Annotated in this window: 115 protein-coding genes and 1 pseudogene (2 of these 116 cut by a window edge); 68 read left to right on the forward strand and 48 right to left on the reverse strand. The window is 66.8% G+C overall.

Annotation, left to right across the window (positions count from 1 at the left end):
• Window positions 1-141, reverse strand: the 5' end (the start) of a protein-coding gene (locus FGF80_RS14740; protein WP_006186390.1) for a nicotinamide-nucleotide adenylyltransferase. The gene continues 378 nt to the left of window position 1, outside the view; only the first 141 of its 519 coding nucleotides appear in the window; the start codon lies at window positions 139-141; its stop codon lies off the left edge, out of view.
• A 294-nt stretch (window positions 142-435) separates the two neighbouring features.
• On the opposite strand from FGF80_RS14740, the gene lonB reads away from it, so the two are divergent.
• From lonB to FGF80_RS14755, 3 genes and pseudogenes are all read left to right on the forward strand, one after another.
• Complete coding sequence (gene lonB / locus FGF80_RS14745) at window positions 436-2,592, forward strand: ATP-dependent protease LonB (RefSeq protein WP_006186391.1); 2,157 nt, start codon at window positions 436-438, stop codon at window positions 2,590-2,592.
• Window positions 2,593-3,564 carry a CPBP family intramembrane glutamic endopeptidase gene (locus FGF80_RS14750; protein WP_138654865.1) on the forward strand — a complete coding sequence of 324 codons (972 nt, stop codon included), beginning with the start codon at window positions 2,593-2,595 and terminating at the stop codon, window positions 3,562-3,564. It begins immediately after the preceding gene.
• A gap of 56 nt (window positions 3,565-3,620) precedes the next feature.
• A pseudogene (locus tag FGF80_RS14755) lies at window positions 3,621-3,773 on the forward strand (IS6 family transposase); the annotation flags it as partial.
• A 115-nt stretch (window positions 3,774-3,888) separates the two neighbouring features.
• On the opposite strand, the gene FGF80_RS14760 reads toward FGF80_RS14755, so the two are convergent.
• From FGF80_RS14760 to FGF80_RS14780, 5 genes are all read right to left on the reverse strand, one after another.
• Complete coding sequence (locus FGF80_RS14760; protein ID WP_138654867.1) at window positions 3,889-5,262, reverse strand: carboxylate--amine ligase; 1,374 nt, start codon at window positions 5,260-5,262, stop codon at window positions 3,889-3,891.
• A 90-nt stretch (window positions 5,263-5,352) separates the two neighbouring features.
• A complete protein-coding gene (locus tag FGF80_RS14765; protein ID WP_006186394.1) occupies window positions 5,353-5,787 on the reverse strand; it encodes a nuclear transport factor 2 family protein in 435 nt (144 codons plus the stop codon).
• A gap of 208 nt (window positions 5,788-5,995) precedes the next feature.
• Entirely contained in the window at window positions 5,996-6,877 is an 882-nt protein-coding gene (locus tag FGF80_RS14770) for a coiled-coil protein (protein ID WP_006186395.1), read from the reverse strand.
• A 387-nt stretch (window positions 6,878-7,264) separates the two neighbouring features.
• Window positions 7,265-8,347 carry a tubulin/FtsZ family protein gene (locus FGF80_RS14775; protein WP_138654869.1) on the reverse strand — a complete coding sequence of 361 codons (1,083 nt, stop codon included), beginning with the start codon at window positions 8,345-8,347 and terminating at the stop codon, window positions 7,265-7,267.
• 88 nt (window positions 8,348-8,435) lie between these two features.
• Complete coding sequence (locus tag FGF80_RS14780) at window positions 8,436-9,080, reverse strand: helix-turn-helix domain-containing protein (RefSeq protein ID WP_006186397.1); 645 nt, start codon at window positions 9,078-9,080, stop codon at window positions 8,436-8,438.
• Between the two features lie 87 nt (window positions 9,081-9,167).
• Here FGF80_RS14780 and hutU point away from each other — a divergent pair, with 87 nt between their 5' ends.
• From hutU to FGF80_RS14820, 8 genes are all read left to right on the forward strand, one after another.
• Complete coding sequence (gene hutU / locus FGF80_RS14785) at window positions 9,168-10,898, forward strand: urocanate hydratase (RefSeq protein WP_006186398.1); 1,731 nt, start codon at window positions 9,168-9,170, stop codon at window positions 10,896-10,898.
• The gene (gene hutG, locus FGF80_RS14790) at window positions 10,895-11,809 is read left to right on the forward strand and encodes a formimidoylglutamase (protein WP_138654871.1); all 915 of its coding nucleotides are present in this window, start codon (window positions 10,895-10,897) and stop codon (window positions 11,807-11,809) included. Before hutU ends, hutG begins: the two co-directional genes overlap by 4 nt.
• Entirely contained in the window at window positions 11,806-13,023 is a 1,218-nt protein-coding gene (gene hutI, locus FGF80_RS14795) for an imidazolonepropionase (RefSeq protein ID WP_138654873.1), read from the forward strand. Before hutG ends, hutI begins: the two co-directional genes overlap by 4 nt.
• Complete coding sequence (gene hutH / locus FGF80_RS14800; protein WP_006186401.1) at window positions 13,016-14,590, forward strand: histidine ammonia-lyase; 1,575 nt, start codon at window positions 13,016-13,018, stop codon at window positions 14,588-14,590. Before hutI ends, hutH begins: the two co-directional genes overlap by 8 nt.
• A gap of 566 nt (window positions 14,591-15,156) precedes the next feature.
• A complete protein-coding gene (arcD, locus tag FGF80_RS14805) occupies window positions 15,157-16,632 on the forward strand; it encodes an arginine/ornithine antiporter ArcD (RefSeq protein WP_138654875.1) in 1,476 nt (491 codons plus the stop codon).
• 140 nt (window positions 16,633-16,772) lie between these two features.
• The gene (locus FGF80_RS14810) at window positions 16,773-17,198 is read left to right on the forward strand and encodes a DUF5791 family protein (protein ID WP_138654877.1); all 426 of its coding nucleotides are present in this window, start codon (window positions 16,773-16,775) and stop codon (window positions 17,196-17,198) included.
• A 163-nt stretch (window positions 17,199-17,361) separates the two neighbouring features.
• Window positions 17,362-18,252, forward strand: a complete 891-nt coding sequence (locus FGF80_RS14815; protein ID WP_138654879.1) for an SDR family oxidoreductase — start codon at window positions 17,362-17,364, stop codon at window positions 18,250-18,252.
• A gap of 150 nt (window positions 18,253-18,402) precedes the next feature.
• On the forward strand, window positions 18,403-19,593 hold the full coding sequence (locus FGF80_RS14820; protein WP_138654881.1) for a DHH family phosphoesterase: 1,191 nt from the start codon (window positions 18,403-18,405) through the stop codon (window positions 19,591-19,593).
• Window positions 19,594-19,793: 200 nt separating this feature from the next.
• Here FGF80_RS14820 and FGF80_RS19300 read toward each other — a convergent pair whose 3' ends face one another.
• Window positions 19,794-19,964: an HVO_0758 family zinc finger protein gene (locus tag FGF80_RS19300; RefSeq protein ID WP_006186405.1), complete on the reverse strand. Its 171-nt coding sequence runs from the start codon at window positions 19,962-19,964 to the stop codon at window positions 19,794-19,796.
• A 160-nt stretch (window positions 19,965-20,124) separates the two neighbouring features.
• Between FGF80_RS19300 and FGF80_RS14825 the strand changes: the two genes are divergently transcribed.
• The 3 genes from FGF80_RS14825 to FGF80_RS14835 are packed head-to-tail and all read left to right on the forward strand — an operon-like array spanning window position 20,125 to window position 22,360.
• On the forward strand, window positions 20,125-21,267 hold the full coding sequence (locus tag FGF80_RS14825; RefSeq protein WP_138654883.1) for a glycosyltransferase family protein: 1,143 nt from the start codon (window positions 20,125-20,127) through the stop codon (window positions 21,265-21,267).
• A 26-nt stretch (window positions 21,268-21,293) separates the two neighbouring features.
• Window positions 21,294-21,770 carry a DUF7109 family protein gene (locus FGF80_RS14830; RefSeq protein WP_006186407.1) on the forward strand — a complete coding sequence of 159 codons (477 nt, stop codon included), beginning with the start codon at window positions 21,294-21,296 and terminating at the stop codon, window positions 21,768-21,770.
• Entirely contained in the window at window positions 21,767-22,360 is a 594-nt protein-coding gene (locus FGF80_RS14835) for an NUDIX hydrolase (RefSeq protein WP_006186408.1), read from the forward strand. The genes FGF80_RS14830 and FGF80_RS14835 overlap by 4 nt, the downstream gene beginning before the upstream one ends.
• A 13-nt stretch (window positions 22,361-22,373) precedes the next feature.
• Here the strand turns inward: FGF80_RS14835 and FGF80_RS14840 are convergent, their stop codons facing one another.
• Window positions 22,374-22,844 (reverse strand): MGMT family protein, encoded by a 471-nt coding sequence (locus FGF80_RS14840; protein WP_138654885.1) that lies wholly within the window; start codon window positions 22,842-22,844, stop codon window positions 22,374-22,376.
• A 188-nt stretch (window positions 22,845-23,032) separates the two neighbouring features.
• On the opposite strand from FGF80_RS14840, the gene FGF80_RS14845 reads away from it, so the two are divergent.
• From FGF80_RS14845 to FGF80_RS14890, 10 genes are all read left to right on the forward strand, one after another.
• Window positions 23,033-23,650, forward strand: a complete 618-nt coding sequence (locus FGF80_RS14845; RefSeq protein WP_138654887.1) for a helix-turn-helix domain-containing protein — start codon at window positions 23,033-23,035, stop codon at window positions 23,648-23,650.
• A 139-nt stretch (window positions 23,651-23,789) separates the two neighbouring features.
• Window positions 23,790-24,050 (forward strand): 4Fe-4S ferredoxin N-terminal domain-containing protein, encoded by a 261-nt coding sequence (locus tag FGF80_RS14850; RefSeq protein WP_006186411.1) that lies wholly within the window; start codon window positions 23,790-23,792, stop codon window positions 24,048-24,050.
• A complete protein-coding gene (locus FGF80_RS14855) occupies window positions 24,037-26,532 on the forward strand; it encodes a molybdopterin-dependent oxidoreductase (protein ID WP_006186412.1) in 2,496 nt (831 codons plus the stop codon). The genes FGF80_RS14850 and FGF80_RS14855 overlap by 14 nt, the downstream gene beginning before the upstream one ends.
• The gene (gene dsrO, locus FGF80_RS14860) at window positions 26,532-27,269 is read left to right on the forward strand and encodes a sulfate reduction electron transfer complex DsrMKJOP subunit DsrO (protein WP_006186413.1); all 738 of its coding nucleotides are present in this window, start codon (window positions 26,532-26,534) and stop codon (window positions 27,267-27,269) included. The genes FGF80_RS14855 and dsrO overlap by 1 nt, the downstream gene beginning before the upstream one ends.
• Window positions 27,266-28,624, forward strand: a complete 1,359-nt coding sequence (gene nrfD, locus FGF80_RS14865; protein WP_006186414.1) for an NrfD/PsrC family molybdoenzyme membrane anchor subunit — start codon at window positions 27,266-27,268, stop codon at window positions 28,622-28,624. The genes dsrO and nrfD overlap by 4 nt, the downstream gene beginning before the upstream one ends.
• Window positions 28,617-29,147: a TorD/DmsD family molecular chaperone gene (locus tag FGF80_RS14870; RefSeq protein WP_006186415.1), complete on the forward strand. Its 531-nt coding sequence runs from the start codon at window positions 28,617-28,619 to the stop codon at window positions 29,145-29,147. Before nrfD ends, FGF80_RS14870 begins: the two co-directional genes overlap by 8 nt.
• A 213-nt stretch (window positions 29,148-29,360) precedes the next feature.
• Window positions 29,361-30,194, forward strand: coding sequence for an indole-3-glycerol phosphate synthase (trpC, locus tag FGF80_RS14875; RefSeq protein WP_138654889.1), 834 nt, complete (start codon window positions 29,361-29,363; stop codon window positions 30,192-30,194).
• Window positions 30,191-31,504 carry a tryptophan synthase subunit beta gene (trpB, locus tag FGF80_RS14880; RefSeq protein ID WP_138654891.1) on the forward strand — a complete coding sequence of 438 codons (1,314 nt, stop codon included), beginning with the start codon at window positions 30,191-30,193 and terminating at the stop codon, window positions 31,502-31,504. Before trpC ends, trpB begins: the two co-directional genes overlap by 4 nt.
• A complete protein-coding gene (trpA, locus tag FGF80_RS14885; protein ID WP_138654893.1) occupies window positions 31,501-32,415 on the forward strand; it encodes a tryptophan synthase subunit alpha in 915 nt (304 codons plus the stop codon). Before trpB ends, trpA begins: the two co-directional genes overlap by 4 nt.
• A 24-nt stretch (window positions 32,416-32,439) precedes the next feature.
• A complete protein-coding gene (locus FGF80_RS14890; RefSeq protein WP_006186419.1) occupies window positions 32,440-33,234 on the forward strand; it encodes a 2-amino-3,7-dideoxy-D-threo-hept-6-ulosonate synthase in 795 nt (264 codons plus the stop codon).
• A 62-nt stretch (window positions 33,235-33,296) separates the two neighbouring features.
• On the opposite strand, the gene FGF80_RS14895 is transcribed toward FGF80_RS14890, so the two are convergent.
• On the reverse strand, window positions 33,297-34,250 hold the full coding sequence (locus FGF80_RS14895) for a cation diffusion facilitator family transporter (protein WP_138654895.1): 954 nt from the start codon (window positions 34,248-34,250) through the stop codon (window positions 33,297-33,299).
• 181 nt (window positions 34,251-34,431) lie between these two features.
• Here FGF80_RS14895 and FGF80_RS14900 point away from each other — a divergent pair, with 181 nt between their 5' ends.
• On the forward strand, window positions 34,432-34,971 hold the full coding sequence (locus FGF80_RS14900) for a hypothetical protein (RefSeq protein ID WP_006186421.1): 540 nt from the start codon (window positions 34,432-34,434) through the stop codon (window positions 34,969-34,971).
• 42 nt (window positions 34,972-35,013) lie between these two features.
• Here the strand turns inward: FGF80_RS14900 and FGF80_RS14905 are convergent, their stop codons facing one another.
• Window positions 35,014-35,694, reverse strand: coding sequence for an HAD family hydrolase (locus FGF80_RS14905; RefSeq protein WP_138654897.1), 681 nt, complete (start codon window positions 35,692-35,694; stop codon window positions 35,014-35,016).
• Between the two features lie 225 nt (window positions 35,695-35,919).
• On the opposite strand from FGF80_RS14905, the gene FGF80_RS14910 reads away from it, so the two are divergent.
• Window positions 35,920-36,786, forward strand: coding sequence for an HFX_2341 family transcriptional regulator domain-containing protein (locus FGF80_RS14910; RefSeq protein WP_138654899.1), 867 nt, complete (start codon window positions 35,920-35,922; stop codon window positions 36,784-36,786).
• 36 nt (window positions 36,787-36,822) lie between these two features.
• Here FGF80_RS14910 and FGF80_RS14915 read toward each other — a convergent pair whose 3' ends face one another.
• A complete protein-coding gene (locus FGF80_RS14915) occupies window positions 36,823-37,404 on the reverse strand; it encodes a hypothetical protein (protein WP_138654901.1) in 582 nt (193 codons plus the stop codon).
• A 223-nt stretch (window positions 37,405-37,627) separates the two neighbouring features.
• Between FGF80_RS14915 and FGF80_RS14920 the strand changes: the two genes are divergently transcribed.
• Window positions 37,628-38,821, forward strand: coding sequence for a 3-dehydroquinate synthase II (locus FGF80_RS14920; protein WP_138654903.1), 1,194 nt, complete (start codon window positions 37,628-37,630; stop codon window positions 38,819-38,821).
• A gap of 23 nt (window positions 38,822-38,844) precedes the next feature.
• Here the strand turns inward: FGF80_RS14920 and FGF80_RS14925 are convergent, their stop codons facing one another.
• From FGF80_RS14925 to FGF80_RS14935, 3 genes are all read right to left on the reverse strand, one after another.
• Entirely contained in the window at window positions 38,845-39,282 is a 438-nt protein-coding gene (locus FGF80_RS14925) for a zinc ribbon domain-containing protein (RefSeq protein ID WP_006186427.1), read from the reverse strand.
• A 58-nt stretch (window positions 39,283-39,340) separates the two neighbouring features.
• Window positions 39,341-40,015: a type I 3-dehydroquinate dehydratase gene (locus FGF80_RS14930; RefSeq protein WP_006186428.1), complete on the reverse strand. Its 675-nt coding sequence runs from the start codon at window positions 40,013-40,015 to the stop codon at window positions 39,341-39,343.
• A gap of 70 nt (window positions 40,016-40,085) precedes the next feature.
• The gene (locus FGF80_RS14935; RefSeq protein WP_006186429.1) at window positions 40,086-41,066 is read right to left on the reverse strand and encodes a transcription initiation factor IIB; all 981 of its coding nucleotides are present in this window, start codon (window positions 41,064-41,066) and stop codon (window positions 40,086-40,088) included.
• Between the two features lie 219 nt (window positions 41,067-41,285).
• On the opposite strand from FGF80_RS14935, the gene yjjX reads away from it, so the two are divergent.
• From yjjX to FGF80_RS14950, 3 genes are all read left to right on the forward strand, one after another.
• On the forward strand, window positions 41,286-41,810 hold the full coding sequence (gene yjjX / locus FGF80_RS14940; protein WP_138654905.1) for an inosine/xanthosine triphosphatase: 525 nt from the start codon (window positions 41,286-41,288) through the stop codon (window positions 41,808-41,810).
• Window positions 41,811-42,046: 236 nt separating this feature from the next.
• Window positions 42,047-42,268: a DUF7123 family protein gene (locus tag FGF80_RS14945; RefSeq protein ID WP_006186431.1), complete on the forward strand. Its 222-nt coding sequence runs from the start codon at window positions 42,047-42,049 to the stop codon at window positions 42,266-42,268.
• Between the two features lie 114 nt (window positions 42,269-42,382).
• Window positions 42,383-43,039, forward strand: a complete 657-nt coding sequence (locus FGF80_RS14950; protein WP_006186432.1) for an HAD family hydrolase — start codon at window positions 42,383-42,385, stop codon at window positions 43,037-43,039.
• Window positions 43,040-43,066: 27 nt separating this feature from the next.
• Here FGF80_RS14950 and FGF80_RS14955 read toward each other — a convergent pair whose 3' ends face one another.
• The 3 genes from FGF80_RS14955 to FGF80_RS14965 form a co-directional block, all read right to left on the reverse strand.
• Entirely contained in the window at window positions 43,067-43,684 is a 618-nt protein-coding gene (locus tag FGF80_RS14955; RefSeq protein ID WP_006186433.1) for a winged helix-turn-helix transcriptional regulator, read from the reverse strand.
• 171 nt (window positions 43,685-43,855) lie between these two features.
• Window positions 43,856-45,034, reverse strand: coding sequence for an SPFH domain-containing protein (locus FGF80_RS14960; protein ID WP_006186434.1), 1,179 nt, complete (start codon window positions 45,032-45,034; stop codon window positions 43,856-43,858).
• Between the two features lie 72 nt (window positions 45,035-45,106).
• A complete protein-coding gene (locus FGF80_RS14965) occupies window positions 45,107-45,712 on the reverse strand; it encodes an NfeD family protein (RefSeq protein ID WP_006186435.1) in 606 nt (201 codons plus the stop codon).
• Between the two features lie 258 nt (window positions 45,713-45,970).
• Between FGF80_RS14965 and FGF80_RS14970 the strand changes: the two genes are divergently transcribed.
• Genes FGF80_RS14970 through FGF80_RS14990 form a run of 5 tightly spaced genes read left to right on the forward strand, consistent with a single transcriptional unit; the run spans window position 45,971 to window position 52,083 of the window.
• Window positions 45,971-47,056, forward strand: a complete 1,086-nt coding sequence (locus FGF80_RS14970) for a M48 family metalloprotease (protein WP_138654907.1) — start codon at window positions 45,971-45,973, stop codon at window positions 47,054-47,056.
• Complete coding sequence (locus FGF80_RS14975) at window positions 47,053-48,702, forward strand: DUF4129 domain-containing protein (RefSeq protein WP_138654909.1); 1,650 nt, start codon at window positions 47,053-47,055, stop codon at window positions 48,700-48,702. Before FGF80_RS14970 ends, FGF80_RS14975 begins: the two co-directional genes overlap by 4 nt.
• Window positions 48,699-49,373, forward strand: coding sequence for a DUF7269 family protein (locus tag FGF80_RS14980; protein WP_138654911.1), 675 nt, complete (start codon window positions 48,699-48,701; stop codon window positions 49,371-49,373). The genes FGF80_RS14975 and FGF80_RS14980 overlap by 4 nt, the downstream gene beginning before the upstream one ends.
• Window positions 49,370-50,704: a DUF58 domain-containing protein gene (locus tag FGF80_RS14985; protein WP_138654913.1), complete on the forward strand. Its 1,335-nt coding sequence runs from the start codon at window positions 49,370-49,372 to the stop codon at window positions 50,702-50,704. Before FGF80_RS14980 ends, FGF80_RS14985 begins: the two co-directional genes overlap by 4 nt.
• Window positions 50,701-52,083 carry a hypothetical protein gene (locus tag FGF80_RS14990; protein WP_138654915.1) on the forward strand — a complete coding sequence of 461 codons (1,383 nt, stop codon included), beginning with the start codon at window positions 50,701-50,703 and terminating at the stop codon, window positions 52,081-52,083. Before FGF80_RS14985 ends, FGF80_RS14990 begins: the two co-directional genes overlap by 4 nt.
• Here the strand turns inward: FGF80_RS14990 and FGF80_RS14995 are convergent.
• The gene (locus tag FGF80_RS14995) at window positions 52,072-53,037 is read right to left on the reverse strand and encodes an AAA family ATPase (protein WP_138654917.1); all 966 of its coding nucleotides are present in this window, start codon (window positions 53,035-53,037) and stop codon (window positions 52,072-52,074) included. The two genes, FGF80_RS14990 and FGF80_RS14995, sit on opposite strands and share 12 nt — an antisense overlap.
• Window positions 53,038-53,105: 68 nt before the next feature.
• Window positions 53,106-53,465 (reverse strand): DUF7471 family protein, encoded by a 360-nt coding sequence (locus tag FGF80_RS15000; protein WP_138654919.1) that lies wholly within the window; start codon window positions 53,463-53,465, stop codon window positions 53,106-53,108.
• Window positions 53,466-53,637: 172 nt separating this feature from the next.
• Here FGF80_RS15000 and FGF80_RS15005 point away from each other — a divergent pair, with 172 nt between their 5' ends.
• Together FGF80_RS15005 and FGF80_RS15010 are read left to right on the forward strand one after the other, a co-directional pair.
• A complete protein-coding gene (locus FGF80_RS15005; protein ID WP_006186443.1) occupies window positions 53,638-53,979 on the forward strand; it encodes a YbjQ family protein in 342 nt (113 codons plus the stop codon).
• Between the two features lie 204 nt (window positions 53,980-54,183).
• Window positions 54,184-54,711, forward strand: a complete 528-nt coding sequence (locus FGF80_RS15010) for a winged helix-turn-helix transcriptional regulator (protein WP_138654921.1) — start codon at window positions 54,184-54,186, stop codon at window positions 54,709-54,711.
• Between the two features lie 20 nt (window positions 54,712-54,731).
• On the opposite strand, the gene FGF80_RS15015 is transcribed toward FGF80_RS15010, so the two are convergent.
• Window positions 54,732-55,751, reverse strand: a complete 1,020-nt coding sequence (locus tag FGF80_RS15015) for an AI-2E family transporter (RefSeq protein ID WP_138654923.1) — start codon at window positions 55,749-55,751, stop codon at window positions 54,732-54,734.
• Window positions 55,752-55,868: 117 nt separating this feature from the next.
• Between FGF80_RS15015 and FGF80_RS15020 the strand changes: the two genes are divergently transcribed.
• Window positions 55,869-56,606, forward strand: coding sequence for a DUF547 domain-containing protein (locus FGF80_RS15020; protein ID WP_006186446.1), 738 nt, complete (start codon window positions 55,869-55,871; stop codon window positions 56,604-56,606).
• Between the two features lie 24 nt (window positions 56,607-56,630).
• On the opposite strand, the gene FGF80_RS15025 is transcribed toward FGF80_RS15020, so the two are convergent.
• Complete coding sequence (locus FGF80_RS15025; protein WP_138654925.1) at window positions 56,631-57,341, reverse strand: amphi-Trp domain-containing protein; 711 nt, start codon at window positions 57,339-57,341, stop codon at window positions 56,631-56,633.
• Between the two features lie 117 nt (window positions 57,342-57,458).
• On the opposite strand from FGF80_RS15025, the gene FGF80_RS15030 reads away from it, so the two are divergent.
• Window positions 57,459-58,262: an HNH endonuclease gene (locus FGF80_RS15030; RefSeq protein WP_006186448.1), complete on the forward strand. Its 804-nt coding sequence runs from the start codon at window positions 57,459-57,461 to the stop codon at window positions 58,260-58,262.
• Window positions 58,263-58,404: 142 nt separating this feature from the next.
• Here the strand turns inward: FGF80_RS15030 and FGF80_RS15035 are convergent, their stop codons facing one another.
• The 5 genes from FGF80_RS15035 to FGF80_RS15055 form a co-directional block, all read right to left on the reverse strand.
• Window positions 58,405-59,133 carry a nucleoside phosphorylase gene (locus FGF80_RS15035; protein WP_138654927.1) on the reverse strand — a complete coding sequence of 243 codons (729 nt, stop codon included), beginning with the start codon at window positions 59,131-59,133 and terminating at the stop codon, window positions 58,405-58,407.
• Window positions 59,134-59,255: 122 nt separating this feature from the next.
• Window positions 59,256-59,558: a HalOD1 output domain-containing protein gene (locus tag FGF80_RS15040; RefSeq protein ID WP_007107692.1), complete on the reverse strand. Its 303-nt coding sequence runs from the start codon at window positions 59,556-59,558 to the stop codon at window positions 59,256-59,258.
• 140 nt (window positions 59,559-59,698) lie between these two features.
• Complete coding sequence (locus FGF80_RS15045; RefSeq protein ID WP_006186451.1) at window positions 59,699-60,583, reverse strand: carbohydrate kinase family protein; 885 nt, start codon at window positions 60,581-60,583, stop codon at window positions 59,699-59,701.
• Window positions 60,584-60,662: 79 nt separating this feature from the next.
• Window positions 60,663-61,484 carry a DUF63 family protein gene (locus FGF80_RS15050; protein WP_138654929.1) on the reverse strand — a complete coding sequence of 274 codons (822 nt, stop codon included), beginning with the start codon at window positions 61,482-61,484 and terminating at the stop codon, window positions 60,663-60,665.
• 117 nt (window positions 61,485-61,601) lie between these two features.
• Window positions 61,602-62,600, reverse strand: coding sequence for a ribose 1,5-bisphosphate isomerase (locus FGF80_RS15055; protein ID WP_006186453.1), 999 nt, complete (start codon window positions 62,598-62,600; stop codon window positions 61,602-61,604).
• 231 nt (window positions 62,601-62,831) lie between these two features.
• On the opposite strand from FGF80_RS15055, the gene deoC reads away from it, so the two are divergent.
• Window positions 62,832-63,467 carry a deoxyribose-phosphate aldolase gene (deoC, locus tag FGF80_RS15060; protein ID WP_138654931.1) on the forward strand — a complete coding sequence of 212 codons (636 nt, stop codon included), beginning with the start codon at window positions 62,832-62,834 and terminating at the stop codon, window positions 63,465-63,467.
• A gap of 201 nt (window positions 63,468-63,668) precedes the next feature.
• Window positions 63,669-65,096, forward strand: a complete 1,428-nt coding sequence (locus tag FGF80_RS15065; RefSeq protein ID WP_138654933.1) for a universal stress protein — start codon at window positions 63,669-63,671, stop codon at window positions 65,094-65,096.
• Between the two features lie 3 nt (window positions 65,097-65,099).
• Here FGF80_RS15065 and FGF80_RS15070 read toward each other — a convergent pair whose 3' ends face one another.
• Both FGF80_RS15070 and FGF80_RS15075 read right to left on the reverse strand, forming a co-directional pair.
• Window positions 65,100-66,284, reverse strand: a complete 1,185-nt coding sequence (locus tag FGF80_RS15070) for an NAD-binding protein (RefSeq protein ID WP_138654935.1) — start codon at window positions 66,282-66,284, stop codon at window positions 65,100-65,102.
• 84 nt (window positions 66,285-66,368) lie between these two features.
• Window positions 66,369-66,788, reverse strand: coding sequence for a universal stress protein (locus tag FGF80_RS15075; protein ID WP_138654937.1), 420 nt, complete (start codon window positions 66,786-66,788; stop codon window positions 66,369-66,371).
• 256 nt (window positions 66,789-67,044) lie between these two features.
• Between FGF80_RS15075 and FGF80_RS15080 the strand changes: the two genes are divergently transcribed.
• From FGF80_RS15080 to FGF80_RS15090, 3 genes are read left to right on the forward strand one after another with little or no spacing between them, the layout of a single operon-like run.
• Window positions 67,045-68,319: a hypothetical protein gene (locus FGF80_RS15080; RefSeq protein WP_006186459.1), complete on the forward strand. Its 1,275-nt coding sequence runs from the start codon at window positions 67,045-67,047 to the stop codon at window positions 68,317-68,319.
• 49 nt (window positions 68,320-68,368) lie between these two features.
• Complete coding sequence (locus tag FGF80_RS15085; protein ID WP_138654939.1) at window positions 68,369-69,595, forward strand: TrkA C-terminal domain-containing protein; 1,227 nt, start codon at window positions 68,369-68,371, stop codon at window positions 69,593-69,595.
• Between the two features lie 51 nt (window positions 69,596-69,646).
• Window positions 69,647-69,928: a ubiquitin-like small modifier protein 1 gene (locus tag FGF80_RS15090; RefSeq protein ID WP_006186461.1), complete on the forward strand. Its 282-nt coding sequence runs from the start codon at window positions 69,647-69,649 to the stop codon at window positions 69,926-69,928.
• Window positions 69,929-69,997: 69 nt separating this feature from the next.
• Here the strand turns inward: FGF80_RS15090 and FGF80_RS15095 are convergent, their stop codons facing one another.
• The 3 genes from FGF80_RS15095 to FGF80_RS15105 form a co-directional block, all read right to left on the reverse strand.
• A complete protein-coding gene (locus FGF80_RS15095) occupies window positions 69,998-70,945 on the reverse strand; it encodes a GNAT family N-acetyltransferase (RefSeq protein ID WP_006186462.1) in 948 nt (315 codons plus the stop codon).
• Window positions 70,946-71,158: 213 nt separating this feature from the next.
• Window positions 71,159-72,418 (reverse strand): Glu-tRNA(Gln) amidotransferase subunit GatD, encoded by a 1,260-nt coding sequence (gene gatD, locus FGF80_RS15100; protein WP_006186463.1) that lies wholly within the window; start codon window positions 72,416-72,418, stop codon window positions 71,159-71,161.
• Window positions 72,419-72,504: 86 nt separating this feature from the next.
• Window positions 72,505-73,797: a glycosyltransferase gene (locus FGF80_RS15105; protein ID WP_138654941.1), complete on the reverse strand. Its 1,293-nt coding sequence runs from the start codon at window positions 73,795-73,797 to the stop codon at window positions 72,505-72,507.
• 208 nt (window positions 73,798-74,005) lie between these two features.
• Here FGF80_RS15105 and mfnA point away from each other — a divergent pair, with 208 nt between their 5' ends.
• The 3 genes from mfnA to FGF80_RS15120 all read left to right on the forward strand — a co-directional run bounded on the left by mfnA (window position 74,006) and on the right by FGF80_RS15120 (window position 78,287).
• The gene (mfnA, locus tag FGF80_RS15110; protein ID WP_202978777.1) at window positions 74,006-75,091 is read left to right on the forward strand and encodes a tyrosine decarboxylase MfnA; all 1,086 of its coding nucleotides are present in this window, start codon (window positions 74,006-74,008) and stop codon (window positions 75,089-75,091) included.
• A gap of 224 nt (window positions 75,092-75,315) precedes the next feature.
• The gene (gene metG / locus FGF80_RS15115; RefSeq protein WP_138654943.1) at window positions 75,316-77,406 is read left to right on the forward strand and encodes a methionine--tRNA ligase; all 2,091 of its coding nucleotides are present in this window, start codon (window positions 75,316-75,318) and stop codon (window positions 77,404-77,406) included.
• Between the two features lie 116 nt (window positions 77,407-77,522).
• Complete coding sequence (locus FGF80_RS15120; protein ID WP_138654945.1) at window positions 77,523-78,287, forward strand: potassium channel family protein; 765 nt, start codon at window positions 77,523-77,525, stop codon at window positions 78,285-78,287.
• A 73-nt stretch (window positions 78,288-78,360) separates the two neighbouring features.
• Here the strand turns inward: FGF80_RS15120 and FGF80_RS15125 are convergent, their stop codons facing one another.
• A complete protein-coding gene (locus tag FGF80_RS15125; RefSeq protein ID WP_138654947.1) occupies window positions 78,361-78,648 on the reverse strand; it encodes a GYD domain-containing protein in 288 nt (95 codons plus the stop codon).
• A gap of 133 nt (window positions 78,649-78,781) precedes the next feature.
• Here FGF80_RS15125 and pyk point away from each other — a divergent pair, with 133 nt between their 5' ends.
• The 4 genes from pyk to FGF80_RS15145 all read left to right on the forward strand — a co-directional run bounded on the left by pyk (window position 78,782) and on the right by FGF80_RS15145 (window position 82,891).
• Window positions 78,782-80,539, forward strand: a complete 1,758-nt coding sequence (pyk, locus tag FGF80_RS15130; RefSeq protein WP_138654949.1) for a pyruvate kinase — start codon at window positions 78,782-78,784, stop codon at window positions 80,537-80,539.
• A 68-nt stretch (window positions 80,540-80,607) separates the two neighbouring features.
• On the forward strand, window positions 80,608-80,967 hold the full coding sequence (locus FGF80_RS15135; protein WP_006187254.1) for a DUF7312 domain-containing protein: 360 nt from the start codon (window positions 80,608-80,610) through the stop codon (window positions 80,965-80,967).
• Window positions 80,968-81,178: 211 nt separating this feature from the next.
• Window positions 81,179-82,432 (forward strand): tRNA (N(6)-L-threonylcarbamoyladenosine(37)-C(2))-methylthiotransferase, encoded by a 1,254-nt coding sequence (locus FGF80_RS15140; RefSeq protein WP_006187253.1) that lies wholly within the window; start codon window positions 81,179-81,181, stop codon window positions 82,430-82,432.
• A 93-nt stretch (window positions 82,433-82,525) separates the two neighbouring features.
• Complete coding sequence (locus FGF80_RS15145) at window positions 82,526-82,891, forward strand: winged helix-turn-helix domain-containing protein (RefSeq protein ID WP_006187252.1); 366 nt, start codon at window positions 82,526-82,528, stop codon at window positions 82,889-82,891.
• Between the two features lie 32 nt (window positions 82,892-82,923).
• On the opposite strand, the gene FGF80_RS15150 is transcribed toward FGF80_RS15145, so the two are convergent.
• Complete coding sequence (locus FGF80_RS15150; protein WP_006187251.1) at window positions 82,924-83,403, reverse strand: redoxin domain-containing protein; 480 nt, start codon at window positions 83,401-83,403, stop codon at window positions 82,924-82,926.
• A 112-nt stretch (window positions 83,404-83,515) separates the two neighbouring features.
• Between FGF80_RS15150 and FGF80_RS15155 the strand changes: the two genes are divergently transcribed.
• The gene (locus FGF80_RS15155) at window positions 83,516-83,752 is read left to right on the forward strand and encodes a glutathione S-transferase N-terminal domain-containing protein (protein ID WP_006187250.1); all 237 of its coding nucleotides are present in this window, start codon (window positions 83,516-83,518) and stop codon (window positions 83,750-83,752) included.
• Window positions 83,753-83,775: 23 nt separating this feature from the next.
• Here the strand turns inward: FGF80_RS15155 and FGF80_RS15160 are convergent, their stop codons facing one another.
• A complete protein-coding gene (locus FGF80_RS15160; RefSeq protein WP_138654951.1) occupies window positions 83,776-84,183 on the reverse strand; it encodes a cupin domain-containing protein in 408 nt (135 codons plus the stop codon).
• 155 nt (window positions 84,184-84,338) lie between these two features.
• Complete coding sequence (locus FGF80_RS15165; RefSeq protein ID WP_006187248.1) at window positions 84,339-84,878, reverse strand: HIT family protein; 540 nt, start codon at window positions 84,876-84,878, stop codon at window positions 84,339-84,341.
• A 254-nt stretch (window positions 84,879-85,132) separates the two neighbouring features.
• Here FGF80_RS15165 and FGF80_RS15170 point away from each other — a divergent pair, with 254 nt between their 5' ends.
• A complete protein-coding gene (locus FGF80_RS15170; protein WP_006187247.1) occupies window positions 85,133-85,333 on the forward strand; it encodes a DUF7835 family putative zinc beta-ribbon protein in 201 nt (66 codons plus the stop codon).
• Window positions 85,334-85,667: 334 nt separating this feature from the next.
• On the opposite strand, the gene map is transcribed toward FGF80_RS15170, so the two are convergent.
• Both map and FGF80_RS19810 read right to left on the reverse strand, forming a co-directional pair.
• The gene (gene map, locus FGF80_RS15175) at window positions 85,668-86,567 is read right to left on the reverse strand and encodes a type II methionyl aminopeptidase (RefSeq protein WP_006187246.1); all 900 of its coding nucleotides are present in this window, start codon (window positions 86,565-86,567) and stop codon (window positions 85,668-85,670) included.
• A gap of 74 nt (window positions 86,568-86,641) precedes the next feature.
• Entirely contained in the window at window positions 86,642-86,767 is a 126-nt protein-coding gene (locus FGF80_RS19810) for a hypothetical protein (protein WP_006187245.1), read from the reverse strand.
• A 592-nt stretch (window positions 86,768-87,359) separates the two neighbouring features.
• On the opposite strand from FGF80_RS19810, the gene icd reads away from it, so the two are divergent.
• From icd to FGF80_RS19305, 3 genes are all read left to right on the forward strand, one after another.
• Window positions 87,360-88,622 carry an isocitrate dehydrogenase (NADP(+)) gene (gene icd / locus FGF80_RS15180; RefSeq protein WP_006187243.1) on the forward strand — a complete coding sequence of 421 codons (1,263 nt, stop codon included), beginning with the start codon at window positions 87,360-87,362 and terminating at the stop codon, window positions 88,620-88,622.
• A 237-nt stretch (window positions 88,623-88,859) separates the two neighbouring features.
• Complete coding sequence (locus tag FGF80_RS15185; RefSeq protein ID WP_006187242.1) at window positions 88,860-89,297, forward strand: GNAT family N-acetyltransferase; 438 nt, start codon at window positions 88,860-88,862, stop codon at window positions 89,295-89,297.
• Window positions 89,298-89,429: 132 nt separating this feature from the next.
• Window positions 89,430-89,588, forward strand: a complete 159-nt coding sequence (locus FGF80_RS19305) for a hypothetical protein (RefSeq protein WP_006187241.1) — start codon at window positions 89,430-89,432, stop codon at window positions 89,586-89,588.
• 36 nt (window positions 89,589-89,624) lie between these two features.
• On the opposite strand, the gene FGF80_RS15190 is transcribed toward FGF80_RS19305, so the two are convergent.
• On the reverse strand, window positions 89,625-91,001 hold the full coding sequence (locus FGF80_RS15190) for an NRAMP family divalent metal transporter (RefSeq protein WP_138654953.1): 1,377 nt from the start codon (window positions 90,999-91,001) through the stop codon (window positions 89,625-89,627).
• A 274-nt stretch (window positions 91,002-91,275) separates the two neighbouring features.
• Between FGF80_RS15190 and FGF80_RS15195 the strand changes: the two genes are divergently transcribed.
• Entirely contained in the window at window positions 91,276-91,608 is a 333-nt protein-coding gene (locus FGF80_RS15195; protein WP_006187239.1) for a DMT family transporter, read from the forward strand.
• A 100-nt stretch (window positions 91,609-91,708) separates the two neighbouring features.
• Here FGF80_RS15195 and FGF80_RS15200 read toward each other — a convergent pair whose 3' ends face one another.
• Window positions 91,709-92,521 (reverse strand): hypothetical protein, encoded by an 813-nt coding sequence (locus tag FGF80_RS15200; protein WP_138654955.1) that lies wholly within the window; start codon window positions 92,519-92,521, stop codon window positions 91,709-91,711.
• A gap of 88 nt (window positions 92,522-92,609) precedes the next feature.
• Here FGF80_RS15200 and FGF80_RS15205 point away from each other — a divergent pair, with 88 nt between their 5' ends.
• Both FGF80_RS15205 and FGF80_RS15210 read left to right on the forward strand, forming a co-directional pair.
• Window positions 92,610-93,134 carry a DUF5817 domain-containing protein gene (locus FGF80_RS15205; RefSeq protein WP_006187237.1) on the forward strand — a complete coding sequence of 175 codons (525 nt, stop codon included), beginning with the start codon at window positions 92,610-92,612 and terminating at the stop codon, window positions 93,132-93,134.
• A gap of 52 nt (window positions 93,135-93,186) precedes the next feature.
• Entirely contained in the window at window positions 93,187-93,552 is a 366-nt protein-coding gene (locus FGF80_RS15210; RefSeq protein WP_006187236.1) for a hypothetical protein, read from the forward strand.
• A 71-nt stretch (window positions 93,553-93,623) separates the two neighbouring features.
• On the opposite strand, the gene hmgA is transcribed toward FGF80_RS15210, so the two are convergent.
• Both hmgA and FGF80_RS15220 read right to left on the reverse strand, forming a co-directional pair.
• Window positions 93,624-94,850: a hydroxymethylglutaryl-CoA reductase (NADPH) gene (hmgA, locus tag FGF80_RS15215; protein ID WP_006187235.1), complete on the reverse strand. Its 1,227-nt coding sequence runs from the start codon at window positions 94,848-94,850 to the stop codon at window positions 93,624-93,626.
• A gap of 82 nt (window positions 94,851-94,932) precedes the next feature.
• Window positions 94,933-95,322: a hypothetical protein gene (locus FGF80_RS15220; RefSeq protein ID WP_006187234.1), complete on the reverse strand. Its 390-nt coding sequence runs from the start codon at window positions 95,320-95,322 to the stop codon at window positions 94,933-94,935.
• A 165-nt stretch (window positions 95,323-95,487) separates the two neighbouring features.
• On the opposite strand from FGF80_RS15220, the gene FGF80_RS15225 reads away from it, so the two are divergent.
• Window positions 95,488-97,116: an amidohydrolase gene (locus tag FGF80_RS15225; protein ID WP_138654957.1), complete on the forward strand. Its 1,629-nt coding sequence runs from the start codon at window positions 95,488-95,490 to the stop codon at window positions 97,114-97,116.
• A 159-nt stretch (window positions 97,117-97,275) separates the two neighbouring features.
• Window positions 97,276-98,259, forward strand: a complete 984-nt coding sequence (locus FGF80_RS15230; RefSeq protein WP_006187232.1) for an LLM class flavin-dependent oxidoreductase — start codon at window positions 97,276-97,278, stop codon at window positions 98,257-98,259.
• 135 nt (window positions 98,260-98,394) lie between these two features.
• Here FGF80_RS15230 and FGF80_RS15235 read toward each other — a convergent pair whose 3' ends face one another.
• The gene (locus FGF80_RS15235) at window positions 98,395-99,294 is read right to left on the reverse strand and encodes a glycosyltransferase family 2 protein (RefSeq protein WP_138654959.1); all 900 of its coding nucleotides are present in this window, start codon (window positions 99,292-99,294) and stop codon (window positions 98,395-98,397) included.
• A 53-nt stretch (window positions 99,295-99,347) separates the two neighbouring features.
• Window positions 99,348-100,055 (reverse strand): class I SAM-dependent methyltransferase, encoded by a 708-nt coding sequence (locus FGF80_RS15240; RefSeq protein WP_006187230.1) that lies wholly within the window; start codon window positions 100,053-100,055, stop codon window positions 99,348-99,350.
• A 222-nt stretch (window positions 100,056-100,277) separates the two neighbouring features.
• On the opposite strand from FGF80_RS15240, the gene FGF80_RS15245 reads away from it, so the two are divergent.
• The 3 genes from FGF80_RS15245 (at window position 100,278) to FGF80_RS15255 (ending at window position 102,239) form a co-directional block, all read left to right on the forward strand.
• Window positions 100,278-100,559 carry a MarR family transcriptional regulator gene (locus FGF80_RS15245; protein WP_006187229.1) on the forward strand — a complete coding sequence of 94 codons (282 nt, stop codon included), beginning with the start codon at window positions 100,278-100,280 and terminating at the stop codon, window positions 100,557-100,559.
• 96 nt (window positions 100,560-100,655) lie between these two features.
• Window positions 100,656-101,498, forward strand: a complete 843-nt coding sequence (locus FGF80_RS15250) for an MBL fold metallo-hydrolase (protein WP_138654961.1) — start codon at window positions 100,656-100,658, stop codon at window positions 101,496-101,498.
• Between the two features lie 30 nt (window positions 101,499-101,528).
• A complete protein-coding gene (locus FGF80_RS15255; RefSeq protein ID WP_006187227.1) occupies window positions 101,529-102,239 on the forward strand; it encodes a YkgJ family cysteine cluster protein in 711 nt (236 codons plus the stop codon).
• 172 nt (window positions 102,240-102,411) lie between these two features.
• On the opposite strand, the gene FGF80_RS15260 is transcribed toward FGF80_RS15255, so the two are convergent.
• Both FGF80_RS15260 and FGF80_RS15265 read right to left on the reverse strand, forming a co-directional pair.
• Window positions 102,412-102,825, reverse strand: a complete 414-nt coding sequence (locus FGF80_RS15260; RefSeq protein ID WP_006187226.1) for a TRAM domain-containing protein — start codon at window positions 102,823-102,825, stop codon at window positions 102,412-102,414.
• Window positions 102,826-102,925: 100 nt separating this feature from the next.
• A complete protein-coding gene (locus tag FGF80_RS15265; protein WP_138654963.1) occupies window positions 102,926-104,653 on the reverse strand; it encodes a radical SAM protein in 1,728 nt (575 codons plus the stop codon).
• A gap of 431 nt (window positions 104,654-105,084) precedes the next feature.
• Between FGF80_RS15265 and FGF80_RS15270 the strand changes: the two genes are divergently transcribed.
• The 3 genes from FGF80_RS15270 to FGF80_RS15275 all read left to right on the forward strand — a co-directional run bounded on the left by FGF80_RS15270 (window position 105,085) and on the right by FGF80_RS15275 (window position 107,384).
• Window positions 105,085-106,437 (forward strand): helix-turn-helix domain-containing protein, encoded by a 1,353-nt coding sequence (locus tag FGF80_RS15270; RefSeq protein ID WP_138654965.1) that lies wholly within the window; start codon window positions 105,085-105,087, stop codon window positions 106,435-106,437.
• A 108-nt stretch (window positions 106,438-106,545) separates the two neighbouring features.
• Window positions 106,546-106,704: a DUF7559 family protein gene (locus FGF80_RS19310; RefSeq protein ID WP_006187223.1), complete on the forward strand. Its 159-nt coding sequence runs from the start codon at window positions 106,546-106,548 to the stop codon at window positions 106,702-106,704.
• A 206-nt stretch (window positions 106,705-106,910) separates the two neighbouring features.
• The gene (locus tag FGF80_RS15275) at window positions 106,911-107,384 is read left to right on the forward strand and encodes an Hsp20/alpha crystallin family protein (protein ID WP_006187222.1); all 474 of its coding nucleotides are present in this window, start codon (window positions 106,911-106,913) and stop codon (window positions 107,382-107,384) included.
• A 1-nt stretch (window position 107,385) separates the two neighbouring features.
• On the opposite strand, the gene FGF80_RS15280 is transcribed toward FGF80_RS15275, so the two are convergent.
• On the reverse strand, window positions 107,386-108,570 hold the full coding sequence (locus FGF80_RS15280) for an NAD(P)/FAD-dependent oxidoreductase (RefSeq protein WP_138654967.1): 1,185 nt from the start codon (window positions 108,568-108,570) through the stop codon (window positions 107,386-107,388).
• Window positions 108,571-108,980: 410 nt separating this feature from the next.
• Window positions 108,981-109,271 (reverse strand): DUF7521 family protein, encoded by a 291-nt coding sequence (locus FGF80_RS15285; protein ID WP_006187220.1) that lies wholly within the window; start codon window positions 109,269-109,271, stop codon window positions 108,981-108,983.
• A 197-nt stretch (window positions 109,272-109,468) separates the two neighbouring features.
• Here FGF80_RS15285 and FGF80_RS15290 point away from each other — a divergent pair, with 197 nt between their 5' ends.
• Window positions 109,469-109,702: a CDGSH iron-sulfur domain-containing protein gene (locus tag FGF80_RS15290; protein WP_138654969.1), complete on the forward strand. Its 234-nt coding sequence runs from the start codon at window positions 109,469-109,471 to the stop codon at window positions 109,700-109,702.
• A 21-nt stretch (window positions 109,703-109,723) separates the two neighbouring features.
• Here the strand turns inward: FGF80_RS15290 and FGF80_RS15295 are convergent, their stop codons facing one another.
• Window positions 109,724-109,758: the 3' portion of a heavy metal translocating P-type ATPase gene (locus FGF80_RS15295; RefSeq protein ID WP_138654971.1), read on the reverse strand. 2,413 nt of this gene lie beyond the right edge of the window; only the last 35 of its 2,448 coding nucleotides appear in the window; its start codon lies off the right edge, out of view; it ends in the stop codon at window positions 109,724-109,726.

Below are 109,758 nucleotides of genomic sequence, written 5' to 3' on the forward strand. Positions count from 1 at the left end.
CGGGTTCCGGACGGTATGCGAATCGTCGGCGCTTCCGATTCCGAGGACGAGTTCGTCGACGTCCTCGGCGATCTGCTCGACCATACTCCGATGGCCGTTGTGAAAGGGCTGAAAGCGACCGATGTAGAACCCCCGAGTCATGCCGGTCACTGCACGGGCGCGGCGCTTAAGGGTGGCGAGTTCACCTCGAGTCGAGCGATCGACATCCCGGTCGATCCGTGCCGACGTTCCGCCGTCCCTGACACTGCTCGACGGGGACTGATCAGACAACTATATATTCCTCCCCAGACGATACTGTATTAAACAAACCGCTCTCATCGGCTGCTTTCCGCTGTCGACCGCTGTTCCGCCCGGTATCACCGACTGACACCATCCTCCGCATGGAGAAAGTATATCAGTCGCAATCCCTTCGAACCAGGTACCGAACAGAGTTCTATGAGTAACGATACGAACGTTGACGACCCTCCCGAAGACGCTTCGGAGACTGTTTCCGACGGGACCGACCCCGTTGAGCAGCCCGAGCGTCAGGGAGACCGGTCGCCGCTCGAGGAGGACGGTGACCGTCGCAACGACGTCGACGATCCGATCGACGAGTTCGAGCCGTCGTCCGACGAGGACGACGACATCGAGACCGTCGAGGACCTCGGGAGTACCGTCGAGGTCGATCCAGGCGTCGAGGTCGACGAAGAGATCGCCGAGGACGATCTGCTGGGCGGTCTGAAGATCGATTCGACCGAGGACATCGAAGTCCCCGATCGGCTCGTCGATCAGGTCATCGGCCAGGACGAAGCGCGAGATATCATTATCAAGGCGGCGAAGCAGCGCCGGCACGTCATGATGATCGGTTCGCCGGGGACCGGCAAGTCGATGCTGGCGAAGGCGATGAGCCAACTGCTTCCGAAGGAGGATCTTCAGGACGTTTTAGTCTACCACAATCCCGACGACGGCAACGAACCGAAGGTTCGGACCGTTCCCGCCGGGAAGGGCGAACAGATCATCGACGCCCACAAGGAGGAGGCCCGCAAGCGCAACCAGATGCGCTCGATCCTGATGTGGATCATCATCGCCGTCGTTATCGGCTATGCGCTTCTGGTAGGCGGGCAGATATTGCTTGGCATCCTCGCAGCGGGGATCGTCTGGCTGATCTTCCGCTACACCTCCCGCGGGACCGATGCGATGGTGCCCAACATGATCGTCAACAACGGCGATCAGCGCGTCGCGCCCTTCGAGGACGCGACCGGTGCCCACGCCGGCGCACTGCTCGGTGACGTCCGCCACGACCCCTTCCAGTCCGGCGGCATGGAGACACCGAGCCACGACCGCGTCGAGCCGGGCGCGATCCACAAGTCCAACAAGGGCGTGCTGTTCGTCGACGAGATCAACACGCTCGACATCCGGACCCAGCAGAAACTGATGACGGCCATCCAGGAAGGCGAGTTCGCCATCACGGGCCAGTCCGAGCGCTCCTCGGGCGCGATGGTCCAGACCGAACCCGTCCCCTGTGACTTCATCATGGTCGCCGCCGGGAACCTCGACGCCATGGAGAACATGCACCCCGCGCTCCGCAACCGGATCAAGGGGTACGGGTACGAGGTCTACATGGACGACACCATCGAGGACACCCCCGAGATGCGGCGCAAGTACGCCCGCTTCATCGCCCAGGAGGTCGAACGCGACGGCCGCCTGCCCCACTTCACCGACGACGCCGTCGAGGAACTCATCCTCGAGGCGAAACGCCGCTCGGGCCGCAAGAACCACCTCACGCTGCTGTTCCGCAGCCTCGGTGGGCTGGTCCGCGTCGCGGGCGACATCGCCCGCGCTGAGGATCGCGAGTACACCACCCGTGACGACGTCTTGCAGGCGAAGAAACGCTCGCGCTCGATCGAACAACAGCTCGCCGACGACTACATCGAGCGCCGCAAGGACTACGAGCTGCAGGTCAACGAGGGCGGCGTCGAGGGCCGCGTCAACGGCCTCGCCGTCATGGGCGAAGACTCGGGCATCATGCTGCCGGTCATGGCCGAAATCGCCCCCGCACAGGGCGGCGGACAGGTCATCGCCACCGGCAAGCTTCAGGAGATGGCCGAGGAATCCGTCCAGAACGTCTCCGCGATCATCAAGAAGTTCTCCGACGTCGATCTCTCGGAGAAGGACATCCACATCCAGTTCGTCCAGGCCGGCCAACAGGGCGTCGACGGCGACTCCGCTTCCATCACGGTCGCGACCGCCGTCATCTCCGCGCTGGAGAACATTCCGGTCGACCAGTCGGTCGCGATGACCGGCTCGCTGTCGGTCCGCGGCGACGTGCTGCCGGTCGGCGGCGTCACCCACAAGATCGAAGCCGCCGCCAAGGCCGGCTGCACGAAGGTCATCATCCCCGAAGCGAACGAACAGGACGTGATGATCGAAGAGGAGTACGAGGACATGATCGAGATCATCCCCTGTGCGAACATCAGCGAGGTCTTGGACGTCGCCCTGATGGGCGAACCGAAGAAGGACTCGCTGGTCGACCGTCTCAAGTCGATCACCGGGACGGCGTTCGATCAGGGCACCGTCGGCTCCGCCGGCGGGTCGAACCCGAGCCCGCAGTAAATGCCGCAGTGGGCGACGTTCGTCGGCATAACCGGCGTCGTCCTCGCGCTCCTGCTCGTTTTATCACATCTGACACAGTCCGCGTTTACCGACGGCGATCCCGACTCGAGCGACGGCGAACCCCGGGCGAACGCGACGACCGCCGCCGAGACGGTCGACGGGACGGGCAACTCGCAGCCGCGAGATGCCGAGCAGGCGGCCGGTTCGGACGGGGGCGAGCAGCCGCCCGTCGCGAGGGACAACGAGTCGGCGCGAGACGATCGCTCCGCCGATGTCCCGTCCGACGTCGCGGGCGAGCCACGTGACGTGCCACTCGAGTCACACGGACGGCGACGGCCGGCCGACCGCGGCGTCGATCCGGACTCGCTGTCGACGGGGCTGGTCCTCGCGAACGTCGCCTTCTCACAGGGTCTGTTCGCGCTCGTGTTACTCGGTGCCGCGGTCTACACCGCCGTTCCGGCCGCGGCACTGGGGATCGAGTTGTCCATCGCATACCTCCGGTCGGGGCTACTCTGGGGGACGGCCGCCGGATGCGTCTTCTACGTCGCGAACGAACTCGCCGGGGCGGCGGCGACCCGCGTCGGATTCGACCACGACGAGGCCCTCCGAGAGCTGTTGTCTCCCGACTCGCTCGAGGGCTGGCTCGTCCTGTTGCTGGGCGTGCTCCCGATCATCGCCCTCTTCGAGGAGTTCCTCTTCCGGGCGGCGCTGATCGGCGTCCCCGCCGCCGGCTACGGACTCTCGCCGTGGCTGCTCGCGGTCGGGTCCTCGATCGCGTTCGCGCTCGGCCACGGCATGCAGGGCCCGGTCGGTGTCGTCGTCACCGGCCTCCTCGGGTTCGTCCTCGCGGCCGTCTTCATCGCCACCGGGAGTCTCCTGGTCGTCGTCGTCGCCCACTACCTGATCAACGCCCTCGAGTTCGTCGTCCACGAGGGGATCGGTCTCGAGTGGGCAGACCCCCTCGAAGGCTAAGGGTTGGTTCAAATACGAACCCTCATCGATAAGTGGTTTCAACTCGAATGATTGTCATATTCAGTGTCGAACGCGCTCGAGCCACCGTTCATAATTGGGTTCACAAGGCCGATCTACAGCCCGAATCTGGTCGGTGTCCGGATCACGTTGCGGTTGACGAGACGGTGATCCAACTGAATGCTGAGCAGTATTGGCTGTACGCCGCAGTCGTATACGCTCGAGCGGTGGCTCTCGGACTCGCCGTCGGAGTCGATTCACTCGGGATAACGTGCGAACGCAACCCCTCGTTCGCAGTCGCAATCGGATACTCGCGGGTCCGCTCCGTCAGCGCCGCCTCGAGTCGGACCGGGGCCCGCCATCGGTCTGTGCCGATCGCGTCGGATCGCCGTCCGCAGCCGATCCCGTCTCGGTCGGATCCGCGCCATCGCCGCCGATTTCCGTCTCCGTATCGGTCCCGACCTCGACATCCCGCTCGGTCTCGGGTCGCGGCTCCCCGTCGGAGCGGCTCTCGAGCCACGCCCGGACGAGATTCACGCCGTCCTGGAAGAACGGCACCGGGTCGTCGGCGACCGCGTAATCGAACCGAGGCTGGCGGACGAGCGACGTGGCGACCTCGCGTGCGGCCGCGGCGAGCGACGGGCGGTCGACGAGCGGGTACTCCTCGGTCGCCACGCTGTGAAGGTAGCTGAGTTCGCCACGCAGCAGATGGCCACCCAGCCCGACCTCGTACGTCGGCTCCGACCTGATCGGCTCGTCTATCGCCAACTGCCAGTAGTAGTAGGGGAAGTCGGCCCCCGCCCGAATCGAGAACGGCAGCGACGACCAGAACCGCGGGTTGATCTCCATGAGTTTGAACTCGCCGTCCGCAGGGTCGCGCAGGAACTCGACCATGGCGAGCCCGTGCCACTCGAGTTCGCTCAGGAGCGCGCGACCGGCGGTCTCGAGGGCCGGGATGTGGACCGATTCACGGTAGGCGCTGGGGCCGCCGCAGTACTTCCAGCCGCGACGCTGGCAGTGCTGGAAGGTCGCGACCGGGTCGCCGCGGTCGTAGAGCGCGAAGAAGCCGAACTCCCGCGAGTCGGCGATCCGCTCCTGGACGATCGGGGTATGGCCACGTTTCTCGACGACAGCTTGCTCGTCCGGCGGCTTCCCGGGCCGCTGGTACGCCGTCGAACCGATCTCCGCGTCCTCGAACCGCGCCCCGAGATACGTCGGCGACGCCACGGTGTAGCGCGGTTTCACGATCGTCTCACGGCTCCAGTCGGTCCACTGATCGAGGAGGTCGGTCTCGGGCGTGCCGACGCCGGCCGCCTCGGCGGCTGCGAAGAGTTCGACGCGGTCCTGTACTCGTCGCAGCGTCTCGAAGTCGGGCCACAGCGTCGCGATTTCGTCGGCGAACGCCGCCTTGCGCTTTGCGAGCACGTAGACGTCTTCCTCACGGACCGGAACGATCGTCCGAACGGCCGGGCGTTCGGCAAGCGAGAGCAGCGCATCCCCGTACGCGGCGAGTTCGGTTTCCGGGTCCGGCAGCGTGACGAACTCGTCGCGGTAGGCCGAGCTGGCCGCTGGCGTCGACCGTGACTCCGAGCCCACGATGGTCCGGATACCCCGCGGGTGCAGTGAGCGGAGACAGGCAACGGTGCTCGGTGCATCGATCCCGGGCACGAGCACGCTCGCGTCGTCCCTGTGACGTTGCATAACCGGTAGCTGGGGGGCTTATTGCATTGTTATAGATCGAATAATTCGGGGCGTCGGTCGTCGTTCCGGATTCGATCGGGAGACGCGGCGTTAGGCGTCGAATACGCTCCGCTCGAGCGCGGGGTCGCTGTAGGCCGTCCACCGACGAATCCGTCCGTCTCGAACGGCGAACGCGTGAGCGAACGGGACATCGAAGGGGCGGCCGTCGATCGTTCCGACGTAGGCACCCGTTACGATCGTCCGCTCGCCGGCGTCGACGAACCGCTCGGGGAGCGCCTGGAGGTGCGCGGCCCGTTGTCCCGTCGCCAGCACCACGTTCTCGAGGACCGCGTCGATCCCCGTCTCCGTTCGCCCGGCGCGGTCGCCAGTCGTCGCATCGGTCCAGACGATGTCGGCCTCGAGTATCGGTGCCAGCTCGTCCGCTCCGCCCCGACCCGTGACGACACGGTTGAACGTGGCGTAAAACGCCGTGAGCCGTTCCCGTGTGGACCTCCGCTCGGCCGCTCGCCGTTCGGTCGCTGTCATGAGTGCGGTGGTAGCAAAAACGCGATCGGACAACAGAGCGCGATCCGAGTGCACGCGGTGAGAACGTCACGAAGTCCGGCACGTCGATTCGGCGATCAGCGGGGGTCCGCCGGCCGCGTTTCGGGGTGCCGGCAGAGAGCAGTCGCTGTTCGGGCGCTTGAAATCCCCGAAGACTCGGGGGAGAGAAATCGCGGTAGACGGAATCGACTTAGAGCAGTCCCGTCTTCTGGAGTTTCATCAGGTCCTCGGTGTCGAGGGTTTCGCCTTCCTTGAACTTCTGATAGATTTCCTCGGCCTCCTCCTTGGCCTCCTCTTTCTTCTTGTCGCGTTCGGACTTGCGCTCCTCTTCTTCCTGCTTGTCGAGTTCGCGCAGGCGCTTCTGGACGCGGACGAAGTCCTCGTGGTGGCGGTCGGCGGCCTCCTGGGCCTCGACGAACTTCTCGTGCATCTCGTCGGCCTCGTCACGGATGTCGTCGGCTTCCCGATAGGCCTCGATCATCTGGTTGTGATGTTCCTGGGCCTTGTCCGCCAGTTCCGTGACCTTCTGGTGGTGCTGGGAGGCTTCCGATCGCACTTCCTCGGCTTCATCGACGAGTTCTTCGAGATCCTCGTTCTGATCGAGTTTCTGCTTGCGCTCCTCGTACTCCTCGCGTTTGCTCTCGATCTTCTCGATGAGTTCCTTCTCGTCCTCGCTCGAGAGGACCTCGGTCTGTTGTTTGAACTCGAGTTCCTCGATCTCCTCTTCGAGTTCCTCGAGGTCCTTGCCCTCGTCGAGCTCCATGTCCGACTTGAGCTGTTCGACCTTGTCGAACAGCTCGTTGGCTTCGGCGTTGAGCTCGTTGCGGCTCTCCTTGTGTTCCTGGACCTGCTCGTTGAGCTCGTCGCGTTTCTCGCGGTGCTCCTGGGCTTCGTCGACCTTCTCGCGAGTCTTCGCGTTGAGGTCGTCGCGCTTGGAGGCCCGGTCGGAGGCCATCTGGTTCAGCTCGTTTCGCCGGTCCCGCAGTTGACCGGCCATTTTGATGAGCTGTCCTTTCGATTTGTTTTCTAGGTCGTCCTCTGTCAGTTCGATGTTCTTCGATTCGTCTACCATGTTAGTCAAACCTCTGTGCCATACCCGCACCGGAGAACCCGTCGACGGCTACTCGAGTCGGTCGCCGACGGCTCGGCGGGTGACTCGAGTAGCCGTTCGACCGTTCGAAGCGACTGCTCACGATCTGCGAAACCTCGGTGAATAAGATTTCCTGTCATCGATCGTCGAGCGATACGCGCCCCGGTGGCGTTCTGGTGACTGGTACTACTGGACCCTATAGTTTAAATGTACCGGTCACGACACCCCTGAAAACCGTTAGCAGGGACCTCCTTCCACCGTGTTGTGTCATGCCACGGCTGCTGTCGGCAGTATAAACCTGGGCCGACTCGACCGCTCGGCAACGGCACCGTTCGTGATCGCGAGCGAACCGGTGACGGCGACCCGACGCTAAAAGAGGTTCTCGAGACGATCGTCGGCGAACTCCTCGGCGTGGTCCGTCGCTTCCGCCTCCTGGGCGTCTTTCGCCTCGCGGGCGCGGTCCATGAACGCCTCGATCCGGTCGGAGCGCTCCGCGCCGCCGAGCAAGACGAGCGCGCCGAGTCGGTCGCTGTCCATGGGGAAGTCACCGCCACGGACCTGCATGCTTCCGGTTTCGTCCTCGAGCCAGCGGCGGGCGCGTTCGACGCCCTTGCGCGGGATCGCATCGGGCTGGCCGGCAATGACGAGCAGCGCCGAGTCGGCCGTCGTCGCATCCGGCAGGCTGGTTCCGGTCAACAGCGCCTGTCGAGCGACGCTCATCGTGTTCGTGATGTTCTCGCCGCTGTCCTCGCTTGCGACCTCGGTCGCGTAGCCGAGCGCCGCGACCCCACCCGCGCGAAGGGTGTTGATTACTTCGCTCGAGTCGACGACGCTCTCGCCGACGCCGTTGACGGCCTCGCCGGCGGCAAAGAGCAGGCCGACACGTTTGGCGATCCGTTCGTTGATCGTCTCGAAGGCGCTCTCGATGCTCTCGCCCTGTTCGTGCCAGGCGTCGTTATCGATCAACAGCGTCGAGTCGGCCTCCCGGAGGAGCGTCTTCAGGGAGCGACCGGCGTTGGCCTGATAGAGCGCGCCCTCGTTCCGTCCCGGAAGGATGCCGAGCGCGTAGACCGGGATGTCGTAGATCTGCTGGAGGTGATGGACGAGGACCGGCGCGCCGCCGCTCCCGGTGCCGCCGCCGAGGCCGGCGACGACGAAGACGGCTTCGGCCGTCGACGTGACGCGCCCGTCGAGACCGTCCAGTACTTGCTGGATGTCCGATTGCATCACTTCGGTCCCGAGTTCGTTGTCGGCACCGACGCCGTGCCCGTTCACGCGGTCGGCACCGATCAACTGCGTCTCGACGAACTGCAGCGACTCGAGGTCGGCTTCCGCCGAGTTGACGGCCAGCGCTCCCTGGATGGCTTCGAAACCCATGTCCGCGTCGAACCTGGCGAGTCGTTCAGTGACGTTGCCGCCAGCCTGGCCGACTCCGATCAGGGCTACTTTCATGTACGTCCCATATGATGGCGGTCTGTTGAAAGTTCCGGTCGGGTAATGAGTTCGGCAGCGGTGAACGGACCCGACCGCTCGGACTCATCTAGAGATACGCGGCGAACGCGTCCGCGATCTTTTCCTCGGCGCGTCTGAGGTGATGGTCGACGGTCCGACGGCTGAGATCCAGCGCGTCCGCGATGTCGGCCGTCGTCGTCCCGCGCGGGATTTCGTAGTATCCCCACTCGTAGGCGGCCAGGAACACCTCGCGCTGGCGGTCGGAGAGCGTCGGCAGAAAGGAGTCGACCGAAAGGACCGGCGTCTCGGATCGAACGGTTTGCAGTTCTTTTTTCGACTCGACGGTCACGGTCGAGTCGGCCGCGATGTCGCTGTAGAAGGCGGTCAGGTTCGATGCGGTGAGCGCGAGGACGCGAACGACCTTTGCCCCGCTCTCGTACCGTAACGGCGGCAAGAGTAGACAATCGTTGGCGGCAAGCGGCGCTTCGATATAGTCGTCACCGTACTGTTTCAGACACGACTCCGTGACGATCGTCCGATCGCTGCCGTTTTCGATCCGCTGTCGAACCCCGACCTCCGCGGCCACCTGAGCCTCCACGTCGGCTTGCTGGTCCCCGGTCACGTGGAGCAGGTCACAGTGATCGTTACACCACAACTCGATGCTCGTCTCGTTGTTCGCCGTCGAACTCGAGTACGGATCGTCGCTCTCGATCCGAAATACCGCCTTGTACATAGGGCACGTTCGCCCGGTTTCCTTAAAAAATATTGGCCAAAGGGAGAGTGACAGGATTTCACGTTCGCTAGCGTGAGAGCTAGACGCATGACACGAGACGATTCCGGTCACGAAATCGGCGAGCCGTCGTCGGACTGGCGCGAATACCAGGGGTCTCCGACGGGGACCGACATCGAGTGTGAGGGGTGGCGACAGGAGGCCGCTCTGCGATTGCTCAACAACAACCTCGACCCCGAGGTCGCAGAAGAGCCGGAGGACCTCGTCGTCTACGGCGGGACCGGCCGCGCCGCGCGGAGTTGGGACGCGTACGACGCGATCCTCGACGAACTCCGGGACCTCGACGACGACGAAACGTTGCTCGTCCAGTCGGGGAAACCCGTCGGGCGCTTTCGAACGCACGACCGTGCGCCGCGCGTGTTGATCGCGAACTCGAACCTCGTCGGGAACTGGGACGACTGGGAGCACTTCCACGAACTCGAGTCGAAGGGGCTCATCATGTACGGGCAGATGACCGCGGGTTCGTGGGCCTACATCGGCACGCAGGGGATCATCCAGGGGACCTTCGAGACGCTGGCCGAGGTCGCACGCCAGCACTTCCCCGACCGCGAGGGACTCCGCGGGACCATCACCGCCACCGCCGGCCTCGGCGGGATGGGCGGTGCACAGCCACTCGCCGTGACGATGAACCACGGCGTCTGTATCGCAGCCGAAGTCGACGAGCGGCGCATCGACCGGCGACTCGAGACGGACTACTGCATGGAGAAGACCGACGACATCGACGAGGCGATCGAACTGGCCCGCGACGCCGCGGCGGCCGGCGAACCGCGCTCGATCGCGCTCCATATGAACGCGGCGGAGATGTTCGACGGGTTCCTCGAGCGGGGGTTCGTCCCGGAGATCGTCACCGATCAGACGAGTGCCCACGACGAACTCGAGGGGTATTATCCGAGCGGCTACACCGTCGACGAGGCCGATGCGCTCCGCGAGTCCGATCCCGAACGGTACGTCGCCGAGAGCCTCGACACGATGGAGCGCCACGTCGAGGGGATTCTGGCGATGCAGGACCGAGGCGCGGTGGCGTTCGAGTACGGGAACAACATCCGCGGTCAGGTCGAAACACATCGCGGGCTCGACACCGCATTCGACTTCCCGGGGTTCGTGCCGGCATACGTTCGGCCGTTGTTCTGCCGCGGCAAGGGACCGTTCCGCTGGGTCGCCCTTTCCGGGGACGAGTCGGACATCCATCGGACCGACGAGGCCGTCAAGGAGCTGTTCCCGGACAAGGAGCAACTCCATCGCTGGATCGATCTCGCGCAGGAACAGGTCTCGTTCCAGGGGCTTCCCAGCCGCGTCTGCTGGCTGGGGTATCAGGCCGACGACGGGCTGACCGAACGCGCACGGTTCGCGTTACACATCAACGACCTCGTCGCAGACGGCGAGATTTCGGCCCCGGTCGTCGTCACGCGCGACCACCTCGACGCGGGCAGCGTCGCCAGTCCGAACCGGGAAACCGAGGCCATGCGCGACGGCTCGGACGCCGTCGCCGACTGGCCGGTGCTCAACGCCTTGCTCAACTGCGCTGCCGGTGCGGACATCGTCAGCGTCCACGACGGCGGCGGCGTCGGGATCGGGAACTCTTTACACACCAACAATCACGTCGTCCTCGACGGGTCGGACCTCGCTGCACGGAAGGCCCGGCGCGTGTTTACCACCGACCCCGGGATGGGTGTCATCCGCCACGCCGACGCCGGCTACGACGAAGCGCTCGAGGAGGCCGCGGATTCGAACGTCCACGTCCCGATGCAGGAGGACGAATGAGTTCGTTCATCGACCCACCGACGTGGTCAGGGACATCGTCGGACCCCGTCGACGAGCAGTTCGGCGACGTCGTTACCGCGACGACGCTCGAGGAGGCGGACTCGTTCGATGCCGTCCTCGTCGGCGAGCCGTACGACGGTGCGGTCATCTCCCGAACCGGGGCGGCTGCGGGTCCCCGTGCGCTCAGGGAATCGCTCTCAGGGGTCAAGACCCACCATTTCGGGAGTGGCCCCATTCGGAGCGTCGCCGACCTCGGGGACATGCCGATTCCCGACGGCTCCGTCGCCGATGTCCAGCGGGCGGTCCGCGAGCGCGCGGCGGCGGTACACGAACGCGAAGCTTTGCCGGTGTTCCTCGGCGGTGACAACTCGCTGACCTACCCGAACGTCGCCCCGCTTCTCGAAGACGCCAGCGTCGGCGTCGTCAACATCGACGCCCACCTCGACGTCCGCGAGACAGGGGACGGCCCGACCAGCGGGACGCCCTATCGCCAGTTACACGAGGCCGGGCTGGACGGCTACGCGTGTCTCGGTGCGCGCCATTTCGAGACGAGTACGGCCTACCACGAGTTCGTCCGCGAGCGCGGCGGCGCGGTCGTCACCGCGACGGAGGCGGCAACCGATCCCGCCGACGCTGTCGATCGAGCGTTATCGGCACTCGAGGGCGTCGACCGGCTCTACTGTAGCGTCGACATCGACGTTCTCGACGCACCCTACTGCGGTGTCAGCGCCCCGACGCCCGGCGGGTTGTTGCCGCGGGAGCTATTCGATCTCGTCAGTCGCATCGCGGCCGACGACCGTCTCGCCGGCTTCGAGGTCGTCGAATGCGCGCCGCCGCTCGACGAGGGCGGGCGAACCGTTGACGCCGCGTCGCGGACCGTCGCACACGCTCTCGCGGGGTGGGCAGCATGACCGATCTCGTCGTGTACAACGCCGCCGAGCTCGCGACGCCGACCGAAAACGACCCCCTCGAGACGACGGCGAACGGGGCCGTCGCGATCGACGATGGCATCGTGGTCGCAACGGGATCGACAGACGAAGTCACCCGTGCGTATCCGCCGGAAAACGCAGCGAATAGCATCGATGCGACCGGGCAGACGATACTGCCGGGGTTCGTCGATCCACACACGCACGCCGTCTTCGGCGGGACCCGTGCCGACGAGTTCACTGCGAAGCTCGAGGGCGCGTCGTATCAGGAGCTCCTCGAGGACGGCGGTGGCATTCTACGGACGGTTCGGTCGACGCGCGAGGCGTCCCGCGAGCAACTCGTCGAGACCCTCGTGGCACAGCTCGATGTCATGCTCGCCCACGGAACGACGACGGCCGAAGTGAAATCCGGTTACGGGCTCGACGTCGAGACCGAACTGAAACTGCTCGAGGCGATCGCGATCGCGGACGAGCGACACCCGATCGACGTGGTCCCGACGTTCATGGGGGCCCACGCCGTTCCTGAAGGGATGGCGGCCGACGACTACGTGGATCGGGTCGTCGAAGACCAACTGCCGGCGGTCGCGGACGCCGGCCTCGCCGAGTTCTGTGACGTCTTCTGTGAAGCGGGCGTCTTCTCGGTCGCACAGTCCCGCCGCGTCCTTGAGGCCGGACAGGGGGCGGGACTGTCGGCGAAGATCCACGCCGAAGAGTTCGAGCGACTCGGCGGCTCCCAACTAGCTGCCTCTCTGGACGCGACGAGCGCCGATCACCTGTTGCAGGCGACCGACGACGATATCGAGGCGTTGGGTGACGCAGGCGTCACACCCGTCCTGCTCCCGGGGACGGCGTTCTCGCTCGGAGCCGAGTACGCGGACGCGGCTGCCTTCGAGGCGGCCGATGTACCGGTGGCGATTGCAACGGATTTCAACCCGAACTGCTACTCACAGAGCATGGAGTTCGCTATCGACCTCGCGTGCAATGGGATGCGAATGGGACCGGCCGCGGCGATCCGCAGTGCGACCAGCACCGCCGCCGCTGCCATCGATCGCACGGACGGAACGGGGACGCTGTGTGAGGGCGCGCCGGGCGATCTGGTCGTCGCGAACGTCGCCGACCACCAGCATCTCCCGTACAATTTCGGTGTCTCGACTGTCCAAACCGTCGTGAAAGATGGCGAGGTGGTCCACCGTGAGTGATCGATCGGTCGTCGTTGACGGAACGTCGCTGACACCCGCAGATGTCGAACGCGTCGCCCGCGAGGGAGCCACCGTCTCGGTTCCCGAATCGGCGCGGCAACGAGTCCGCGCGTCCCGCGAGCGGATCGTCGACATTGTCGACTCCGGACAGGCAGTCTACGGCGTCAACACCGGGTTCGGCGAACTCGTACAGGAACGAATTCCGGACGACGAGATCGAAGCCCTCCAGCACAACCTCGTTCGAAGTCACGCCGCGGGCACCGGGCGCGACCTCGAGCGACCGGAGATTCGGGCGATGCTCGTGACGCGCCTCAACGCGCTCGTCGCGGGGTACAGCGGCGTCCGCGAATGCGTCGTGGATCTCCTCGTCGGCATGCTCAACAACGGCGTTCACCCCGTGGTAAAGGCCAAAGGCAGTCTGGGTGCGAGCGGCGATCTCGCGCCCCTCGCACACCTCGCACTCGTCGTCATCGGGGAGGGCGAAGCACTCGTCGACGGCGACCGCCTCGCCGGCGACGAGGCACTGGCCCGCGTCGGCCTCGAGCCGCTCGATCTCCGGCCGAAGGAAGGGTTGGCACTGATCAACGGGACGCAGCTAACCGTCGCGATCGGCGCGCTCGTCGTCCGCGATGCCGAGCGGGCGATGCGGATGGCGGACGTCGCCGGGGCGATGACGACGGAGGCGACGATGAGCACCACGGCGAGCGCCCACGCCAGCATCCAGCGCGTTCGCCCGCATCAAGGGCAGGCCACAAGCGCGGCGAACATCCGCCGGCTGACGCGCGACTCCGAAATCGTCGAATCGCACCGGAACTGCGACCGGGTCCAGGACGCCTACTCGATCCGGTGTCTCCCGCAAGTTCACGGGGCCGTCCGCGACGCGATTCGCCACCTTCGGTCGGCCATCGAGACGGAACTCAACAGTGCGACGGACAACCCGCTCGTCTTCCCCGCCGACGAGGCCGACGAGCGAGCGAGCGGCACGGATCGGGCGGCGGTGCTGTCCGGTGGGAACTTCCACGGCCAGCCGCTTGCGTTGCGGCTGGATTACGTGACGAGCGCCCTCGCGAACCTGGCGTCGATCGCGGAACGGCGGGTCGATCGACTGCTCAATCCGAACGTCCAGGAGCCGCACTTACCGCCGTTCCTGACCACCGACAGCGGCCTCGAGTCGGGCTACATGATCGCCCAGTATACGGCCGCGGACCTCGTCAGCACGATCCAGACGCAGGGACGCCCGTCGACGGACAGCGTCCCGGTGAGCGGCAACCAGGAGGATCACGTGAGTATGAGCGCCCAGAGCGCTCACGTCGCCAGCGACGCCGTCGATCGGACGATACGTGTGGTCGGCATCGAACTGGCCTGTGCCGCCCAAGCGCTCGACTTCATCGACGACCGCGTTCCCGGCGTCGGGACGCGGGCCGCCCACCGAACCATCCGCGACCACGTCCCGCACCTCGAGACGGATCGTCCCATCCACCGCGACATCGAGACGATGGCGGACCTGATCCGTTCCGACGAGTTGCTCGCGGCCATCGAACGGAACCTCGACGACGGCGTGGCGTGAGATCAGCGGCGCTCCCGTCGGACGCTCCCATCGGACGCCGTCCCGGCCCATCGCGCGTTTCGACGCTTGTTTTTTCCTGGTTTGGAGCGCGATCGCGAGTGCGGTGACGCGGTTCGGACGCTTTTGTGTGCCGACTGCAACGCCACTCGCAGTGCTCTCGTATGCCGACAGTATGTCGACACGGACTGTCACGTAGCGCGACAGCGAGCGCGGAACGGAAACCGATATACAACCGGACCGGATTCGTCGGGACGAACGCGCCGCACTGACAGTCGGCATATAAACAGTTGACCGTATGGAAACCAGTACTACTTGGAGTGAACCACGAGTGTTGTTTACATGGTAGCGAGGATCATCCACCCGACGCGCGCCCAGCATCGAACCGAGACACCGAGACGACGGACACCCCGGCTTGGGGCGGGACTGTCCACGGGACGGCCCGACCGCGTGGACGCCGTTTCCGACGCGGGAGGCACTGACGACACCGATCGACCGGTTGCACGTCGGCAGCGGGTCCCGTCGTGGGCTCGACTCGGTCGCGACCGGATCGGGCTCGAGGTGACCCGATGGTAGCGCTCGAGCCGCAGCTGTTCGAGGATATCGATCCCGAGAAACGGCCGTCGTTGCTTGCGGCGCTCGTGCCCGTCGTGGCGATGCTCGGATTCCTCAGCGTCGGGATCGTCCTGCTCGAGCTTGACCCGCAGTTCCCGCTCTTTTGGGGGATCGCGTTTACCGGGCTGTTCGCCCGATACCACCTCGGCCTGTCGTGGAACGACCTGTACGACGGGATCACGGATAGCCTCCTCATGGGGATGCAGGTCATCCTCATCATGTTCGTCGTCTACGCGCTTATCGCCACGTGGATTCAGGCGGGAACGATTCCGGGGCTGATGTACTACGGGCTCGAACTGCTCACGCCGGCGATCTTCCTGCCGATGACCGCGATCCTGGCGGCGATCGTCACGTTCGCCGTCGGCTCGTCGTGGACGACCGCGGGGACGCTCGGCGTCGCGTTCATCGGTATCGGAGCCGGGCTCGGCATTCCGATGCCGATGACGGCCGGTGCCATTCTGACCGGCGCATACACCGGGGACAAGCAGTCCCCGCTCTCGGACACGACGAACCTCGCGGCTGCCGTGACGAGCACCGACCTCTACGATCACATCAACGCGATGCGGTTCGGGACGCTCATCGCGTTCAGCCTCTCCGTCGCGCTCTATGCCATCCTCGGCCTCCGTGCCTCCGGGACGATTCCCGCCGGACGGGTCGCGGAGATTCAGGGTGCCATCCAGGGGACGTACGTCGTGACACCGCTCGTCTTCGTGCCGCTGGTGCTGACGTTCGGACTGGCCATCTACGGCCTCCCGGCGCTGCCGGCGCTCGGCGTCGGCGTGTTCGCCGGCGTTCTCACTTCCGTCGGCATTCAGGGGACCGGGTTCGCCGCGGCGTGGACCGTCGCACAGTCCGGAACGGCTCCCGAGACCGGGATGGAACTGGTAAGCGGACTGCTCCAGAGCGACGGCCTGCTCGGCGGTGCGTGGATCGTCACCATCGCGATCGCCGCGCTCTCGCTCGGGGGGATACTCGAGCGCGCCGGCGTGCTGGCGGTTCTCGCACACCACCTCGGCCGCCTGAGTCGCGGCGAGGCGAGTCTCACTGGCGTCACCATCGTCTCCGCGATTTCGATGAACGTCCTCGCGGCCGAACAGTACATCAGCATCGTCGTCCCCGGGATGTCCCTTCGAAACCTCTACCGCGAACAGGGGCTGAAGATGGAGAACCTCTCGCGTGCCGTCGAAGCGTCGGGCACGACGACCGCGGTCCTCATCCCGTGGTCGAGCGGCGGCCTGTTCATGGCCGGAACGCTGGGCGTCCCGACGCTGTCGTACGCGCCGTACTACTTCTTCGGCTTCCTGTCGCCGCTCGTGCTCCTCCTGATGGGCGTGACCGGCTGGCAAATGACATCCGAAACTCGAGCGGAGCCCCGTGAGGCCGCATCGACGACCGACGGAACGGCGGCCGTCACGGGCGGCGAAGAGTAACGACGGCTGCGGGGTCGCATCGGCCCGCCGACCGACCGCCATCCGTCATCGATATCGGAGCGCCGGCCGCTCGGTTACGGCGGCACAGACCCAACGGGAATGTCACAATATCTTTCTACGCCATTCCCGTCCCTTCGCATATGTTCTACGAACAGCGGATGACCGTTCCTGACTCGCCCGCCGACCTCCGGGCCGAGTACGAGGCCGATTTCGCAGCGATCGTCGATGAGCGCGGCCCCGAGGCCATCACCGACGACACCGACCTCGAGCGGGAGACGCTCGAGGCGATAGCCGCGGGCGACTCCCCCGCGTTGACCCTCGAACAGGCCGCCCGGGTTCAGTCGCTCGAGGAGGGTGCGCCCGACCCGGAGACGATCGTGACGATGGCGCTGGAACACCTGCTATTGGGCATGTCGACGGCGGTCCTCGACGTCGACGCGGTCGAGAGTCACCTCGAGATCGACCTGGATGCAAAGGAAATCCACCAGAAGATCGAAGGGCGAGCACCCATGTCGTTCGGGGAGTTCGTCCACATCCAGTACGTGATCGCGGACGGCGCGCCCTGACTTCGGAGCGACGGGTCGTCCCGCCGGCTCACCCGCGTCGGCTGGTCGGCGGTGCCGAACCCGCCCACCGCCCAGCCGCCGATTCGGGCGGCGATCACCACTGAACGGGAGAGAGCATCGTCTCGAGCGGGGGCATTATATAGATTCGGCCACGAGTCGGGCTATGAAGGTTGCAATTCTCGGCTGCGGGTACGTCGGCATCGAGCTCGGCCGACAGCTCGCCTCGCGAGGCCACGAGCCGATCGGCGTTCGACGGTCCGAAGAGGGGGTCGAACGGATCGCTGCCGCCGGCTTCGAGGGGATGCGGGCGGATATTACCGATCGGGGGGCGCTCGCGGCGGTTCCGGACGTCGACGCGCTCGTCTTCGCCGCGAGTAGCGGCGGACGGGGTGCCGAGGCCGCCCGGGACGTGTACGTCGACGGGCTACGGACGGCGATCGAAGCGTTCGGGGAACGCGAGAACGCACCCGACAGGCTCGTGTACACCTCCTCGACCGGTGTCCACGGCGACCACGACGGCGACTGGGTCGACGAGGAGACGCCGCTCGAGCCCACCACGGAAAAGACCGCGGTGCTCGTCGACGCCGAGCGACTCGCGCTCGATCTGCCTCCCGAGTACGGCATCGACGGGACCGTGGCGCGCTATGCCGGGCTGTACGGCCCCGGCCGGTACCGGCTCGAGCGCTACCTCGACGGACCCGTCACCGAGGGGTATCTGAACATGGTCCACCGGGACGACGCCGCGGGTGCGGTTCGCCACCTGCTCGAGGAGGCTCTCGCTCGCGGCGAGGTCGTTCAGGTGGTCGACGACGAGCCGGCCTCGAAGTGGGCGTTCGCGGACTGGCTGGCCGACGCGTGTGACGTCGAGCGTCCGCCGAAGCGGACGAAAGCCGACCGGCTCGCGGACGACGACCTCTCCGAGGCGGGCCGTCGACGAATCCTGACGAGCAAGCGCTGTTCGAACGAGAAGCTCCGGGCGCTGGACTACGAGTTCGACTTCCCCACGTACCGAGAAGGGTACCGCGACGCGATCGAGACCTATCGGAAGGGCTGATCGGTCCGGCGTACACCCGATCCAAAGCGTTCGAGCGGCGTGTGCACCGTTTCGATGGCTCGAGGCCCGACTGGTTCGACGGCTGATGAGTGTCGCTGCGACCCGTGGAATCGGGGGAAATTTCTTGGTGGTTCGATTTGATCACCCGATATGAGCTCTCGGAGCGTCCCGACCGACGGTCCCGTCGTCGGGGCGACCCCGCTCGTCACCGAGTCGGTTGCCGACTCGATCCGGTCCCTCGAGCCGCTCGTTCTCTCGCTTCTGGTGCTCGCCGTCGTCGGCCTCGTCCTCGGTGGGTGGTGGGCGGTTCGTTGGTTCCGTCGTCCGCCGGGTGCACGCCTTCGGCGCATGCTCGCCGCACACGACGCGGTGACGGTGTTGATGCATCCGAATCCCGATCCGGACGCGATGTCGTGTGCGATGGGCGTCGCGCGGATCGCTGACTCGGTCGATACCGACGCGACGCTGCAGTACTCCGGCGAGATCCGCCATCAGGAAAACCGCGCGTTCCGGACCGTCCTCGATCTGGACCTCGAGTCGATCGAGGCGAGTTCCCAACTCGCCACCGACCCGGTCGTCCTGGTCGATCACAACACGCCGCGGGGCTTTACTGGAGCCCAGACCGTCGAGCCGATCGCAGTCGTCGACCACCATCCCGGCAACGGAGCCGGGACGCAGTTTACCGACGTCCGGACCGACTACGGCGCGGCGTCGACGATCATCGTCGAGTACTTGACGGATATCGGCGCGTCGATGGCCGACGAGGACGGCTCGGGCGACGTTCAGGTATCGCCGGAGCTCGCGACAGGGCTGCTCTACGGCATTCAATCCGACACGAACCACCTGACCAACGGTTGCTCCCGGGTCGAGTTCGACGCCTGCGCCGCGCTGTTCTCGGGGATCGACGAGGACCTGCTCGACCGGATCGCCAATCCGCAGGTCAGCGACGACGTCTTACAGGTCAAGGCGACGGCGATCACCGAGAAGCGAATCGAGGGCCCCTTCGCGGTCTGCGATGTCGGCGAGATCGGTAACGTCGACGCAGTTCCCCAGGCCGCGGACGAACTCATGCACCTCGAGGGCGTCACGGCCGTCGTCGTCTACGGCGAACACGACGGGACGATCCACCTCTCCGGCCGGTCCCGCGACGACCGGGTCCACATGGGTGAGACGCTGCGCCACGCCATCAACGACATTCCGATGGCCAGCGCCGGCGGCCACGCCCGGATGGGTGGCGGTCAGCTCTCGGTCGACCACATGAACGGAATCGGACCCTCCGACGGGATCAGCCGTACCGAGTTCGAGGAGCGACTCTTCTCCGCGATGGCGGGCGAGCGCTAGCCGGCCGCGCCGAGCAGCGATAGGAGAGACTGAACCGAGTTACACACTGGTTGCAACGCTGTCGTGCGAGCGGGTGTCCGATACCGTTCCGTTGCTGTCGCGCACGGGATCTCGTCGTCGGAACGCCGTCGCGGCTACTGATCGCACGCCGTTCTCGCCCGGTCTTCGAGGGGGCGCGCAAGCAACGGCCGTGCTCCCGCCTAGCGGATCTCCTTCCACTCCGCGCCGCAGTCCGGACAGATACGAACCGTCTTGATCTCGTCCGGGTCGTTTTCGGTCTTTAGCGGCTTCTTGCACTCGCCACAGACGAGCCGATCGTACGTATCCTTCTCGAGGTCGCCGGCGCGAAGCGCCTTCCGGACTGAGTTCATGTTCGCCCTGTAGGCAGGAGGGGAAGAAAAAGACCGGTGCTTTAGCCGGTCTCGACTCGGCTCCGCGTTCGGTGGCATTCCGTCCCTCGACCCGGTCCCGCCGACGGTTTATCTGGCCGCATCCGTGGCCGTTTTACCGGTCCGCTCGAAGACCCCACCGATGGAGTACGTCCAGGAGCGGATCGCTACGCTCCACGAGTTCGACGGCGAGGACGTGGGGATGGGTGGCGACCTCGCTCGCGAGGCCGCCGCTGCGGTCGCCGAGACGGCCGTCGTCGTCCCGATGACCGGCCGCGAGTACGAGAGCCCCGCCGCCGAGCGCGTCCTCGCGGAACTCGAGCGCCTCGAGCCGGCACCCGCGGCGGTTTTCGTCCCCGTCAGGGCCGACGCCGACCGAATCGGACCGTTTCGAGACTGGCTCGGTTCGTTCGCCCTGCCGACCCGGGTCCTGTGGTGTAACGCGCCGACCGTCGATGCCGTGCTCGCCGATGCCGGGTTGGACGGCGGGCTCGGAAAGGGACGGGACGTCTGGCTCGCCCTCGGTCCCGCCGCGGACGTCGCCGACGCGGTCGTCGTCCACGACGCCGACGCGCGCAGCTACGAGGCCGCACACGTCCAGCGCCTGCTCGCACCGCTGACGATGGACTTCGACTTTGCAAAGGGATACTACGCGCGCGTCGAAGGTGACCGGCTCTATGGGCGGCTCTGCCGACTGTTCTACGAGCCGTTGCTTCGAGCCCTGGCCGACGCCCGCGACGCGCCGATCGTCGACTACCTCGGCGCGTTCCGGTACGCGCTCGCCGGCGAGTTCGCCGCGAGTGCCCACCTCGCCCGGCGGCTTCGCGCACCGCGTGCGTGGGGACTCGAGGTCGGCACGCTCGGCGATGCCTACGAGATCGCCGGCTTCGACGGCTCCGCACAGGTCGACCTCGGTCGCCACGAACACGACCACCGCGCGGTCACCGGCGACACCGGACTCGAGGGGATGAGCCGGGAAGTGGCGGCCACCCTCCTGGGGGTGGTAGAAGAGCACGGCGTCGACCCCGCGTACGAGACCCTCCCCGAGCGATACCGGGCCGCCGGTGACGAGTTGATCGACCAGTACCGCGCCGACGCGGCGTTCAACGGTCTGGCGTACGACCCCGCGGACGAGCGGGAGCAGGTGTCGCGCTATGCCGACTCGATCGCACCGCCGGGGCCGGACACGCGCCTGCCGCGGTGGACCGACGCCCCGTTCGAGCCGGCCGACGTGCTCGCGGCCGCCCGCCCCTGGCGGGAGCACCGCGTTGGCTCGCAAGACTAATCCCGCCATCGGCCGTTGGGCAGCGTATGGACGCGACCGCCGACGAACTGGCCGGCGTGGTCGACCTCTTCGGCGGGTTGACCCGCGCGGAACTCGAGCGGGCGCTCGCCGAGGCCGCCTACCGGGCCGACGGACGGACCGTCGAAGACGCGGCCCTCGCGGCGGCCATCGACGAGGCAGTCGAGTCGTTCGCGCTCGTTCGGTACGCACCCGACGCGGACGGCGAGGCGCTGCTGGTCGCCGGCCCGACGGCGTTTCCGACGGTGCCGGAGCACGCGGAAGACGTCCCACATATCCTCGATATCGAGCCGCGAGCCCCCGATCGCGAGGCGCTAGGGGAGACGGCCCGCGAGCGCGTGCTCGAGGTCGCCGACGAGGCCGTCGCCGCGGGCGAGACGGAACGGATCAAGACCATGATCGACGTGAGCTACGACATCGAAGCGTGGGCACCGGTCGATCTCACGGACGAACGACGGCGGCTGGAGGACGCGCTCGAGGAATGACCGACCGGAGACTGGTGCTCGATCCGGTCGCGAGCTACGAGCCGACCGAGATCGGCGATCAGGAGTACGACGCGGCCGTTCTCGCGCCGATCGTCGACCGCGACGGCGAGGACGCCCTGCTCTTTACCCGGCGAGCCGACCACCTCGGCGAGCACCCCGGACAGATGAGTTTTCCCGGCGGCGGCGCGGAGCCCGAAGACGAGACGATCCTCGAGACGGCGCTCCGAGAGGCCAACGAGGAGATCGGCCTCGAGCGACGCGAAGCCGAAGTGGTCGGGCAACTCGACGATATCCGGACCGTCACCGAGTACGCCGTGACGCCGTTCGTCGCCCACGTCCCCGACCGGGAGTACGTCCGCGACGAAAGCGAAGTCGCCGAGATCGTCGTCCTCCCGCTGTCGGGACTGCTCGATCCGGACAACTACGAGTACGAGCGCCGCTCCCATCCCTACTACGGCGACATCGTCATCCACTACTTCCGTGTGAACGGCTACACCGTCTGGGGTGCGACCGGCCGGATTCTGGTCCAGCTGCTCGAGCTGGCGACCGCGTTCGAAGCGCCGGAAACGGTCGACCGGTCGGGGTTTTGAGAACGACCGCCCGCTACAGTCCCTCGAGCGATCGCAGCTTCTGTTCGACGTCCGGCGGCGCGGCGCTTGGGCCGTCACGCACGCGGTGATCCGGGAGTAAAAGCGGCGCGGGGTTCTCGGCGAGCGCGGTCCGGACGAGGATGATGTCGTCCTCGGCCTCGTGATCGAGCCCGGACGTCATCCGGGCGAGCGTCTCGACGGAGATCTGGTCGCCGTAGGGAATCCCCTGGACCCCTTCGAGGACCGCCCGCCGGTCTGTCGGCATGGTCATCGCGACCTGCACGTCCTCGAAGGTGATCTCCTCGAGACCATCGAGATATTCGAAGATCCGATCGAGAACGGGGTGGTCGTCCTCGGCGTCGTCGGCTGGACGGTCCGGAAACGAAACGCTCAGCACCCGTCCGCTGGCGACACCGAGCTGGATGTACCGGTCGAGATACGGCGATTCCCGCGCGTAGATTCCAGCGTCCGTAACGTCCTCCATGGGTGTCCGTAGCCCGTCGGGACTTGAATAGCCGCCGGTCCGGCGTCGCCCGCACGTCGACTCAGCATACGACGCCGTCGCGCTCGCAGGAGGGGGCGTCGCGGCGTGACGACGGGGACGCTTCCGATGGTTCTTGGCGTCTGAGAACTCCGAGCGGACTCTTGTCCCCGATGTTCCGAACACTAGTTATGAACGCAAAGGAAGACGGGACGACCGTTGGGACACCGGGTGACGAACGGGAGATCCGTGCCGAAATCCGACTCGATCTCACCGGAACGGACTGCATTCTCGAGGGGACTCAGGAGGAGCCGATGGTCCGGCATCAGATCATGAACGACACGTGCTACGTCCTGTCGGATACTGGGACGAAGGCGACGGGGGTCACGCAGACGGAAACCACCGTCGACAACTCCTGTCCGTGTGCGGTCTTTCGTCGCCATCAGTGTGTCCCACTGTTCGGAGCGGTCGAGGACGGCACGACGGTGGTGACGACGTATCTGCCGGACCGCGACACGTTACAGCAGTTGATCGAGGAGTTACGCGATGTCGTCGGCCACGTCTCGTTGCGGCGACTCACGACGTCCGACACGGACGAAGTGACCGACGTTCGAACCGTCGATCTCGCGCTGCTGACCGAGCGCGAAGAGGAGACCCTGACGCGGGCGATCGAAGCCGGCTACTACGACGATCCGCGGGGGATCGAGTTCGAGGCGCTGGCGTCCCGACTCGGGATTTCGAAGTCGGCGCTCTCACAGCGACTCAGCGCTGCCGAATCGAAACTGTTGCTCGACCTTCTCGAAGGGTAGCGGGATTGTTGCGCGGGAATATCGGCGTCGACCAAGCCGAGGTCGGCATCGGCGATCACGACGCTGCTTATAAAGGACGAAACTATTTGCCCGTGAGGGCTCGGCCTCGCGGCTCGTAGCCGAACGTGGAGGGATCACGATGGGAAACTCAGACGAGACGCGGATGATCGACGACGAGTCGGTCGGTATCGATGCAGCGGTCTGGGAGGAGACGGCCGACGAACTCCTCGCGGACAGTCCCTATGATCCGAAGCTCGGCAAGGAGATGAGCAGGGACGCGGTCCGGGTCAGCACCGGCCGCATGACGGAGGCGGAGTTCCACGAGAAGTACCACGACGCCGTTCTCGAGGAGTTCGGCGTCGACGACCGGCCGATAGAAACGGGTGATGCCGATGAGTGAGCAGGACGGGGTCGGCGTGAGTCGGCGGTCCGTGCTCCTCTCGGCCGGGGCAGCAGCCGGCATGCTGGGGCTTGGCGGGCACAGCGCCCTCCAATCGCTCACGCGGGACGAGACGGACGCTGCGGTCGAGGGCCTGTTCGACGAAACGCAGGTCCTCAATACGGCGTGTGCGCCGAACTGTCGGGGCAAGTGTCCCCTCAACGTTCACGTCAGGGACGGACAGATCAAGTTCGTCGAACCGCAGATGACCGACGACGAACGGTATCGACGGGGATGTCTCCTCGGCCAGTCACACGTCCAGCGCGTGTACAGTCCGAAGCGCCTGAAGTACCCGATGGTACGGGCCGACTGGGAACCCGGCGCTCCCAATCCGGGCGGCCGCGGCGAGGACGCCCGATTCGAGCAGGTCTCGTGGGACGACGCGCTGCAGTACGTCGCCGACGAGATGCGCCGCGTCCGGTCGGAGTACGGACCGGAGAGCGTGTTCTTCCATACCGGGTCCGGGGACAACGGCATGGGTACCACGCTCTTCGGTCGCCTGGCGTCGATGTTCGGCGGGACCCAACAGAGTTGGTCGATCGACTCGAACGTCGGCGTCGGATTCAACCGGATCACCGGACACGGGTTCTTCCTCCCGCCGACGAACGAGTCCGCCGACTGGGTCAACGCCAACACGATCATCGTCTGGGGCTCCGATCTCTTCAAGAGTCAGTTCCAGAACGACGCCTCGAAAGTCCTCGACGCGATCGAAAGCGGTGCCAAACTGGTCGTCGTCGATCCGGTATACACGACGACGGCGTCGAAAGCGGACCTCTGGCTGCCGATCAAACCGGGGAAGGACACCCACCTCGCGCTCGCGATGATTCATACTGTCCTCGCCGACGGGTCCTACGACGACGCGTTCCTTCGCGAGCGAACGACCGCGGGTGCGCTCGTCCGCGACGACACCGACGAGATGCTTCGGATGCGGGATCTCGAGGGCGACGCCGACGACGATCGGGTCGTCGGTATCCACGCCGAAACCGGCGAGCCGGTGCCGCTCGAGCCCGACACGTACGCGGAGATCGAACTGTTCGGCGAGTACGAGGTTGACGGCATCCGGGCGACGACCGGGCTGTCGCTGCTCGAGGACCACGTCGCGGACTACTCGCCGGAGACGGTCGCGTCGGTCGCCGACCTCGACCCGGCCGACATCAAAACCGCGGCCCGATGGCTCGCGACCCGCGGTCCGGGAGGGATCGCGCCGAGCTACGCGCTCGGCCGGTACAAGTACGGGCACGTCTTCGGCCAGACCTACGCCATCTTACTGGCGCTGACGGGGGATTACGGGAAGTCGGGCACGATCCACGCCCAGCACCCCGCCGGGACGACGCTAAACAGCGGCGAGTACGGCTCCCCGGACGGCGCGCCGGGAACGCAGTCGCTGTCCATGCACGAAGTGCCCGCCGCGCTCGAGGACGGCGAGCCGTTCCCCATCAAGGCGATCTACGGGATGGAGTCGAACATGCTGGCCAACCAGTTCCCGAACCGCCAGCGCTGGCACGACCTCCTCGAGAACGTCGACATGTTCGCGATGGCGGACTTCCATCGCACGCCGACGGTCCAGCACGCGGATATCATCCTGCCGGCGGCCCACTGGTTCGAACGGGAGGACATCACCGACGCGTGGGGGTCACATCCGCACATCTCACACCGGACGAAGGCACACGAGCCGCTCTGGGATGCGCGGGACGACTACCACATCATCGCGGAGTTGGCGGACAAACTCGGGTACGACGACCTGTTCCTCGACGACAAGCGCGCCGAACTCAGGAAGATCGCGTCGAACGACGATCGGTTCGACTTCGACGAACTCCGTCGGAAGGGGAACGTTCGCGTCGAGGACGAAGCGGCAGGGATCAAGTACACCGATCCGTTCCCGACCGATACCGGACGGATCGAGCTCTACGACGAGGATCACCCCGTCGAGGACGACGGAACGGTGCTTGACCTCCCGCGGCCGATCGAGGACAGAACCGCCACCGATCACGACCTCGCCGACGAGTATCCGCTGCTCTTCATGCAGAAACACTCCAAGTGGCGGATCCACTCCCAGTGGGCGGACAACGCGATGGTCCGGAAGTTCAACGCGGAACCGACCCTCGACATCCATCCGTCGGATGCGAGAGAGCGGGGGATCGACGACGGCGACTACGTCCGCGTCTACAACGACCGCGGGGAGGTGGTCGTCCGCGCCAGCTACAACGAAGGGATGCGACCCGGACTGATCAACATCGATCAAGGCTGGTGGACGGACGACTACGTCCACGGGAGCCATCAGGATCTCACCCACATGGAGGTCAACGATCTGGCCCCGACATTCGCGTTCTACGACGTTCGAGCGGACGTCGAACCCGCACCGGAAACCATCGATACGAGCAAATACACGGCCCCCGAGTCGGCCGACTGGCTCGAGGGGTACCCGAACGGAGGTGACAACTGATGACCGACTACGGCATGGTAATCGACCTCGAGCGGTGTATCGGCTGTAACGCGTGTGCGGTGAGTTGCAGCCAGGAGAACAACGTCTCGCTCGACAAACAGTGGAACCGCATCCTCACGGAAGGCGGCGACGCGATGGACACACCCGAGGGCTCGTACCCGGAAAACGGACGCGACGGGACGCTCTCGATGAACCATCTGCCGCTTGCGTGCCAGCACTGCGACAACGCTCCGTGCGTCAAGGTCTGTCCGGTCAACGCGACCTACAAACGCGACGACGGCATCGTCGAGATCGACTACGACAAGTGTATGGGCTGTCGGTACTGTATGAGCGCCTGTCCGTACAACGCGCGGGTGTTCAACTTCGACGAGCCCAAGACGCTGCCCACCGACGGGACCGGCAACGTCGAGGAGCGCAAGCAAGGCGTCGTCGAGAAGTGTACCTTCTGTAGTCACCGGGTGGAGGAGGATCTCGACCCGGCTTGTACGGTTGCGTGCCCGGCCGATGCCCGTATCTTCGGCGATCTCGATGACGAGGAGAGTACCGCCTCGCGGTACGTCGAGAAATACGAAACCGAGCAGCTCCTCGACGAACTCGAGACCGATCCGAACACCTACTACATCCGCGGCGAGATGAGTCCCGGCCGAACGCGAAGCGGCAACGAACTCGAAGGTACCGAGAAGAAAGCCGTCGGGAACCCGAACGGCGTCGCGACCGACGGAGGTGACGGCCAATGAGTGCCGCGTCGGACGCCGGCGTCGTCGTTCCTCGCTTCGGAACGCGGGGCAAAGCCTGGCTCGCCCTGCTGGGCGTTCTGATCGTGGCCGGGCTCGGTGCCTGGGCGTATCAGCTCCGGCAGGGGCTTGCGGTCACCGGGATGGACAACGTCTTCTCCTGGGGACTGTACATCATGCTGTTCGTCCTGTTCATCGGCCTCTCGGCGGGAGGGCTGATCATCTCGAGCGCGCCGAAGTTCTTCCACTCGAAGCGGTACGACAGCCTGGCCGCGCTGGGCGTGCTGTTGAGCCTGGGGTGTATCGTCGTCGCCGGGCTGTTGATTCTGCCGGACCTCGGGAGCCCGAGCCGAGTGACCGGCTTCCTGACATCGCCGGACCCCCGCTCGCCGATGGTCTGGGACTTCGGGATCGTGCTCCTCTACGGGCTGTTCAACGTGGGGTATCTCTGGTTGCTAACCAGACGGGACTTCGCGAAGATGGGGTCATGGCTGGCGTTCGGCGTCGAGGACACGCCCGCGGGCCGGGAACGCGACCGCAAATTCGCCTTCTGGGCGGCGGCGATCGCGATGCCGCTTGCGGTCGGATTGCACTCGGTGACCGGCTGGATCTTCGCGACCCAGATCGGCCGTGGCGACTGGTTCAATCCGCTGGTCGCGCCGATGTTCATCATGAAAGCGTTGGTGTCGGGACTGGCGCTGTTGCTGGTGACCGGCATCCTCGTCGACCGGTTCACGCGGTTTCGGTTCCCGCGGGAACTGGTGCCTGAACTCGGGAAATTGCTGGGTATCTTCGTGGCCGTCCACGTCATCTACCTGGTCGCGGCAGAACGACTCCCCCACGCGTGGGCGGCGCACTTCGAGTTCTGGTCGATCACCCGCGCGTTCCTCGTCGGGGATACCATCCACTTCTGGCTGTGGACGCTCATCGGCGGCGTGCTTCCGATCGCGTTGCTCGCCGTGCCGTCCCTCCGGCGTCGGATCAAAGCGGTCTTCGTGGCCAGCGTCGCGGCGATCGTCGGTATCCTCTTCGAGGGCGTGTACCTGATATTTACCGGGTACCACGACCTGAACATCGACGCCGCACCCGGCGTGACGACCGGAACCGACTACACCGGACTCGAGGCGGATATCTGGGCGACGACCGGCAGCTACACCCCCACGATCGTCGAGCTGGCGGTCGCAGTCGGCCTCGTCGCCGTGGGCGCGCTGATCGTGACGCTCGGCCTTCGGTTCGTTCCGATCCAGCCCAACGATCGCACCCCCGTCAGCGCCGAGCGGGACGAGACGACTGCAACGACGGCCGACCCCGTCGCGACCGACGGCGGAGCCGATGCGGAGGTGGCCGGCGATGCGTAACTCGATGCTCGAGGGCGACGACCGCGGTCGACTGGCGGGTGGGTACTCGGTACTGGCTCGCTGCTGGCGACAGCCGACCGCGGACCTCCTCGCGGCGGTGTCGGACGGGACGTTCGAACGGATCGAACCCGAGGTGGCCGAGACCTCGGTCGAGGACCTCCGCGTCGAGTACGCGCGGCTGTTCGTCGGTCCGGCCGAACCCGCGTGTCCGCCCTACGAGAGCCTCTATCGGGATGGGGACGACGCGGTGCTCGGGCCGTCGACGCGCGCCGTCGTCACGTGGTACCGGTCGTACGGGCTCGGACTCGAGCCGGAGTGGCCGGACCTGCCCGACCACATCGCGACCGAACTCGAGTTCGCCGCGTATCTCCTCGAACGGGAGGACCCGGAGACGTGCGAACGGTTTCTCGACGAGCATCCTCGGCTGTGGATCGAGGAGTTCCTCGACGACGTCGAGCGAGAAACGCGCGAGCCCTATTATCGGGCGTTAGCGACGATGACTGCCGCCGCCATCGACGGGTGACCGGCCGCCATCCCGCGGGAGCCGTCCGCGCCGCGAGGTCGCCGGGACCTCCGGCCGGTCTCCCGTCCGGTCGACCGGCGACGGACCATCGCCATGGAAGGCGGCGGCTCCCGTTCCCCCGCACGTTCAACTACGTCGAGGGCGTCGGCCTCGAGTCGAACGCCGGGACGTGACGCAAGCCTTATGTACATATGAGTACGTCGATGTACAATAATGAACTCCGATACGGAGCTCGCCCCCGCGGTGCAGTCGATACTCGCGGCCGCACGGGAGCGTGCCGGCGGTGAGGGCGTCGTCGACGTCGACGCGCGCTCGCTGACCGACGCGCTGGCCGACGCCGAGGCCGACGGGCGGGTCCCACTGATCGCGGAGGTGAAACCGACGAGTCCGACGGCTGAGGGGACTCGAGACGACGATCCGGTCGAACTGGCTCGAGCGATGGTCGCGGGCGGCGCGGCGGCGATCTCGGTGCTGACGGAGCCGAGCCACTTCGGCGGTTCGCCCGAGGCGCTGACCCGAATTCGGGAGGCCGTCGACGTCCCGGTTCTGCGGAAGGACTTCGTAGTCGACGAGGACGGCATGGACCTCGTCGAAGCGGACCTGCTCCTGTTGATCGTCAGATTCGTCGACGATCTCGAGTCCCTCGTGGCGGCCGCCCGCGATCGCGGGTTCCAGCCCCTCGTGGAGGTCCACGACCGGGACGAACTCGAGACCGCCCTCGAAGCGGGTGCGGACCTGATCGGGGTGAACAACCGCGATCTGGCGAGCCTCGAGGTCGATCTCGAAACCGTCGAATCGGTCGCACCTGCAGTCCCCGAGGACGTAACGCTGATCGCCGAGAGCGGGGTGTCGTCGCCGGCCGACGTTCGGCGGATGCGGGAGGCGGATGCCGACGCCCTGCTGGTCGGGAGTGCCATCATGGACCACGGCGGTGACAGCGACGTGACCGAAAACACGCGACGGCTCGCCGGAGCGGAATCGATGGATGTCGCGGACTCGGCGACGGGATCCGCGGCGACGGACCACGACGGAGGCAGTCAGATATGAGCATGGAACACGACGACGAGCACGAATCCGGGCGGACCGGGACGTTCGGCGACTACGGCGGCCAGTACGTTCCCGAGGCACTGATGCCGGCCCTGCAAGAACTCGAGGACGCCTACGAGCGGTACGTCCTGGAGAACGAGGACGGCTTCATGGACGAGTTCCGGGAGCGACTGCGCGATTTCGGCGGGCGGCCGACGCCGCTCCAGCGCGCGGATCGCCTGAGCGAGCGCTACGACCGCGAAATATACCTCAAACGCGAGGACCTCCTCCACGGCGGAGCCCACAAACTCAACAACGCGCTCGGGCAGGTTCTCCTGGCGAAATACATGGGCAAAGAGCGGATCATCGCCGAGACCGGGGCCGGCCAGCACGGCACTGCGACGGCGATGGCCGCGGCTCACCTCGACATGCCCTGCGAGATCTATATGGGTCGAACGGACGTCAATCGCCAGCGCCCCAACGTCTACCGGATGCGAATGAACGGAGCCGACGTGAACCCCGTCGCGGCCGGCAGCGGGACGTTGAAAGAGGCGATCAACGAGACGATGCGCGACTGGGCGACGACCGTCGAGCGGACCCACTACGTGATCGGCTCGGTCGTCGGCCCGCACCCGTTCCCGAAGATGGTCCGTGACTTCCAGGCGGTCATCGGCGACGAAACGCGAACGCAGATCCGGGAGCAGGCGGGTCGGCTCCCCGACAGCGTCGTCGCCTGCGCCGGCGGCGGCTCGAACACGATGGGGACGTTCCACGCCTTCGTTCCCGACGACGAGGTCGCCCTCCACGCCGTCGAGGCCGGCGGCTCGAGCCTCGAGATCGACGAGGACGCGGGGCTGGCACCGAACTCCGCGACGCTCTCGACGGGAACCGACGGGGTGCTCCACGGCGCGATGACGAAGCTCCTCCAGGGAACCGACGGGCAGATCGTCGAATCCCACAGCGTCAGCGCCGGTCTCGACTACGCCGGCGTCGGGCCGGAGCTTTCGCATCTCGTCGAGACGGGACGGGTCGTCCCCGCGACCGTCGACGACGAAGACGCACTCGAGGGCTTTCACCGTCTCTCGCGGCTCGAGGGTATCATTCCAGCGCTCGAATCGAGTCACGCGCTGGGCTATCTCGAGCGCGCGGCGGGGTCCGCCGGGGAGACGGCAGGCGGACAACGGCCGCGAGACGAGGATCGCGGGGACCTCGGCGATCTCGTCGTCGTCAACGTTTCCGGGCGCGGGGACAAGGACCTCGAGACCGTGCTCGAGGAAACCGAGGCCCGTGATCTCGAGGCCGCGCCGGACGTGGAGGTGTTCGACGGATGACCGACGCCGGACGGTCGACGGTCGGCGAGTCCGACAGCGACGTCGAGGCGGCCATCAGGGAGCACCACCCCGCGCTCATCACCTACATTACGGCGGGCGATCCCTCGCTCGCGGACACGAAGGCGTACGTCGAGGCACTCGACCGGGGCGGCGCGGACCTGATCGAACTCGGCCTCCCGTTCTCGGAACCGGTCGCGGAGGGAGCGACGATCCAGGCCGCGATCAATCGTGCGCTCGAGGCCGGCACGACCCCCGAGGGCTTCTTCGAATTGGTCGCCGACCTCGAGACCGAGGCACCGCTGCTGGTGATGACGTACTACAACATGATCCTTCAGTACGGTGCCGCACCCGACGTGCGACCGTTCGTCGAGCGCGCCGCCGAGGCCGGCCTCTCGGGGATCATCGTCCCCGACCTGCCCGCCGAGGAGGCCGATCCGCTGCGGGAGGCCTGCGACGACAACGGACTCGATCTCGTCTTCATCATCGCGCCGACGACCGAGGGCGAGCGTCTGGACCGGATCATGTCTCACGTGTCGGGCTTCGCCTACGTCCAGGCGCGTCTCGGGACGACGGGCGCACGCGAGAACGTCTCGGGTGCGACCCACGACAGCCTCGCGCGGCTCTCGGAGTACGACGTCCCCAAGGCGGTCGGGTTCGGCGTCAGCGAGGGCGACCACGCGGCCGAAATCATCGATGCCGGCGCGGACGGCGTCATCGTCGGGAGCGCCCTGGTCGATATCATCGCCGAGCACGCCCCAGCGGGCACCGAGACGGCGACCCGGAGCGACGCTCCCGGCGACGCGGCCGCCGCACTCGAGGCCAAAGCCGAGGAACTCAAACGCGGCGCACGCCGCGGTGCGGACACTATCACGGACGATCACGAGAAAGAGCCGGAACCAGAACAGCCATAACTGCAAGCTTGCTACACTCCCGCAATGACCACAGGAATCGACGCACGACTCGACCGGATCGGGACAGACGGATCGTACGTGATCATTCCCATGGACCACGGTATCACGATGGGTGCCGTCCAGGGGCTGAAAGACATCGAATCGACGATTGACGGCGTCACGAGCGGAGGGGCGGACGCGGTTCTCACCCAGAAGGGGATCGCGCCGCGCGTCCACGACAACAAAAACGACAAGGGCTACATCGTCCACCTCAACGGCTCGACGACGATCGGGCCGGACGAGCAGGACAAGCGGCTGACCGGGACCGTCGAAGAGGCGGTTCGTGTCGGTGCCGACGCCGTCTCCTTCCATATCAACGTCGGCTCGGATCACGAACCCGATCAGATCAGCCAGCTTTCGGAGGTCACCGAGCAGGCCCAGCGGTTCGGCATGCCGGTCCTCGCGATGGCCTACGCCCGCGGCCCCGGCGTCGACTCGACGGACCCCGAAGCGCTCGGCCACGCGGTTCGACTCGCCGAGGAACTCGGCGCTGACATCGTCAAAACGGGGTACAGCGGCGACGCCGAGAGCTTCCAGCACGTCGTCGAGTCGACGCGGCTACCCGTCGTCATCGCCGGCGGCTCGAAGGGGACCGACCGCGAGACGGTCGAAATGGTCCGCGGCGTGATGGACGCCGGCGGTGCCGGCGTCTCAATGGGCCGCTCAGTCTTCCAGCACGAAACCCCGGCGGCCATCGCGCGGGCGGTCTCCGGCGTCGTCCACGAGGATCTCTCGACCGACGAGGCACTGGCCGAGTCGGGACTCGCGCTCGAGGCCTAACTCTCCGTTCTCCTGGTACGTTCGACCGGCCCACAGCGGCGGCGCTCGCGACGCGCCGGCCCTCAGTGACAGTGCGTATCGAGGTGGACGTCCCGGTCGGCGTACCGCGGGCTCAGTTCGACGGTGGCATGATCGACGCCGTGACGGTCGAGTTCGTCGTGGACGCGGCCGACGACCGTCTCGGCTTCGGCCATCGTCTCGACACCGGTTTCGATGTGGACCGTCGCGACCGTGATCTGGCTGCAGATCTGCCACGCGTGAAAGTCATCGACGCGGTCGACGCCCTCGATATCGGTGAGGTGGGCGCGGATCTCGCCGCTCTCGAGGGGGGTCTTGAGGAAGAAAATTTCGCCGCTGCCGCGCAGGACGGTGATCGCCGACCAGGCCACGACGGCGGCGATCAGCGCCGCGGTGATCGGGTCGACGGCGCGGATACCGGTCACCTCGATGGCCAGCACCGAGACGATGACGGCGACCGAGCCGCCGGCGTCACCGAGCAGGTGGTAGAACGCCCCCTTCTCGTTGAGGCTCATCGCATCGCCGTGGAGGACGACGACCGAACCGACGTTGACGAGCAGGCCCCCGATCGCGATGGCGATCGTCGGTCCGGTCCCGATCGCGATGGGATCGAGAAACCGCTGGACGGACTCCCAGAGGATGAATCCGACCATCGGGAGGAGGAGCAGGCCGTTGAGGAAGGCGGCGAACGGCTCGAGGCGATGGAGACCGTACGACCAGCGGTCGCCGTCGCCGTAGCGTTCGGCAACGTGGGCGGCGGCGAAGGCCATCACGTACGCGAGCGCGTCGAACAGCATGTGGACGGCGTCGCTGATGAGCGCGACGGAACCGAACGCCAGTCCGCCCGCGAGTTCGACGACGAAGCCGACGACGTTGATCAGCGAGACGGCGGCGAGTTTGCGGCTACTCGTCGTATCCCCGCCGTGGTCGTGTCCGTGCCCGTGGCCGTCGTGCGTGTGTGAATCGTCGTGAGAGCGAGTCGAGTCGGTCCGACCCATCGTGGGTCGGACTCGGAGCGCCGGGTTATTAATTCAGCTGCTATTAATCGGCGTATTCTATGTTAATCATAACAAAATCCTGTGCCTATATTGTTAACACGGCCGTGCGGCGTATGGTCGCTCCCGCACACGACTAGTCGAGCGCGGAAGGCTTATTCGACTGACCATACCTGTTTCGAGTATGGGAATACTCGACTTGATGCTGGGCAAGTCCGGTCCCGGCGAGCAAGGCGTCGCAGCGAAGTCGTACACGCTCCCGAAGGAGACCCACGATTTCGTCTACCCCGTCGCGGTCCGCCGCGCGGAACTCGAGGCGTTCGCCGAGTTGCTCGAGGCGGAAGCGGACGCGCCGGCGCTCGAGGCCGAAACCGACGACATGCAGGCGGCCTTCGAGGACCTGACCGGCGAGGCCGACACCGGCATCGATACCGACGAACTGGTCGAACGGATGCGACGGCCGCGGCGCGCGGCCGAACCGGTGATCGAGCGCTGGCGCGAGGGGTTCGAGCAGGACATCGGCGTGGTCTACGCTCGCAGCGGGACCTACGACGCGCTGATCGCGTTCGTCAAACTCTGTAAGCAACGCGACGACGCGGCGTCCGACGCGTTCGAACTGCCCGAAAGCTTTCCCGATGCAGCGGCCCTGCTCAAGCGACTCGAGGAAGGAACGGACACGCAGTATCGGGCCGTGGTCCACACGGACCTACTTCCCGACCGGTAGCGGCGACGCCGTATCGGCCGTCGGAACCGTCCGGACGACGGTTCAGACGATCGTCTCGAACGCCTCGAGCGACGCGAGTTCGTAGGTCGGCTCGTGCTCGCCGGTCGCCCCGTCGCGGCCGTGATCGAGCCAGGCCGAGTCGAGTCCCATCGCGTTAGCACCCGCGATATCGGCGTGGAGGGAATCGCCGACGTGGATCGCCGCGTCGGGCGCGACGGAAAGTTCGCTCAGCGCGTGCTCGAAGGGGGCCGCGCTGGGTTTCGGGTGAATCCCGGCGCTCGGGTCCGTAAAGACGCGCACGTCGAAGGCATCAGCGATGCCCAACGCCTGGAGTTTCCGCGTCTGCGTCTGTCGACCGCCGTTCGTGATGAGCCCGAGTCCGACACGGCTGCGGTTGCGGGCATGCTCGAGCGCCGCTTTCGCGCCCGGGCGAAAGTCGACGGCGGTCGGGTCCTGAACCGCGAGGTATTCCGCCGCGAGCGCGGGCGCAACGTCGGCATCGACGCCGGCACGATCCGCGACGGCGGTAAAGAGATGCTCGTAGAACTCGCGGTCCGTCTCGGCGGTCGGCAGCTCCGGGACGGCGGTCCGCAGGTCCGCGGGCGTACAGAACGGCTCGTAGCCGGCGCGCTCGAAGGTCGACTCGAGCAGGGTCGTGGGGTCTTGTGTCGATTCACAGAGGGTGGCATCGAGATCGAAACAGATCGCGTCGTAGGCGGCCATCTGGAATCGCGTACGTGCTCGGGCGTTCTGAACGTTTCGCCGACCGGGGTCCTCATGCGACGTTACGGCCGCTGTCGCCGTGACTCGTGCGAAATTCCCGACCCCTTTCATGTTCGCCGGACGGGGGACGCGGCCGGTCGGTCGAAACTGCCGGCTGGCGGCGATTCGACGCGAGTCCGACCGTCGATCCGTAGCAGTTATTTTTACTGACGAGTCTGTCGGCGTATGGAGGTCGTCAAGCGAGTCCACATCGTGCCGCTGGGATACGAGTTCGATCGGATTCTCGAGCCGATCCGGAACCAGCGGGCGGATTTGGTCTACCTGCTCGAAGACGAGCGCGCGGGCAGCGGACGGCAGGGTGGGGCACCGAGTGGGACGGACGGTGGAACGAGCGAACGAAACGCGACGGCAACAGCCGATTATCACCCGGAGTTGCGGGCGGAACTCGAGTCGATCGTCCCCGAGGTCCGAACCCGGGAGTGTGATCTCACGGACGTGTACGCAGTGCTTGGCGACGTGACGACGCTGGCCGACGTACACGCCGACGATCAGGTGTACGTCAACGTATCAGGAGCCGGCACGATCCCGGCGATCGGCGCGACGATCGCGTGCATGGACGTCTCGACGGACGCTCACGCCTACTACGTCGAGCCATCGGAGTACGCCCACGACGGGACGAGCGAGCCCGTCTCCGCCGGCCTCGACGAGATCGAGGAGGTCCCGACCTACCCGATCGAGTCACCGACGCGTGATCAGGTGGCGATCATGGGATTCCTCGCCGACCCGGCCGCGTGGGAGGGGTATCACGACGACCGGACGGCCCCGCCGAAGAAGAAAGACCTCATCGAGTACGCTCGCGACCGGGAACTCGACTTCATGGCCGATCGCCGCTCCCCCGGCGAGCGTTCCGGCGAGGACAAAGGGGCGTTCCGCGTGCTCGATACGCACGTCCTCGAGCCGCTGGCCGAGGACGGATACGTCACGATCGAATCGGTCGGTCGGCGGCGCGTGGTGGAGTTGACCACACGGGGCGAAAACGCCTACCGGGCGTTTCGACACAAGCTCATCGAGGAGGGCGGCGAGCCCCAATAGAGTGCGCGGGCGTCAGCGGGAAGAGTTACGGACGGCTCAGTCCTCGTCGACCAGCGTGTACAGTTTCGTCCCGAGCCGAGCCAGTTCGAGATCGGCCTCGAGGCGCTCGATATGGTCGCGAAGCGCCGCCGTCTCGAGCCCCGGGTACTCGCGGTCGGTGCGGGAATCGAGGTGGCTGCTCGCGCGAGCGAGCAGGAAGGGCGCGGCGTCAGCGAGGTGCGAGCCCGGAAGCTCGGGGCCAGCGTTCCGACCGCGCTCGACCGCGGCCCGGACCTCCCGGGCCACGACGAGCGTCCGGCGCAGCGAGCGGATCTCGTCCTGATCGGCGGGCGGACTCAGATACGTCGCCAGCACTTCGTCGGCCGCGGCGACCCGCTCCGGGTCGACGTCGAACGACTCCGCGAGCCGCTCGGGAGCGGGTTCGCCGACGCCGGTACGGCGAGCAGCGAGGCGAACAGCACCGAGCACGGCAGCGGTGTGACCGCACTCGAGCGTCGCCATTTCGCCCGCGTGATCGAACGCCGCTCGGGCGACATCGACGGCGGATTCCACCCCGAGTCGGCGGGCGGCGCAGTCGATCGTCGGTTCGGCGCTCATCTCGAGGTGGCGCTGACCCATACGAAACCGTTCGTCCGGACGGATATTATCAACTTCTGAGAAAGTACTCATACAATCATTACTATCGTGAGTGTGTATACTATTCATAAATAGACGGCTGGCGTGACGATCGCGATGGTCGGCGAGCCGCCGGCTCGCGTCGATTCGCCCGGCAGCCAACGATCGCTCCGTCGCCCCTCCCCGATCCGCCACGTTCAAGCCGGTTCCCTTCGACCGTCGAGTCATGACGCGAGCTGTCTGGGTAAAAGCCGACGATGCCGTCGGCGACTGGGACGACCGTCGGGCACGGATCACCGCCGCGCTCGAGGCGGGTGCAGACTGGGTACTGGTCGACGAGGACGACGTCGAGCGCGTCCGCGAACTCGGCGATATCAACGTCGCGGCGTTTCGGACTGACGGAAACGTAACCCTGGTCGACGACATCGACGAAGCCGAGGACGAGACGGGAGACGCCGCCACGCGGGCGGACGCCATCGTCGTCGGGAAAAACGGCGAGGGCGACGCGACTATCGACCTCCCCGAGGACTTCTCGGGGTCGGCGGATCTTTCGACGCTGCGCCGTGACGGTGACTTCGACCGGGGCGCGTACGTCCGCATCCTCGGGACGGAGTACGAGCGCTTCGCCGAGACCGCCGCCGAGGAAGCCGACCACACGATCGTCATCGGCGACGACTGGACCATCATCCCCCTCGAGAACTTGATCGCGCGCATCGGTGACGAGACCGATCTCGTGGCGGGCGTGACCAGCGCCGAGGAGGCAAAGACCGCGTTCGAGACCCTCGAGATCGGGTCCGACGCCGTCTTGCTCGACGCCGACGATCCCGACGAAATCCGGAAGACGGTCGAGGTCCGCGACGAGGCCGCACGCGAGAGCCTCGACCTCGAGTCCGCCGAAGTGCTCGACATCGAGCGGGCCGGCAGCGCCGATCGGGTTTGCGTCGACACCGGCACCTTACTCGAACACGACGAGGGAATGCTCGTGGGTTCGATGGCCCGCGGTCTGGTCTTCGTCCACGGCGAAACCGCCGAATCACCATACGTCGCGTCCCGCCCGTTCCGGGTCAACGCGGGCGCGGTCCACGCCTACGTCCGCACGCCCGACGGCGGCACCAAGTACCTCTCGGAGCTCCAGAGCGGCGACGAGGTCCAGGTCGTCGACCTCGAGGGCAACACTCGCGAGGCCATCGTCGGCCGCGTCAAGATCGAACAACGCCCGATGTTCCGGATCGCTCTCGAGACCGAGAGCGGGGATCGGGTCGAAACCCTGCTCCAGAACGCCGAGACGATCAAGGTCGCCTCGTCGGAGGGGCGCAAAGCGGTGACGGACCTCGAATCGGGCGACGAGATCCTGCTGTACTACGAGGACACGGCTCGTCACTTCGGCGAGGCCGTCGAGGAAAGCATCATCGAGAAGTAATATCGTCGACCGAGACAGGGGAGTCAGATGTCGTTCGTCTCCGACTCGGGCTCCATCGGTTCGAGCCGCGTCGTACACCAGTGACAGAACTGCAGGTCCTCGTCGATTTCCTTTCCGCACTCGGGACAGGTCGGCCCCTCAGCGCCGCCGGTGCCGCCGGGCGAGTGGCCGAGCGCACGGAAGGTCGCGTCGATCGCGGCGAACAGGGCGATAAACGAGAGGAAGAACTGTGCGATCACGTCCGTCTCTTCGGCCATGACATCCGCGTACGCGTTGATATCGCTGACGCTCGTTACCGGTCCGACAGCGGACAACTGATCGATCGGCAGGAAGACGGCACTAGCAGACAGGAAGAGGCCAGCAAAGAGGGCGGCACGGAGCCAATCTCGAACGAGGACGTGGCCTGCACCGGGCATAATCACCGAGAGACCGGCGGCGAGGAGCGCACGGAACCATGTCATTGTATGTGAGAACGGTAGGGATCGGTCGTCCTTAACATTCCGATTCTCGTTATTTTTCTCAGCCGAGGCGTGTCACCAGCCCCGCCAGCGTCTCGAGATCGTACTGTCCGGGCGCGGTCGCATCGGCCGGGTCGACGGGTGCGTACCCGATTTTCGACCCGTAGACCGGGGCCACGGCCCGCGTGTGACTGCCGACATCGCCCATCGCCATCGTCGCGACGGACTCCCCGCGAGCGGTCAGTTGCTCCGTCACCGAGAGCAAGGCGAGCGTGTCGGCCGTCGATTCGGCCGTGACGGCCAGCTTCGCGACGTCGGCGTCCGTGCCCGCCTCCGTCAAAGTCCGTACCATCGCCTCCCGAGGCGGGGTGCCCTCGAAATCGTGGGCCGACGCGACGATCGACACGTCCCGGTCGCGAGCGGTCTCGAGCACTGCCGCCGCCGACCCGTCCTGAATCGACTCGAGTTCGAGATCGATCGCCCCGACGGCGTCGACCGCGGTCGCCTCGGCGAGCGCCTCGAGTCGCCCCTCGGCTGCGGCCTCTCCACCCTCCCACTCGGCCCGATTGGTCGCCAGAATTGGCAACTCGCCGTCGTAGGCCTCGAGCGCGGCTAGGGGCTCGTCGGCCAGGTCCATCCGAAATTCGATCGCGTCAGCGTGCTCGCGGGCCGCGGGCTCGTCGGTGAGCGCGGCCGTCGACGCTGCGAGGACGAACGAGTCGAACTGTAGTTCCATTGGGACCAACTGCGAGCGAGCGCGGCAAAAACGATATCGGTCCGGCGAATACCTGCGGCGAGCGCCGTCCTTACGCCATCCCGATGGTCTCCTCGGCCTCGAGGAGTTCGTGGTAGCGGTTCCGGATCGTGACTTCGGAGATGTCGGCGACATCGGAGACGGCGGCCTGGGTGGTCTTCTCGTTGGTCAGCAGTGCGGCGGCGTAGACCGCGGCGGCCGCGAGGCCGACCGGCGACTTGCCGGAGTGGACGCCCTTCTCCTTGGCGTTCTGGAGCAGCGAGCGCGCGCGGTGTTCGGCCTCGTCGGAGAGTTCCAGTCCCGATGCGAAACGAGGGACGTAGCTCTCGGGGTCGGCCGGCTGGACCTCGAGACCGAGTTCACGGACCACGTAGCGGTAGGTGCGTGCGATCTCGTTTTTCTCGACGCGGGAGACATCGGCGATCTCGTCGAGACTGCGGGGGACGCCGGCCTGACGGGCGGCGGCGTAGACACAGGCCGTCGAGACGCCCTCGATGGAGCGACCGGGGAGGAGGTCCTCGTCGAGCGCGCGGCGGTAGATGACGCTGGCCGTTTCGCGGACGTTCGTCGGGAGACCAAGCGCGGACGCCATACGGTCGATCTCACCCAGCGCTTGTTTGAGGTTGCGCTCCTTGGAGTCGCGGGTACGGAAGCGCTCGTTCCACTTGCGCAGGCGCTGCATCTTCTCGCGCTGGCGCGAGCCAAGCGAGTTGCCGTAGGCGTCCTTGTTGCGCCAGTCGATGTTCGTCGAGAGCCCCTTGTCGTGCATCGTGTTCGTCGTGGGCGCGCCCACGCGGGACTTCTCGTTTTTCTCGGCGGCGTCGAACGCGCGCCACTCGGGGCCGCGGTCGACGGAATCCTCCTCGACGACCAGTCCGCAGTCCTCACAGACGGTCTCGCCGTGCTCGTCGTCGACGACGAGATTGCCCGCACACTCGGGACAGGCCAGGTCCTGCTCCTCGCTTTCGGTCTCCTGTTCGTTCGTTTCGGGTTCGCTACGTCGTACTCTCGTGTTCGATGGTGCGTTAGTCATACGATGGCGATTGCTGCCCGGCCGAACCGATCGCAAAAGCCCGGACGGTTCCGTTACCTCCCACGTTCAGAGACTCGAGGGTTAAGGGTTTCGGAATCTCAATCCCATATCCCGCGAAAACCAGTAATTCGGGCGAAAGAGCATGATGGATAGAAACATTGAAGCAATGAAACCGGTCGGAAACGCAGTCCCCAAATCGGTCCCCGCCGAACGACCGGTATGGACCTCGCAGTCGGAAGCACGAATCCCGTCAAGATCGACGCGGTCGAACGAACGCTCGAGCGCTACGAGCCGACCGTGACCGCCGTCGACGTGGATTCCGGCGTGGCCGAACAGCCGCGGTCGATCGACGAGACCGTCACCGGTGCGGAGAACCGTGCCCGGCGAGCGTGCGCGGCGACCGACGCCGACTACGGGGTGGGACTCGAGGGTGGCGTCGCTCGGCTGGACGGGACGCCGGGACTGTCCCTGATTATGTGGGGGGCCGTGACGGACGGCGACCGAACGGCGCGGGGCGGTGGGCCGACGCTGCGTCTCCCCGACGGGATCGCGGAACGAGTCGCCGACGGGGCCGAGCTGGGACCGGTAATGGACGACCGCCTCGGTACCGACGGTATCGCCGAGGCCGACGGTGCTGCAGGCGTACTCACGGACGGGCTGACGGACCGAACGCAAGCGCTCGGCGAGGCCGTTGCGTCCGCGTTCGGACCGTTCGTCACGAATTACTACGACGGCGACGGCTGATCGTCACCGGGATGCGATCGACACCCGAACCGGCCGGTCGAACCCCGCGTCCGACACGGTCACGGACAAACGACACTCACGAATGGATATATATTAACCGGCCGTACCAACGAAAGCTTTCCGCTCGGTTATTCATCTCTTACTCCCGACGGGAAGCGCATGACGGCGGCGGGTTAACCGCGCGTACCAAACCCCCTAAGGGTATTCCTGTCGTCCGATCGTGTATGAGCACTGCAATGGCCCCCGACCTCACGAGCAAGCAACGGCGGATTCTGGAGTACCTCCGGAACAATGCAGCGACGAAGACGTACTTCAAATCCCGCCTCATCGGCAACGAGCTCGGTATGACGGCGAAAGAGGTCGGCTCGAACATCACCGCCCTTCAGGAGGGCGACTACGATATCGAGATCGAAAAATGGGGCTACTCCTCGAGCACGACCTGGAAAGTCGATACGTAACTCCGCGGCGGCGACGCAGTGGACGCTGCTCGTATTTTACCGATCGTCAGGAGTAGCCAGCGACGGCCGTCGCGACGCCGAACGCTCTTTTCTCACGAGCCCCAGTATCGGGATATGACGACGGTACTGTTCGATATGGATGGCGTCATCCTCGAGGGGCCGCGGACCGACCCCCAGGTGTACGCTGCCGCCGCCGACGCAGCGCTTGCCGATCTGGGGGCCGACCCGACGCCGGCCCAGCGTCGCGGCGTTCGCACTCACGATCACGAACGGATCAAGACGCACTGCCGCGAACTCGGGATCGATCCCGACCGGTTCTGGAAACTGAAGGAAACGCACGCCTCGAAGGGGACCCACGACCGGCTCCGGTCAGGGGAGCGCGGCATCTACGACGATATCGATGCGATTCGCGACCTCGGTGACCGGACGGCGATCGGCCTCGTCACCAACAACCGCCACGAGACGGCCGCGTTCGTCGCCGACTACGTCGGGTTCGACTTCGACATCGTCCGCGGTCGAGACCCCACGTTCGAGGGCTACGAGCGGCGCAAACCCGATCCGTATTATATCGACGACGCGCTCGACGCCCTCGGCGTCACCGACGGCATCTACGTCGGCGATTCCCCGACGGACGTAACGGCCGGCCGAGCGGCCGGCCTCGAGACCGCGTTCCTCCGGCGGCCACACAATCGCGACCGGGAGCGGCCACGGAACGCGACACACGAACTCGCATCGCTGGCCGACGTGTCCTCACTCGTCGGACCGGAGTAAGATGCTCTTACAGCGGGAGCCACCGGCTTAGCCCTCGTACGTGAGGAACTGATCCGCGTTCCGGGCGAGCGCTCGAGCCCGGTCGCCGAACGAATCCGCGTGGCGGACGACCAGCACCAGCACCGTTTCCGGCCGTTCGACCGCGTAGCCGTCATCGCGAGAGAGCAGGCCGGCCTCCTCGAGTTCGCCGGCGTACTTGCTCACCGTCGGTGCCGAGACGTCGAGGGCCGCGGCGAGGTCGCCGGCAGTGGTCTCGGAGTTCAAGAGGAGTTCGATCAGCATGCCGCGGGGCGTCTCCCGGCGGAGGTATCCCAGGGCCCGCTTCTCGAAATCGTCGAAGCGGCCGGCGGTAACGAACCGCTTGTAGTCGCCGTCGCGATAGCGCTCGATCGCACCGACGTCCTCGAGTCGCCGCAAGTGGTGTTGGGTTTCGCCGGTCCCGAGTTGGAGGTCGTCGCGGATCTTGGAGAAGTGCGCGCCGGGCGTCGTCGACAGATACCCCGCGATCGCGTCGCGAGCGTCGCTTTCGCCCGTGTCAGCGGCCGCTGCGTCCGCGCGGCCGACCAGGGGAGAAGCAGCACCGAGAGCGGCGAATCGGCGCAGGGTCGCTCGTTTGTCGTCGTCGACCCCATCGGGCGATGTCATAGCTACCTACTACCCGTAACGGGACGACCCGTAAAACAGGTTTCGCTCCCCGTTGTGCACCGACTACGATCGGTTAGTCAGGTACTAACGAGCGTGGCAGCCGACCCATTGCCGGGGCCTCGAGCGAAAATTGAAGTCGGGAACGCGTCGAGACTGCTGCCGACCGACCGATCAGTCGCCCGTGGACGACCCGTCCTCGTCGGCCGACATCTCGGTGCCGCCGTCGGCCTGACTCTGGAAGTCCTGATCCATCTCCTCGATGACTTCGTCGGGGTCGGATATCTCGGCCGGGTCCTTCCCCTCCTTGATCGCCTGGGCTTCCTGTTCCATCGCTTCGACGTCCATATCCGCTTCCTGGTCGATCTCGCCGATGATCTCGGCGATGTCGTCCAATCCGATCAGTTCGCGCGTCTCGTCGTCGAACTCGCGGCTCTCGAGTTCGTGGCCGTCCGCCTCGACGTCGCTGCCCGAGAGGTGCTTGCCGTAGCGGCCGACCAGCGAGGTGAGTTCCTGGGGCATGACGAACGTCGTCGACTCGCCCTGGCCGATGTCGGCCAGCGTCTCCATCCCCTTGTCGATGACCGCGCGTTCGCCCATCGATTCTGCCGAGCGGGCGCGCAGGACGGTCGAAATCGCGTCACCCTGTGCTTCGAGGATCTGGCTCTGCTTTTCACCCTGGGCGCGGATGATCTCGCTCTGTTTGTCACCTTCCGCCTTCTCGACGGCGCTGCGGCGTTCACCCTGCGCCTCGAGAATCATGGCGCGGCGTTTCCGCTCGGCGGAGGTCTGTTGCTCCATCGCGCGCTGGACGTCCTTCGAGGGGTTGACCTCGCGGACCTCGACGCTCTCGACGCGGATACCCCACTCGTCGGTGGGTTCGTCGAGTTCCTCGCGGATGCGGGCGTTGATTTCCTGGCGCTTGTTCAGCGTGTCGTCCAGTTCCATGTCACCCAGTACGGCGCGCAGGGTGGTCTGGGCGAGGTTCGAGACGGCTTTCTTGTAGTCGTCGACCTGCAGGAACGCCTTCTTGGCGTCCATCACTTTGATGTAGACGACGGCGTCGGCGGTCACCGGCGAGTTGTCGCGGGTGATCGCTTCCTGCCGGGGCACGTCCAGCGTCTGCGTTCGCATGTCGAACGCGTACGTGTTCGAGACGAACGGCGGGACGAAATTGATCCCCGGCTCGAGCAGTTTGCGGTACTCGCCGAAGACGGTCAGGGCGCGTTTCTCGTAGGCATCGACGATTTCGATCGCGCTGAGCAACGCGACGATGACCACGACGAGGACGAGGGCACCGACGAGCAACAGCGCACCGCCGGCGGTTTGCATTGGGAACAGTTGGACCACCATATTTCGGCCTTACGGCGGTGGGGAGAAAAGCGTTCCCTTGTCTCGACAACATTTGGGGCCCGCTCGCGTTTCTCACCCCGAGTTTTCGGTTTCCGTTTCGGTCTCGGGTTCCGGGTCGGAGATGGATTCGCCGCTGCCGTCCGTGGCCTCCCGATCGGCTCTCTTCGTTTCCTCGTCGCGTGCGAGCGCACGATCGATTTCGTCCTCGCCGATCGCGTTGACGGATTCGACCGTCAGGACGTTCCCGCCGCCGGGATCGATGACGATGACCTCCTCTCCCTCCTCGATCGTCCCGTCGGTCGTCCGCGCGCTGTAGTAGGGAGCGAACCCGCCCTCGTCGAGTTTCACTTCGCCGCTGCGGGTCGTGACCGTCTCGGTGACGTAGCCCGTCACGCCGGACAGCGAATCCGAATCCGTCGTTCGAGCGGTGCCTTTCCCGCCGTAGAAGTCGAACTCGTTGTAGACGTACGCCGCCGCGAGCCCGATCGCGAGGGTGAGACCCGCCAAGATGATGGGGCTAAGCGGGCTCGGAAAGAGGACGCCGATCAACCCCGCACCGACCAGGGCGATCCCGATCACGATGAGGTGGGCTCCCGGTGAAATGGCCTCGAGCACCATCAACACGAGACCGACGACCAAGAGCAGGAGCGGCACATTCCCCACGAGGGATTCGACCATACTTAGCGCTATAGCCTCGCACGAATTAAATGTTTGTCAGCGCCACGGCACCGTTCGGATCGACAGCCTATGCGACGCTTGCGTCGCGGCCTCGTGAACGCTCCGACGGCGATGAGTCAGCGGTCGATCGACCGGCGGTCCTCGGCAGCGGCGTTCGCGGCGGCAGCACAATCGCTCGGGGACGGAAGACGATACCCGACCGAAACGTTCGGGGAAAATTTTTGATCCCGCGGGACAGAACTCGACCGAGCGCCCGCCATGATCCTTCGCCTGCGTATCGGTGCCGTCCTCGGCGTGTTCGTCGCGGTTACAGGCGTGTTCGTCCTCGTGCTGCTGTGGGCGTACGGCGTCCTAGTACCGGGACTCGTCGGCGGGACGATCGTCTACCTCCAGCATGGAACCGTCGAACTCGATCTCGTTCGGTTGCCGGTCTCGCGTCTCACGGCGCTGGTCCTGATCGGCGGTTTCCTCGCCGTACAGACGTATTACGGCTACCAGCGCGTTCTCGCCGGGACCCACGGCAGCGCCGACGACGAGGACCACGCCATCGCCCGAACGGTCCGACGACTGGCGATGCGAACCGATATTCCTGAGCCGGCCGTCCGCGTCGTCGCCGACGAGACGGCGAGTTGTTACACCGTCGGCCGGCTCACCGACGCGACGATCGTCGTCACGACGGGGCTGGTCGACCGTCTCGACGCCGACGAACTCGAGGCCGTGCTGGCCCACGAGATCGCCCACGTTGCCAACCGTGACGTGACGCTGATGACGATCACGACGCTGTTTCTGGAGATCGCCGATCGAGCGTACCACGCGGCACGGCTGGCCCGTCGCGCACTGGCCGAACCGCGCGACCTGTCGGACGGCGGCCGGATCGCGCTGTACTGGTTCCTCCCGCTGGTGGCGCTGACGTACGTCTTCGTTGCGCCGCTGCTATGGGTGTTCCCCGCCGTCGCCGACTGGGCGACGCGCACGCTCTCGCGGAGCCGGGAGTTCGCCGCGGACGCCGCGGCCGCCCGGATCACCGGCAATCCGATGGCTCTCGCGAGCGCGCTGGTGACCCTCGCCGAGACGACCGGGACGCCTGAAACCGACCTTCGAACCGCCAAAACTCGCGCGCTGTGTATCGTCCCGACGGACTTCGTCACGGGTGCGGACACGTCGTCGCTGCCCCGGATCGTTCGGCCGACGGCCGACGCCCGTCGCCGCGAGCGCGTGACCTCGTGGCTCGAGGCCGCCACGCCACCGGGGCCGGTCGACGACGGCTCCGCGACGCACCCGCCCGTCGACGACCGCGTACGGCGACTCTCCGAGATGGCGGCCGAACGGAGGGGACGAGCGTGACTCGGGCGCGCCGACTCCTGTTCGTCGTCGGCTGCCTGTGTTGCCTGCTCGCGGTGGCGACCGCGCTCCCCGCGGCCGATCCGCGACTCGAGAATCCCGGCACTGGCGGTGACGGAGACCCGGTCGCCGGCGACTGGGAAACGTTGGAAGACCGGCCGAATTTCAGCACGACGCCGCGGGTGGACGGGAACGAGTCGGACAACGAGCCACAGTCGACGGACGGTGTCCAGATCGAGATCGAGGGGGCGGTCGAGCCCGGGAACGACGTGACGGTCAATATCGGCGTTAGCGGGTTTGCATCGACGAAGACGATCACGGTGAACGGTGCAGCCGTCGCGACGGCCGACAGGATCGGACGCGCCACGGTCACCGTGCCGTACGCCGAGGAGATGACTGTCGGGGTTCCCGAGGACAACCGCTCGCGGACCGTCGACGTGGCGACCAACGCAACGATCACCACGCACAGCGGGGCGGCACCGGCTCGCGATCTCGAGGTGAAAGCGACGGTCGGGGAGACACCGGTGACAAACGCCACGGTGACCCTCGACGGGGACGCCGTCGGGATGACGGACGAGGACGGCGAAGCCGAAGTGAGGCTGCCGGAGACCGCCGGCCCGGTCGATCTGCACGTCGCACGCGGTCCGGTAACGGGCAACCGGACCGTCGACGTCGACGAGCCGCGGATCGAGTTCGTCTCGCCGTTCCTGTTCCCGGGCTCGCCCGCTCCCGTCCAGGTGTCCGCCGACGGAACGGGCGTTTCGAACGCGACGGTCTCCCTCGAGAGCGGCGGGACGGCGACGACCGGCAGCGGTGGGCGGACCCACGTCTGGCTGCCGATCGACGACGAGGCGACCGTCACGGTCTCGGTCGGCGAGGAGCACGCGACGGCGACCGTCGGAAACCTCTATCTCCGGCTGACGGCGGTCGTCGTGTTCGTCCCTGGGTTCGTCATCGGCGGCGTTGTGACCTATTTCCGACTGGTTGCAAACGCCGAGCGGGGACGCGCGGGCGGGGCGACCGATCTATTCGTCGCGCTCGCCGACGTGTTCGGGGCGCTGGCCGACGCGCTCGGCGCGCTCGTGAGCGGCATCGGCCAGTTCGGGTGGCCGTCGATATCGCTGCCGACGATATCGCTGCCGCGTCTCGAGTTCGGCGGGAGCGGTCGCGAGTTCCCCTCGCTCGGACCGGCCCTCTCGTCGATCGGCCGGGCGTTCGTGACCCTCCCGTCGCTGGGATCACTGGGATCGCTCGGGCGGTCGTCGAGTGGCGGCGACGGATCGATGCTCGCGGCCGTGTTCGGAACGCGCGACGACGAATCCGAGACGTCGAACGAGCCCGCGGACGACAGCCCCGACCTCGCGGCCGCCCCGCTCGCGCCCCGCGGGCCTCACGCCGAGATTCGCGCGGCGTGGCACGCGTTCCTCGACCGACTCGAGGTGGACGACCGCGAGACGGCAACCCCCGGCGAAGTGGCCCGCGACGCGCTCGCCGCCGGGTTCCCGGCCGAGAACGTGCGTCAGCTGGTCGCGATCGTTCGCGACGTCGAGTACGGCGGTCACGAGGCGTCTCCGGATCGGGTGGCGGCGGCGCGCGCGACGGCCCGTGAACTGCTCGCTCACGACCCCGACGAGGAGGGCTCGGAATGAGTCGGCGCTCGTCGCCGGGACCGTGGCAGCGACTGCTGGGCCGACTCGAGGCGATCCATCCGGAGGCGATCGCGGTGGGGATCGTCGGTGCCGGGGCCGCCCTGGCGGTCGGTGCGACGGTCTTCGGCGGGTTTCTGCCGTCCGTCAAGTCGCTCACCGTGTTACTGTATCCGTTCGCGGTGCTGTTTCCGGCGATCGGAGCCGTCCTCGCCGTTGGCGCGTGCTGGTGGGTGTGGGCCGCCGACCGGTCGGACGGCTCGCAGCTACTCGAAGGACCGCCGCCGGAAGCGGCGGTCACCACAACCGAGCACCCGGTCGGTCGCGAGTCGGCGAAGACCCTCCTCGTCGCCGGGGAGGGACGATACCGCTGTCGGCGAAACGAGTCGGCCGCGGCGGTTCGACGAGGGCTCGTCGACGGAGCGGTTCGCGTCGTCACGACGAGCCGCGGCCTCGCAGCCGACTCAGCTCGGGAGGCGGTCCGCACGGGAACGTGGACCGACGATCCGGTCGCCGCCGCGTTCCTGGCGGAGGAGTTGCCCCAGCCACCCCGCGAACGGTTGCGAGCCGCGGTCGACCCCGGAGCAGCGTACCACCGCCGCGTCCGTCGCACGCTCGCGGCGATCGAGCGGATCGACGACGGGACGGCGCGGAACGCGGAGGTGGATCGATGACGGAGCGAACCGTCGACCGGTTCGCGGACGGCGACTGGGCCGTCGCCGCGACGGTCGCGCTCGCCGGACTGGGCATCACCGTCGGGAGTCAACTCCTCGTCGCCGCCGCCACGCTCCCGCTGTGGTACGTCGCCGCGGCCGTCCTGGGAAGCGATCGGTCGGCGATGGTCCGCGTCCGTCGCCGCGTGACGGTTCACGACGCCTCGAGCGAGAGCGGTGATGCTGACGGGGGCGAGGGCGGAGGACCGATACCCGCCAGCCCGGGGGCTACCGCGACCGTGCGAACGACCGTCCGAAACGACGGTTCGGGGACGCTCGTCGATCTGCGCGTCGTCGACGGCGTTCCGGACGCGTTGCCGGTCGTCTCCGGCTCGCCGCGCGCTTGCGAGACGCTCGAGCCCCTCGAAACGGCGACACTCGAGTACGAGGTCGAACTCCGGCGGGGCGAGCACGCGTTCGGCGACACGACGGTGCGAACGCGCGATCTCACCGGCACGGTCGCCGAAACCTGGACGGCGGGCGTTGAGGGCGATGATGTGGTCCACTGTTCGCCAACGGTCGAGACGGTGCCGCCGGGCGACGGGACGAACGAGTACGCGGGTGAGGTGCCCACCGACGAGGGCGGCAGCGGCCTCGAGTTCTACGCCGTTCGGGAGTACGAGCCGGGCGATCAGGTACGCGCGATCGATTGGCGGCGGTACGCCGGCACGCGGGAGTTGGCGACCGTCGAGTACCGCGCCGAGCGGTCGACACGGATCGTCTGCATCGTGGACGCGCGGCCGAGCCAGTTCCGTGCGGCGACGACCGACCGGGTGCCGGCGATCCAGCGCTCGGCCGACGCGGCCGGGCGAGCGTTCGAGGCGTTGGTGGCCGCGGGCCATCCGACCGGCATCGTCGGCATCCACGAGCAGGGGGTGACGAGCGTCCCGCCGGGAACCGGTCCCGCAACGAGGCAGGAGGCGACGGACCTGCTGGACGCGATGCAGGTGCCCGGTTACGTCGCAGCCGCCCGCTCACGGACGGGTGACCCGTTCGCCGCCCTCCTCCAGTCGCTTCCCGGTGACGTCCAGGTGTACCTGTTTTCCGCGTTCGTCGATGACGATCCGCTCGAACTCGTCGAGGCGCTTCGGGCGAGAGGATACGGCGTTCGCGTCGTCTCCCCGGACGTCACCGCCGACACTGCCGACACTGCGACGCGGCTGGCGGCTCTCGAGCGGGGGACGCGACTCGCTCGCGCCCGCGAGACCGGCGCTCAGGTCCTCGACTGGGACCGCGAGCGATCGCTCGGCGCGGTACTTCGCACTGTCGTCGGGGAGGTGGCGACCGAATGAGCCCGCCCGACGATCGGTTGCCGACGACCGTCACACGGGGACTCGTGCTCGCCGCCCTCGTGGGTACGCTCGCACTCGCCGTCTCCCAACCGATCGTCGCCGCCGGCGTCCCGATCGGGCTCGGTCTCGCAGTCGCGGTCGGGGCCGCCGGCGGCTCCAATCGTCGCGTCGCGCTCGGGGCCGCGTTGCTACCGGTCGTCGTCCTCGCCGGCGTCGCAACCGTCGGGCTCGCGGGGACGCCGATCGCCGGTCTCGTGGCGGTCGTCGGAGCGGCCCTCGCGGCCGCCGTCTGCGGTGTCGTCTGTGGCCAGCCGACGGCGGTCGCACTCATGCGAACGGGCGGGGCCGCGCTCTGTGCGTCGGTCCTCGCCGGCGGGAGTGCACTGGTCGCGATCGGTATCGATACCGTGGGCGGGATACAGGCGGCGCTCACCACGGCGCTGTGGCTCACCGGCGACGGCGTCTTCGGACTGCTCGTTGCGCTCATCGTCGCCCCCGTCGCAGTCGTGGCTGCACTCCTCGTCGTCCCGCCGGCGGCGGTTACCGTCCCCTCAAGGTACGATTCATACGTCACGAGCAGAAACGCACTCGCGAAGCTCATCGGGATCGCAGCCGCGGTCGCGATCGGCGGGCTCTCGATACTCACGGTCGGGTCGATGCTCGTCCCGACACTCGAGCCGGTCGTCGAAGCGGTCACCGGCAGCGCCGCGGTCCGCGGACTGCTCGCGGCCGTGACGGGAACGGCTCTCCTCGGTGTCGCGGTAGCGGTCATCGCCCGGAGCGTCTGGAGACAGACGGGAGGCCGCCGGAACGCCGCGGTCGCGATCGTCGCAGGCACGCTCCCGGGCGTGGGGCTGCCGTTCGCGGCGGCCATCAGGAGCGGCGGCATCGGGACGACGACCGTGGCGACGCTCTTCGGCGCGGCAGCGGCCGCACTCGGCGTCGGCTGGCTTGCAGCCTGGCTCTACGAGGGCGTGGTGGGACGAAACGAGGCCACGAATCCCGAAACAGCCGTCGCAGCCGCGCTCGCCGCGGGCGGCGTCGTCAGCGGGGCGAGCGTCGACACCGCGACGCTCAGCCTCGAGCTGATGCGGGCGGGAGTGGCGACGTTCGTCCCGATCGCGGCCGCGCTGTTCGCGTACGATGTCGGTCGGTACGGACGGACGCTGGCCCGCGAGATCGGGGCCGAGGCGTCCCGCCGGCCACAGCTCGTGCGACTCGGCTGGAGCGGCGGCGTCGCGGCCGTCGGCGTCCCCGTCGGCGCGCTCGGGATGGCGGGGGCGACGGCGTTCGCGCCGACACTGTCAGTCCCGGCGACCGCGGGCGTGATCGTCGCCGTGGCCGCGGTCGTGGGCGGAACGTGGGTGCTAGTCCGCTGACGGCGGGTCCATCGCAGGGACGTCACAGTTCTCGAGGACGGCGTCGATAACCTCGCGTCGCGAGACGCCATCGACGATCGCGTCCGGGGTCAACACGAGCCGATGGGCGAGCGCGGGCCCGGCGATTCGTTTGATGTCTTCCGGGACGACGTACTCGCGGCCCTCGAGGACGGCGCGGGCACGACTGACTTCGAACAGCCGTTGGACGCCGCGGGGCGAGACGCCGACGTCGACGCGGCCGTCGGTCCGCGTGGACCGACAAACCGCGCCGATATAGTCCCGAACCGGTCCCTCGACGGCGATCCCTTCGGGAACGGCCTGGAGTTCGAGGACTTGCTCCCGATCGACGACCGGTTCGACCGTCGGAGTCGGCCGATCGCGGTCGGCCCGGCGGTCGAGCAGTTCGCGCGTTCCCTCGGCGTCGGGATAGCCGAGCGATGTCTGTATCATGAATCGGTCGCGCTGGGCCTCCGGCAGTTCGAAGGTCCCCTCCTGCTCGACCGGGTTCTGTGTCGCGATGACGACGAACGGGTCGGGAAGTTCGTAAGTGTCACCGTCGACGGTCACCTGCCCCTCCGCCATCGCTTCCAGCAGCGCGGACTGTGTCTTCGGCGGCGCGCGGTTGATCTCGTCGGCCAGCACGACGTTCGCGAACACCGGACCCGGGGTAAAGTGGAACTCGCCGGACTCCTCCTCGAAGACGTACGAGCCGGTGATGTCGGCGGGCATCAGGTCCGGCGTAAACTGGATGCGGGAGAACTCGAGGCCGAGCGCGGTCGCGAACGACCGCGCGGTGAGCGTCTTGCCCGTTCCGGGAACGTCCTCGAGCAACACGTGCCCGCGGGCGAGCACGCCGGCGGTGATCTCCTCGAGGACGGTGCGATCGGCGACGACTGCGGAACGGATCTCGTCGACGACGGCTGCCACCGTCGCCGCGGCGTCGGGGACTGACATACCGGTAGCGGCCCCTCCGGGAACTTATATCTCACGACGGCCGACACGATCGACTCGGATCGGACGGCTCAGTCGTTACGAGAATCGCCCGGTTCGGGAGCGGGAGTGTCGTTTGCCGGCCCGCTTCGATAGACAGCATAGAGGACCAGCACCGCGATCAGGAAGTCGAAACCGTGCTCGACGAGGTGGTGGACCGTCATCGGGACGAGTCCGAGGACGGTCCCCAGCCCGGTCACCGAACGGACGACGAGCACGCCCAGGACCACCGTGATCAACAGGTAGCGGAGCGTCCGACGCCGGGAGTAGGCGACGACGCCCGCGACGAACAACACCGTCGTTCCCAGCGCCGCGAGCGTGATCACGCAGACGAGGACTGGCGCGAGTTGGGGGTCCAACCACTCGCTGGCGACCGACAGTGCAAGCACCATGAATCGATATCAATACTGGGGCGGACAGTCACCTATTCGCTTCGGTGTTTCCCGACCGGCAGCGACCGCGCTCGAGTCAGCCCGAACGCGGATACATATATTTGACTTCGATGTGCCGACGTTGTAACTCCTCCTCCCGGTTTATCCCTCACTCGGGCGTACGCTCCCCCGTATGAGTGATGCAGACGTGACGATCACGACAACGGACAGTCTCGAGGGACGGGAGATCACGGCGTACCGCGGCGTGATTTCGGGCGAAGCGGTCATCGGTGCGAACGTCGTCAGCGACATCGCCGCCGGCATCCGGGACGTCGTCGGCGGCCGGAGCGGGTCCTACGAGAAGAAAATCGAGAAGGGGCGGACGGAAGCGATCGCCGATATCGAGGCCGAGGCGCGGGAGGTCGGTGCCGACGCCGTCGTCGGCGCGACGTTCGATTACGAGGAGATGGGCGAAGGCATGCTGTGGGTCAACCTCTCCGGAACCGCCGTCGAGACGCGTCGCTCGAGCGAGTAGCGCGGCGGCGTTTCGACGGGCCGATCGGATGGAGACGGCGCGCGCCCGCTCGAGCGACCGAGGCCGCGAACGACAGCGCCCATCGGCGGCCGCCAGCGATCGCCTGTGAGCCCCGTCGCCGTCGTTCCCGGGGGTTGGGAACGCGCGAAACCCGTTATATGCACCACGGCACTAGCGCCGAGTACGTTCCACCAAGGGAGAGCTATGACTGACACTCGAGAACGGATTCGGACGCACGTCGGCACGAACGCCGGCGTCCATTTCAACGAACTCGTCAGGGAGTCCGACTTCGCGCCGGGACAGGTCCAGTACCACGTCCGACGGCTGCGCGAGGAGGGACGACTCGTCCGCGAGGAGTTCTACGGCCGAACCCACTACTACCCGCCGACGTACGACGAGTGGGAGCGGGCCGCACTGGCACTGTTTCGGCGGGAAACCGCCCGCGAGATCGTCGTCTACCTGATCGAGAACGAACCGGCCGGCCCCGGAGCGATCACCGACGCCCTCGATATCGCTCGGAGTACGCTCGAGTATCACGTCGACCGCCTGGTCGACCACGGCCTCGTCGAGAAGCGCTACGACGAGCGGAACCGCGTCGTCCTCGAACTCGCGGAACCCGAAGCGACGGGGCGACTACTGACGACGGTGACGCCGACCGTTCCCGATCGGCTCGTCGATCGGTTCACGCGGCTCGTCGACGAACTGCTCGCGGGGACACAGGAGCCACAGTAGGGCCGCGACCCGCCGGCCGGTCACTGCATTCCGGGTTCGTTCTCGAGGCGATCGTAGTGGTCGTTCATGACTGCCAGCGTCGCGATCAGCGCGCCGAGGACGACGGGGCCGTAGAACAGCCCCATAACGCCGAACGCGTAGACGCCGCCGAGCACCCCGAGGATGATGACGGAGGGATTGAGTTCGGCGTAGCGATCGACAACGATCGGCCGAAGGTAGTCGTCGGAGAGGCCGACGACGATCACGCTGTATCCGAACAGCCCGGCGGCGAGCAGGAGATCGCCGGTCAGTCCGAGATAGATCACGGCCGGCCCCCACACCATGAACGACCCGATCAACGGGATCAGCGAGAGGATAATCATGACGAACGTCCAGAACGCGGCGTTAGGAACGCCGGTCGCGAGGAGCCCGAGTCCGGCGATGGTCCCCTGGATGATCGCGATCAGGACGTGTCCGGCGAGGACGGCCCACATGACCTCGTCCAGTCGCTGATAGAAGTCGTCCTGAACGTCGTCCGGAAGTGGCGTCAGCTCCCGCATCCAGGCCAGGAGATCGCTGCCGTCCTTGAGCAGGTAATACAGCAGGAAGATGGCGAGTCCCAACCCGACCAGGACGTGCGTGATCGCGCTGAACCACTCGGTCGAACGGCCGAGCACTACCGATCCGACGTTCTGTGCGGCGTCGGCAAGCACCGACGGCAGGTCGATGGTCCGGCCGGTCTGTTCCTCGATCGCCCGCTCGAGTTCGGCCATCTCCAACGAGTCGGTGTTGACCTGCTCGAGGAGTCGCCGGGCGTCGCTGGCGACCGCCGCGATGACGACGAGAAGCGGGACGACGAAGCCGGCGATCGCGAGCGCGACGAGTCCGCCGGCGGCGATCGCCGGCGACATGCGCCGCTCGAGACGCTCCTGAATGGGATAGAGAACGTACGCGATGAGGATGGCCCCCAGAATGTACTGGGAAAACGGCAGGACGAGCAACAACGAGAGGTACGCAAAGAGGGCGATAAGCGCGAGGAGGAACCCCTTACTGAGATTCACACGGCTTATTTTCGAGCACGTCGGCATAAAACCACGGCTTGGACCTGTTCCCACATCGGACTGTCGTGTGAATCCGTCACACGGCTTCAAGAGCCTGCTCGGTGAATTTCGACCCGAATGTCGACCCAGCTCGATCCCCTCTCGCTCTCGGCCGATCTCCTGTATACGGTCAAGACTGAGGGCGACGCCGACCCGCTGCGGGAGCATCTGGCGTCGGTCGAGCGATCGCAACTCGAGCGGGCGCTCGCCAGTCGCGAGGAGAAACTCTCCTTCTGGCTTAACTGCTACAACGCCTACGCGCAGTTGCTGTTAGAGGAGGAAGAGCCCGACCTGGGCGAGGGCGGGCTCCTCGATAGCTGGAAGTTCTTCGCGCGCGACCAGATCCCCGTGGGCGGGGTCTGGCTGAGTCTCAACGACATCGAGCACGGGCTGCTCCGCAGTTCGAAGCAGCCGTGGGGCTTTGGCTACCTCCCTCGGCTGTTTCCCTCCTCGTTCGAACGGCAGTTCCGACTCGCCGACTGTGACCCGCGCGTGCACTTCGCGCTGGGTCATAGCTCGGAGCACTGTCCGCCGATCGCGGTCTACTCGCCGCGAGACGTCGACGAGGAACTCGACATCGCGATCGAGTGGTTCCTCGAGGAAAACGTCACTTACGACGACGCGGCAAACACCGCGACGGTCCCGCGGCTGTTCAGGCAGTACCGCGGTGATTTCGGCGGCAAACGCGGTATCGTCGGGTTCCTCCGGGAGTACAACGCCGTCCCCGACGATACCACGCCCGTACTCGAGTACGAACGGGTCGACCACTCCGCGGAGCTCGACGTGGATCTCGAGGCCGACGACGTTCGGCCGTAGGTCGCCGACGGCGTGCCGGGGCGTCTACTCGAGTCGCCGGATATTCGCCGTCGGTGCGCTGCGCATGACGCCCCGGGCCGCCCGTTCGGCGTTCGATCGCGAACTGTACCCTTCGCCGCTGTCGGCGACGATGTTCCCGTTCCAGTGGACGAGTCGCCAGCGCCACTGACCCGCGTTGTCTTCGTAGACCTCGAACCGGCTGGTCCGGCCGGAGTCGTCCGATCGGTCGGTCCCCTCGGCGGTCGTCACCGCCGTCTCGGCCGTCTCGGCGTCGTCCGTCCCATCGTCGTGGTCCGCACCCACGTCGAGGGGCATCACCGCCGCCGCGGGATCGACGGCCGTCGGGTCCGCCGCACCGCGCTCGTCGCCGTCGTCGGTCCCGTCGGCGTCGGCGGACTCGGCAGTGTCGGCGGTCGAACCGCGATCGGAGAGACGAACGCTCGAGCCCTCGGGATCGTCCCACTCGAGTTCGAGTTCGAGCTCGCCGACCGGCGGGTCGGCGTCGGAAGCGTACTCGGCCTCGAATTCGGCGACGACCCGCTCCGGCACGGCGATCCTGGCGGCCCGGTCCGCGCCGGTCAGGCGGACGGGGCGGCCGGACTCGAAAGCGGTCGCGAACTCGCGGAAGACGGCGGCGAGGTCGGCACGGTCGTACGCGCGCTCGAAGTCGAACTCGTCCCCGTCGGCCGCGGCCGATTCCTCCGGTCGGTCCGTGTCGTCCGGCGCGTCGCTCATAGGTGAACGTACGATCGGCTATGTGTTAATATTACCCACTCGCCGGACGGGATAGTAACAGATGTCGACCGCACGACTGTCGGAGCGTTTTTGTCGCCGCGCTGTCTTCGCTCGCCCGTGACTTCACGCGACTGGCGTGCCGACCGAGAGGCCGTTTTCGACCGCGACGCGTTCACGTGTCGCCACTGCGGGACCGACGGCGGCGACGACCCGGCGACGCTCCGAGCCTACCCCGTCGGCGACGTCCCGCTCGAGGGACGGGTCCACGAGAGTGCGCTCGTCACCGTCTGTGACGACTGTTTCGAGACGCTCGAGGGGTCGGTGGCGACGGAGCCGATCGCAGCCGACGCGTTGTTTCACCGCGTCCGGGAGACCACCCGACTCCAGGGGACGACGATTTCGGCGGTCGCCGATTTCGCGTCGCTGGCGACGGCGCTCCCGTCGACCCTCGAGACCGCCCTCGAACCGGGGACCGACGCCGACATCGACGACTCGGTCTCGGAGTATCGCCGAACCAGACGCGACATTCTGCTCGCCATCGCCGTCGTCGACGCCCGACTCGAGCGACTCGCGGCGCTCGACGACGAGGACTACGAGCCGGCGACCCGGCGCGCGCTCGCGGCGTTTTCGGACACCGCGGCGGACCTCCAGTCGACCCTCCGCGAGGTCGTCGGACTGAGCGAAACGGTTCCCATCGGCCTCGAACGCTGTCAGGGCTGTTTCGAGTCGCTCGAGGGCGAGTCGTGTGCGACCTGCGGGCTCGCGGCCCGCGAGGCAGCGGCGTGGCGGAAAGACGACGGCACCCTCGCGTTCGAGGGACTGTTCACGACGATCAACGACCGGCTCCAGGGAGCCTCCGAGACGACCGAAACGCTGACCGAGCGGACGACCACGCTGGCCGAACGGCTCACGGCGGCGTAGCAACAGCGCGACGCGCGAGGTCGGCGGAGCGTTCCGCACCGGGCGGCCGACCGAGCGGTCGCTTCGCGAACGGTTGGTGGTCACTCGAGAGAGGCACAGAACGGCCGTCGCTCGACCCGCGACGACCGGTCGCGTCGAACCGCTACAGGTGGGTCGCGGCCTCGAGCGAGAGATCGATCGCGCGGCCGACGTTGTTCTTGGCCTTTTCAGGGAGTTCGTCGTCCTCGGTGGCGGTTCCCTTCTGGGTTCCTTCGACGAGGTTCCCGTCGACGGTACAGATCGCACCGGCGCGCAGACCCTTGCGGCGGGTCAGCGAGAAGACGGCGGCGGCCTCCATCTCGACGGCGAGCATGCCGGCGGCCTCCCAGTCGTCGACGGCCGCGTCGGTCTCGGCGTAATAGGCGTCATCGGAGGCGATCGGGCCGACGTGGACGTCCTCGTCGTTCGCCTCGGCGGCGTCGGCTAACGCCGACAGCACGTCGTAGTCCGGAACCGCGGGGTACTCGGCGGCCTCGTACCGTTTCGACGTGCCCTCGTTTTTCGCTGCGCCCGTCGCGACGATCATGTCGCCGATCTCGATACCCGACTGGAGCGCGCCGGTCGTGCCGACGCGGATGAACGTCTCGACGCCGACGTTCGCCAGTTCTTCGATGGCGATCGCGGCGGACGGGCAGCCGATCCCCGTCGAACAGATCGTCAGCTCCCGGCCCTCGTAGGTTGCGTTGACGACCTTGTACTCGCGGTTCTGTGCGATCGTCTCCGATTCGTCGCAGTGGTCGGCGATGCGATCGACCCGCCCGGGATCACCCGGGATGAGCGCGATATCTGTCAGGTCGCCGTCGTCGACCAACAAGTGTGGCTGCGTCGCCATACCGTCGGGTTCCGTGGGCGGTGGCAAAAAAGGTTCGAGGGAGGGCCACGCAGCGATCGGTGTGACCGGTGCTCATCGATGCCACCCCCGTCCCCCGCTCGACGGCGGCTCCGCCCGCGATCTCACTCGGCCGGACGAACATCGACGCGCTCCGGGCGAATCGTAACGACCGCGTCGTCGATCTCGAACTCGACTAGCCCCGTCGTCCGGGTATCGCCGCGGTTCGTCTCGGCGAAGAGGCTGTCGAGTGCGTCCGGGTCGATGTACTCGTAGAGCTGCGTACTGGTTCCGGTGGCGTCGTCACCGTAATACCGGGCCAGTGCCATCGCAGCGGCGATACTCGGCGGTTCGTCCGCTCGTCGCTCGTACCGGACCGGCCGTCTAAGGCCGCATCCGTTCGAGTCGTTTACCCTTCCTTCCGTCATGTCTCTCAGTCACGGGATCGTGACTGTTCACTCAGGTGGCCAACGTCCCCACGCATATAACTACCGTCAGACGACACCCGGTGAGAATCGCGTGACTGCGGTACTGGTCCCAGTTCACACGGCTCATAAGAATCCATCGGTTACGACCGCTCCGTGAGAACGTCCTCGACGGCCGCGGCCGTCGGCGCGCTCCGCGCGCCGTCGCGACCCGCAGTCAGCGCACCACAGGCGTTCCCGAACGCGAGCGCGCAGTCGATATCCCCTCCCTCGAGCCACGTCGCGAGAAAGCCGGCGGCGAAGGCGTCGCCCGCTCCGGCGGTATCGACGGGATCGACGTCGAATCCCGCGTGAACGACGGTCCGATCCGGGGTGTACGCTTCGGCCCCGTCGGCTCCGCAGGTGACGACGATGATGCTCCCGTCGGCCGCATCGGTCCGATCATCCCCGAACAGCACCGTGGCTTCCCGCTCGGTCACGAAGACGACATCCGCGAGCGCGAGCGCCTCGCCGTACTCCCGGTCCCCGAGCCGGCGACCGGGATCGAAACTGACGGATCGCCCCGCGTCGCTCGCGAGTCGGGCGATCGCAGCGGCGGTGTCCGGCCGTTGCCCCGTGAGGTGAACGTGATCGGCCGACCGAACGCGCTCCGGGTCGACATCGTCGGGTGCGACCGCCTCGTTGACCCCGTCGTTGCCGAGTATCGCGACCTCCCCCGTCTCGTCGACGAGGAGGTACTTGACCGCCGTTTCGGCTCCCTCGACCACGCGAACGCCGGACAGCGAGACGCCCGCCGCCTCGAGTTCACGGCGGGCGAGCAGGCCGTGATCGTCGTCGCCGACGCTGCCGATCAGCCCGGTCTCGACATCGAGGCCGGCGAGTGCGGCGGCGACGTTGGCGGCGCTACCGCCGCCGGACTGGCGTTGCGAGCGGATCGACGCCTCGCCGTCGGGTTCGGGGAACCTGTCGACACGGAGGGTCACGTCCCAGTTGACGTGTCCGGCAGCGAGTACCGTAACCGAATCCATTCGATGACAGTGGGACGACGACCGCACGCGGCAAAAACCTAGGTGACGACGGGCAGCCGGCCGGTAGAATCGACGGCGCTCAGCCGACCGCGAACAACAGCGTGTTGTGAACGGCCGGCCCGAGCCCGACCGCGGCGACCAACGCGAGGACGGTCCGCGCCTGCTGGGGTCGGTCCTCGACGTACTCGCGGAAGAGCCCGAGGATGACCACCGCGAGGACGACCTTGACGAGGACGAACAGCCACCCGGCACCGATGTACTGCGCGGTCGGCAGCGCCTCGCCGGCCTCGAGGATCAACAGGGAGAGCGGGACGTCCTCGCCGGCCGTGAGGACGTCGTATCCGATCGCGGTCGTGACTCCGTCCAACGCGTGGCCGAAGACGACGAGCACGCCCGTCGCACCCGTGGTCGCCGCGATGTCGGTGACCCAGAGACTCACCACGAGCCAGACGACCGCGGTGACGATGCCGGCGGCGACGACGCCGATAACCGGCCAAAAGGGCGCGATGGTCCCGGTCTCGAGACTGAGAAGGATCGCGCCGGTCGCGAAGACGGTGAAAAACGCCGTGCCGGCGATGCCGACGAACCGGGGGATCGTCCGCTGGAGGCCGCCGACGTGGAGGAAGACGGCGACGATCCAGACGGCCCCCGCGACAGTCGCCGTCACCGCATAGACCATCGGCGCGGTAAACAGCGGCTCGATGCTCGGCGGGAACGCGGCCAGTTTGTAGAGGACGTGGAGCGTCGCACCGAACATCATCCACGGCGCGAAGGCGATGACCGTCCGGTCGGTCACCGGCGGCTCGAGCGCCCACAGCAGTGCGATGATGCTGCCGAGGATAACGATGACCGGTACCAGCAGGTACCACGGCGGGACGACGAACCCCTCGGGTAATACCATAGGGCCAATAGCTCACACCAGGAACTAACACTTTCCGATTATCGAAGATTCAGTCCGGTGAAAAATTCTAGTCCGACCGGTGGCGAATACAGCACAGGTCGTCGAGTTGCGGCCGCTTCAGACCGTCCACGGTTCGTCGGTCGTCTCGCCGAAGAGTTCTCGCATGAGTGTCACAATGCTTTCCGGGGGGAACTGGCCGCGCTCGGTGACGATCGCATCGACGTACCGCGCCGGCGTCACGTCGAAGGCGGGGTTGTCGACGGTCAGGCCGTCGTCTTCGGCAGCGGATTCGTCCTCGTCCCCTTTGCCGATGATCGTCGCTCGCTCCTCGTCGGAGAGTACCTCGCGCTCGTCGCGCAGTTCGATCTCGACGGTGTGGCCCGTCATCGTGTCCGGATGGAGTTTGATCGTCTGGGCCGCGACCATGACGGGGACGCCCCGCTCGCGGGCGTTGACCGCGAGCCCGCTCGTTCCGACCTTGTTGATCACGCTGCCGTCGGCCGCGATGCTGTCGGCCCCGACTAACACGTGGTCCACCCTGTCGAGGTACCGGCGGGCCGCGTTGTCCACGATCACGGTCACCGGAACGCCCCACTCCCGGAGCTGTCGAGCCGTGATGTGGCCCTGTTTTCGCGGCCTGGTTTCCTTGACGATCGCTTCGATCGCTTTCCCCGACTCGAGGGCGACGTCGATACAGGCGAGCGCGTCCGTCGAGTGGCAGTGGGTCATCACGACGTCGCCGTCTCGGAGCCGGTTCGCGCCGATTTCGCCGAGCGTCTCCTGGGCGCGCTCGAGGTCCCGACGGAAGGTCTCGGCGCGGGCGATTGTCGACGCCCGGAGGTCGGCGACGGTCTCGCCGTCCATCCCGCGGAGCACGTACCGGAGGGCGTTCGGGAGACTGACCGCGGTGGGCCGGGTCTCGTAGAGCGTTCTGGCGGCGGCTCGCAGGTGGCGTCGGAACGCCGCCGGGCTCTCGGCTCCGGAGCGGTCGGCCTGGGTCGCCAGCGCCGCGGCGGCCGCGTCGGCGATCGTCGCCGCGCCCCGAATCTCCATGGTGGCGATATCGTCGGCAGTGGCTTCGACGGCCGGGACGACTCCGGGTTCGGCATCGGCCATGCCGGGGGATTACACGCCGCCGCTCAAAAGGATACTGTCGGTCGTCCCCGTGTGGACCCGTCAGCGGACGAATCGGCGTCGCTCACGGCACCGGTCGGACGAGGTGTCCCGGTAGGTCCGTTTCTCGGCGAGGGATACAGCAGCGTCAGGGCGGCTCGAGTGCCGGTCACGAACGGTGCCAGTCGAAGACGATCGGACGGCTTTTTGCCCGTCCGGCGAGTCCGCTCGGGTATGGATCGCAGCGAACTCGCGCCCCTGATCGACCACACCGTCCTCGGCCCCGCGACGACTCCCGCCGACGTCCGGGGCGTCCTGGACGAGGCTACCGAGTACGGCATGAACGCCTGCATTCCGCCGTACGCGGTCGAACTGGCGGCCGAGTACGCCCCTGACGTAACTCTCGCGACGGTAATCGGATTCCCCCACGGCCAGCACGCGCCCGCCGCGAAACGGAAGGAGGGAGTCGCCGCCTGGCAGGACGGTGCGGACGAACTCGATGTCGTGCTCAACATTGGTCGGCTGAAAGCCGGCGAGGACGACGCGGTCAGGGACGAACTCGCAGAATTGGTTGCCGCGGTACCGATTCCGGTCAAGGTGATTATCGAAACCGCGCTCCTGACCGACGCGGAGAAACGGCGGGCCTGCGAGGCCGCCGCGGCAGCCGACGCCGCGATGGTCAAGACCGCGACCGGGTTCGCGGACGGCGGAGCCACGGTCGACGACGTGGACCTCATGAGCGACTTCCTCCCCGTCAAGGCCAGCGGCGGGATCGGCAGCTACGAGGCTGCCGTCGCCATGCTCGAGGCGGGTGCCGAACGGATCGGGGCCTCGAGCGGAGTCGACATTCTTGAGGGCGCACCGGAGTAGCCGGGCACGGGGGACCGTCTTCGAGCAGCGGTTATCGAAACGGAACGCGGACTCCGACACGGGGTCCTCCTATCGGATGGACTGAAACATCGCTCAGCGGCCGGTTTCGAACCGTGGCGTCGTTCGGTCGCAGGTGTCCCGGTCGACGCGCTCCCGACCCAAGCCGAACGGTTTTCCTCGCGCCACGAGCAACGACTCCCCATGCTCGAGCAGGTGCGGGTTCGGCTCCACGCGCTCGCGAGACGACTCCGTCGGTTAGAGCGACGCGAACTCGACGCGTTCGTCCGGTGGCTCGAGCACACGGGAAACCTCCTGCAGCTCTCGGTGCTCGTCTTCGTCCCGCTGTTGATCGCCGCGGTGACGTGGCTGACGAACATGACCGCGGCGGTCTCGTTTCTGCTGTTCCCGCCGCTGGCCTCCGGCACGTACACGCTCTTTGCCGACCCGGAAGGGAAACACGCGACGCCGTGGGTGTTCGTCGGCGGGATGACCGTCGGGGCGTGTTGCGGGTGGCTCGCAGTCGTAATCGCGGCCGCGATCGGTCTAAGCGGCGGCGGAGCTAGCGCGACCGGGGCCGCCCTCAGCGTCTTCTTCACCGGGGTGTGTACCTGGGCGCTCGATCTCGAGGTGCCGACCGCGTTTTCGACCGCACTGCTGGTCCTCGTCACCGGGAACGCACAGGTGGCCTACGTCCTGGGCATCGTCGTCTCGAGTGCGTTCGTCGCGGGCGCGTTCGTCCTCTGGCGGAACCGCTTTTACGAGAAACGCGCGCGCTACCTCTACCAGACGACCAGCGGGGACGACCACGTGCTCGTCCCGCTGGGCGATGGCGAGGAGACGGTCGCCCGCTTTGCCGCGTCGATCGCCGGAGCACACGACGCCGGAAAGGTCGTGCTTTTCGATGTGATCGACGAGACGAGCGTCGAGCGGCAGTCCGAGGACCACCCCGAGAGCGGTCGGCCGGCCGAGGCGGACCGCACCGAACGCGCGGCCACCGAGGCCGCACGCCGTCTCGAGTCGCTCGCGGCGGACCTCGAGATGGCGTACGACGTTCCCTGCGAGGTGGTCGTCGCCGGTGACGGCGGTCGCTCGGCCGGACTCGTGCTCCAAACTGCCCGCGAGAAAAACTGTGATCTCATCGTCACACCGTACGCCGAACGCGAGAGCGGCGGCCTTTCGTCGTTCATCACGGGCCTGTTCGACAGCGAGATCGACGTGATCGCGTTCCGGTCGACCGGCGTCCCGCGACGCCGCTGGCGGGACAGCCTCGTTGCGGTCCGGGGTGCCGGCGACACCGCTCGCGCGATGCTCGACTTCGCGATTCGGGTGAGCGAGCCCGGCCGGCCGGTCAGCGTCTGTACCTGTATCGATAGCGAATCGCGACGGCGGACGGCCGAAAGCACGCTCGCCGACCTCGTCGACGCGTTCTCGGGACGCTTCGAGACCCACGTCGTCACCGCCGCGGTCGCGTCCTACCTCAGCCGTGCCGCTCCCCGGTACGACGTCTGTTTCGTCGGCTCGAGCACCGATCGCTCGGCCGCCTCGCGGTTCGTCTCCCCGCCGACGTTCCGGAAACTCAGCGATCTCGAGACCGACGTGGCGATCGTCCACCGCGGCCGTCGTCGGTGACGCTTACTCCCGCTCGAGGATACGATCGATCAGGTCGCTTTCGTCGCTGCCGAGCGCCGATCGCACGAGCAGGTGGCCGCCGAGCATCGAGGGGCTGATCACCGTGTCAGCGCCGGCTCGCTCGAGTTTCTTGACGTTCTCGCGGTCGGTCGCGCCGGCGACGATCCGCCTGTCCGGCGCGAGCTGGCGGGCAGTGAGGATGGCGAGCGCGTCCTCGGCGTCGTAGTTCGTAGCGACGAGGATCGCGCTCGCCCGGTCGATCTTCGCGCGATGGAGCGGGTCCTCGTCACTGGGATCGCCGGTGACGACCGCGATATCCCGTTCACTGAGTTGGGTCGCGGCCTCGCGGTCGTTGGTAACGACGACGAACTTCCGACCGCTGTCGGCGAGTTCGTCGACGATCGGTTCCGTCAGTTCGCCGTAGCCGAGCACGAGGAGATGCTCCTCGAGGAGTTGGAGTTGTGATTCGCTCATCTTGCCGAGTGTTTTCGAGATGCGGTCTTGAATCAGCGGACCGACGAGTGCACCGATGGCGATACCGAAACTGGCGACGCCCAGCACGAGCACGGTCATCGTGAACAACAGCCCCTGAACCGACTCGGGGTTGGGTGTCACGTCGCCGTAGCCGACCGTACTCGAGGTGATCAGCGTGAAGTAGAACGCATCGAGGATGGTGTTGATGCCCTCGAAGTGCTCCCGAAGGGCGTAGCCGCCGATGGTACCGTACAGTTGCACGCCGACGAGCGCCGAGCCGGCGGCGATCTGGGTCGTGGTCAGCGAGAGCGGTTTCTCGAACCGGTCGCGAGTGAGCAGGAGGATCGGCATCGCGACCAGCGAGAGGACGACCAGCGGGACCGAGTACTGGCTCGTCTGGAGCAGTCCCTGCGCTGCGGTCAGCGGCAAGAGCAGGAACGTCGCCCGCCATCCCGCTTTGAGGCCGCGCCGGAGCGCAAGCGCGCTGCCGACCATCAGGAACCCGGTGAGTGCGCCGGTGAAACCGGCGGCGTCCTGAACGACATCGGGGATGTACTCCGCGAGCGGCCCATAAACGGTCTCGGTCCCGATGTTGATGACCGCGGTGGCGACCGAGAGCAAGGCGACGAGCAACACGAGCACGACGGCGATCCGCGTCGTGACCACTCGTCGCCAGTTCTCCGGGAGACGCGCTCGAGGCGACCGGTCGACCATACACACCGCTGTGCGACAGCGTTAGTTAAACGTCTCCGTTTGAACTTCGCTCGGAACGACCATCGCGTTCGCGACCGAACCCAGTCAGCGGACGACGGTCACCGGAACGGGAGAGCGCTCGAACACCGTTTCGGCGACGTTGCCGACGAACAACCGATCGACCACGTCACCACCGTGGCTGCCGATCACGACCGCGTCGTACTCGTCAGCCCGCGTGACGATCGCTCGTGCGGGACGGCCGACAGCGACGACGGTATCGATCTCGGCGTCGTGGTCGGCGGCGATTTCCCGAGCGCGATCGAAAATCGGCTCGGCGCGGTCCGTCGCGGCCGTCTCGAGGTCGTCTTCGAAGGCGAGACCTACCGCGTCCCCCATCATCACCGACGGTTCGCCGACGACGGTCATGACGGTAACCGACGCGTCGGGATGGTTCTCGAGGGCATACGTGAGCGCGCGCTCGGAGAGCGTCGAGCCGTCCATCGGGACGAGAACGCGAGAGAGCATAGGTCCGCTACCGTCGGCGGAGTGATAAACCCCACACCGAGCACGTCGAGAGAGGATGCCGGGACGATTCACGTCGGGTCTTCGATCTCACCGGCGTCGTCGGACAACGCTGCGGCCGAAGTCATCGGCCCCGCGAAAGATCGAATGGTCGACAGGGCGATACAGATGAGTGCCGCCGGCACGGTGATCGCCGTCGGGACACCGTCACGACGCCCGTGTCGGTGCTGATTTAACGAGGCCGGCCCACGGTCCCACAATGCAATCGCTTCCGGTCGACCTGCTGATCGAAGTCCTGCTCGGGCTCTATCTCGGGCTCCTGACCGGGATCGTTCCCGCGTTCGTCGCCGGGTCGCTGGGCTTTCTCGTGCGATATTTCACCGGCGTCACGCTGCCCGGGTTCGGTGTCGTCGTTCTCGCGCTGTCGATCGCCAGCGTCCAAGGTGGGCTGCTCGGACTCGTCGAACCGACGATCGCGCAGTCGCCGCGGCTGTTCATTGCCGTCCTGATCGTCCTCATGCTCGCGCTCTACGCCCACAACCAGGGCGACAAACTCGGGGCCGAACTCCCGCGCCGGCTCTCGTTTACCCGTCTGCGACAGCGGACCCTCTCGGCCGACGTCGTCGAACTCGTCGGCTCGGTCGGACAGGTCACGGTCCGTCCGACCGGCGAGGTCCGCGACATGGAAGGCTACCCGCCGCTCTCGCCCGCCCTCCGTGGGACACTGAAGACCGGGTCGTGGCGACTGCCGGCCGACCTTCCCCTCTCGGAACTCGAGGCTCGACTCGAGGAACGGCTCCGAACGGACCACGACCTCGCGGATATCGACGTCGCGATCGACGAACGGGCGCGGGCGACGATCACCGCAGCACCGCCGTCCGGCAGCCTCTCGCGACGCGTGCCGGCGGGCCAACGGGCCGTCTCGATCGCGACCCTCGTCCCGACGGGCATCGCTCGCGGCGACGAGGTGACCGTCCGCACCGGCGACCGCTCGATCACCGGGACGGTTCTGAGCGCCCGGACCGATATCGACGGCGACCGCGCGACGGCCGCCGCCCCCGAGACGCCGGACGAGGTGGCGACCGATGGCGGGGACGCCATCGAACCCGCAAGCGCCGACGCGAAACCGAACGCGGCGACCGCCGGCGGTCCGGGCCGCGTGACCCTCGCCGTCGCTCGGCGGGACGTGAAACCCGTTCTCGAGGGCGAGTCGCCACGCCTCGTCGTACGGTCCCGGGGAACGAGCCGCGAGTTCGAGGCGCTCGCGCTGGTCAAACGCGAGGGGTACGCCATCCGTCGATGCACCGTCGGTGCGACCGGTGTGGACGACGAGACCGCCGGCCTCGAGACGACGGCCTCGCCGGCGGACGTGACGATCCTCGCCGTGCGGCGGCAGGGCAGCGAAACGAGCGGCCGCCGCCACGACTGGGTGTTCGGTCCCGACATCGAACGCCGACTCGAGGCCGGCGACGAGGCGTTCGTCGCGGGGCCGGACGACGCAACTGAGGCGTTCGTGGAGGCGATCGCGCGATGAGCGGGCTCCCCCGTGCGGTCAGCCGCGATACCGACGGCGGTGAGCGGTCGTGGTAGCCCTCGTCGTCGCCCAGTTGGTCCCGACCGAGACGCTTCTGGAAGCGCTCGTTCGGATCCTCGCGTTCGCCCTGCTGGCGGCCGGAGCCGGAGCGAGCGTGGCGTTTCTCTACCGGTGGTACAGCGCCGACGAGATCCCGGAGGGCATCGCGGTCCTCGTCGGCGTCGCCCTCGTCGCGATCTGGTTGAACACCCAAAGCGCGCTGTCCCAGGCGATCATCGGGAACACCGGCCTGACCGAACCGACCACCGCCGTCTACACCGTCGCCGCGTTCGTCGCCAGCGCGATCGCGGCCGACGCGGGACGACGGCTTGGCGACTTCCTCGCGGTGGACGTGTTCGTGGTCGCGACCCCGCGGACGATCACCGAAGTCACGCAACTCGTTCGCTCGGCTGGCCGCGTCGTCACGGTCGAACTGCCGGCCGAGATCGGCGATATCGACGGCTACGACCCCGTCGACGAGTCGGTCAAGACCGACCTTGCGGGCCAGACGTTGCTCTTCCCGCGCCGGCTTACCGTCGAGGAGTTGCGCGACCGGCTGATCGCCCGCCTCGAGCGCGACTTCGGGATCGGCCACGTCGATGTCGATCTCACCGCCGACGGGACGGTGGACTACCTCGCGGTCGGGAGCCGACCGGCGGGGATCGGGCCGACGCTCGCACCTGGGACCGTCGCGGTCGCGCTGGCGGGCGATCCCGCGGCCGACGCCAGCCCGGGGGACGCGGTTCGGATCTGGGCGCGCGACGAGGACGGGACCGCCAGACGGATCGCCGGCGGCGAACTGCGCGCGACCGTCGACGACACTGCGACCATCGCTCTCGACGCCGACGACGCCCGCGACCTCGACCCCGAGCGGGGCTATCGGCTCGTGACGCTGCCCGGCAGTCCGGACGCCGAGCGGGACCTCGTCTCCCTGCTCCGGGCGGCCGACGAGACGGTCACGACCGTCTCGGTCGAGTCCGACGATCCGCTCGTGGATGTCCCGATCGAGTCGCTACCGGTGCTGGTGCTCGCGCTCGAGCGCGAGACCGCCGCGGGCGACGGCGACGAGCATCTGCCGCTGCCGGCCGGCGATCTGCGACTGGCCGCCGGCGATGTGGCCTACGTGCTCGGCCGGCCGGAGGCGCTTCGCCGGGTGACGGAGCGGACGCTGGTCGAGACGACGGAGCAACGCGCGGACCCCGACCGCGAGTCCGACGCGGCGTCCGAGCGGAACTGAAACCCGACCGGGAGCGGTAGCTACTTGCCGTCGGCACCGATAGCGCCACGTATGCCCACGGAGTGGAAACTGTTCGCCGACCTCGCCGAGCGTGCGGGCGACAAACACGTGACCGTCGACGCCGCGGCCGGCGACACCGTCGGGGACGCGCTCGAGGCGCTGCTCGAGGCGGCACCCGAACTCGAGGGCCGCGTGCTCGAGGACGGCGAGTTACGATCGCAGATCAACGTGCTTCGCAACGGCACGAACGTCCTGGTCGAAGAGGAGGGCATGGAGACGGTACTCGAAGCGGACGACGAACTCGCGCTGTTCCCGCCCGTCAGCGGCGGGTGATCGGTTCGATGCGCGAGGCGGGGCACGGAAATCGGTGACCGGACGACGATCCGAGCTCGAGTCGGCGTCCTAGGACACCAAGTCGATCGACAACACGACGTCCGGTTCGTCGGCGAGTTCGGCACCCGTTGCGGCGGCATCGGTGACGAACCGCGCCGTTTCGGGGAGCAAGACGCGCGTCCCGTCGGCACCGATTTCGGCCGCGTCTCGCGCGATCGCGGCGAAGAGTGCCCGCGCCGCCTCGAGATCGTCCCAGGCGCTGACGGCGTATTCGGCTCGCGTCTCCGTTTGTCCATCGCCTACCACGTCGTCGACCGTCCGTTCGACGGTCCGTATCCGAGCGGCCGTTCCCACGAGTCCGTCACTGCGCTCGAGCGCGAAGACGGCCGTCTCGTCGGCCGCCCGCTCGAAGTCGGCCCGCGTGAGTTCCCGCATCGCCCAGGTCTCCTCGGGTGCCAGCCCCAACCCGCACAGATGCGAGCGGGCATCGCTATGGGTCCAGTAGCGCCATGCACTCGCGGGATCGGTGGAGACGGCGTACTCGGTCGGCAGTTCCGCGTCGTGATCGGGGTCCGGATTCGCAAAGCGGAACTCGGTGCTCGGTTCGAAGCCGCTCGTCCGCGCCGCGCCCAGCGAGACCGCGTTCCACGAGAAGACCATGACACGGCCGACGGTCGCTCCCTGCTCGCGGGCCCATTCGAAGGACGCCTCGTTCAGCCGGCGGCTCACGCCCTGCCGGCGATACTCGGCCGCGACCCGCATTCCCTGGAACCAGGCCTCGTCCGGCGAGAGCATGACCGCCTGTACGATTCCCGCAGCCTCGCCGTCGACTTCCGCGAGGAAGGTCTTTTTCCCCTGACCGGGGCCGTCCTCGAGCCAGTCGTGGTAGACCCGCGGGATGTAATCGCCGCCCCGGTCGGGCCAGATGTCACTCGTGAAGTCGGCGACGGCCTCGTAGTCGTCGGGAGTCGCGCGACGGATCTCGATCGGAGACGCGAAATTTGTATTGGTTGTCATTATTCGTTGGACAGTGCTATATGATGTAGTCAGACGGGAAAGAATTTCGCAGACGAAGAGACGGTACCAACGTCGGGAACCCACACTGTGTCCGAGGTGATCGGTGGACCGGACGCATCGAGCGTTCGTCCCATGGGACGGAACACCGGCCGTCAATGGGGACGATCGCCCCGTCGATCCGGTCAGAGTTGTCGGGACCTGAGTGACCGCGATCTACTCCCAGGGGACCGACCGCTCCTGAATCTCGCCGGCCAGAGAGGTCCCCATCGCCTCCGCGACGTTCTCGCTGTTTGCAAGCGCCCACATCAACTTCACTTTCGCCGTCCCGGGCAGCGTGTCGCCAGCTTCGACGACGCCGGCCTCGAGCAGGTCCCGCCCCGTATCGTAGACGCGGTCACAGACTCGGCCCTCGAGACATTGACTCGTCATGACGACCGTCGTTCCGTCCTCGATCAGTTCCTCGATGTGGGGAACGAGGTCGGTGTGGACGTGGCCGAGCCCGGTTCCCTCGATGATCAGCCCCTCGCTTCCGTCGACGACATCGAGGAACGCGGGCTCCATTCCGGGCGTGAATTTGAGGAGTTCGACGTCGCTCTCGAGGTCGGGACTGATCTCGAGGTCGGTGTCGCCGCGCCGTCGGTAGTCGCGCCGGAAGCTGACCGTCTCGGTCTCGTAATCGACCTCGCCCAGCGGTTCCGCGCCGACGGTCTCGAAGGCGTCCCGGCGGGATGTGTGGTTCTTTCGCACGCGCGTCCCCCGGTGGAGGGCACAGATGTCGTCGGATTCGGTGGCGTGCATACAGACCAGCACCTCCGCACAGTCGCTCTTGGCGGCCTCGACGGCCGAGACGGCGTTCATGACGTTGTCCGAAGACGGCCGGTCGGCCGAGCGCTGGGAGCCGGTGAAGACGATCGGGACCGGCGTCTCGAGCATGAACGACAGCGCCGACGCGGAGTACTGCATCGTGTCGGTGCCGTGCATGACGACGACGCCGTCGGCACCGGCCGCGATCTCCTCGTGGACCGCGTCGGCGAGGTCCCGCCAGATCGGCGGTTCCATGTTCTCCGAGAGGATGTTCGCGACGACGCGACCGCGGTAGTTCGCCCGGCCCGCCAGGTCCGGGACGGCCCGCAACACGTCCTCGGCGTCGAACTGGGCCGTCACCGCGCCGGTCCGGTAGTCGACCGTCGACGCGATCGTCCCGCCGGTCGAGATCAGCGAAATCGTCGGCAGGTCCTCGTCGAATTCGATTTCGGAACTCGCGTCGTCCTCGTCGCCGCCGGCGGCGTCCGTTCCGTCGATCCGATAGACGTCCTCCGCGAGGACCTCCACATCGGCCCCGTCCCGGTCGACGCCGACGTTGTACCCGCCCTCGAGTTTCACAACGAGCTGGTCGTCCGTGCTCGAGGGGAGCAACACGCCTTCGTACGTGCGGTCCGCGCGATCCACGCGGACGCGGTCGCCTGGGTTCATGTGGTGGCGTTGCGCAGCGGCGGACTTGAAGGCACGCTTTCCGTCGGACGGCGGACGATCAGTTCGCGACCCCGTCGGCCCCGCGGTTACGATCCCGTTTTGTCGACGTGGTACCAGGTTCCGTCCCAGCTGAGCCCGTACTCGAGCAGCGATTTGAGCGACAAGACGCCGAACGCGGGGTAGAGCAGCGGTGCAAGGACGACGCTCCAGTGGAGGCCGTCGATCCGACCGTCGCTGGCGTCGCGCCACGCGACGCCGCCGATGGTCGCGACGAGGATCGTCGCCAAAACGAGAAACGCCGACTCGACGCCCAAGACGAGCAACAGGAGCAGTTTCGAGGTGAGCGCGAGCGTGAACAGACATCCGAGCAGGCTCGAGCACATGCGGCCGATCGAGACGAGCCCGCGGCGATCGATGTCCCCGCTCAGTAGCTCGAGGGTGGTCGCGTGGAGTACCTCGACCTGCCCGACGCGCCAGCGTTTCCGCTGCCCCCAGAGGTCGCGCAGGGTGTGGGGTGCCTCCATCGTGTTCGTACATTGGCGGGCCTGTCTGACGGTCAGCCCCTCGCGGTAACAGTCGTGAGCGAAATTGAGGTCCTCGGTGAGCATGTCGTCGTAGCCGCCCACCCGGTCGAACGCCTCGCGGCTCAGCACCGTCGAGGAACTCCGGCAGTTCGCGAAGCCGGAGAGTTCGACCAGCTTGTAGCTCGCGTGGAAGACGACCCGCTCACAGTAGGCGATCGTCTCGATGACGCCGTTGGGACGTGGAATCCGACGGCCCTGGAAGACGTCTACGTCCCCGCGCAACGCGCTCATCGCCCGTGGGAGAAACGAGGGAGTGATCGACTCGTCGGCGTCGAAGACCGCGATATACTCGGCGTCGGTCTCGCGGACGGCGTAGTTGATCGCACCCGCTTTCGAGCCCGGGTTCTCGTTGACCAGACACTCGACGCGGTCGTACCCCTTCGCGAGTTCGCGGGCCCGTTCGAGGGTCGGCGCGTCGTTGGGTTCGGCGACGACGACGATCTCGAGGGATTCGTACGCGCTCTCCCGGAGGCTCTCGACGCTCGTCTCGAGCACGTCGTGATCGCGGTACACCGGAACGATGGCGGTCAGCCGCGGCCCGTCGGTTACCGGCTCGATGGCGTCTCGCGACGACCACACCTCGCGGACCAGCAACAGGCCGGTAACCGCCACGAAGCACGTGAACACGGCCATCGACGACAGCGCATCGAGGAACACGACCTGTACGGAGACGACGAGCAGATCGAGCGAGTACTGCTGGATTTCCCGTCCCTGCGCGAATCCGAACACTAATAGGGTGAGCACACCGACGGCGGTGGCCCCGTGTTCGACGGCTCGAGGGACTGTCGAAATCATTGCTGGGGGTTTCAAGTCGACGTTTTATTAATATTGTCATGAAACGATCCAATCTGGCCGTCGACGGTCACCGCCCGCGTTCGGGACGGGGTCGTTGAGCGCGACTGCGCCTGTCCGTGGCTGCGGCGGGCCGACTCGAGACGAAGGCCGGCCGCGAGAAACATCGCCAAACACAACAAATAAACCCACGACCGATTACATACGTGATATGCAAATCGAGCCGCAAGCGTTCGACCGGGTCCTCTCCTCGATGTGTACGGACCCCCACCCGGCAGCGCGTGACGCGGCCGAACGGTTTCTCGCGACGAACCCCGGCGATCCAGGTACGTACCCGGCCGTCGCGGCGCTCGAGGACGACGCGATCGAGCTGTTAGGCGATATCGCGGGGCTGGACGATCCGGCGGGCTACATCACGAGCGGCGGCACCGAGGCCAACATTCAGGCCGTCCGGATCGCCCGCGAACGGGCCGACGGCCGGACGCCGAACGTCGTCATGCCTGACTCCGGCCACTTCAGTTTCCGAAAGGCCGCGGACCTGCTCGGCGTCGAACTGCGAATCGTCCCGACCGACGACCGGCACCGGGCCGATCTCGGGGCCGTCCGCGCGTCGGTCGACGAGGACACCGCGTTGGTGATCGGCGTCGCGGGAACCACCGAGTACGGCCGCGTCGATCCGATTCCGGAACTCGGAGAGATCGCGCGATCGGTCGGTGCGATGTGCCACGTCGACGCCGCGTGGGGCGGCTTCGTCCTCCCCTTTACCGACTACGACTGGCACTTCGACCATGCCGCGGTCGATACGATGGCGATCGATCCCCACAAGATGGGGCAGGCCGCGGTCCCCGCCGGCGGACTGCTCGTCCGCGATGCGGCCCTGCTCGACGAACTCGCCGTCGATACGCCCTACCTCGAGTCGACATCCCAGGCGACGCTGACCGGCACTCGCTCGGGCGCGGGCGTCGCCAGCGCCGTCGCCGCGATGGACGAGCTGTGGCCGGAGGGATACCGCCGGCAGTACGTCCGCTCGCAGAACAACGCCGAGTGGCTCGCCGACGCCCTCGAGAAACGCGGCTACGAGGTCGCCGATCCGACCCTGCCGCTGGTGGCGGCCGACGTGCCGCGGTCGACGTTCGACGCCCTGCGGGCGGAGGGATGGCGGATTTCCCGGACCGCGACCGACGAGTTGCGGATCGTCTGCATGCCCCACGTCACCCGTGAGATGCTGGCCTCGTTCGTCGGGGACCTCGACCGGCTCGAGGTGCGCGCGAGCGTTCCCGTGGCGAGCGACGATTGATCGGGGACGGCGGTTCCCGTGGAGCGTCGGGTATCGATTTTTACTGGGTCTCGACCGTGCTCGGTGCTGTTTTCGCTGAAGACAGGGGTCGCTGATCGCGGTTCGTCGGTGACTTCACCGCGACCCGGCACGCGCCACCGCCCGTCGCGTGGTGGGGGAATCGTGGTGGCGGTCGAACGATCGAAACCGGCGGGTTTTACGCCCGCGAGCGCAACGTGACCATCATGAGCCACGAGGACTTTCCGACGGAGAACCCCGCCGTCGTGACCTGCGGGTTGCCCTACGCCAACGGCGACCTGCACATCGGTCACCTGCGGGGGTACATCGGTGCCGATGCGTTCAACCGCACGCTACAAACGCTGGGGCAGGAGTCGATCTACGTCTGCGGCTCGGACATGCACGGCACCCCGGTCGCCGTCAACGCCGAGCAGCAGGGCGTCGATCCCGAGGACTTCGCCCTCGAGTGGCACGACCAGTACGAGGAGACGTTCCCGAAGTTCAACGTCGACTTCGACAACTACGGGCATACCCACGACGAGACCAACACCGAACTGACACAGGAGATCGTCCGAACGCTGGACGACGAAGGGTACGTCTACGAAAAGGAAATTCAGGTCGCCTACGATCCCGACGCCGACCAGTACCTGCCCGACCGCTACGTCGAGGGGACCTGTCCCTACTGCGGCGAGAAGGCCCGCGGGGACGAGTGCGACGAGGGTTGTCAGCGCCATTTGGAGCCCGGCGAGGTCGAGGACCCGACGAGTACGATCACGGGCAACCCCGCCGAGTATCGCGAGCGCACCCACAAGTTCTTCGAGGTCTCGGCGTTTGCCGACTTCCTCACTGACTTCTTGGACGGGCTCGAGGGCACCTCGAACGCGCGCAACCAGCCCCGCCAGTGGATCGAAGACGGCCTGCAGGACTGGTGTATCACCCGGGACATGGACTGGGGGATCGACTACCCGGACGGGGACGACGACCTCGTCCTCTACGTCTGGGTCGACGCGCCGATCGAGTACATCGCGAGTTCGAAGCAGTACGCCGAGCGCGACGGGACCGACGCGTTCGACTGGGAACAGGTCTGGAAGGGCGACGGCGAGATCGTCCATATCATCGGCCGCGACATCATCCAACACCACACGATCTTCTGGCCGGCGATGCTCGAGGGGGCGGGCTACAACAAACCCCGCGGGGTCGCCGCGACCGGCTTTATCACGATCAACGGCAAGGGGCTCTCGACCAGCCGCAACCGCGCGATCTGGGCCAAAGAGTACCTGGACGAAGGGTTTCATCCGGACCTGCTGCGGTACTACCTGACGACGACCGGCGGCCTTCAGCAGGACGTCGACTTCTCCTGGGACGCCTTCCAGGAGACGGTCAACGGTGAACTCGTCGGGACGGTGGGGAACTTCTGGTACCGCTCGCTGCTCTTTGCCTACCGCAACTACGAGGGGACGCCGGAGACGGCCGTCTCGGAGGAGGTTCGCGAGCGTATCGAGGCCGCCATCGACGAGGTCCGCGAGAACGTCAACGACTACTCCATGCGCGGAGTGGGACAGGCCGCGACACGGCTCGCCCAGTTCGGCAACGAGTACATCCAGCGCAACGAGCCCTGGAAGCTCACCGACGACGACCCCGACCGGGCCGCACAGGTCATCCGCGACTGCGTCCAGATCGCCAAGGCCGTCGCCGTCCTGCTCGAGCCGATCACCCCCGACAAGGCCCAGGAGCTGTGGGCACAGATCGGCGAGGACGGCGAAATCGCGGATGCCCATCTCGAGGACGCGCTCGAGGCCCCGCCGCGGACCTTCGACGAACCGGGCGAACTCTTCGAGAAGATCGAGGACGACCGCGTCGCGGAACTCACGGCAAAACTCGAGGAACGCGTCGCAACCGCCGCGGCCGACGACGAGGGGACGGAAACCGAAAGCGACGACACCGCCGGAGACGAAGCCGAAGCCATGACAGCCACCGAGGACCTCGAGCCCCTGCTCGAGGACCGGATCGGATTCGAGGACTTCCAAGACCTGGACATCCGCGTCGGGCGGATCGAAGCGGCCGAGGGAATCGAGGGTGCCGACGACCTCGCCCGTCTCGAGGTCGACATCGGCTTCGAAACCCGTCAGGTCGTGGCGGGAATCAAGCAACTCCACGACCTCGACGAGTTGCCGGGGACACGATGTGTGCTGCTTGCGAACATGGAACCCGCGGAGCTGTTCGGCGTGGAGTCGAACGGCATGATCCTCGCGGCGGGCGACGAGGCGGACCTGCTGACGACCCACGGCGACGCCGCACTCGGCGAGAAGATCCAGTAGTCCAGCCTGATCGCCGACGGCTCGCCGAGGCGTTCGGAGGCGGAGACCGGTCGAGCAGCGTGACTACCGGCTGTGCTGACGCACAGATATATGCGAGTTGCTACCGAGAAACGAGTGTGCAGCGAGGGATCGTTTCCCAGTTCGCAAGGCTCCCGATCCTGCGACACGCGCTGGTTCCGATCGGCTGTTTCGCCACGGTCGTCGTCGCCGGCGTCGTCGGACTCTCGATCCTCGGCGGTGTCGGCCTCCTCGAGGCGACGTTCTGGCTGCTCGATCTGACGAGTATCGACCTGCACTTTCAGGACCACGCCGGTCCCGAGCGAGCGACGAAGGCCTACGCCATCGTGGTGACGGTCGGACTCGTCCTCTCGGGGCTGTGGATCGGCGAGACGGTCGTCACCGAGACGTTCGGCGGACGGATTCCAACGGAGGTATCACGAGCAACGATGCAACGACGAATCGATACCAGCGAGGACCACGTGATCGTCTGTGGCTACGGCATGTTCGGGCGGACGATCGCCAATCGACTCGCCGAGGCGGGTCGCACGGTCGTCGTCATCGAAATCGATGAGGACAACGCGAAACGCGCCCGCGAGGACGGCCATCTCCTCGTCGAAGGCGACGCCAGACAGCGACGGACACTGCGGGCCGCAGGTGTCGAGCGTGCGACGAAACTCGTCGCGGCGATCGACGACTCGAACGTCAACATTCAGATCGCGGTCGTCAGCGGAGCGGCGACCGATACACCCGACACCCTCGTTCGTGTCGGCGAGGAGATGTACGAGTCGGTCGCGAAGGAGGCCGGTGCCGACGAGGTCATCATCCCCGAAGTCGTCAGCGGCGAACGTGTGACTCGGCTGCTCGAGCGGTCGCCGGACTGAGACGGTCGGCCAGGACTATCCGTCGGCCCCGCCGCGGCTGGGGTCCGCGGCGTGCTGGCCGAGAGTCGAGGCCTCAGATTTCGTCGACGACGTTCGAGAAGTCGTCCGTATCGACGATCCGCATCGTCTGCCCCTCGAGACCGTGGCGATGGAGCGTCAGCGCCGACTTGAACGCCGCCTCGGTGTCGTCGGTTTCGAACAGGATGATGAAGTCGTGTTCGCCGAGGGCGGCGTACGAGTCCCGGAGGTCCGCGCCCTGTTCCTCGAACTCCGTCCGGACGTCGCCCCAGATGGTCGCGAGGTCCTGTGCGTTCTGGATGTCCCGATCGGCGAGGTCGACAAGCGTCGCATAGGTGGGCATATCGGTTCGAACGGTCGATCCGCGGAAAACGGTTGACGTGGCAGCTGACGGGATCGGCTGCGGGGCGACGAGACAGGTACTCGGACGCGAGTAAGTGACCATCTTTTAGGCACTGCTGGAGCTAGCTACCGGTATGAGAAACGCGAAAATCGTCTGTACGCTGGGGCCGGCGTCGAGCGATCGGGAGACGATCCGAGAACTCGCCGCGGCCGGCATGTCAGTCGCGCGGCTGAACGCGAGCCACGGCAGCCGCGAGGACCGGGCCGACCTGATCGATCGCGTCCGAGCGGTCGACGAGGAGCGGACGGAGCCCGTCGCGATCATGCTCGACACGAAAGGGCCGGAGATCCGAACCGCGCCGCTGCCGGACGGGGAGACGGTGACGCTGGAAAGCGGTTCCGAGATCCGGTTCGTCGAGGGCGAGGTGGCGACGCCGGAGACGGTCGGACTCTCGGTGTCGATCGACGCGGTCGAACCCGGTGACCGAATCCTGCTCGACGACGGACTGATCGAAACGACCGTCCTCGAGCACGACGGCGACGGGGTTCGAGCGCGGGTCGACACCGGCGGCGAACTGAGCGGGCGCAAGGGCGTCAACGTCCCCGGCGTCGAACTCGATCTCGATGTCGTCACCGAGAAAGACCGCGCGGACCTCGAGTTGGCGGCCGAGAAAGGGGTCGACTTCGTCGCGGCGAGTTTCGTCCGGGACGCCGAGGACGTCTACGAGGTCGGCGAAGTGCTGGAGGAGAATGGCGCGGACATTCCGATCATCGCGAAGATCGAGCGCGCCGGCGCGGTCGAGAACTTGGACGAGATCATCGACGCGGCCTACGGCGTGATGGTCGCGCGCGGGGACCTCGGCGTGGAGTGTCCGATGGAGGACGTGCCGATGATCCAAAAGCGAATCATCCGGAAGTGTCGCGAGGCCGGTCGGCCGGTCATCACGGCGACGGAGATGCTCGATTCGATGGTCCACGCCCGGCGGCCGACGCGCGCCGAGGCGTCCGACGTGGCCAACGCGGTCCTCGACGGCACCGACGGGGTCATGCTGTCGGCCGAGACCGCGGTCGGCGACCACCCCATCGAGGTCGTCGACGCGATGGATAGCATCGTCCGCGAGGTCGAGGGCTCGAACGAGTACGCCGAGTTGCTCGAGCAGCGGGTTCCGGCGTCGGGCGACGCGCGGACGGACGCCCTGGCGCGCTCCGCGCGGTTCCTGGCGCGGGATATCGACGCGGACGCGGTCGTCGCCGCGACGGAGTCAGGATATACGGCGCTGAAAACGGCGAAGTACCGTCCGGGCGTACCGGTCGTCGCCTCGACGCCGAGCCAGACGGTACGCCGCCAGCTCGCCTTGACCTGGGGTGTGACGCCGCTGTACGCGCCCGTCTCGGATCAGGGAGCGGACGCCGTCGTCGAGAAGGCCGTGCAGGCAGCACTGGACGCCGGCGTCGCACAGAGCGGGGATACCGTCGTCGTCCTCTGTGGCATGATGACCGACCTCGAGGGGGCGAACACGACGAACATGCTGAAGGTCCACGTCGCCGCGGACGCACTGACGACCGGCCAGGTCGTCGTCGAGGGGCGGTCGACCGGTCCCGTCGTCCGCGTGACGGACGGCGACCTCTCGGGCGTGCCCGACGGCGCGATCCTCGCGCTCCCCGCCGATTTCGACGCGGAGTTCACCGGCGACACGAGCCGACTCGGCGGCATCGTCAACGCCGAACGGGGGATGACCGGCTACCCGGCGCTCGTGGCGCGCGAACTCGAGTTGCCGATGATCAGCGACGCGGACATCGCGGACCTCGAGGACGGCGAAATCGTCACCATCGACGCCGAGCGTGGCATCGTCTACGGCGGCGAGATCGGGGACCGAACCGAGCGGCTCTGAGCCGCCCGCGGAATGGTGGTCCGCGACGGGACCACGGGTTTTTGACGACGGACCGAGTACGGTCGCGTATGCCAGACGAGTCCCCCGGGAACGGCGACACGACCGACGACCGACGGACCGATCCCTCGGGGACGGACCCGGGCGCTGGACCGCGAGACGGTTCTGCGAGCGGCGACTCGAGCGACGAGTGGGGTGTGGCTGACCGCCCGACGGTCGGCGACGAGTCGGACGGCGGCCGCGACCGCATTCCGATCGATCTCTCCGGTCCGGGCACGGGGGCGGCAGACGACGCGGCCGAGCACGCGCCCGAAGCCGGATCGACGCCGATCGAGCCCGGCGATCCGGACCTCGAGAACGCGCTGTTCGTGATGTTGGGGGCAATCGCCACGGTGCTCGTCCTCGTACGGCTACTCGGAGTCCCCATGTGACGGCTCCTGTGGGCGTCGCAAGCGTACAACGGGAAGACCGCCGCCGACCGTCACGGCGGTTCGCCGCCGGCGCGGAGACACTCGAGACGGTGGCCGACGACGGCGACGCGGATGAGCAGTGACCGGCGAGGGGGCCGTCATGCCGGCTGCTCGCCGACGGCACCGATCCGTCGCGTTTTTGCGTTACCAGCCCCGAGAACGGTTCAAGCGAATGGCCCGGTATCACATCGAAACCTACGGCTGTACGTCGAATCGCGGGGAGAGCCGCGAGATCGAGCGCCGGCTCCGCGATGCGGGCCACTACCGGGTCGACGGGGCCGAGGAGGCCGATGTCGCCATCCTCAACACCTGCACGGTCGTCGAGAAGACCGAGCGCAACATGCTCCGGCGGGCCGAGGAGTTGGCCGACGAGACGGCCGATCTCTTCATCACGGGCTGTATGGCGCTCGCCCAGGGCGAGGAGTTCGACCGAGCCGATGTCGACGGCCAGGTCCTCCACTGGGACGAGGTTCCCGAAGCCGTCACCAACGGCGAGTGTCCGACGACGACGCCCGACGCCGAACCCATCCTCGACGGCGTCGTCGGCATTCTCCCGATCGCGCGGGGCTGTATGTCCGACTGCTCGTACTGTATCACCAAGCAGGCCACCGGCAAGATCGACTCCCCCTCGATCGAGGAGAACGTCGAGAAGGCCCGCGCGCTGATCCACGCCGGCGCGAAGGAGATCCGCATCACCGGACAGGACACCGGTGTCTACGGCTGGGACGAGGGCGACCGCAAACTCCACCGGCTGCTCGAGGCGATCTGTGAGATCGACGGCGACTTCCGGGTCCGCGTCGGGATGGCCAACCCGAAGGGCGTCCACGGCATCCGCGAGGAACTCGCCGCCGTCTTCGCCGAGTACGACGAACTCTACGACTTCCTGCATGCGCCCGTTCAGTCGGGCAGCGACGACGTGCTCGGCGATATGCGCCGCCAGCATCAGGTCGCGGAGTACGTCGAGGTCGTCGAGACCTTCGACGACTACCTGGACTACTGGACGCTGTCGACGGACTTCATCGTCGGCTTCCCGACCGAGACCGATCGGGATCACGAGCAGTCGATGGCGCTGCTCCGCGAGACCCGTCCGGAGAAGATCAACGTCACTCGCTTCTCGAAGCGGCCGGGAACCGACGCCGCCGAGATGAAAGGGCTGGGCGGCACGGTGAAAAAGGAGCGCTCGAAGGAGATGAGCGCGGTCAAACGCGACCTCGTCGCCGATGCCTACGCGGACATGGTCGGCGAGGTCCGGGAAGACGTCCTCGTCGTCGAGGAGGGCACCGCCGACTCGGTCAAGTGTCGTGACTCCGCGTACCGACAGCTCATCGTCCAGAACGCGAGCGACTACGGCATCGCGCCCGGCGACTTCGTCGATCTCGAGGTGACGGCCCACGAGACGATGTACGCGTTCGGGAAGCCGAGATAGCGTCACGGCATCGGGGCTCGACCGGTGGCGGCGGCTCCCAGTTCTCGGGAATAGGGACCGGGAGCAAAGTAAGGACGGACCGAAGTGTGACATATGGGCGACACAGTCGACCAACCGAGTCGGTGCCCGCGGATCGACCGGGACGGCGAACTCGGGTGTGACCCCTACCGAATCATGGACCTGCTCAGCGACGACGACGCGCGAGCGGTGTTTCTATACGTCGAGGAGCCGGCGACGGTGAGCGATATCTCCGAGGCCCTCGATCTCCCCCAGTCGACGGCGTACAGGAAAGTCGAGGAGTTGCACGAAGCCGGACTGCTCTCACAACTCAACGAGCGGTCACGGACGGGAACCCCAGGACATTACGTCCGGGCGATGGACCACGTCTCGGTGACCTACGACGAGCCGCTTCGGATCGAGTGTACGTGCAACGGGCGACTGCTGTACTGTGAGCCCTGACCACGGGGCTCCCCGGGCTCGAGGCCGTCTCGTTACAGGTCCGCGACGGCGGTCTCGATGTCCGCGACGGGGAGCGGCGAGATCCAGTCGTCAGCGACGAAAGCGTACTGGACCTCGCGGTCGGGATCGAGCACGAACGCGGAGCGCCAGGGCGTCGAGACGTTCGCCATGTGCGACCGGTCGCCGAGCAGGTCGAACGCCTCGCTGACGTCGCCGTTGACATCCACGAAGAACCGGATGTCCGGTCGACCCAGCCAGCGGAGGAACTCGTTTTGCGCGTAGGGACCATCGCGACTCACGCCGAGTACCGGCACGCCGTCGAACTCGTCCCAGCCGGCGCGAACGAAGCGCTTCCACCAGTTCCGTGCGATCGCGCTGAACACGAAGCCGGTACAGACCACGACGCCGCCGCGAGCGCCGAGCGCGTCGGAGAAGGGCGTCGAGCGGAACGTCTCGCCGTCACAGAGGAGCGACGCGAAGTCGGGTACAGTCTCACCCTCGCTCGGAGGCATACGTGAGGACTGTCACGTGACTACAAAAAACTCCGTTCCGCGGCCGAAGGGACCGCCGATATCGGACGCGTCAGGACGTATTCTTTTGACCGCCCGTCCCGTAGCGAGAGATATGATAACGCTCTACCGTCTCGAGGGCTGTCCGTACTGTGAACACGTCGTGGATCGACTCGAGGAACTCGACGTCGACTACGAGAGCGTCTGGGTCGAGGGACTGCACTCGAAGCGCGACGAGGTCAAGCGCGTTTCTGGCCAGCGACAGGTGCCGGTCGTCGTCGACGAAGCGTCCGGCGTGACGATGGCCGAGTCGGACCGCATCCTCGACTATCTCGAGACGACCTACGCCTGACGCGGGGCGGGCGCTCGCCGCGGCTAGTCGCCGTCGTCGAGTCCGTGGGGATCCAGTCCCGGGTCCTCGACCGCGGGTGCACCGATCGCGAGGACGACGCCCTCCTCGTCGCCGACGTTGCGGTGGCCGTGGCCGACCGCCGGCTTGGCGATCCAGAACGTCCCCGGGCCGGCGTCGACGTACGTTTCCTCGCCCGAACGGCCGAGTTTCAGCGAGAACTCTCCTTCGAGGACGTAGTACACCTCCTCCTGTTCGGCATGCGCGTGGTACTGAATCTCCTCGCCGGGTTCGAAGTACCAGAGTTTGAGATTGAGCGCATCGGTGTCGAAGAAGTCGTCGAGCGCGCGGATACGGAGGTCCGGCGGGGCCTCGTCGACCGCGGAGAGATCGCTCATCGGCACGTCGTCGGTGTGAACTACCTCGTAGTCCATGCTATCCTAACCCACGGCAACTATCATCAAAAGTGTCCCGTCGATTGGCCCGTGGTGCCGGCTATGGCGCTGGGGGATCGGGCCACCCGTCCAGCGGCGCTCGAGCGCGTCCCCGACTGTCGGGGCCATGGATCACCCGCAGGCGAGCGGTGCCGTCACTCGACGACGACGGCACCGCCCTCGCTGGGGACCGTCGTCCCCTCCTGTGCGGCGAACGCGTCGTGGACGTGGTCGTAGGTCGCCTCGAGCGCCTCGACGATCACCGTCGTCTCGCTGAGCACGGGCATGAAATTGGTGTCGCCCTCCCACCGCGGCACGACGTGTGTGTGGAGGTGGTCGTCGATCGAGCCACCGGCCCCATCACCGAGGTTCAAGCCGGCGTTGAAACCGTCCGGTTCGAGGGCGGCCTCGAGTGCGTCGAACGTCCGCTGTTTCAAGCAGGCATGATCGAGCAGGACATCCTCCGCGAGAGCCGCGTACTCGCCGGTATGGCTATGCGGGATCACCATCAGGTGTCCCGGGTTGTACGGATAGTTGTTCAGCATGACGAACGCGTGTTCGCTTCGCGCGACGAGCAAGTTCTCCCGATCGTCGCCCAGATCGGGGAGTTCACAGAAGACGCACTCCTCGATCTCGGGGTTCGGTTCGTCGCGTCTGATCCACTCGATTCGCCACGGTGCGAACACCTGTTCCATGTTCGATACCACTCGAGGTGCCCCTAAAGCGTTTCAGTCCGCCGACTCGGGCCGGAACGAACGGGTAATTCGTCCGTAAATCCATGCAACAGTGACTCATAATTTCCCTATAAAGCCACGAAAACCGGATCTAAACGGTATCGAACGCTCTCAGACGATCTCGAATCGAGGTCGCCGCCCTCATGCGGTTTTGATGGCTCACGGCTCAAAATGAAGCGTGGGTTTAAGATAGGGCTACTGCAAGTAATCAGATAATGGCAACGACTGATGACTCCGTCAACGGGATGACCGAGCACTGTGAGGAGTGTGACTTAGAAACGCTCCACGAGGTGTCCGTCCAGATCAGAACTGAAAGCGTCAAGCAGGAAAACGCACAGTTCTCCCGCGAACCGTACCGGGTGAGCGAGTGTCAACGGTGTGGTAACCGCTCGAGTCAGCGGATGAACAACGCGTAACGAGTGGTGGGAATACGAGGACTCGATTCGGACCCGTTTCAGGTTGGTGCCCGCCAGATCGGTCGCTCGTCGATGGCGGACCTCCCCTTGGCGTGACTGGGTGTGGAATTTCTATGAACGGATGAGTCTCACGCACGCTCGCTCCCTACAGCGCTCGTAAACGGCGATAACCGACGGTCGCGGGTGGCTGTCGCGCCAGCTTCTGGCTCCTCCCTCGTTACAGTCGGAGACGACGATAGCGGCGGCCAACGACAGACGATACCGATCACGCCGTCCCGTAATACACCGACGTCCGCGGCGAGTGTGAGTCGCGGTCGTTACCTCAACAAGACGGTCACCGTTCGGTCGTCACTTCGCAGCCGTCCTCGGTGATGATGAGCGTGTGCTCTTTCTGACTGACGAGGGAGTCGTCGTCCTCCTTGAGCACCGGATAGCTGTGGACGATATCGTTGCGCTTGAGTCGGCGCAGCGCCATTTCGGGTCGGTCAGTCTCGAGCCATCGCGTCGCGAACGGCAGCGTCCGGAACTCGTCGGTGATCTGCTCGAGGGCCTCGCGGGCCTGCCGGTTTCGGATCGTGCCCTCGCGCTCGAGCGAAAAGATCTCCTCGCTCGCTCCCTCGGTGACTTTGCCGCCGCCGTCGGTCGCGAACGGCTCGATCGCGACGACGTCGCCGACCTCCAGCGTCGTCCCCTGCGAGACGGCGCGGTTCGGGATGTTCGGCGAGGTATGTTGTTCCCAGTGACCCAGCCCGTGGCCAGTGAGGTTGACGACGGGATTGTAGCCGTAGCCGTCGATGACGTCCTCGATTTCGGCCCCGATCTCGCCGGTCCCGACGCCGGGTTCGACGATCTCGAGCGCGGCCTCCAAGGCCTGTTCGGAGGCCTCGGCGAGTTCCGGAGTGCCGGAGAGGTCGACGGTGATGGCAGTGTCGGCCAGCCAGCCGTCGACGTGGACGCCGATGTCCAGGTTGATCATCTCCTCGCCGAAGGTCGTCTCGTCGTCGATCGACGGCGTCGCGTGGGCTGCCTCCTCGTCGACGGAGATGTTGACGGGGAACGCGGGCTGACCGCCGAGTTCCCGGATTCGATCCTCCGCCCACTCGGCGACCTCGAGGTGGCTCGCACCGACCTCGACGCGCTCGGCGGCTTCTTCACGTACCTGCGCGAGGATCGCCCCCGCTTCGCGGTGCTTTTCGTACTTCTCGGACTCGAGGTCCACCTCGGATTCGGCCATATCACGGGGTTGGATGGGTCGACAAAAAGAGGTTCCGTCTCTCCGACGAACGCTGGAGACGACTCGCAGCCGTCTCAGTGGGTCGTCGGCTCCCCATCGATCCAGTTACACGCCGGACAGGCGACGACCCCTTGCACGTTCGACAGCGTCACGTCACAGCGCGGACATCGACTCGAGGCGTACTGCGGCGCTCGAAACATGGTTCGATCCACGGATACGTCAATAATAAATGTTCCTCACGACGATCGTCGAATCCCCGGCCGCAGGCGGCGGTGGCATCCCTCGGGCGGCAACCGAACGGTTCGCTGAACCGACCGTTCGGGAAGGAAACGACCCGTAACGCCGTCGACATCGATGAAACGGTCGCCACGCGTTATACTCGCCGCGTACCTGGTGTCGAACGGCGTGAGAGACGCCATTGATCCACGTCGAACGTCGCCGGTATCGACTCGAGTCCCGTGACCACCGCGAGACCGAGGGCACGAACGACGCACCCGGCGGGCGGACGTCGGTTCGCGGTGGCAGCCACGGGGAGTCCATTCTGCCAACCGCGCCGTCGAAGGGTGTACAAACGACGGGTGCGGACGAACGTGCTGATTTCGGCGTGCGTGTACCCACCATATGATGGGGCACCATATCGAGAGCCGCCATACGCCGACCTAGTGTCTCCGCCAACACGGGCGTTTTCGGGAGGATGAGCCACTCAAGAAGGGCAGGGAATCGTTCAACTTTTGCCGGCCCGCGATGGAAATGGTAGACCTTTTACCCCCGTCGAAGAACCGTACAGACGAAATGAGCTACGACAAGATCGAGGTCCCCGAGGACGGGGAACGGATCACGCTGAAAGAGGGAACCGAGGACGAACTCGAGGTTCCTGATAACCCGATCATCCCGATTATCTACGGGGACGGTGTCGGGAGCGACGTCGGTCCCGCCGCACAGACGGTCCTGGAGGCCGCCGCGGAGGCAACCGGCCGCGACATCAACTGGATGCGTCTCTACGCCGGCGAGTCCGCCCGCGAAAAGTACGACGAGAACCTGCCCGACGAGACCGTCGAAGCGATCAAGGAACACCGCGTCGCGATCAAGGGCCCGCTGACGACACCCGTCGGTGCCGGCTTCCGCTCGCTGAACGTCGCGCTGCGGAAGAAACTCGACCTCTACGCGAACGTCCGCCCGACCTACTACCTCGACGGCGTCCCGTCGCCCGTCTCCGAGCCGGAACAGATGGACATGGTTACCTTCCGTGAGAATACGGAAGACGTCTACGCCGGCATCGAGTGGGAGGAAGGCACCGACGAAGTCGAGGAAGTCAAGGAGTTCGTCGAGGAGGACATGGGCTTCGACAACACCATCCACGACGGCCCCGTCGGCATCGGCGTCAAGCCGATCACGGAGTTCGGGACGAAGCGACTCGTCCGCCGCGCCATCGACTACGCCCTCGAACACGACCGCGACTCGGTCACGCTGGTCCACAAGGGGAACATCATGAAGTTCACCGAGGGCCAGTTCCGCGACTGGGGCTACGAGGTCGCCGAAGAGGAGTACGGCGACGAAGTCATCACCGAGGACACCCTCTGGGAGGAGCGTGACGGCGAGGCTCCCGAGGACGCGGTCGTCGTCAACGACCGTATCGCCGACAACATGCTCCAGCAGCTCCTGACCCGCACGGACAACTACGACGTCATCGCGACGATGAACCTCAACGGGGACTACATGTCCGACGCCGCCGGCGCACAGATCGGCGGCCTCGGCATCGCCCCCGGTTCGAACTTCGGCGACGGCCTCCTGCTGGCCGAACCCGTCCACGGCTCCGCACCCAAGTACGAGGGCCAGGACAAGGTCAACCCGACCGCCATGATCCTCTCGGGCCGCATGATGCTCGACTACATCGGCTGGGACGACGCCGCTGACCTCGTCCGCGACGCCGTCGAGGAGACCATCTCCTCGGGCAAGGTTACCTACGACCTCGAGCGGAACCTCGAGGACGCCGAGAAACTCGCCACCAGCGAGTTCGCCGACGAAGTCGTCACGAACATCGAGAAACTCTCGTAGAGGGGTTCTCGTCCGCTTGCGGCGACGTCGCAAGCATATCGAAACGCTGGCGGACGCCGGCGTTTCGGACAGTCAGAACGTGACGCGTTCTGACGTACTCGGGAACCTCCTGGAGGGGGTTCTCGGAAGCGTTCTACTCTCCCGATTCTCTTTCCGGCGTGTCCGGCAAACGGCGAGTCACGCTTCGAGCAGCGCGTATCGTAACGCACTCGTCATCGGTGGCCGTACACCCGCTCGATGGACGATCTCGAGGTGCGGGCCGCCGAGACCGATCGCGAGCGCGACGACGCCTTCGCGGTCCGACGGGCGGTGTTCGTCGAGGAGCAGGGCGTCGACGAAGAACTGGAGTACGACGACCACGACGAGACCGCCGTCCACTTCGTCGCGTACGACGGTGCGGAGCCGATCGGTGCGGCGCGACTGCGCGAGTACGAGGCGGGCGTGGGTAAAGTCGAACGCGTCGCGGTCCGCAAGTCCCACCGGGATGACGGCGTCGGTCGCGCACTGATGAACGCGCTCGAACAGCGGGCCATCGATGCGGGAATCACGGCGCTGAAACTCCACTCACAGACGCGGGCCGCCGACTTCTATCGGAGCCTGGGGTACGAACGCCACGGCGAGGAGTTCGAGGAAGCCGGTATCCCGCACGTCGAGATGCGGAAAGCGATCGACTGAGGCCACGACTGTCCGGAAAACGTGTTCGGGCCAGCCGCTCGAGTAACACACAGACGGACGCGGCTGAAATCGCATCGGCGTCTGTCGGCCGTCTGACTGACTTTCAAGGGCCAGGATGTGGGCATCGCTGGTATGGAACGAGACGTTCACGGTCCCGCAACCGCGGTCGAATCGGCGACGGAGACGGTACGGACGGCCGCGCGAGTCCTCCTGCCGCTGACGGTCTCGGCCGCCGTTACCGCCGGCGGCGCGCTCGTCTTCTTCGCGGTGATCACCGCCGTTCTGGGTTGACCTCGCGTCGCGAACGCGACCGATGCGCGATCCGGCTCAGCGAGCGGCGACCCGATCACGGCCGTACCGCCCAGCGACGCCGATGATCGCCAGTGCCATCGCCGCCGCGAAGGCGACGACGAACGCCGAAAGCGGCTCGGTGACCGTCTCGAGTTCCGCGAGGACGAACTCGCCAGCGAGGACGGTGGCGACGGCAAAGAGCGCGAGGCCGCCGACGTTGGCCGGCACCGAGTTCGTCTCGGGGACGACGCTGGGGTCGTTCAACAGGGAGAGGAGCACCGCGATAGCGAAGGGTGTCCCGACGAGTCCGAACGCGAGCGTGAGGACGAGAAGTTGGAAGAACGTCCCGCCGAGAAACGGGCCGATCGCCGAGACGAGCGCGGCGACGACGATCGTGGCCCGGTAGCGGGGATCATCGACGGACCGATCCCAGCCGAACTTGTCGGCGAGCAGGTACGGCGGAACGATCGTGTTGCCCCCGAGCGTCGAAACTGCCGCACCCAACAGTCCGGCGAAGAACAGCCACGTGGCGTACTCGCCGGCGATCGGACCGAGCGTTTGCGCGGCTCCGACGCCGTCGATCGTCGCCGGATCGACGCCGGTCGACGGGAGGACGCTCGCCGCCACGAGGAAGACGGCGAGGCTGAAGACGCCGAAAGCGACGAGCATCGAACTGACGACATCGAACGTCGCGATGTCGGACTCGCTGCGCGTCCAGCCGCGGGCGCGCATCGTGTAGCTTTGCATCGTCAACAGCGTGATGTGGACCGCGCCGCCGAGGATGCCTGCGGCGACGAGCGCCCCGTCGACGCCGGCCGGGATCGTGGGTTGCAGCCCGCTCGCCGCCGCCATCGGGTCGATCGGGACGACGAACGCCGAGGCGACGAACGCGGCGACGACGACCGAGACGAGGACCTTCGCGCCGACCTCCGCGAAGCGGTAGCCACCTCCCGCGAGCCCTGCGGCGAGCACCACCGCCCAGACGACGCCCCAGAGTCGCGGATCGGTCAGGGCGGCGATACCGACGCCCGCACTGGCGGCGATCGTCGCAGTCACGCCCGCGAGCGTCTTCATAATCACGAGCTGTGCTAACCCCGCAGCTACTACAACGTCGATCACGAGCACCCAGGCCCACCGCGAGCCGAGGTGGCGTTCGACGACCGCGACGATGCCCGCTTCGGTGAGCAGTCCCAGCCGCATCGAGAGATACTGCCCGACGGTCCCGAGGACGGCCGAGAGGACGACCACCCACAGCAGGGCGTAGCCGAAGCTCGCGCCCGCGACCAGCAGACTGGCCATGGTCGCCGGCCCCGCCGCGATCGCGCCGGCGAGCCACGTCGGCCCCAGACGCTCGAGAAACGATCCGATCCGTCCGATACCCCACGAGTCCGACGACCGTGACTCGGTTGCCATCGGTCCCTCTTTCGAAGTCGAATATATAACTCCGTGGTATTCGTAGCTATTAGCGTACTCACGGACCCACTGATTGCCCCGCTGACGGCCGTACTATTCGCGTGATTGCTGTACTCGTCGACCGTCACACCGGCTCGAGGTCGTGTGCGAACCCCGTTCCACAGCGGCGAAACGGCGACGGCGCACACACGGGTCCGCGGATACCGGCGGGTTCCGTCCCGTCGATCCGCAGCGATGCGAAAGGAATAGTAGTTTTCTATAACTACGTCGCTGTATGAACCCGTACGTCATACTCAGCGGGGCGATCCTGTCGGAACTGTTCGGAACGACGGCCCTCAAACTCTCCGACGGGTTCTCGCGACCGCTGCCGAGTCTCGGCGTCGTGATCGGCTACGGCCTCGCCTTCTATCTGCTCTCGCTGACGCTCGAGGAGTTGCCGGTCGGCATCGTCTACGCGACGTGGGCCGCGCTCGGGATCATCGGCGTCGCGGCCATCGGCGTGCTCGCGTTCGACGAACACCTCGACGGGGCGGCCGTCGCCGGGATGGGACTCATCCTCGCCGGCGTTTACTGTCTGAACGTCCTCTCGGACGTCTCCGCACACTGAGCACGCTGGCGTCGCAGTCGGGTTCGACTCGAGACGGGGGCATCGAACCGAGGGACACGCCGCTCGCACGGCCGTCGTGCGAACAAGTGTGCAGTGACGGTCAGCGGGGCCTATCGGTCGCGTCGTGGTCGATAATCCATCGCTTGACGAGGCGCTTCAGTTCACCGTATCTGCCGGTTCGTGTCTCCCAGTCGTCGCCGTCCCGGATACGCGTCGCTTCACAGCCGGTCTCCGGGCCGCCGGGAGCGGTCGCCGTCGTGAGTCTGATGAGCGTATCGCCGTTCGGCGCGGCGTAGTACTCGATCGAGCCGTCCGAGGTGACGCTGTACGCCCACCCGTGGACGAGCGTGTCTCGGTCCGGCATCGGGTCGGGTTCGGCAGCCGACCCGCCGCTCGCTGTCGTCTCCGTCCCGGCTTCCGGCCCGAGCACCCACCGCTTTCCGGCCGTGAGATCCCGCTCTCGAAGCGCATGGGACGCGACCTCGACCGCTCGGACGGTCCCCTCGGAGACGTCGAACTCGGACCCCGCCGCGAGGGTTGCGAGCCGCTCGGTGATGGTCTCGAGCGTGCGACTGAGACCGCGGTTGTAGGAGGTTCGTTGCCGCGACTCGCTCGGCGGCGGACTGTACGAGAGCAGTGACGCCGCATCGGCGAGGGAGGTGAGATCGGCCGGCGTCGGTTGCCGCCGAAGCACGTCGGCGATCACCAGTCCGTTCCGTACCGAGCCGAGTCGGGCGACCTCGCGGGCTGCGACCGCGGTCCAGTATCGGTCGCCGTCCGCGTCGTCGGCGAGCCGTTCGAACGCGGCATCGATCGCGTCGTCGTCCGCGTCGCGATCGATACCGAGCACCGCGCGGGCATCACCGATGCCGGCTATCTCGTCGGGCGTGTCGATGCCTTCGTCGTCGCTCATGGGACACCCCTGGCGGGGCGCATACAGAAGCGTTGTCACTTGCCGCCACTCCGAGCGATTAAACAGGGTCGAACGCTCACGGCAAGACATGTACGCCGTCGTCGGCTGTAGCGAGTGCTCGAACCTCTGGATCATCGAGGGGCGCTCCGAGACGACCCAGTGTCCCCGCTGTGGCTCGCGCCGGGCCTACGAGAAACGCAAGAAGTTCGTCGAGACCGACGACGCCGCCCACGCCCGCGACGTTCGCGCCTCGATGCTCGCCACCCGCCAGGGCGAGGGGGAGGCCTTCGCCGAACTGGACTCCTTTGCCGCCCTCGAGACGGCGGTCGCCGACGGCGTCGTCGACGACGACGAGTATCTCGCGGAATCCGGCCTGGATGTCGACGAGGTCGACGCGGCCGGCGACCGCGACCCGCGCGGGCCGAGCCGCAGCGGGAGCAAACGGGAGATCGTCGAAGGGGCCCTCGACGCGCTCGAGGAACCGACGGACGACGAGGTCGCCGAGTACGCCAGTGAGCGCGGCGTCTCGGCCGCAGACGCACGGGACGTGCTCGAGAAACTGACGCGGCGCGGGGTCGTCAGCGAGAGCCGCGGGCGGTATCGACTGTTGTAGGTCGTCGGCGTCGTATCGCCACGGCTATCCCGTCACGGGGGGTCCGTAGGGTATGGCAGAAACCGTCGACCTCCAGGCACCTGTCGTCGGCGCGGGGCTGGTGGCCGCGATCGGGTTGCTCGTCTACGGACGAGTCGTCAGCGAGACCGTCGTCGGAATCGACGCCACCGTCGGGGCGACATGGGTTCTCGCGGCGACGTTCGCCGCTCTCGCCGCGGTCCACGCGAGCGTCGGGCAGTACGATCTCACGCTCGGACACGGGGGCGGTGCCGTCGGGTGGCTTCTCGTCTTGGTCGGATCGACGGGAGCCCACGTCGCGCTCGGACTGGTACTGCTCGTCCTGTCGGGTGGGTACATCGCGATCAGAACGAGGCGACGCCGCGACGACGGGTCCGGGGAGCCAACAGCGGAGTGCTGACCGGGTTCGGTCCCGCCTGACTGAGCGCACCCGAACTGCAATGCGCTGTCTGCGAGACAGAGTTGTCGACGCTACCGACCCAAATCCTCGTGAGCGCTCGCGAGGTGTCGCGAAGAGAGCGCGCCGAGCAGGGAGAGTTCGCCGGCGAGCGCGCCGACGGCGATGATCTCGGCGAGCGCGTCGGCGTTCGAGCCCGGCGGGTCGCCGCCGCCCCGGAGGCCGAGAATATCGAGTGCCTCGGCCTGGGTCGGAAGTTTCGTGCCGCCGCCGACGGTTCCGACCTCGAGCGAGGCCAGCGAGACGCTGGCGTAGAGGTCGGTGGTGCCGTCCTCGCGCTCGCGAGCGTCCATGGTCGTGATCGTGTTCGCCGCTTCGACGACCTGGGCCTCGTCCTGGCCGGTCGCGAGGAAGGCCGCGCCGACGACGTTGGCGGCGTGAGCGTTGAACCCCAGGCTTCCAGCTTTGGCGCTGCCGATCAGGTTCTTTCGCGTGTTGGCCTCGGCGATGGCGTCGGCGGTCGTGTGGAGGCGATCCTCGACGAGTTCGCCGGGGATCAGGGCATCGGCCGTCACGGAGCGTCCCCGCCCCTCGACGGCGTTGATGGCGGCCGGTTTCTTATCCGAACAGAGGTTCCCCGAGAGCGCGACGAGGGAGGCTGGCGTCTCGCTCTCGACGAGTTCGCAGGCCTCGCCGGTTGCGATCGTGGCCATGTTCATTCCCATCGCGTCCTTAGTGTCGTAGGCGAAGCGCAGGTAGACGGAGTCGCCGACGACGTAGGGCTCGATATCGAGCAGTTCGCCGTGGCTGGTCGTCGACTCGGCGGCCGCCCGGAGCGTCTCGAACTCGTCCTCGACCCACTCGACCGTCTCGGCGGCCTCCGCCACGCCTGCCACCCGAAAGACCGGCGCTCGAGTCATCCCGTTTTTCGTCACGCGCGCGTCCGCGCCGCCGGCCGACCGGATCACGCCGAGGCCGCGGTTGACCGACGCCAGCAGCGCGCCTTCGGTCGTCGCGAGCGGCAGGTAGTGCTCGCCGTCGGCCGCGCCGCCCGCGACGGGAACGGGACCCACGACGCCCATCGGCACCTGCGCCGCGCCGATCATGTTCTCGATGTTCGGATCCGCCTCTTCGGCGGGGAACGCGTAGTCGCCGATCGCCTCGAGTTCGGTTCCCGTCTCGCGTTCGACGAGCAACCGGCGTGCGTGGGCTGCGGTGTCGTAGTCGGCGTGCTCCTCGAGTTCGTGAATGCGAAGGTCGCCCTCGCGTACCCGCTCGGCGAGGTCCTCGGGGTCCGTCATGGATGGGCCAAGAGGGTGGTGGGTCCTAACAGTTGCTGATTGCCACGGGAAGCCCACGGTCACGGTGACGGCATTGCGTCGGTTACGGAACTCCCGTCACGGAGTCGTCGCTCGGCGTGCGATAGTCCGCCACCACCTCGTAACAGACGAGCGCGACGATCGAACCGGTTCCGAGTAGGGCGATCACCAGATGGCGACCCCCGTCCGCATCGGCGGCGAACACGATCGCGAGCGTCGCCGTCGCGACCGCAGCGAACCGGACCCTGCTCCGGAACCGAGCCTCGGTGTCGTCGGTGGCCGCGAGGTACAATTGCGGCACCGCCACGGCGACGCCGGCGAACAGGAGGAACGCGAGGAGCGGTCGGTCCCAGATCGCGACTCCGAACTGGCGCTCCACGGCGATCGATCCGGCGAGTGACAGGACGACCAGAAGCAACGAGCCGAAGATGACGCGGCCTTCGCGATCGATCATACGGGCCGGTCAACTGACGGCCAAGTCAACCTTGCGCTCGAGCGGGGGCCGTAAGCCCGTCGTACGCGCTCGAGTGGGCTGTTTGGCGAACCCTACTGCTCCCGACGGGCGCGCGACCCGTGCGAGGACGGAACTGTTTTGTCGCTCGCCCGCCGGCACTTTCGCATGACTGCGGCCGCTGATCGCCTGCTGGTCGACGCGGAGGTCCACACGCTCACCGAGCCCGATACCGTCGCCGACGCAGTCGCGATCCGCGACGGCGAGATCGTCCGTCTCGGGAGACCGTCCGAGGTCACGTTCCTCGCGGGCGTCGAAACCGACGTGATCGACTGCGGCGGGCGGGTCGTCCTCCCGGGATTCATCGACGCGCACACGCACATGGAGCAACTGGGGCAACACCTCGTCCACGCCGATCTCTCGGACGCCGATGGTCCCGACGAGTGTGTGCGCCTGCTCCGCGAGCAGGCCGCGCGTGACCCGGCCCGCGAGTGGATTCTCGGATTCGGCTACGACGAAAGCGAGTGGACCGACGCACGGTCGACGCCGCTGACACGGGCGGCCCTCGACCGCGTCAGCGAGGATCGGCCGGTCGTCGCGATGCGGGTCGATCTACACACCGCCTCGCTGAACACGGTCGCGCTCGAGCGCCTCGCCGACGACCTGCCCGCCTCCGACCTCCGGACCGAGGGCGGCGAGCCGACCGGGGTCGCCGTCGAGGACGCCGCCGAGGCGGTCAGGACGGGGCTCACGGCCGACCGCGAGGAGATGCGGACAGTGCTCACGGCCGCGACGGAGTACGCGGTCGAACGCGGCGTCACCGGCGTCCACGACAAGGTTCGGGGTTCGGTCGCCCCGCGGACCTACCGCGAGATGGCCGCCGACGGCGACCTTCCCCTGCGCGTCCGGATCGACTACTGGAGCGACCACCTCGAGGCGCTCGTCGACGTCGGCGTCGGGACGAACGACGGCGGCGAACGGGTCCGGACCGGGGCGATCAAATCCTTCTCGGACGGGAGTTTCGGGAGTCGGACGGCGAGGCTTCGGGAGCCGTACGCGGACGCAGACGGAGACCGGGACGCTACAGACGATGCCAGTCGTGATACAGACGATGCCAGTCGTGAAGACGAGACGCCCGCACCCGACGGCGATCGCGGGCAGTGGGTCGTCGACCCCGACGCGCTTTCCACCCTCGTCGACCGCGCCGACGGCGAAGGGTATCAGGTCTGTGTCCACGCCATCGGCGACGAAGCGATCGCGGAGACGCTGTCGATCCTCGAGTCGACCGCTGATCCCGGCGGCTCGCGCCACCGGATCGAGCACGCGGAGCTGGCGACCGACGACCACCTCGAGCGCATGGCCGAGACGGGGATCGTCGCCTCGATGCAGCCGAACTTCCACCGCTGGGCCGCCGAGGGCGGGCTCTACGACCGGTGTCTCGGCACGGAGCGACGCGAGCGGACGAACCGGTTCCGCCGGGTGCTCGATGCGGGTGTCCCCCTCGCGTTCGGCTCGGACTGCATGCCATTGGACCCGCTGTTGGGAGTCCACCACGCAGTGAACGCGCCGACGGACCGACAGCGGCTCTCGGTCACCGAGGCGCTGCGAGCGTACACGCGGGGTGCAGCCGTCGCCGGCTTCGACGACGACCGACTCGGGACGGTCGAATCCGGCAAGCGCGCCGATCTGGTCGTGCTCGAGGCGTCGCCGTGGGAGCGTTCGGATCGGATCGACGAGATCGACGTCGCGATGACGCTCGTCGACGGCGAGGTCGTCTTCGACGGTCGCGGGGCATGAGAGGAGCACAGATGTCACCGACGGGGATTCGGACCACCCACGGGACGGACGCCGAACACGAGTGACGGGGCGGGAGGGCCGTTCGTAGCCGGTAATCGGCCGGAGTGCGCGACCCGACCGAGGCGTCGATTTTTGTCACTGGAGCACAACGGGAGGCGCATGGACGTTGGACTCATGGTCACGGCCTTCGGCGACGTGGACCTCGCGGACGTCGCCGTCCGCGCCGAATCGCAGGGGTACGACGCGGTCTGGGTCGGCGAGCTCTGGGGTGCCAGCGGCGTCGTCCAGGCCACCGAAATGGCCTGTCGGACCGAGGAGATCGAAATCGGGACCGCGATCCTGAACGTCTACTCCCGATCGCCGGCCGTCCTCGCGATGACGGCGGCCTCGCTCGAGGACGCGTCCGACGGGCGGTTCACGCTCGGCCTCGGCACGAGCACGGCCGCGGCGGTCGAGGACCTCCACGGGATGGCGTTCGACCGGCCGGTACGGCGCGCTCACGAGACGATCGAACTGCTGCGCGCGTTCACCGCGGGGACCGGCGAGCCGGTCGACTACGACGGCGAACTGCTCGAGGCAGCGGCGTTCCCGTCGATCGAGAGCTCGGTCCCGATCTACCACGCCGGACTCGGGCCGGCGAATCGCCGCGTCGTCGGCCGGCTTTGTGACGGCTGGATCCCGCACAATATCCCGTTTTCGCGGCTCGAGGACGCGTTCGAAGAGGTCGCGACGGCCGCGCGGGAACGCGACCGCGATCCGGGCGACATCACGATCGCGCCCTACGTGCCCGCGGCGGTCAGTGCGGACCCGACCGAGGCCCGTGACACGCTGCGGCGACACGTCGCGTACTACGTCGGGAGCGGCGAGGGGTATCGCAGAGCGGTCGCGACCGAGTTCCCGGACGAGGCGGACCGGATCGCCGAGGCGTGGCGCGACGGCGAGCGGAGCGCGGCCGTAAGCGCCGTCACCGACGAGATGGTCGCTGATCTCGGCGTCGCCGGACCGCCCGCCGAGGCCCGCGATCGGCTCCGGACGCTCGTCGCCGAGACCGGAATCGATCACCCGATCGTCGTGGTTCCGGAACCGGCCTCGAACGCGGTCGCGGAGACGACGATCGACGCGCTCGCGCCGGATCGGTTGTAGCGGAAGCGTCGGTGACGGCGGGCCGACCGACATCGCGAGTCCGCCCCTCACGGGGATCGATCGGGAGCGGCTGGCTGGTGGCCTGTGAGAAGAGACACCGCGCGTCCGGTCGGGCTCCGACATCGAACCGCAGGATTAGCGTCGGTCGTAAACCCGGACCGCTCGGTCGTGACGCTTCGAGAGCCCGTTCGGGTTGCGCTGACTCGAGCGATCGATATACCGGGCACGAACGCCGTCCCAGAGCCCGCGCGTAATGTTCGTCACGACATCGGTGCCGTCCGAGACCCACCCCGTCGGCGTGGCCTCGCCGGAGACCAGCCGGCGAACGCCGCTGCCGCCGTCACACAGTGCGCTCCCGACGGCTCGAGCGAGGACGGTCGGTCGCGGCCCGTAATTCTTCGCGAGCCGGTAGGACAGCGACCGGTAGGTCGTCCCCCAGTCGGGGTCGGCCCGGCCGCCGTCCGTCCCGATCTCACACCGGACGGCCATCGTCGCGGACCACGATACGTCGTGGCCGAGGCCGGCCACGCGGTGGGCGCAATCGCGCTCGCTCCCGTCCTCGAGATACTCGTCGAACCCGTCCAAGGACTCGAGAACGGAGCGCTCGAACGCGACGTTGTCGCCGTGAAAGAGGGTGACGGGCTGCCCCGCGACCCGCCGCGGTGACTGGAGATCGGTCCCGACGGGGCCGCCGGTGACGGGGCCGGTGACGACGGCCGTTTCGTCGGCCAGCGACTCGTCGATGGCGGAATACCAGCTGTGGTCGATGGCGTACTCACCGTCGAGGAAGGCGATGACGTCCCCCGTCGCGAGTTCGAAGCCGGCGTTGCGGGAGACGCCGGGGTTCCGTTCGGAGATTTCGACCAGGACGTCGACATCGTCGCGCTCTCGGACGACGCCGGTCGTCCCGTCCGAAGAGGGGCCGTTGACGACGATGACCTCCGTCGACGACGGCGTCCGCGCCGCGAGGGCGTCGAGACACGACAGCAATCGCTCCCGGTCGTTGAGCGTCGAGACGACTACCGAGAGCTTCATACTGCCCGATAGGGGTCCCTGATAGTAAATAGATGGGATTTCACTCGGTTCGATCAGCGAACGCGTGCGTTCCAGTACGACACCGACGCGAAGTGGTCGGTGACCGGGAGTTCGCCGACCGCCTTGTCGAGTGCGCGAAGCGGGGACGCGAGGCCGTTGGGGATCGACCGATACAGGCCGTACGGGAGGAGGAAGTCGTCCTCGACATCGACGAGGGTGAGATCGGTCTTCGCGAGGAGGACCGCGACCTCGCTCGTCGAGTAGAGTCGCGACCCCATCGGAAGCGCCCAGTTGTAGACGCTGCGCGTCGAAAACCGATTGAACGTATCGAAGACGATCTGATCGCGAGAGACCCGTCGCATTTCCTCCAAGAACGCCTTGGGATCGTCCGCGAGATGGAAGAACCGCATCGCGACCACGGTATCGAAGTGATCGTCCGGAAACGGCAGCCGCCCGGCGTCACCGCGGAGGAACTCGATCGTCCCCGCGAGGTCGGCGTTTTTCGCCTTCCGGCGTCCCTGCTGTAACATCGCTGCCGAGATATCGAGTCCGACGACGTCGGCCCCCTGATGGGCCAGCATGACGGTAAATCGCCCGGTACCACAGGCGATTTCGAGGACCTTCCGGTCCTCGACCGGCATGATGGCCTCAAGGACGGCCTCCTTCTCCCGGCGGTCGATCAGTTGGCCACCCTGGGAGAACCGCTTGTCGTCGTATTCCTCGGCGATGTCGTCGGCTTGGTACCACTCCTGTCCTTTCACACTGGGCGAATCTACTGTTGCGATGGGATAAAACGATACTGGAGTCCGCCGACCAGGGCGGCCGGTTCGTCGCCCGCCGTCGCCGCGTTCACGGACCGATCGACACCGGAAACGCGCCGAAATATTAGTGTGTTAATACAGTACTCTATGCCTTATACAAACTGCATTGTTCGTATCCACATATAGGGAAGGTTTACCACTGACGATTCCGCTGACGTAGGTATGAGCACGAGTACAGCCGAGAACCGTGGCGCTGCCGCCGAGGAAACCCTTTCCGAGGACGAGTACCGCGACCGCCTCCGTGATCTCCCACCGAGTGCCAAACTCGTCGCGAAAGTCCTCGAGACCGAGTCGCCGCTCTCGCAGGGCCAACTCGCCGAGGAATCGCTGCTTCCCGACCGCACCGTTCGCTACGCGCTCAACCGACTCGAGGACGTCGGACTCGTCGGCTCGAGGTACAGTTTCCGAGACGCCCGCAAGCAAGTCTACTTCCTCAACCACTGATTCGCCCGGTGCGGGTCGCTACCACGTGGGGGAGGTGGAGTCGCACACCGGCCGTCCGTCGATACGCCTTTTTCCGCTCGGTCGCACCGTCCGGACATGGATGTCACTCGGTGGTCCGTCCCGGTTGCGACGCGCGCGCCGACCGGCGAGACCAACGCCTACCTGCTTCGGGAGCCGACGGGCTCGTCGCCGAACGACGACCGGGATGGTCGCGAATCCGACCCCGAATCGGCCATCCTCGTCGATCCGGCAGCCCGAACCGATGCCCTCGACCGCGCGGTCCGGGAGCGAGCCGTCGACCACGTCCTCGTCACCCACACCCATCCCGATCACGTCGGTGCCGTCGACGCCTACGCGGCCGAGACCGGTGCGACCGTCTGGGCGCGTGACGGGCGCGTCGATCGGTTTCGAGACGCGACGGGTCTGGCCCCCGATCGGACGTTCGCACCGGGGACGACGATCCCACTCGGCGACGAGCACGTTCGACTCCTCGACGCCCCGGGCCACGCGCCGGATCACATCGCGATCGCGGCCGGCCGCACCGGCCCGATCCTGTGTGGCGACTGTGCCGTCCGCGAGGGGAGCGTCGTCGTCGGCGCACCCGAAGGCGACATGCGCGCGTACGTGACGACGCTGCGTCGGCTCTGGGCGATGGACCCGCCCGTACTATATCCGGGCCACGGTCCCGAAATCGACGCCCCTCGAGCGACCCTCGAACGACTGCTCTCCCACCGGGCCGACCGCGAACAACGGGTGCTCGAGGCCGTCACCGACGGTGCCGAGACGATCGGCGAAATCCTCGACGGAGCGTACGAGAAGGATCTCTCCGGCGTGCGCGACCTCGCGCGGGCGACGGTCCGCGCCCACCTCGAGAAACTCGCCGTCGAAGGTCGTATCGCGTGGGACGGCGACCGGGCGACCCCGCCCGAGGGCGACTGACTTTTCCGCGTCGGCCCCCTCCCCCCGAGCGTGCAATCGCTCGACGCCGAACTCGAGGACGCCCGCCAACTGTCCGTTGCCGACCTCGCGGACGCGATCGAATCGATCGGCTTCGAGTGTACTCGCTGTGGAGCCTGCTGCAAGGCCGACGCCGAGGACGATCACACGGCGACCGTCTTTCCCGACGAAGTGCGCGCGCTCGAGGAAAGCAAGCAGGACGACGACTACGACTGGCGTGACATCGCTCGGCCCATGCCATACGGGCTCTCGGCGGGTGACGACGGACTCGAGGGCGAGACCTTCGAGTGGGCACTGCAGACTGACGGCTGTGGCGACTGTACCTTTTACGAGGAAGACGAGGCGGGGACGGGAGCTTGTACCGCTCACGACGACCGCCCGTTGATCTGTCGGACCTACCCGTTCAGTATCGCACTCGACGGCACCAGCCAACCGATGGGCGAGGCCGTCGACAGCGTTGCGCTGGACGCGGAACACGACGCCGGCGACGAGGACGGCGTCCTCCGCGCCCACGAGTGTGACGGGCTCGGCCGCGATATCTCCCGGGACGACGCCGAGGCACTGGCTCGAGCGCTGAAGGAACGAGCCGTGCGGGAACTCGAGGAGGCCATCGCCGTCAGAGACGAGTACGCGCCCGCCGACCCCAGCCCCGGCGAGATCGTCGTCCACGATTCCGAAGGAGCAAAGCGGGTCGACGGGACGCCGCTCGAGGAAACTGAGTGAGGGGTACAACTGACGACATCGATCACGCTGTCGGAGTAGCAGTTCGGCAGCTACTGCTCGGAAGGGCAGAGGTAACTGAGATCGCCGGGCGGAGACGGTGCTCGTACCCGCCCCTTCTCGTCACGGGTTTGCGCGAGGTCGGCGTCGCCGACCCGGACGCAAAAAGGCCGCGCTAGAACGTATCTTCGATGATATCGCCGACAGCGAAGTTCGATTTGACCTCGGTGACCTCGATCTTGACGCGCTCGCCGACGTCGGCCCCGGGAACGATGATGACGTAGCCGCGCTCGACGCGGGCGATCCCGTCACCCTGCTTGCCGATGTCTTCGATCTCGACGTAGCGCGTTTCGCCGGAGTCGACCGGCGGCTGTGGCTCGGACGGAGCGCTCTGTGGCGCGGTCGCCGCCGAACCGTCGTCGTCGCTCGTCTCTTCGTCTTCGCGCGAGATGAGCGCAACGCGATAGACCTCGCCCGGGTCGATATCGCCGGTCTCGACCTCCTGACGTGGTACTTCGATGACGTAACGATCCTCCTCTTCCGAAACGTCCGTACTGAACAGACACAGCAGCTTTTCAGATATTTCCACAGGCAGACCCTCGATTTCACCTCAGATCCGCCTCCATAATAGAACTACCGACACCGTGTCGTCGGTTGGCAGGCGACGCGGTTCGACCGGACTACGAGGTTCAGTCCGCGGACTCGAGCGATCGGGTCGTAACGAACTGGGAGAGATCGAACGCCGTCCCGAGATCGGCATCGGCGATCGACTCGTAGGGACGGTTGACGACGATGTCGCCGGCGGTGCTGTCGCCGATGCCGGGGATGGCGGTGAGTTCGTTCATCGAAGCCGCGTTGAGATCGAGCGGGTAGGGGACGCCGGTTACCGAACGGTAGCCGTGGTCGACGACCGCGACGTCGATCGTCCGGCCCAGTTCGCGTTCGCCCGGCACCCCGACGAGCAGCGGGTAGGTCCCGAGCTGGCGGCCGAAGGTCGTGCCGTCCTGATGGTATTCGAGGTGGACGTCCGGCAGGACGGTTCCCGGCGGCGCGACTCGTTCGAGCATCGGGTTATCGATCTCCTCGCGGACCCGCTTTTTGTAGCGTTTGAACAGCTGTTTGTGGTCGTGTGCGATCTCGGCTCCCGTATCGCTCATGTCGGTCCCGTCGAAGGCCATCACTTGCCGGATGTTGATCCGACGGAGCATGTAGCCCTCGTCGTACACCCGCTGGAGGAACGCACGGTTGCGTTCGTAGGTCTCCTCGCGCTCGCCCTTGAGCCCGTGCAGGAGGTTGATCCCGGGGAGGAGCTTGGGGAGTCGGCGCGGCGCGCCGTCGCCGAACGTGGGCGCGTCTGCGGGGTCCTCCCCGGGCCGCCACCCGGCCGCCTCGTTGACGATCCTGACCGCCTCGAAACACTCCTCGGCGGTGACGTTCAGGTTGTTCTCCTCCTGGACGACGGGATCGGCCGACTCGAGGCCGAACGCAGCCGTGTCGCCGGGCGTGTTGTGCTCGGCGATGATCCGAATCCCCTCCCGGCTCTTCTCGGGCCAGTTCACGATCGTGATGGGATTCATGTTGTCCAGGTGGAGCGTCTCGAGGTCGGGCGCGACCTCGCGGATGCCGCTGTAGAGTTGGCGCACGGCGTCGGGGTTAGGAGCCTCGCCGTCGCCGCCGTAGGCGAGGATATCGGCCTGTCGACCGATCCGGAAGTGTTTGACGCCGTAGTCAGAGAGGGCATCGACCTCGCCGACGACCGTCGGCGGCGGCCGGAACTCGGGGTTGCCGTACAGCGGTTCCGTACAGAACGAACAGCGATACGCACAGCCCCGCGAGGTCTCGAGTTCGCAGATGAGGTGTGCCGGATGATTCGGATGCTGTTCGACGATGAACGCACCCTGCTGGGCCCACCGCGACACTTCGTCGAGGTCGCGCATTCGGTTGTTGAATCCCTCGAGACCGCTGTCGACGAGGTCGTGGACGGCGGCCTCGACGTCACCTTTGGCGACGAAATCGAAATCGAGGTCCTGACGCTCGGTTTCGGTCGCGCCGGCGTTTTCGTCGCCGACGCCGAACTTGACCGGCCCGCCCATCAGGCTCGTCCCGGTGGCGGTCCAGGCCAGTTTGCGGACCTCGTCGGGTTCGGCCGGGGTGCCGCCGACGTACTTGCCGGGAACGGTCATCCCGCCCAGGTAAATCATGAGATCGGCCTCATCGACATCCCGCCAGTAGTCGGGCTGGTCGCGAAGCCTGTCGATCGTGTGATACGTGATCTGATCGCGCGGAACGCCCGCGTCGACGAGCGCGCCGGCCGCGTATCGGGGGTACGTCGAGATGTACGGCGGCACCCCGAAGTGTGCGGGCTCGTCGACATAGCCGTCGACGATCGTCACCGACAGCGTCTCGGGGTCAGTCATGGCTCTCGATAGCGCCTCAAGCGATAAAACGGTGACTACACGCCGTCGGTCCGCCTCGAGCGGTCGATCGGCGGTCGTCGATCGCGCTAAGTGCGGTCGTGAGTCCGTGGCACTGCCCACGCGGCGCTGCGCGCGTCAGGGGGTGGCCACGCCCGTCACCGACCGACATCGTCCGGTTGCAGTAGTTTAATGCATCGGGAGTGGATTGTATCTAACAACCGAAGTGGTCGAAACGGACGGGACGGCAGTCCGTGGACAGGCGAGCGGTGCGTCCGCCCGTCTCCGCTCCCCCGATGGTACCGCCCGCTGATCCGTCCCCTCCACAGTGAGCCGTGCCGCCGGGCCACCGGCCAGTTTCACGACCGGAGACCCGTCGTTCAGACGGCACGCTCACGAACCGCGGACGACCCACGGACGGACCCTCGAGTATGATGACCAGAAGAACAGCGCTCCGATCGATACTCCGCGCGAGTACCGTCGCGGTCCTCCTCGCGACAACGCTCACTGCGGGAGCAACGGCAACCGTCGGCCTCGAGACCGGAAAGGCGCTAAACCGCATGGACGACATCCGTTCGCCACTCGCGATCCAAGACACCCCGGACGTGTCCGATCCTTCCGACGCCTCCGATCCCCCTGATTCCGCCGACAGTCCCGACGAGTCCGATACCTCTGATTCCGCCGACAGTCCCGACGAGTCCGACACCTCTGATTCCGCCGACAGTCCAGACGAGTCCGATACCTCAGATTCTTCCGACAGTCCAGACGAGTCCGATACCTCAGATTCCGCCGACGCCTCCGATTCCCCTGATTCCGCTGACAGTCCCGACGAATCCGATCCTTCCGACGCCTCCGATTCCCCTGATTCCACCGACAGTCTCGATGGTTCTGACAACTCCGACGATACAAGCAACGGAGATGGTCTCCGCGGGTCGGATGACTCCAATACCGCCGGCGGTTCGAACGTCTCCGACGATGCTAGCGACTTGAACAACACGACTGACCTCCCGTCCGATAGCAGCGGAACCGACCCCGCGTTCGGCGAGAGGAGTGACCCCGTCACGACGGTGACGGGACCCAGCGAAACGAACGCCGACGAGGGTGACGAGTCGACGCCGGAGACATCGCCGAGTCGGGGCGACGCGGCTAGGACTGCGCTTGCGACCCTGCTCACGGCAACCGCTGTCAACGCCTCGGCGGTCGGACGCACGCCACTCGTCGTCGGACGGTCGTCGCTCGGCGGAACGGCTCGGCTAGCACGGCTGTCCCTCGAGCGGGCCAGTACCGACGACTGGTGGCGATATCTCGGGTCGCTGTTCCGATACAGCCGGTTCGACGACTCCGATCCGCTCGCACACGAGTCCCGGGCGGAAATCTATCGAGTGGTCGGAGACGATCCCGGGATCTCCCTCTCCGAACTCGCGGCCGCGACCGACGCATCGCTGTCGACGGTTCGGCACCACCTCCGCATTCTCGAGGAGGAGACGCTGCTTCGTTCGGAGAAGGTCCAGGGTAAGCGGTGTTACTATCGGACCGACGCGACAGACGAAGTCGACATCGCGCTCCGGACCGCACTCGAGAAGCCGGCGACCCGACGGATACTCGAAGTGCTGGCCGAGCGCGGGCCGGCACAGACGACGACGCTCGCGGACGAACTCGATCGGGACCCGAGCACGATAAGCCACCATCTCACGTCGCTGGCGGACGCTGGACTGGTCGTCAGGGATCGCGAGGGACCGGCGGTCATCAATCGGCTTGCATCGGATGTCGAATTGCCGTCCGAGTGACCGCAACCGAAAGCCGCAAACGGTCCCGAGCCTCCACAAACGGGCGCACTGCCTGCAGTCACCGGGGGTGAAGCCAATGTTGATTAGTTCGGCCCGCCAAGGGCCGATATGCCTCCGACGGAAGAGATCGTCTGTACCGCTTCGGACTGTTTTCTCGATATCTTCGAGAACCACTACACCTACGACGTTCCCGACGACTTCGACGTCTCGGACCTGTCGTGTCCGGTCTGTGGCGGGACCGACTGCCTCGAGCGGGTCGAACTCTGAGCGGTGTTCGCCCGGTCCCCCATCCCGACGAGCACGACCCGAGTCCAGGCACCCTCGTCAGACCTTTCTTTTGATCCCGACGAAAGAGATATCAACGCAGCTGCCGTAGCCGTCCGTACGGCCATGTCTGCCATGAACTCCCAGACCTTTCTCTCGGTCCCCGCGGCCGCCGTCAGCGCCGTCCACACCACCCGAGGTGAGCCTCCGTGAGCCTCAAAGAACTCGGGAAATCCGTCGGAAACATGCTCTACCGACAGATCGGTCGCGCGAACGGTCGCGTCCAGAGTCACCGATCGCTTCCCGTCGACATCCTCGAGAACGACACCTCGTATCGCGTCGTCTTCGACGCGCCCGGAGCCGAACCGGACGACGTGCAGGTCCGCTACCTCGACGGACACGTCAAGATTCGCATCGACCGGTTCCGGCAGTTCCACGAGGGGTACGAGAGACGGTTCCCCGGTCGCGGAATGTCGCTGAACGGTGAAGCGGAACTCCCGCCCGACGCGGTCGTCGATCCGGACGCCGGCACGGCGCGACTCAGCGAAACGGGAACGTTGCGCGTCGAACTGCCGAAGGGATCATCGGTCGGAAGTACCGCGGAGAGCGGCGAGTCGGAGGCCGAAACGGACCGCGAACGGGATTCGGATACCGAAACGGAACCGGTCGCCATCGACGACTGACTCAGTCCCGATCGAGCGTCATTCCCTCGACGACATCGAACGTCTCGTCGCCGTCGAATCGGGTCGGGTCGAAAGCGTCGATTCCCGACCCGCCGAGTATTTCTTCCGCGATCCGCTCGCCGATCGCCGGCGCACGCATGAAGCCGTGGCCCTGGAACCCGGTCGCGACGTAGAGCCCGTCCGCAAGCGCTCCGACCAGCGGGTCCCGATCCGGCGTCGCCGTACAGAGTCCGGCCCACGCCCGCTCGAGGTCGCTGTCTGCAACGGTCGGAACGCGGTGTGTGATCCGCTCGCTGAGATCGGCCGCGAACGTCGGGTCGGCACTGCGATCGTACGCGTCGGGATCGGCCTCGCGTTCCTCGGTGCCGTCGCCCGCGAGGAAGCCGTCGGGGTGGGGCCGCAGGTAGAAGTCGCCGGTCGCATCGTAACACATCGGCTCCGCGAAGTCACCGTCGGCGACGAGCGCCTGCACGCGGTAGGGTTTCATTGCGATGGAGAGCCCCGCGTCCGCGAGCAGTGCTTTCGTTCGGGCCCCGGCGGCCACCAGGACGGCGTCGGCCTCGTGGACTGCGCCGTCCGGACGGACGACGCGGGGAGGGTCGGCCCGTACCTCGACCGGCGTGTCGGTCTCGAGGGTTGCGCCGGCACCGGTGGCCGCAGCCGCGAGGCAGGCCGTATACCGGGCCGGGTCGGTGTAGCCCGCCCCGCCGGCGACCCCCGCAACTGCGATGTCGTCCGTCCGCAGGGCGGCAAAGCGCTCCCCGAGCGCATCACCGTCCATTTCGAAGGCGACGACGTCGTTGTCCTGCATGCGACGCACCTGCTCGCGGATCGCATCGGCCCTGTCCGCGTCGTTCTCGCGAGCGAGCCAGACGTAGGGACACTCGACGAACGGGAAGGTGTCATCGCCCGAGAAGGCACGGAACCGTTCGAGCGCGTCGTTCGCGATGGCGGCGTCGAGTCCGTCAGCGAAGGCGTCGTAGCAGATTCCCGCCGCTCGCCCGCTCGCATCGCTCGCGACGGATCCGCGGTCGTAGAGGGTCACGTCCGCACCCTCGCTCGCGAGGTCGTAGGCCGCAGTCGCGCCGACGGCCCCCGCGCCGACGACGGCGACCTCGAGACCCGCGCCTCGGTCCGCGAACGCGTCCGCGCCGACGGCCAGTTCGGGATCGTCGGACCCGCTCATGACGGATCACTCGGGAACGTGGAACGGAACGAACGACTCGAGCCGCGACCGTCGGCTGCCGTTGCGCAGTCGAAATCGGCTTGCATAGCCCCTACTCGAGTCGGGACGTACTTACCTCTGGGTGATCGGCGCAGGAGGTCGTCACCGTCGGTCGAGTCGGACGGGCCGGGACTTCGATGGGACGAGTCGTCGCGGACGGGAGGAAGGGGGGGGGGTACGACGGCAGGTCGAACTCCATGGGCCAGTGCCGTCTCTCCTGCCGTGCCGCGGTTGTTTCATAGCATCACACATACCAGTATTCCCAAAAGAATTTGGTGAGTTCGCTGTTCGGGCTGGACGCTCCGCTAAGGGTTGGCAGCGAGTGCGCCAGGACGAGACGGGCACCGTCCGTTCGATGGATCGAACGCAGTTCAGGTGACGTAAAGCGAACGGGCGATAACGAGGAAGCCGGCCAGGACGAGCAGACTCTCGAGCAGGATACCGGTCATCAGCGGGACGTCGAGGATTTCGTACAGCATTCCGGCGAGGACCAGCCCGAGCGTGACGAGGCCGAACCCAAGCGAGAGATAGCCAAGCGCCGGCTGTCGGGTTCGTCGGTAGGCCTTGTACGCGAAGAACGTGATAACGCCGCCGACGAGGAGGACGAGCGTCTTGACGACCGCGAGCGCGAGCGCAGTCGGCATTGCCGCGGCGGAGGACATACTGTTCTCGTTTCGATATCCGAGACCGGTAGTAAGAACCTTGCCGTTCCCGAAAGGCGTGTGATATGGCAGCAGGACTCGTGACCGGATCGCACCGCGGACGGCCAAACCGACCGCTCGCCAGCGAAACGGCCACGACGGTCCCGTGCTCGAGACCGTCGAATCACTTTTGGCGTGAGCGGGCGGAAAAGCGTTCGATGACACGACTCGTCGAACTCGAGGAGACCGGCCCACGGAAACTCGAGCCGTCGGACCTCGACGATGAAAAGGGCGATATCGCTGTCTGTCAGTGCGGGCTTTCGGAGTCGTTTCCGTTCTGCGACGGCAGCCATCGACGGACGCGCGACGAGAACGACGGGACGACCTACGTCTATGAGGACGGGGAGCGCCGGGCGGTCGAGCAGGTCCTAACGGCCGACGACGACGCATAAGCGCTCCGTCGTCGGTCCGGTCTAGATCGATCGCGCCGAGTTACAGACGACGAGCG

Source organism: Natrinema pallidum (assembly GCF_005890195.1).
GTDB classification, from domain to species: Archaea; Halobacteriota; Halobacteria; order Halobacteriales; family Natrialbaceae; genus Natrinema; species Natrinema pallidum.

What these genes read in the sequence shown, in the direction of transcription:
- trpB (WP_138654891.1), top strand. Translation starts at nt 30,191, where the DNA reads ATGAGCATGGAACACGACGACGAGCACGAATCCGGGCGGACCGGGACG.
- hmgA (WP_006187235.1), bottom strand. Translation starts at nt 94,850, where the DNA reads ATGACGGACCCCGAGGACCTCGCCGAGCGGGTACGCGAGGGCGACCTT.
- dsrO (WP_006186413.1), top strand. Translation starts at nt 26,532, where the DNA reads ATGACCGACTACGGCATGGTAATCGACCTCGAGCGGTGTATCGGCTGT.
- FGF80_RS14775 (WP_138654869.1), bottom strand. Translation starts at nt 8,347, where the DNA reads ATGAAAGTAGCCCTGATCGGAGTCGGCCAGGCTGGCGGCAACGTCACT.
- FGF80_RS15135 (WP_006187254.1), top strand. Translation starts at nt 80,608, where the DNA reads ATGCCAGACGAGTCCCCCGGGAACGGCGACACGACCGACGACCGACGG.
- FGF80_RS14985 (WP_138654913.1), top strand. Translation starts at nt 49,370, where the DNA reads ATGACGGAGCGAACCGTCGACCGGTTCGCGGACGGCGACTGGGCCGTC.
- FGF80_RS15040 (WP_007107692.1), bottom strand. Translation starts at nt 59,558, where the DNA reads ATGACGGAAGGAAGGGTAAACGACTCGAACGGATGCGGCCTTAGACGG.
- FGF80_RS15190 (WP_138654953.1), bottom strand. Translation starts at nt 91,001, where the DNA reads ATGGCAACCGAGTCACGGTCGTCGGACTCGTGGGGTATCGGACGGATC.
- FGF80_RS14930 (WP_006186428.1), bottom strand. Translation starts at nt 40,015, where the DNA reads ATGGAACTACAGTTCGACTCGTTCGTCCTCGCAGCGTCGACGGCCGCG.
- FGF80_RS14815 (WP_138654879.1), top strand. Translation starts at nt 17,362, where the DNA reads ATGAAGGTTGCAATTCTCGGCTGCGGGTACGTCGGCATCGAGCTCGGC.
- trpC (WP_138654889.1), top strand. Translation starts at nt 29,361, where the DNA reads ATGAACTCCGATACGGAGCTCGCCCCCGCGGTGCAGTCGATACTCGCG.
- FGF80_RS15170 (WP_006187247.1), top strand. Translation starts at nt 85,133, where the DNA reads ATGGCAACGACTGATGACTCCGTCAACGGGATGACCGAGCACTGTGAG.
- FGF80_RS15045 (WP_006186451.1), bottom strand. Translation starts at nt 60,583, where the DNA reads ATGGATTCGGTTACGGTACTCGCTGCCGGACACGTCAACTGGGACGTG.
- FGF80_RS14810 (WP_138654877.1), top strand. Translation starts at nt 16,773, where the DNA reads ATGTTCTACGAACAGCGGATGACCGTTCCTGACTCGCCCGCCGACCTC.
- FGF80_RS15155 (WP_006187250.1), top strand. Translation starts at nt 83,516, where the DNA reads ATGATAACGCTCTACCGTCTCGAGGGCTGTCCGTACTGTGAACACGTC.
- icd (WP_006187243.1), top strand. Translation starts at nt 87,360, where the DNA reads ATGAGCTACGACAAGATCGAGGTCCCCGAGGACGGGGAACGGATCACG.
- FGF80_RS14855 (WP_006186412.1), top strand. Translation starts at nt 24,037, where the DNA reads ATGCCGATGAGTGAGCAGGACGGGGTCGGCGTGAGTCGGCGGTCCGTG.
- FGF80_RS15280 (WP_138654967.1), bottom strand. Translation starts at nt 108,570, where the DNA reads ATGAGCGGGTCCGACGATCCCGAACTGGCCGTCGGCGCGGACGCGTTC.
- mfnA (WP_202978777.1), top strand. Translation starts at nt 74,006, where the DNA reads ATGCAAATCGAGCCGCAAGCGTTCGACCGGGTCCTCTCCTCGATGTGT.
- FGF80_RS14890 (WP_006186419.1), top strand. Translation starts at nt 32,440, where the DNA reads ATGACCACAGGAATCGACGCACGACTCGACCGGATCGGGACAGACGGA.
- FGF80_RS14935 (WP_006186429.1), bottom strand. Translation starts at nt 41,066, where the DNA reads ATGACTAACGCACCATCGAACACGAGAGTACGACGTAGCGAACCCGAA.
- FGF80_RS14835 (WP_006186408.1), top strand. Translation starts at nt 21,767, where the DNA reads ATGACCGACCGGAGACTGGTGCTCGATCCGGTCGCGAGCTACGAGCCG.
- FGF80_RS14780 (WP_006186397.1), bottom strand. Translation starts at nt 9,080, where the DNA reads ATGTACAAGGCGGTATTTCGGATCGAGAGCGACGATCCGTACTCGAGT.
- FGF80_RS14840 (WP_138654885.1), bottom strand. Translation starts at nt 22,844, where the DNA reads ATGGAGGACGTTACGGACGCTGGAATCTACGCGCGGGAATCGCCGTAT.
- FGF80_RS14900 (WP_006186421.1), top strand. Translation starts at nt 34,432, where the DNA reads ATGGGAATACTCGACTTGATGCTGGGCAAGTCCGGTCCCGGCGAGCAA.
- hutG (WP_138654871.1), top strand. Translation starts at nt 10,895, where the DNA reads ATGAGTTCGTTCATCGACCCACCGACGTGGTCAGGGACATCGTCGGAC.
- FGF80_RS14770 (WP_006186395.1), bottom strand. Translation starts at nt 6,877, where the DNA reads ATGGTAGACGAATCGAAGAACATCGAACTGACAGAGGACGACCTAGAA.
- FGF80_RS15050 (WP_138654929.1), bottom strand. Translation starts at nt 61,484, where the DNA reads ATGGTATTACCCGAGGGGTTCGTCGTCCCGCCGTGGTACCTGCTGGTA.
- FGF80_RS14870 (WP_006186415.1), top strand. Translation starts at nt 28,617, where the DNA reads ATGCGTAACTCGATGCTCGAGGGCGACGACCGCGGTCGACTGGCGGGT.
- hutU (WP_006186398.1), top strand. Translation starts at nt 9,168, where the DNA reads ATGACACGAGACGATTCCGGTCACGAAATCGGCGAGCCGTCGTCGGAC.
- FGF80_RS14990 (WP_138654915.1), top strand. Translation starts at nt 50,701, where the DNA reads ATGAGCCCGCCCGACGATCGGTTGCCGACGACCGTCACACGGGGACTC.
- FGF80_RS14895 (WP_138654895.1), bottom strand. Translation starts at nt 34,250, where the DNA reads ATGGGTCGGACCGACTCGACTCGCTCTCACGACGATTCACACACGCAC.
- FGF80_RS19300 (WP_006186405.1), bottom strand. Translation starts at nt 19,964, where the DNA reads ATGAACTCAGTCCGGAAGGCGCTTCGCGCCGGCGACCTCGAGAAGGAT.
- FGF80_RS14905 (WP_138654897.1), bottom strand. Translation starts at nt 35,694, where the DNA reads ATGGCCGCCTACGACGCGATCTGTTTCGATCTCGATGCCACCCTCTGT.
- FGF80_RS15080 (WP_006186459.1), top strand. Translation starts at nt 67,045, where the DNA reads ATGCAATCGCTTCCGGTCGACCTGCTGATCGAAGTCCTGCTCGGGCTC.
- FGF80_RS15285 (WP_006187220.1), bottom strand. Translation starts at nt 109,271, where the DNA reads ATGTCCTCCGCCGCGGCAATGCCGACTGCGCTCGCGCTCGCGGTCGTC.
- FGF80_RS15140 (WP_006187253.1), top strand. Translation starts at nt 81,179, where the DNA reads ATGGCCCGGTATCACATCGAAACCTACGGCTGTACGTCGAATCGCGGG.
- FGF80_RS14970 (WP_138654907.1), top strand. Translation starts at nt 45,971, where the DNA reads ATGATCCTTCGCCTGCGTATCGGTGCCGTCCTCGGCGTGTTCGTCGCG.
- gatD (WP_006186463.1), bottom strand. Translation starts at nt 72,418, where the DNA reads ATGAACCCAGGCGACCGCGTCCGCGTGGATCGCGCGGACCGCACGTAC.
- FGF80_RS15265 (WP_138654963.1), bottom strand. Translation starts at nt 104,653, where the DNA reads ATGACTGACCCCGAGACGCTGTCGGTGACGATCGTCGACGGCTATGTC.
- FGF80_RS15105 (WP_138654941.1), bottom strand. Translation starts at nt 73,797, where the DNA reads ATGATTTCGACAGTCCCTCGAGCCGTCGAACACGGGGCCACCGCCGTC.
- FGF80_RS14750 (WP_138654865.1), top strand. Translation starts at nt 2,593, where the DNA reads ATGCCGCAGTGGGCGACGTTCGTCGGCATAACCGGCGTCGTCCTCGCG.
- FGF80_RS14760 (WP_138654867.1), bottom strand. Translation starts at nt 5,262, where the DNA reads ATGCAACGTCACAGGGACGACGCGAGCGTGCTCGTGCCCGGGATCGAT.
- FGF80_RS15090 (WP_006186461.1), top strand. Translation starts at nt 69,647, where the DNA reads ATGCCCACGGAGTGGAAACTGTTCGCCGACCTCGCCGAGCGTGCGGGC.
- FGF80_RS15245 (WP_006187229.1), top strand. Translation starts at nt 100,278, where the DNA reads ATGAGCACGAGTACAGCCGAGAACCGTGGCGCTGCCGCCGAGGAAACC.
- arcD (WP_138654875.1), top strand. Translation starts at nt 15,157, where the DNA reads ATGGTAGCGCTCGAGCCGCAGCTGTTCGAGGATATCGATCCCGAGAAA.
- FGF80_RS15185 (WP_006187242.1), top strand. Translation starts at nt 88,860, where the DNA reads ATGGACGATCTCGAGGTGCGGGCCGCCGAGACCGATCGCGAGCGCGAC.
- map (WP_006187246.1), bottom strand. Translation starts at nt 86,567, where the DNA reads ATGGCCGAATCCGAGGTGGACCTCGAGTCCGAGAAGTACGAAAAGCAC.
- FGF80_RS15020 (WP_006186446.1), top strand. Translation starts at nt 55,869, where the DNA reads ATGTCGACCCAGCTCGATCCCCTCTCGCTCTCGGCCGATCTCCTGTAT.
- FGF80_RS15195 (WP_006187239.1), top strand. Translation starts at nt 91,276, where the DNA reads ATGAACCCGTACGTCATACTCAGCGGGGCGATCCTGTCGGAACTGTTC.
- FGF80_RS14915 (WP_138654901.1), bottom strand. Translation starts at nt 37,404, where the DNA reads ATGGGTCAGCGCCACCTCGAGATGAGCGCCGAACCGACGATCGACTGC.
- FGF80_RS15220 (WP_006187234.1), bottom strand. Translation starts at nt 95,322, where the DNA reads ATGATCGATCGCGAAGGCCGCGTCATCTTCGGCTCGTTGCTTCTGGTC.
- FGF80_RS15205 (WP_006187237.1), top strand. Translation starts at nt 92,610, where the DNA reads ATGTACGCCGTCGTCGGCTGTAGCGAGTGCTCGAACCTCTGGATCATC.
- FGF80_RS19305 (WP_006187241.1), top strand. Translation starts at nt 89,430, where the DNA reads ATGGAACGAGACGTTCACGGTCCCGCAACCGCGGTCGAATCGGCGACG.
- FGF80_RS19310 (WP_006187223.1), top strand. Translation starts at nt 106,546, where the DNA reads ATGCCTCCGACGGAAGAGATCGTCTGTACCGCTTCGGACTGTTTTCTC.
- nrfD (WP_006186414.1), top strand. Translation starts at nt 27,266, where the DNA reads ATGAGTGCCGCGTCGGACGCCGGCGTCGTCGTTCCTCGCTTCGGAACG.
- FGF80_RS15125 (WP_138654947.1), bottom strand. Translation starts at nt 78,648, where the DNA reads ATGCCCACCTATGCGACGCTTGTCGACCTCGCCGATCGGGACATCCAG.
- FGF80_RS15005 (WP_006186443.1), top strand. Translation starts at nt 53,638, where the DNA reads ATGAGTGATGCAGACGTGACGATCACGACAACGGACAGTCTCGAGGGA.
- FGF80_RS14980 (WP_138654911.1), top strand. Translation starts at nt 48,699, where the DNA reads ATGAGTCGGCGCTCGTCGCCGGGACCGTGGCAGCGACTGCTGGGCCGA.
- FGF80_RS14910 (WP_138654899.1), top strand. Translation starts at nt 35,920, where the DNA reads ATGGAGGTCGTCAAGCGAGTCCACATCGTGCCGCTGGGATACGAGTTC.
- FGF80_RS14830 (WP_006186407.1), top strand. Translation starts at nt 21,294, where the DNA reads ATGGACGCGACCGCCGACGAACTGGCCGGCGTGGTCGACCTCTTCGGC.
- FGF80_RS15035 (WP_138654927.1), bottom strand. Translation starts at nt 59,133, where the DNA reads ATGGCGACGCAGCCACACTTGTTGGTCGACGACGGCGACCTGACAGAT.
- FGF80_RS15145 (WP_006187252.1), top strand. Translation starts at nt 82,526, where the DNA reads ATGGGCGACACAGTCGACCAACCGAGTCGGTGCCCGCGGATCGACCGG.
- lonB (WP_006186391.1), top strand. Translation starts at nt 436, where the DNA reads ATGAGTAACGATACGAACGTTGACGACCCTCCCGAAGACGCTTCGGAG.
- FGF80_RS14765 (WP_006186394.1), bottom strand. Translation starts at nt 5,787, where the DNA reads ATGACAGCGACCGAACGGCGAGCGGCCGAGCGGAGGTCCACACGGGAA.
- trpA (WP_138654893.1), top strand. Translation starts at nt 31,501, where the DNA reads ATGACCGACGCCGGACGGTCGACGGTCGGCGAGTCCGACAGCGACGTC.
- deoC (WP_138654931.1), top strand. Translation starts at nt 62,832, where the DNA reads ATGGATCGCAGCGAACTCGCGCCCCTGATCGACCACACCGTCCTCGGC.
- FGF80_RS14925 (WP_006186427.1), bottom strand. Translation starts at nt 39,282, where the DNA reads ATGACATGGTTCCGTGCGCTCCTCGCCGCCGGTCTCTCGGTGATTATG.
- metG (WP_138654943.1), top strand. Translation starts at nt 75,316, where the DNA reads ATGAGCCACGAGGACTTTCCGACGGAGAACCCCGCCGTCGTGACCTGC.
- yjjX (WP_138654905.1), top strand. Translation starts at nt 41,286, where the DNA reads ATGGACCTCGCAGTCGGAAGCACGAATCCCGTCAAGATCGACGCGGTC.
- FGF80_RS14965 (WP_006186435.1), bottom strand. Translation starts at nt 45,712, where the DNA reads ATGGTCGAATCCCTCGTGGGGAATGTGCCGCTCCTGCTCTTGGTCGTC.
- FGF80_RS14955 (WP_006186433.1), bottom strand. Translation starts at nt 43,684, where the DNA reads ATGACATCGCCCGATGGGGTCGACGACGACAAACGAGCGACCCTGCGC.
- FGF80_RS15000 (WP_138654919.1), bottom strand. Translation starts at nt 53,465, where the DNA reads ATGGTGCTTGCACTGTCGGTCGCCAGCGAGTGGTTGGACCCCCAACTC.
- hutI (WP_138654873.1), top strand. Translation starts at nt 11,806, where the DNA reads ATGACCGATCTCGTCGTGTACAACGCCGCCGAGCTCGCGACGCCGACC.
- FGF80_RS15160 (WP_138654951.1), bottom strand. Translation starts at nt 84,183, where the DNA reads ATGGACTACGAGGTAGTTCACACCGACGACGTGCCGATGAGCGATCTC.
- pyk (WP_138654949.1), top strand. Translation starts at nt 78,782, where the DNA reads ATGAGAAACGCGAAAATCGTCTGTACGCTGGGGCCGGCGTCGAGCGAT.
- FGF80_RS15025 (WP_138654925.1), bottom strand. Translation starts at nt 57,341, where the DNA reads ATGAGCGACGCGCCGGACGACACGGACCGACCGGAGGAATCGGCCGCG.
- FGF80_RS15165 (WP_006187248.1), bottom strand. Translation starts at nt 84,878, where the DNA reads ATGGAACAGGTGTTCGCACCGTGGCGAATCGAGTGGATCAGACGCGAC.
- FGF80_RS14825 (WP_138654883.1), top strand. Translation starts at nt 20,125, where the DNA reads ATGGAGTACGTCCAGGAGCGGATCGCTACGCTCCACGAGTTCGACGGC.
- FGF80_RS14945 (WP_006186431.1), top strand. Translation starts at nt 42,047, where the DNA reads ATGGCCCCCGACCTCACGAGCAAGCAACGGCGGATTCTGGAGTACCTC.
- FGF80_RS15210 (WP_006187236.1), top strand. Translation starts at nt 93,187, where the DNA reads ATGGCAGAAACCGTCGACCTCCAGGCACCTGTCGTCGGCGCGGGGCTG.
- FGF80_RS15225 (WP_138654957.1), top strand. Translation starts at nt 95,488, where the DNA reads ATGACTGCGGCCGCTGATCGCCTGCTGGTCGACGCGGAGGTCCACACG.
- FGF80_RS15010 (WP_138654921.1), top strand. Translation starts at nt 54,184, where the DNA reads ATGACTGACACTCGAGAACGGATTCGGACGCACGTCGGCACGAACGCC.
- FGF80_RS15095 (WP_006186462.1), bottom strand. Translation starts at nt 70,945, where the DNA reads ATGACAACCAATACAAATTTCGCGTCTCCGATCGAGATCCGTCGCGCG.
- FGF80_RS15065 (WP_138654933.1), top strand. Translation starts at nt 63,669, where the DNA reads ATGCTCGAGCAGGTGCGGGTTCGGCTCCACGCGCTCGCGAGACGACTC.
- FGF80_RS14850 (WP_006186411.1), top strand. Translation starts at nt 23,790, where the DNA reads ATGGGAAACTCAGACGAGACGCGGATGATCGACGACGAGTCGGTCGGT.
- FGF80_RS14950 (WP_006186432.1), top strand. Translation starts at nt 42,383, where the DNA reads ATGACGACGGTACTGTTCGATATGGATGGCGTCATCCTCGAGGGGCCG.
- FGF80_RS15230 (WP_006187232.1), top strand. Translation starts at nt 97,276, where the DNA reads ATGGACGTTGGACTCATGGTCACGGCCTTCGGCGACGTGGACCTCGCG.
- FGF80_RS15270 (WP_138654965.1), top strand. Translation starts at nt 105,085, where the DNA reads ATGACCAGAAGAACAGCGCTCCGATCGATACTCCGCGCGAGTACCGTC.
- FGF80_RS15290 (WP_138654969.1), top strand. Translation starts at nt 109,469, where the DNA reads ATGACACGACTCGTCGAACTCGAGGAGACCGGCCCACGGAAACTCGAG.
- FGF80_RS14995 (WP_138654917.1), bottom strand. Translation starts at nt 53,037, where the DNA reads ATGTCAGTCCCCGACGCCGCGGCGACGGTGGCAGCCGTCGTCGACGAG.
- FGF80_RS14960 (WP_006186434.1), bottom strand. Translation starts at nt 45,034, where the DNA reads ATGGTGGTCCAACTGTTCCCAATGCAAACCGCCGGCGGTGCGCTGTTG.
- FGF80_RS19810 (WP_006187245.1), bottom strand. Translation starts at nt 86,767, where the DNA reads ATGTTTCGAGCGCCGCAGTACGCCTCGAGTCGATGTCCGCGCTGTGAC.
- FGF80_RS15250 (WP_138654961.1), top strand. Translation starts at nt 100,656, where the DNA reads ATGGATGTCACTCGGTGGTCCGTCCCGGTTGCGACGCGCGCGCCGACC.
- FGF80_RS15235 (WP_138654959.1), bottom strand. Translation starts at nt 99,294, where the DNA reads ATGAAGCTCTCGGTAGTCGTCTCGACGCTCAACGACCGGGAGCGATTG.
- FGF80_RS15070 (WP_138654935.1), bottom strand. Translation starts at nt 66,284, where the DNA reads ATGGTCGACCGGTCGCCTCGAGCGCGTCTCCCGGAGAACTGGCGACGA.
- FGF80_RS15200 (WP_138654955.1), bottom strand. Translation starts at nt 92,521, where the DNA reads ATGAGCGACGACGAAGGCATCGACACGCCCGACGAGATAGCCGGCATC.
- FGF80_RS14820 (WP_138654881.1), top strand. Translation starts at nt 18,403, where the DNA reads ATGAGCTCTCGGAGCGTCCCGACCGACGGTCCCGTCGTCGGGGCGACC.
- FGF80_RS14845 (WP_138654887.1), top strand. Translation starts at nt 23,033, where the DNA reads ATGAACGCAAAGGAAGACGGGACGACCGTTGGGACACCGGGTGACGAA.
- FGF80_RS14920 (WP_138654903.1), top strand. Translation starts at nt 37,628, where the DNA reads ATGACGCGAGCTGTCTGGGTAAAAGCCGACGATGCCGTCGGCGACTGG.
- FGF80_RS15055 (WP_006186453.1), bottom strand. Translation starts at nt 62,600, where the DNA reads ATGGCCGATGCCGAACCCGGAGTCGTCCCGGCCGTCGAAGCCACTGCC.
- FGF80_RS15075 (WP_138654937.1), bottom strand. Translation starts at nt 66,788, where the DNA reads ATGCTCTCTCGCGTTCTCGTCCCGATGGACGGCTCGACGCTCTCCGAG.
- FGF80_RS15150 (WP_006187251.1), bottom strand. Translation starts at nt 83,403, where the DNA reads ATGCCTCCGAGCGAGGGTGAGACTGTACCCGACTTCGCGTCGCTCCTC.